Consider the following 115,343-nt stretch of genomic DNA (forward strand, 5'->3'; position numbering starts at 1 on the left):
AAAATCCGTCGAGGGTCATCATCGACGCATTTTGAATCACGACAGTCTTCGGTCGGGCGCTGACATAGTCTGCCATCAGATCATCGAACGTCGGTTTATAGCCACGCTTTTTCTTATCCGCCGCCGGCGTGGCTCCGGGAACAATCGCGTAGTCACGACAGTTTGTATTGGCTTCCTTCTGCATGGCGTCGGCACAGGGTTTCGGCGGCGGCGTCACGACACGAACCGTGTCGCCGGCACTGACACGGGTCTTTAGACCATCGAGCGGCAATTCTCGCTTGGTTCCAGCCTGAAGAACTTTGACCCCGCCATATTGGATTAAAATCGGAATGCGCCATTGCATGACGCGGTTTCGGAGCAGGAACCGCGTCAGACGCGTATCGGACTGAACCAAGAAATCGGGCATAGCGGCCTTGTGTGCGACGGTGCAAAACGGCGTTGCGCGGGTGAGAATCTATCGGCTCATCCGGTCAGATCGAAGGCTACCCGGCCGGGTGCAAGCGCCGCCAATTCCACGAGCAAGGCTGCGCTTAACGCCGAGCAATCCTTGATGGTCAGCGATCCGCCGCCGGCTGCGGCCGCCGTGCATAGCGCGCGCAATTGCACGACCGTCATCGATGGAGCTTCGACAACCAAGCCGCCACCGGCCGAGAGAATCGCCTTCAGTTGTTCGTGCGTGAGGATCATCGAGCGCCCCGGCCGAGGTCACCGTATATCAATGAAGCGTGCGTCTGCCTCCTTCATGCGATCTCCGCGCTCGGCTGGGGCGGCACGATGTTCGGCGGATTGACCGTAACGCCGATGTCCATCGCACCGGTTGGTGTGTACTCAAACCAGGTGGAGATCAGCGAGGCCTCGGCATTTGCCGAGATGTCGGCGTTTTTGTCCGCGCCCCCCGGCACCCCGTCAGCGCCAAAGCAAATCAGGTCGTAGTCCCCGCTGTCGCCTGGGCATTTGTAGTAGTAGTCATGCCCCCAGGTCACATCGGTGGCCGGTACGCTCGTATAAGTCGACAGCAAGGCCTCTTGCGGTGTCGCCGGATCCAAGGCGAGTTGTTGATTGTTGGCCTGCGTGTTGTAGTCGTTGATGCCATTGTACGTGGTGCCATTGATGACAACCGGACCGTCCAAGAAAGCCGTCAGCGCAGCCACTGGAATCGTGTTCCCGGTGAGTCCGGCTGGAAAACTTCCCGTCGCCGCCTTGCAGGCGTTCAGCAACTGAATCATATATTGCATCTCGCGCCAGACGCGGCGTTGTTCAAGAAAGAGCAGAGGGCGCGCGTTCTGCTCGGGGTTCGCCGGTGGAAACCCGGGGTAGTTGGTGTTGGCGAAATTCTGAATCTCCTGCGCGATCGTCACATAGGGGTGCGGCCCCGGCAGGGAACCGAATGAACCGGATTCTATTAAGCTAGTAAAACTTGACTCAAAACCGGATCGAATCGTCAACACGACGCGTGCCGCGCCGGAGCGGAGAAACATGCGGTGTGTCGGATCGGGATGATACAGAAACTTCTTGAAGTCCCACAGTTTGTTGTCATCCCAGAAGTAGGGATAGGTGAAGTACAGGACGTTCTCCCACTCGATCGCGTTATGCAAATACTTGATGAATTCGCCGCGCTCCAGCACGCTTATCCACTCGGCTTCGGTCAGACGGTTGGGATCCAGCACATCGCCGACACCCGGATGGCTGGCATCGCTGCCGAACAGCCCTGACAGGTTGAACGGCACCAGATAAAATTGCGGTCCCAGCAGCCACCGCAATACCCCTTTCATGATTTCCTCGCGCTCCATGCGGCGCAAAGTCAATGCGTCGAAGTCGGCGATCTGCTGTGTCAGCTTCGCCTGCTCGTCACGGTAGTTTTGAAGATTTTTGTTGTACTGCTCTTCCGCAGCCTGACGAATCTGCCCCCAAACTTGGAGCCGCCAGTCGAGCAGCACCTGCACCTTCGGCCGGCAAATGAACGTGATGTTGATCGCATAGTTGTAGACATACTGATACATGAAGTCGATCGACAGATGTCCGGACATGCCGATCAGCCTGTTTAAACCCGCGCTCAAAGTTTCGCTGCCGAGCATCAATAAAAACGAGCGTGTATCACCCTCATTTCTTTGGTAGTTCAATTCGAACTGCACCGTATAGATGTAGTAGTTCTCGTCGATGTCGAAGTCGATCGAATCAAAGTGCACGTTGTCGTAGTCGTTGACCGGTTGTGTCTCTTTGTGCACGTTGACCCATTTGCGCGCTTCGGGCGGCGCGGTCACCGCGGCATTGTATTGGGCGGCGAGCGTGTCGTAGTTCGAAATCAAATGCGGGTCGGTCGCCAGCGAGTTGTAATAGATCGCCGTCAGCGGCAGCGTGAAGCTAAACGGTGTGCCGATCAATGCATCGAGCTTTTTGACGTCTTCAACCAGTCTGACGATGCCGGCTCCGGGGTTCGGAATGACGATGTCGTAGGTCATTCTCAGCCCGTAGCGCAAGAGATCGACCTTCCACTTGCGCGCCAACTGAAAATAATCGATGCGCATCGTGTCGGTTGCGCTTGGGTTCGAAATCACGCGCACCGACTGGTCTTCGCTGCCGACCACCGAGCTTACTTTAAACGTCACTTTGTGATCTTTTTTCGTACGGGCCGAAGCCTTCTTCGTAATCTCCATGCTGTGATTCCGGCTGTCCTTCTTCGACCGGGTATCGTTCGATGTCGCCGAATAGCCGAAGTTGGTGCTCAGCGTGACCGCGCCATAACTGGCCGACAGCGAGGCGCCGACATTGAGCGCGGTCGCATGTTGCGACTGCGAGTCGGTCGACATCGCGATGTCATTCTTCTCGGCCACCCCCTGTTCGCTGTAGCCCTCGAAGAAATCTTGCACGATGTCTTCAAATTCGCGCTCCGTGATCGACCATTCTTTATGACTGATATTGACCGTCTCGCCGGGCGCCAGCGGCACCGAATTCGCCAACTCGCCGCGCTCGACGCCGGCGGGGCACATCTCGACGCGCTCCAGATGAAGATTGCCGACCGGTTCCACCATCATGCGCGACTGGAAGCCGTTGATCGCCCCGCCCACCGAAGTGGGGTTGAGTACCGTCGCAAACACGCTCTGTAACGTGCCAAGCAGCGCAGGAACATTGCCGGCCGCGGCACGCTCATCGAGCGTGACACCGAGATACGGCTGCAGTTGTTGTGCAAGACTCGAAAACAAGCGCGGATGCGCCTTTTCCGCCCATCCGATGGCGGCCGCATTCGATGGCTGATAACTTGCCCCTGCATCGGCCGCCAACGACGACGAGAACGCCTCGGGTAGGGGACGCGATTCGTCGATCGTGATCGAGACGGTTTGCCCGCGCAGTTCCAGCTTGCTCTTTGCGCCGGCAGTCTTGGTCCGTGCCGATGACGGTGCCTTGGCTGCGGCAAGCGGTGTGACGCTTGTGATGATCGGCAGGCCGTTGGCCGATTCGCCCGTTTGCACGGTCGCGCCCTTGGGATCCGCCGTCTTCCGTGCTGTCGGTGAACCGGTATTTCCCTCCGACGGCACAACCAGCGCGGCGCGATAGGCGACGACGATTTCTGCGACAGATTTCGTGATCGACTCCACCATCTGCGCGCGATAAGCCGCCAGTTGTTGCGCGATCGCGATCAAGGTGGCCGGCGCAATCGCGGCGAACAGCGCGGCACTATTCAGTGTGGAAGTGCCGGTCTGATCGGCAATCAACCGAGCGATCGCCTTATACGCCTCGGGTAGTTGAGCCTGATGCTCAGCCGTGAGTGATGATGTGATTGCAGCTGATTGCCTGGGTAATGCCGCCAATTCGGGTGCAACGATCCGCAGCGCCTGCACAAAAGCGGCTTTTTCAACTGCGCGGGTTAAATGAGCAGTCGGCGGTGCGCTGCGCACATCGCCGGTCTGTGCGGGACTGATCTGGCAATATGTTGCTTTATAACTCGTGCGCTGTGCATTTCTGAGCGGGGCCATAAATCCAGTCTCCTCAAAAAACCGTATCGACTTTTGTCGAGTATAGAGATGTCAGAGGCATCATGTCCGTCATGTTTGTAATAGGCCTGCGCAACGAATGGCAAGTCCGAAAATGGCCCTGGTGCATCAAAGGGACAGATGTGCGATGGCGCTCAGAACTTCTTGGTGCAGGGGTAGAGATGTCGGGCACTTCGGTTCTAGATCCTCCCCCGGGATAGGAAGCTGAGATACAATTGCCATTCATTTGAAGCAATGTTCAGGTTGACGTAATACGGGTGTTCGTCATCGTGTGTCAAGCGAACAAGCCGTGCTATATTCCGTCGGACGTCTGCCTTTGCGGCTGGAGTCACGGACTCATTGGCCAGGATCACCAAATACGTCCCGATCATTTCCTCGACGCTGGCCGGTCAGACGCTCCTTGATCGATTGCTTCCTGATTATTCTATTGAGCGACCGGTTGAATGCACATTTCTGTATCAGGGCTGCAACGATACGTATGCCGTCAGGACCGCGAATGGTCCATCCTATGTGCTTCGAGTTTATCGCCATGGATGGCGAACTTTTCCGGACATTTCATATGAAATCGACGCGCTCCTCCACTTAGTCCGCAAAGGGGTATCAGTCTCACGGCCCATTCCGGCCACGGACGGACGGATCATTCGTGAGCTACCGACTCTCGAAGGAAATCGCTATGCCGTGCTGTTTACTTATGCAGCCGGACAAGAGTTGTCGTTCAAGAACCATGAGCCGCGACATTTGGGCCGGGCATTGGGAACGCTGCATCACTCTATGGATGATTTTTACAGTCCACATCGTCGTGCGATGATCGACTGGGACCATCTCATCGACATCCCGCTGAAGCGCCTTGAACCACTATTCACTCATCGGCGCAAAGATTGGATGTATGTACGGAGGCTCTCTGAAAGATTGCGACATGAGATAGACGGCCTTGTTCTCAGGGATCAAGGGTTTTGTCATGGAGATGTTCATGAATGGAACGTCCATATTTCAAACTCGAAAGCCATAACGTTTTTCGATTTCGATCTCTGCGGCATCGGATGGCGTGCCTATGATCTGGCTACACTTCGATGGAGCGCGAGATGGGCGGCACGAGAAACAAAAGTCTGGGGAACTTTTCTAAAAGGATATCGGGAAAGACGCGCACTCCCTCCCGCAGACCTCAGGGCTGTTCCGCTGTTCATCGGCATCCGTCATGTCTGGTTGATGGGGCACCACGCAGGGGAAACACAATATCGAGGACAGGCAATATTCAGAGACCTTCACATTGATCGCCATCTCACTTTCCTGCGGGGCTGCGAGAAGGACTATCTGCGACGCCGGACCGGCGCTCGCCGGTGATGGAGAAACTCTCTTCGTTGGCCGACTAAATAGCTGTGCCGTCATGCTTATCCGGAAAGGTAAATCACGACTGCACGGGGCAAAAAAGTGAGCGCTAGATCGTTTCATCCGCGGACGTGAATATCGGAGAGACTACGCCTGAATGACCCGCGGACTTGGAAGCTGTAACCCCAGATGCGCAGATTCGAAAAACGAGAAATACGACCAGTTAATCTTTATGATGATAGAGTGCTTATATCATAGTGTAATCACTGACAAATATTGACTGCTGTATGCGATGGTTTAAGATCATGACACACTACGAATCCGCTACCAACCGTGACCCAAAATACTACCATCGAAGCCAATTCCTCCATTTAGACCGATCTTCTCGGCGTCACCTACGATCTATTTCACCGAGTGATAGGTAGACGCCGTCGAACTCTCCTCTTGCCTGGCCTCTTGTCCTAGGGTATGAAACGCCGGATGCATTGCAGGATTTTCTCGCCTGAGAGGTTCTCTGCATGAGAATGCTAGGATCATGGTTGCTGGTGTTCTCGGTTTTCTTCTCGGCGGCATCCCTCTCAGCTGAAGACAATGCTGCTCATACTTCAGGTAAACAACCCCGGTCAGCTACTGCAGAAGTCAATCATCCAAAGCATCGCAGAACGCCATTCGTACTTCTCGTTTCCCTCGATGGCTTTCGTGCCGATTATCTCGATCGATATGATCTCCCGAATTTTCGACGCCTCATGAGAGAGGGAGCGCGAGCCCAGGGCCTTATTCCTGTCTTTCCCTCTGTGACGCGTCCCAACCACTATTCCATTGTGACGGGACTCTATCCAGAGCGTCATGGGATCGTGGGGCATTGGTTCTATGATCCAGATCGTGAAGAGGTCTTCGACAATCAAACACAGACCGATGCAACATGGTATCGGGGCGATCCCATCTGGGCCGTTGCGGAGCGCCACGGGATGCTGACCGCCTGCTATTTCTGGGTCGGCTGTGGTGCGAAAGCCATTAAGATTCCCCAAACTGTCCCAACCTCATTTGACTCAACCGCAGCAAATGAGGTGCGCGTAGATCAGGTCTTGTCGTGGTTACAATTGCCAGACGCTCAAAGACCGCATTTCCTGACGTTGTACATAGGTGACGTGGATGATGCAGGTCATGAGTTCGGCCCCGATTCACCCGAACTGCAGATAGCGGTGGAAAAAGTGGATCGTGAGTTGGGCCGCCTCCTCAGTGGATTAGATACACTTGAGCATCGCCATCAGATCTATGTGATTGTCGTCAGTGATCACGGAATGGCGCATGCCGATCCTAAAAACTTTGTTTGGATGGACGACCTTGGGTCTGAAGACGGGGTATTCAAGGATGGGGTATGGATGGGGACGCTGGCTACGGTTGCTAATCTCCATTTGATTCGAGGCAAGAGCGACGCTGTCACAGTTAGGGATCAGATTAATCGAAGGCTTAAACAGGGAAAGGCGTTTCTGAGAGAGGACACTCCAGCATCGTTACACTATCGGAAAGACCCCAGAATCGGCGACGTAGTTGTTCTCATGGACCGGCCGTATCTTATTTTCTGGAAGGGGAGTCAACCTGTCACCCTGCGGGGAGAACACGGATGGAATACGTCTGACCCAGACATGCACGGAATTTTTCTTGCAAGAGGTCCTGGTATTAAACGAGGGAGCCAAATTTCCGCATTCGAGAATGTCGATATCTACCCATTTATTGCGGAACTACTGAACCTTAAGATTTCTCAGGACATCGATGGTCATCCTCATCGATTGAAGCATTTGATCATGGAATGATTAAACTGCCGCTTTGTGCGGAAGCAGCGTCGTAGCAGATTCCTGAGATCAAAAAGGAGAATGAGTTGAGGTGATTTGAAGCGGAGGAAAGGCTTCGCGGATGTTTAAGACGATCCTCATCCTAGCTGCTTTTGTAATCATAAATTATCGAAGCGCAGAACCCCACGGTGACACAAGGAGGAGGTTTTATCGATGACGTCAACTTACCTGAATGCCGGAGTGAACGTAGATACAGCAAACAGCGTGAAGGCGGGATTCGCGGAGCTTTTAGAGAAAAAGGGCGTAACACTCAGCCGGAAGAACGCCTTTGCCGCGATCATCGATCCCGGCTTTTCACGGTTTAAAGATCCTTTACTGGTGCTCAAATCCGAGGAACCGGGGAGCAAGCAACTGCTCGCATTCGAGAACGATCGGATCGAATCCGTCTGTTTCGACATGATCAACTATTTAGTAATGACTGCGTCTGTTGTGGCGCAGAACCAGTGGCGATTCAAGATGTGATTATTTGCGGAATGCTTGAGGCAGATATTGTTACGCGCATCGTGAATGCAATTTCCGACGCGGCGAAGCAGCAAGGCTGCTTTCTTTCGGGAGGGGAAACATCCGAACAGCCGGGCGTGCTTTCAAAAGGGCGGTATGTACAATAATGTCGACGCGACCGTGTACCTTCAGAGATATTGTCCAGCAGCGATCTTTAATTTTCTTCGCGAAGCCGGGTCAGGCTCCGATGCCGATATGCTTCGCACCTTCAATCTCGGTGTCGGCATGGCACTCGTTGTTTCACGTAGCACACTGGGCGTCACGATGAAAAGTCTTGAGCAGAGCCTGTCCCGCATTCGAGATCGGTTCGATCGTTCCCGGAGACGGCCGTGTTCGAATGAACGGCAACATCGGATGGCCGTAGATTCACTTTCACCCGGTCTACAGCACATCGTCCACACGGGAGGTGTATGGCCAGCTACGGTTAGTGCCATACTTTTAGCGATGCCGGCAGGAAACGGCCACGCACGAGATTTCCCCGCAGATTGCGCGCCTGTTCGAGCATGAACCCGTGCACAGTCCGCACATGATGGTGGCAGCGTCAAGCCATGGCAAACCTGAGGACGCGGCCATCATTTTGCCATCTATAAGCCATTCAGGAAAGTATCGTGGACCAGCAGCCTAACGGAGGAGGCATAGTGCTAAAGGTCATACTTGCTCTTTTTCTTGTGTGTTGTTCTTCTACGGTGGAGGCACGAATGGAGCAGTTTAGCAGCGAAACCAGATATACGTTTCCCTCCGGAAGCACTGCGACGTTCTCAGCGGGTTGGTCATTTGATTTCGAACGCAGTGTGCTCAGCAGTCCGGAAAGCGATCTCAATCTGTATTTCTTTGAAGACGCGTTTGATGCAGACGTGGAAGCGTTAGCGTTGCGGTATTGGAAGAAGGTCAATCCAGATTTTGATTGGAAAGTGTATGAAAATGCCTCTTTTCCTGGCAGTGACGGGTGGAGTGTAATCCATCAGATTAGCTACGACGTGCCTGTAAGAGAGAGCCAATCCGTATTCGCAGTGGTTCGGGTTGTTGATGAGAAAGCGTTCATCAGTTTGGCCGAAGGGTCTGCAGCCGCATTTGGACGGCGCGGCGCCCAATTTCAGACGGCGTTATACGGCTGGAAGCCAGCGGGATTGAAGAAGGAAGCGTTGGGAGAACGCACCGCCAAACTATTCGATGACACGTTACAAAATGAGTTCACCGAACTGGTTAACAGGCTCATGACCGACCTTCAAATTCCAGGGGCGTCCATTGCAGTGATTTCTGATGGAAAAATCGTCTACGAGCGAGCGTTCGGCGTCAAACAGCTGGGTAGTCCCGATGAGGTCCAGAACACGACGCCATTTATGATCGGCTCTATAACCAAACCGCTAACCACCTTAATGCTCGGCAAGCTCGTGGAGTTGGGAACGATCACGTGGGACACACCCGTTCAAACTTTGCTTCCGGACTTCACGCTGGCGGATAAGAATTTGACATCCAAAATGCTCATGAAGCACACCGCCTGTGCGTGCACCGGCATGCCACGGCGAGATTTATTTGTCATTGGGCCCGAGGACGTTTCAGCGGAGGACATGATTGTGCAGATGGCTTCCTGGAAACCAACCACCGGATTTGGAGAAACCTTTCAGTACTCCAATGAGCTGGTTGCCGTAGGGGGATATGCCGGCGCATCGGCCTACAGACGATCAAGCTCATTGTTTCGCAGCTATCAGCAGGCCATGAACGATCTCATCTTTATGCCACTAGGGATGCACACGAGCTTTGTCAAACCTTCACCCGAACAGAATTCATCGCTGGCCGCTCCACATGCACAGGATTTCAATGGAACCATGACCGCCATCCCTCAAGCGATCGACAACATGGTCTACAGTGTCGCGCCTGCCGGATCGATCTGGTCCACAGCTGGAGATTTGGCCAAGTACGTCTTGTTGGAGCTGAACGAGGGGAAAGGGGAAAACGGCCAACAGCTTGTGGCCTCAGACCAAATACAAAAGCGGCGTGCCCAGGGTGTGAAGATTAGTGATACCGCCTGGTATGGGTTGGGATTAGGTATCCTGGATGACAGGGGCCTTCAGGCGATCGGGCACAACGGGGGCACGTTTGGGTTCTCATCAGATCTCTGGTTCGTGCCGAAAGACCGGCTGGGAATGGTGGTGTTGACCAATGCGGGAATGTCCCATGCTTTTCACGACATCGTGAGACAGAAACTAATGGAGTTGTTGTATGACGCAGAGAAGAAGTCAGAGGAGCGAATCATCTCCGTACTTCGGCGGGAAGAAGATGGCTTGAAACAAGCACATGAGAGGGTCAAAACACAACCGACCGATATTGAATGGATCAAGGAGTATGTGGGGACCTATCACAATGGTGAACTTGGCGTGCTTGAAGTAAAAATGCTGAATAATGATATTGTCTTCGATGTTGGTCGATGGAGTTCCACGATAGGGTCCGCTGTCGAACACGATGGAGACAAGTTGATCGCGCTCACTGCGGCTCCTTGGTCAGGGTCCTGGGAAATCATGGTAGTCAACAAGCCGAAGAAACTGATCCTCGATTTTGGACAGCATAAGTATGAGTTCGTTGAGGCACAGAAAGACTGATCAAAAGATAGAGATACGGATGAGCTGCCGAAGGATCGCTTCAGCTTCAGCAAACTGGAAGCATACTAGCGTCTCTAGGATGCTCGTTCATTCCTTGGTTGGGTAGAACTTTTGCACCGTTCAGATAAAATACAGGTTTTCGATAAAGCACTCGCTGTGCTTGACCTTCGAGCAGGAGAGAAACAGGCGGTTCTCGACATCGGGTGCGGCACAGGAGAATTACTTGGCCGCCTTGCACAAGTGGTACGGAATGACTCCAAACTCATCGGCCTCGACGCGCTGGAACGATCCATTGCTCAGGCCAAGACAGACCATCCGAACGTGGAGTTTATCTGTTACAAATTCGACGATCGATTGCCATTTCCGGATAAGCTCTTTGATGTGGTTGTGTCCATCGATACCATCGAATGTATTAAGAATAAACAAGCTTTGCTCAGTGAGATCCATCGGGTTCTCAAACCGTGTGGAAAGGTTCTCGCCATGCACTGGGACTGGGATACACAGACGTACAGCGTCAAAAATAAGAACCTCGCACGAAAAGCTGTTTGGGCATTCTCCGACTGGAAACAACCATGGATGGACGACTGCGACGGACAGATGGGCAGAAAACTTTGGGGCCTGTTTGAGGGAAGCAACAAATTCCACGGGCGTCCGGATACATTTTGCCTTCTCGAAACGAAATTTGAGCCCGGCCACTATGGCTTTGACCGCATGCAAGATCTAGCAGCGCTTGTCAGCCCGGCCAACGTTGATCAGGAAGACTATGAGGCGCTTAAGTCTGAATTGTCTGAGAGTCACGCCAACGGGCAATATCTTTATAGCGTGACGTCATTTATCTATCTCGGACAAAAGATTTAGCGGAAGCGTATCGTGGTAATTCGCACGCTTTAAGACCGACGAATGAGCAAGTCCTTTTACCGATCGCATCGTATCTAGCCGAACGGAAGGATGCTCATGTGGGACTTGCCATCTACGGCACGGAGGACGTTCGGTGCATCGCAAAGTCCATCGAAGATTTCTCTCAACAGGAGCCTGAGTCTCCTCCGATCCAGTACGCACGGCCATACCTGACCTCCATATCGGAGTAAGACGGCTGAGGAGTCTCGAAATGGCACCGCGAAGAGCGCCCAATTGAATCCCATCGCCTCAGAATATCGAATAAATGGCTGGAGCCATAACACTTCCTTCAAGGAAAAACGCCAGCGTCGCAAGCATCAGGATGGCAAAGATGAGCGGAGCCAGCCAGTACGACCGTCGCTCCATTACGTACGCCTGCACGTCATGAATCAACTGTGAGTAGTCCCGAGCTCCCGATACAAGACTCATACATTCTCCTTTTGCAAGCCGTAAGAAAGAGACACCGAAACTATGATTGCCATGCCGGTCGATGAATTCATATTTTGTGCTGGCCCTGCCATTTCGCGATCTGCCTGCTGCTTCGCAGGGCCGCATCACGAAACAGGATAAAGGCGAAGATCGCCCCCGGATAAAACCAGAACCCGCCGAAACGCGACGAGATGCCTCCTGCAACCAATGCCACGATGATCGAGAGAAAATCGGTCACCGGTCCCAGGGGCTCGTACACCTGCATGTGCCTCGCATCAGTTCGATAGCCGTCTTTGCGAACCAGTTCCTGTTGCCACGGGCGCTTTTCATACGGCTTCAGTCTGTCGGTCTGTGCCACCGCCGGTGCTGACGTGTCCCTGAGCACATGATCATCACAGGCGTCGATGCAGGCGTAACATTTGATGCATTCGCGGTTGATGACCTTGCCGTTGAAGTGAAAGATTTCCCGACTCACATCGATGCCCTGAGGACAGGCGTTGCTGCAGTCGCGGCAGCCGGTACATTGAGCGACACGAGTGATCTTCGACTGCACAGGCGAGATGTTCATCAGAGGCACCATCATCGTCGCATACGGGCAGAGAATCCGACAGAAGGCGCCATGCCCGTAACGCAGATTCAGCACGACGCTCATCGTAAATTGGATGAAGACGGCCAACCCGAAGGCCAAGAGGAAATCGTGCCAATTGGCTTGAATGGAGAAGTTGAACGGGGCGGTCTTGGCAAACGCCTGTCCTTCGTACCCGGGCAAGTCCGCCACCGGAGGCGGCGACATCACGTCCACCCGTGGAGTGAATCCAACGTTATGAACGAGAATGATGACGGGCAGCAGAAGCACAAATAGCGCACCGACACGGAGCAGCCATCGATGCTGCGTGTTCACGAGCACGTTTCGCTCGCGAACGTTCAGATACTGTTGCACCTTGAGTTTTCTCAAAATCCAATCTGCGAATTCGATCGCACCGCGCATGTGGCAGACCCATCCGCAGAATCCACGGCCGAATATGAAAATCGACAGGAGAATGAGGATCACCATGATTGACGCGGCATTGATCCAGCCCTTGGCGAGAGATGGCACCCCCATCATGGCCGTCTTGCCCCAGATTTCGATCCCGAAGACATGCCAGGAAATGAGGTGAACGGCGATGTAGGCATGCACGGCCGCGAGCGAGATCATTCGCCACTTGTATCGAAATGAAACCGGTTGCGGGCGAGATGAGTGCGAGATGGAGCAGGAAGAATGAGTGTCCGATCTGAGCGAATCAATGCTGATCAACGGGAGGGAGGAGGAAGGTGTGTCGGTGAGATTCCCCATCAAAGTCGGATTCCTGATTAACGTGAGTGAAGGCTAGCATCGGTGTGAAGTGGCGACAATAAGGGTAAACAACTAAGTTATTTAATACCCGCAACAGTAATGTAGCGTAATTTACAGGCGATTTAGCGTTTCGGGCACCTTTTAAGAAAAATGGCCTCACTCGTAGGAGGTACGTGTGATAACGCTCAGACCGCACACAGCGGAACTGCTCACTTTCATCGAAATGACCGAAGATTGGTGCCTGGAAAGCTCGAAGTTTCTCCCGACGGGTGTTAGGCAAGACCTGAATGGATCAATTACGTGATTTAAACCGCGCTGCGCGACCTAAAAGGCCGGGGAGACAATGTTGTGAAAAGCGTTGTGATGACGTCTCCCCCGAAAACGACGGCAACTTAAAACTGGAGTAGACTACCGGCTTCGACGGTCCTCGACGAAAGGAGTGGATCGATGAAGCGGTCGAAGTTCTCCGAAGAGCAGATTGTCTACGCCCTGCGACAGGCCGAGTCGGGCACCCCGATTGGGGATGTCTGTCGGCAACTTGGGATAGCCGAGCAGACCTTCTACGCGTGGAAAAAGAAGTACGCCCACCTGGGAGTGAGCGAACTCCGACGGTTACGCCAGCTCGAGGAAGAAAATAGCCGGCTGAAACGGCTCGTGGCCGATCTCTCGCTGGATAAGCATATGCTGTCGGAGGCCTTGCGAAAAAAAGTCTGAGGCCCGCCCGCCGTCGAGAACTCGCGCACTGGTTGCACGAGACGTGCTCGGTGAGCTGTCTGCGGGCCTGTCGACTGGCGCAGTTTAGTCGCGCGGCCTGGTATCGAACAAGTCGGGCGAAAGATCAATCGGCACTACGGTTGCGTCTCCGTGATCTGGCTCACGCGCGACCCCGCTTTGGCTATCAGCGGATCTGGGTGCTGTTACGGCGTGAAGGGTGGGTGAGCAATCGCAAACGGGTGCGCCGCCTTTATCGCCTCGACGGTTTACAGCTGCGCATGCGGGTGCGGCGCCGCAAGCACATCGCGCTCCACCGGGGGCCGGCTCCGGTGGCGGTGGGTCCACACGAGCGCTGGAGCATGGACTTTGTGCATGATAGTCTCGCCGACGGCCGGCCGTTTCGGATTCTGACCGTCGTCGATAACTGGAGTCGCTCTAGCCCGGTGCTCGAGGTGGGATTTCGCATGACCGGCATGCTAGTGAGTCAGGTTCTGGATCGGGTGCTCGGCACAGCGGCGGGGCCGCGCTCGATTACGGTGGATCATGGGACGGAATTTCAGTCTCGCGCCTTGGAAGATTGGGCCTACCGTCGCGGGGTACAACTGGACTTCATCCGACCGGGCAAGCCCGTGGAGAATGCCTTCATTGAGTCATTGAATGGCCGTCTACGTGATGAGTGTTTGAATGTGCATCAGTTCGTCTCCTGGGCGGAGGCGCAAGCGATTGTCGAAGCCTGGCGGGTGGATTACAATCACCACCGCCCCCACAGCTCACTCGGCCACCTGACACCGATGGAGTTTGTCAGTCAACGTCAGATCATGCAGACCGTCGAGGAAGTCGTCTGTTCTGGGTAAGAGTTGTCTCCACACGGGGCCAACGTCAGTGAAATGAGTGGGGAAATCAGGGCTCGTCCTCGTGAGGGGGCCATTCTTTTGATGGGTTGTTTCCCTCTCTCATCGAAGAATATGCTACATCCATGTCCGATACATACGATAGTCACGGTTACGTGGAAAGTCTCAAGCGGGATAGTGTTTTAGAGGCTTCTCGCGACCTCGAATATCTTTGTCACATTCGAACAAGCGTTGAGCAGGAATTCGACTTAACAGACCCGGAGATAATCGAGTACACAGTTCGCATAGTCCAAGAACTAATAGAAAAAGGCTATTGCAGCCTCGCCACGTGGGGAGAGGAGGGATATGGGAGTAAGAAAATTGAAATACTCAAAAAAAGTGTAGCAGAGCTGGAGGATATTATTAAGCAACATACAGGATATGTATCGACTTGCTTTGATTATTTTCTCGTCACAACGAGAACTGGGGAAGATTGGGTAGATCGATATAACAAGCTAGTGAGTGAGTTATGAAGCGATCCTGATTTCATGGCCAACTCATTGGCGCTTCCACCCCGTCTCCGCGTCGTCTACACGTCTGCCTTGACGCTTCTGAAGTAATCATAAGTCGTTGATTTGCGTTGATTTGATGGTGCGCCCGACAGGACTTGGACCTGTAACCCCAGATCCGTAGATGTACCCGACGATATTGAAACAGAGGAATAGCGAGCAATTGTCTAAGGAACTGTGACACGAAGGGACATAGAAAGGACAAGCGCTCGGCAATTCTGCAACACAGGCGCAATATGTTTCAGTTTCAGTTAGACAGTGAGCCCCTGCGTGGCCCCCGGGGATATCCTTGCGCCAGGGCACCCGGGGGGGTGCGGGTTCTATACCGCGACAAGTTTGGCCCGATTTGTTTTCTGATCCTCTCAGAGAGGCTGGGGGTAGGCGTGTCCAGGTTTCTCTAGACTGATCAAACTAGGATTTTTCTAAAAATAAGAAAAGGGCATTACCTAAGTCGGAGGCAATTCCATTACTGCCCAAGCAATTCCCCTTCGGCTTGCAGCCAGTCATCTAGTGCGCCTTGATGAATACGCTGCTGATAAATGTCATACGCTCTATTGGCAATCTGCTCACGAAAGACCTCTACTCGCCGATTGCTATCTGCATCCGTGTCGTTCCCTGGAGCCATGAAAGGAGCCGATGTTGTGGCCCATAAATAAAATGGACGATATGTGCCGAAGTACCATTGAGCAAACCACTGAGCCATTTCCTCACCATTAGGGAAGTATGCCTTCTGGATTGTTACATGACAGTCCTCGCCGAGCGCTTCCTCACCTGGTGTGCGGAGCGGGGAATCGAGTTGCGGTACATCCAACCCGGGAAACCGGATCAACATGCCTTTATTGAGCGCTTCAATCGGACCTATCGGACCGAAGTGCTCGATGCCTATGTCTTCGAGTCGCTCGAGCAGGTGCGCGAGATCAGTTGCGAATGGTTACAGAGTTACAACGAGGAGCGGCCCCACGATGCGTTAGCGGGCATGCCGCCGGCCACGTACCGAGCCCAACTTGAAGCCCAAAGTTCTCCTTTGGTCGCGTCTCGTTGACCGGGGAGCTTACAATCCGACATGGCCGCGACTGACTGCCGGAGAAAGACCATTCCAATGGACCAGTCCACGACGGCCAGCGTACCGGGTGGACACTCAGGTAGTCGGTCAGCAGGCGAAGGTAGGCACCGTTAAGAGAGTGTCACGACAGAGTGTCATCGGTTGGGCTGGGCGTACTGTAATGATTGGGCTGGCTCAAGCATCCTAGCGAACAAGCCCTCCCTCGACATTTCCACCGCTAACTAGGGAGCCGTTGAGTTTGGTGCTCACACCTGGATTGGCGAATTCCACCCGGTAAAGCTCAGTCGTTCCCGGCGTGGTTTGGTTGGCTTGGTACAGGACGCCTGTGGAGTCGGGAGTGAGCTCCAGAGAGCCAAACGGGTACACGCCACCGCCTGCAACCGTTGATCCATTAAGGGTTGTGCTCAGCCCAGGGGTCGAAAACGGAACCATGTATAACTCGCTGGTGCTCACCTTCTCCCGTGCCACATAGACGGCAGCAAGGCCATTTCGAGTAATCTCGAAGGCCCCGTTGAACGGAAGCAATCCCAAGTTCCCTGCCAGTGGACCGTTCAGTTTGGTATTTGTCCCTGGCGTGGAAAAGGGCGCCAAATATAGTTCGGTGGGAAAGGAAGGGCTGCTGACCGACACGCCAATGCCATTCCCGGCGAACACCGCTGCAGTACTGTCTGGAGTTACCCGATAGTGTAAGGCGTACACGTCAGACCCGTGCAGTTTGTCCACCGTCCCGGGGCTTGCGAACCGAACACGAAAGAGTTGCCGCTGGTCACCACTACTATTCGCGGTGAGGTAGACAACGCTTGAGCTGTCAGGCGTCACGCGGAATGAAAGAATATATGAGATCGCAAATGGCGCCAGCGGCGCATTCAGTTTAAATGCCCCCCCCGGCGTGGAGAAGGACACGAAGTACAACTCTGAGGTGAGAAAGGAGAACTGTGACCCCGGCGATGTGGGTAAAAACCGGCTCACGGTATATACAACGCCCGAGTTGTTGGGGAGTATCGACAGTGAGGAAACATCCGCATCAGTGGGCAGCAGACCGTTCAACTTGGTGCTCAATTCTGGGGTTGCCAAGAAGACACGGTACAACTCTACCGTATTCGCGGTATCTTGAGCAGCGCTATAAACAACTGAAGCATTGTCTGGTGTGATACTAAATCCAAAAAATACATTGCCGCCTGGAGCAAGAGGGCCATTCAATTTAGTGCTGATGCCAGGGGCTGCAAATGAGACTCGATAAAGTTCATGCACTTCGTCCGCAGCTTGGTCGGCCACGTAGATAACGGAGGAGCTATCCGCCGCTATCTGGAATGCATTCACGTCGCCCCCCAACGGGAGCATAGGATTGAGCTTCTTACTCACTCCAGGCTGCGCAAACTCCACTCGATAGAGTTCAATCGCATCAGCGGTATCTTGATTCGCTCGATACACGACCGCTGATCTGTCTGGGGTGATGGCGAAATCGACCACGCTCTGTCCGGTCGGAAGTGGAGGGTTCAATTTAATCAAGGACCCCACAAGGTACAGTTCAAACACTTCATCAGTGTCCTGATCAGCTCGATAGACAATCCGCTCCGTAGGAGAAGCCACGCTAGGGGTGGAGGATGAAGGATTACTGCCACCTCCATCGCTTCTGCCACTGCACCCGCTCAGTGTGATAGCAGCGAGCAGTGAAATGATCGCAGATCTAAGAAGAAGAGGGATGAGCATATTACCTTATGTCAGGGTGAGTTGCGCGGAGGGAATCCTGTTCTACATCACCAATTCGATCAATACCCCATTTGAGGGGCACCCAGCATGGATTTATCTCTTAAAAAATACGTGTAATAGAATCCAAGATGGTTTGAATACTTTTCATAACTACTTCAATTGAGCATGATCTCGTCAGGTGTAACCCGAGCTCAAACATTGGATTGCTGATGGTGTTAATCAGCTGCAGAATAGGCACAGGCCAGCGCCGACGAACAGCAACATAAGAAACGATCAAAAACTAGCAACGCTGGAAGCGTCTATCCCCGGGCGTCAATTTCGGAGAGGCTACGCCTAAATAGCCTGCGGCTCACACGAAGTGTGGTTTGGTGCGCCCGACAGGACTTGAACCTGTAACCCCCAGATCCGTAGTCTGGTGCTCTATCCATTGAGCTACGGGCGCGTGAGAAGAAGTGCGGTTCTTGCGGTAGCGCACGTTATACAGGTCCTTGAGTTGGGCGGTCAAGTCGGCAGTGAGGAATACAGCGCCTAATCTGTGTTTCCCCCGGCCTAGTTGCTTGACGCAAGATTCCCGTCTTCTCTATAGTTGCCCCGCTTGCTTCAAAGTTAAATCAGGAGGCTGGACATGATGCGGAGGACGTGGACGATCTTCTGTCTTGGAGTGCTTGCAGGCTGCGCGGCGGTGGAGGTGGAATCCGGTGCTCGACAGGTGAGGATCGTCACCAGCGAACCCCAAGGCTGTGAATACCTCGGCGAGGTCACGGGCAATCAGGGTAACTTTCTCACGGGTGGCTTCACGAGCAATGCGAATCTCGAGACCGGCGCGCGAAATGACATGAAGAACGAGGCCGCGAAGATGGGAGCCAATACGGTCCAAATGCTCACGAACCGGGCAGGACAGACCGGAACCATGGGGCAGGGAAGCGGCAGCATGGAACAAACGAATGTGACATACACAGGAATTGCTTATAAATGCCCTCCCACCCATTGAGGTAAAGAGCCGCATATAGACCGCACCCTAATCTCGCACTATCTGCTTGGATTTTTGTCCTGACAATCTCAACTACACAACCCTGAAAACATCCGTCGCGCCGTACGGGTGCAAGGTTTCTGCTCCTGATTCGAGTGAGTGAATCAGCTGGGGACAGAGGCGATTGCCTCTACGAAGGCTTGTCCAAATAGGACACCCGGGCGGGTCGACCATTGCTCGGCCTCGGTCAAGAGCCGTGCGAGATTTCCATCCGATGACTGCCCATTGCCGGCATCACGATGTCTGCTCTTGAGACGCTCGCCCATCAGCCGGATGATCAGGCTCGGATCTTCATAGCAATCGTAGCGTGCTGAGAGCCGTATGCCGGCGAAGCCTGCCGCGTCCAGCCACTCTCCAAGCCGGCTGCCGGCAAAGGGGTCTCCATGATTGTCTTGCTGCATCCGCGTGAACTGCTTGATGATCTCGTGGACGGATGCATCAGGCGGAGCGACGAGCGTGCCGTTCCAATCCGGACTTGAAATTGCCGCGATCCCACCAGGACGCAGGACCCGATAGATTTCTCGCAATCCCTTTAAAGGGTCGGCAAGGTGCTCGAACAAGGCGTGCGAAAATACGGCGTCGAAGGTGCGGTTCGCGAAGGGTAGGGCGTAGAGACTTGCCGTGCTCACCCATAGATTGCTCGTCGGCTCGTCCACAATCGACCGTTGCGTCAGGTGCACCTGACGATGATCGCAATCAATGCCGACCACGGTTCCAGGAGAGAGCGTTCGCGCCAGTCCTCTGGTGATCGTTCCCGGTCCACAGCCGCAGTCCAACAACCTCATACCCGAATGGAGATTCGGAAGAACGAAAGCGGCATCCCGTTCGGCATGCCGCCGTCTCATGTATTGCACGGCGAGATCGCTATAGCCCGGCGTATATCGTTCAGTGGCCTGCATGATCCATCACAAACGCTGAGATTCCAATGCGTGAATGAACCTGATCCCTTTCGCGAGCTTGCTCTTATACCATCATCATTGGCTCCTGTAATAGCCCGCGTGCTCTACGCGCGACCCGGGAGGGGAGACCACCGGCATCAAAAGCCGTGCGAAATGCCAGAAAAGATTACCGCGAACCAGGACCTCTCCAGTAGCATGAGAGCCTGCATGGCCATTACCTAGTGGGGGCAAAACATGCGCAATCTTCAAGCCGTGGATCGCGAACACATCGTAGAGTCTGAAGCGCCGGCCCGCTCGTCATCCCTCATTCGTCTGATCGTCCAGTGGACCTTAGGAATACTTGTAGCCTTCGCGCTGGGAACATGGTTAGTCTGGTGGGGCGCGCACCTCCACCGAACGTTTGCCATGGACGATATCCGCTCGGCCTGCCAACGCGTCATGCCGGAAACTTTCGAACGTTGCGTTGATACCGTCATCATTCAGAGAGGAGGAGCCAGACGGTGAAACACACGGTGGTTCGGGTCTGTGGAGTGTTCTGGCTCTGCGTCGTCTCTCCTCTGTTCACGCCGTCGGCGAATGCCGATGAACCAGTCAAACCACGTGCAAAATTCGAATTGAGCCTCGGAACGTGGATCAGCGTCGGAGAAACGACCTGGGCCCACAACGCCTCATCAGTGCCCGGCCTTGGCAATCCGACTTCCAAACTTACCTATAAGGATGTCGGCACGAACGTTGTCGAATTGACCGGCAAACTGTGGGCATCGCGAAAAGTGTTCTTGCGGCTCAATGTCGGAGGCGCCGGCATCGGCGGAGGACGTCTCACCGATGACGACTACGGGACAGGACAGCGCTTGTTTTCACGCACCTACAGCGATATTTCAGGCGACAGCATGTGGTATTTGAACGCCGACGTCGGCATGCGCCTCAAAGAGTTCACGAATCAGCGCGGATATTTGGACTTCTTCGGCGGCTATCAGTTCTGGCATACGAGGTATCAGGCGGTGGGGGTTGCGCAGATTTTTTGCGATCCTTCTGCCATTCCAGGTGTCAGCTGTGCTCCTGCCGGGACGAACGTGCTTCCGGGAGTGACCGCCATCACGAATACGACCAACTGGCATTCGATTCGGGCAGGGCTCTCGACCGAATACCGGATCACCAGGTGGTTCAGCGTCCATGGATCCGTCGCGCTGATTCCGGCAAGCTTTCTCAACAACAAGGACGTGCATCATCTGCGATCGGATCTTCAACAAAACCCAAGCTTCTCCATGGTCGGCTTCGGCGTTGGAGCGGACGCGGACGCAGGCATTCGAGTGACGTTCAACCGGTACGTGTCAGCCACCGCCGGGTACCGCCTGTACTATAACCGCATGCTGAGCGGCCATCTGACGGTGCATCCGGTATCTTCTCCGTCGGATGAATTTCCTCTGACCGAGTTCCAGTCCTTGCGACACGGCCTGACCGCCGGCCTCAACTTCTCATTCTAAGCAGAGCGCTCATCTTCGAGAACGCGGTGAGGACGTCTCGTCTTCGTAGCGGGTGAACAACCGCTTGGCCTCCGGGTGTAAATAGCCCGGATGACCGTGCGGGATACCGATCGTGCGGAAGAGCGGGGTCAGTTTGCCATCCGGGTGCAGGTACCCTGCGCGCAACGGCACCGTACGTTTGGTGTGCTTGATCAGATGGGCGGGTACGGATCGAATGGAGGTGAGCCAGTCCGCGATGTCGTGCGGGTTGCCGATCGAGGCCGACAATAACAGCAGCCGCGCCTGCGATGGACAGAAGATGATCGTCTCTTCCCATACCACTCCGCGTTCGGGATCGGCCAGATACTGCGATTCATCCATGATGACGAGCCCAAGCGTATCGAGCCGCAGGTCGATCTCGCCTCCCGCCGCATCGTACAGGAGATTGCGCAGAATCTCCGTCGTCATGATCAAGAGCGGAGCCTGGCTGTTGTCGCGGCGATCCCCCGTAAGAATCCCCACGCGTTCTTGACCGAAAATACGCGAGAACTCGGTGAATTTCGTATTGGACAGCGCCTTCAACGGCGACGTGTATATGACGGTTCTGTTCTCCTCGATGGCACGCTTGGCCGCTTCCACCGCGACATAGGTCTTTCCGCTGCCGGTGGGCACGCTGACCACGACATCACCGGTCTGCAATTTTTCGAGCGCGTCCAGTTGCCATTCGTCCGGCACGAATGGTTGAGGAGGAGGGACGCCGATGCCGGAGAGCCAGTCGTTCAGCAATACCGACGCTTCGTGCGACTCACCTTCATGGTGCGGATGAGTAGGCGGACGCGGCGCGTGCGCCGGAGCGGCCGGTCTTGGCGCATGACGTTCTCGCGGCGCCGCCGGAGGGCGCTGTTGGCGTTCCCCGATGAGCGCCATGAGATCGGATTCGAAGCCCGCGCGATTAGTCGCCGAATGGTGAAGCAACAGTTCGATCAGGCGGCGTTTTCCGGCACGGAAATGCCGATGCACGCGGCCGCGCGCGAGCCGGTGCAGCAATGCGATCGGTTGTTGCGCGAGCAGCCGTTCGAGTTCTTCCGTCGTCATGCGGCTTTCCTCTTATCGAAGCTCGTCATATATTTCATCGTATCGAGCAGTGCCGACACCTCGGAGCCTGGGCGGTTTCGGCTACCGGTGCATACACGTCTCACGGCAATTCTTCCAGCACGCCGCGCCGGAGGAGCGCCATGGCTTTCGACGCAGTCTCAGCCAGCGTGGGATGCGTATCCTTGAGCGTATGGAGCTGAGAGAGAAATTCCAGCGTGCGTGCAAGCAGACGGTAGATGTCGCCCTCGGCCATCGTCGTCATTTTGCACAGGCCGATCCAGGTGAGCGCCGGATCGGCAATCCAGCGTTCGGTCACCGCCGCGATGTCCGCCCGCAAGAGCGGAGGCTCTTCGTACGGCGCCAGAGACTCCGCCAGTTTTCGCACCTGACTCAACGCAGACGCCAAACCGGAACTGATCCGGGGGAACATGCCGGGCCGGTCGTCGTCGTGGGCAATGCTCGACATGACGGCCGCGAGAAGAGACGGATCGGCTCCTGCGAAAGCTTCCGCGCGCAGGAGTTCCGTGATGAGCAGCGAATGGTCGATGCGGATCAGACGGGCCCACTCTCCGACTTCCGTCAATTGCGCCGTCGCCGTGAGATAGCCGAACTTCTGGAGCGCGTCCATCCGTTCCTGAAAACGATGCCAGAGGCTCGTGCGAAGCGCTTGAATGGACTTGATGTGCCGCTGTTGCTCCTGACGCAGTTTGGAGGCGTGGGCATGGTCTTTCTGGCATGCCGAACGCGACGGACAGGTCGGGCAGGAAAAATCTCCCAGTGTTTGGACAATGGAATCCGGAATCGGCTCGTCGTCCTTCGACACGAGAACGGGGAGGGCGGGCAGGCGGGTCGGCAGGTCCTCGAGTTGCTCCACCATCAGATCCAGACTCTCGGGGGTACACCAGGGATACGACGGCGATTCGACGCAGTCGAGGACGCGATCGTACAGTTCGGTCACCACCGCAGCGGGACATTCGGTGATCGCGCCTCCGTCGCGCAGCATCGTCACCATGGGACTTTTTTGTCCCTTGCTTCGATATTGACGAAGCACGACGCCGCGCGTCTTCGACAAGCCGGCCACACGTCCCGGAGTCATGAAACGGAACCGCGCGGCGACTTCAGGCGGTTCATTGCGTTTAATCGGCGCACGGTGCGGGCGCTGTCTGCGGACCTGGTCGTACATGTGCCATTGGGAGATCCAATCGGTACAGACGCGCGGACCATAGGGCTCAAGTTGACGATGGACCTCGTCGAGTTTTCGTTCGAGGACTTCCGCCCGCTGGTTGAGCTGGAACTGCGCGAAGCTCTTGGCGAGGATCGGTTGCATCTGGTCGAGCGGATGCGCCTTCAGAAGATTCAGCACCATCGGATAGCTGATGACGAACTGGCTGTTGATCGCTTCGGGATGGCCGGTGAATCCTTTCGTGAGAACTCCCAGATCGATGTAGGGAGACGGCGTGACGATCGCGAAGCCCACGAGATCTTTGCCTCGCCTGCCGGCGCGCCCGGCAATCTGCTGGACCTCGCCGATGGTCAGATCCGTAAAGTCCCGCGCCTTTCTGATGCTGGATTGCGTGATGATGACGGTGCGGGCGGGAAAGTCCACACCGGCCGCCAGCGTCGTCGTCGCGAACACGGCGTCCAAACACCCGTGCCGCATGAGTTCTTCCACCGCAATTTTCCACGAGGGCAGGTGACCGGCATGGTGCGCGGCGACGCCGATCCGTTGCACCGTCGGAATCAGCGGATGTTCGGCCACGCTCGGGTACTGCGTGATGACTTTTTCCAGCACCGCGGCGATCGCTTCCTGGCGTGCGGGCGGCAGGACGGCGTTCATGTGGTCGAACGTCTGCATGGCTTCGTCGCAGGCCCGGCGGGAAGTCAGAAATACAATGGCGGGGGTGAGATGCTTGTGTCGAAGGGCCGTGATCAGGTCAACCGGATGTATCGAAGGCGGCATGCAGCTTCATTCCCTTGGAGATGACGACCAACCCGGAGTCCGTGACATGGAACCGCTCGGCATCGGCCTGACGGTCGTAGCCGATTTCGGTCTTCGACGGGAGGGTGACGTCCTTGTCGATAATGGCTCGCCGGATGCGGCAATGTTCCCCGATCACGACGTTTTCCATGATCACCGAATCGCGAACATCCGCATGGTCCAGCACACGCACGTTCGGTGACAGCACGGAGTTCTGCACGCGCCCGCCCGAGATGATGCACCCGCCGCACACAATGGAGTCCAGCGCTACGCCCATTCGCCCGCCCTGGTAGTCTTGCGCGAAGACGAATTTGGCGGGAGGGAACTGTCCCTGGTACGTCCGGATAGGCCACTGCTGATCGTAAAGATTAAATTCCGGATCGACGGCTACCAGATCCAAATTCGCTTCCCAGTACGCATCCAACGTTCCAATGTCACGCCAATACTTGACCGCTTTTCTATTCGCATCCTGGAACTTGAACGCGAAGACGCGCCGGTTTGCGATCATGCGGGGAATGATGTTTTTCCCGAAGTCATGCGCGGTCCCTTCCTGTGCATCGGCCGCCAGCTCTTCCCGCAGGCTTTTCGTGCGGAACAGGTAGATGCCCATGGACGCAAAGGCTTTTGTGGGTTCATTCGGGATGGACGGAGGGGTTTTCGGCTTTTCGTCGAACCGGGTGACGCGGAAACTCTCGTCCACGGCGATCACGCCGAACCGGTGCGCCTCTTCGATCGGGATGTCGATCGCCCCCACCACGACGTCGGCATTGTTGGCGACCAGCCAATGGAGCATCTCCATATAGTCCATCTTATAGATGTGATCGCCGGCAAGAATCAGCACATACTCCGACTGATCGTCGTCGAGGAGAAACAGATTCTGGTAAACGGCATCCGCCGTGCCGCGGTACCACTCTTCGCTGATGCGCTGCTGAGGAGGCATGGACGCGATGTATTCGCCGAGCTCGACGTTGAGCACGTCCCACCCGGTGCGAATATGGCGATCCAATGAATGAGACTTGTATTGGATGAGGACTGCAACCCTTCGCAAGCCGGAATTCAGACAGTTGCTCAACGTGAAGTCGATGATGCGATACTTTCCTCCGAACGGAACGGCGGGTTTGGCCCGATGTTCGGTCAACGGATGGAGCCGTTCGCCTCGTCCGCCGGCAAGGACCATGGTGAAAATATTTTTCATGGCGCAAATTGTATCAGGACCGTCTCTAAATGGGAAGAAAGCGAATTCGTTGACTTAGCATAACGGTCGGTTGATACTACGGCAACACATGATTTTCGATTTCCAAGGAGCCTTATGAAACAAGACGTCGTCATCTCTTCATTGGCCAAGCAGGGCCAAAGCAAAAAACAGAGCCGCCCCGATGCATTACAGAATGCGCTCTGGCGATTGGAGCGGCTGGAGACTCAACTCCAAAAACTATCCGAACTCGTTTTGGACCACGCGGAGGATGTGGACAGGCTCGTCCGGATCGTCGCAGAGGATCGAAACACGATCCGCCGGCAACTTCTGAGAAAACATCACGAGCAGGTCAGGGTCCGAAAACATCTTCGGGCCACCAATGCGGCCACCTCGAGAAACGGCAGTAGTTCATAGACGACTCTTCCCGTAGATGTCCGATACCCTGCGGCGCATCTCGCGCACGAGCTATCCGGAATGGTGGCGATCCAAACCAGGGCAGAGAGATCGGCTCTGTTCGATATGCCATATCGGTTCGTCCGGACATGCAATTTTCACTCAAGCTACTAAGTGACCGTTTATCCAAGCAATATTGGCATCCGATTACATTACACGGTATAATGCATTGGTTTATGACTCTGGCCTATTCAATGGTCCTCATGCATCTCACAGCCACGTTTTCCTAGCAGGAGCATCCGAGTGCGCGTGGAATCTCCACGACTGTGGTTTTTCTTCACGGCTTCAAGCATTCTCTGCCTCCTTACAAGCCTTTCCGTGCTTGCCGATGCGGCACAGCCGCCTCTGCCGTCGGTCGATACGATCCGGGAACCGCCTCCGTCCATACGCTTAAGCCTCGATGAGGCTATTGCCCTGTTCCTCAAGCAGAATTTTGACGTCCTGATCACCAGATACGGGATCGAGAGTAACAAGGGTCAGGAAATCACCGCTGCCTTGTTTCCGAATCCATTGATGACTGTCGGGACGCTGAGTTCGTACACACAGGGGCGGACGCTGTCCAACAGCGGGCAACTCTTCGGGCAGATCCAGCAACTCTTCGAATTAGCCGGCAAACGCGGCTATCGTGTTGAGGCCGCCGGTTACGGCACGAGATCGGCGGAGGCCGCCTTCGAGGACGCGGTCAGGCAGCTTGGCTTTACCGTCAAAGACACCTATTATCGAATCCAATTGGCCCAGAGACGCCTGATCCTGGCAGAGGAGAACCGCGACCGGTTCTCCCGCATCCTTGAGATCAATACGATCCGTTTCAAGAAGGGTTACATTGCGGAAGTGGATCTCATCAGAATCCGGCTGCAAATGGTGGATTTTCATGCACAGGTCATTCAATCGCTTCAGGATGCGGAGTCGGCGCGCGGCGATCTGCGCCAGCTCCTCCGCTTGTCGCCGAAGACCGCGGTCGAACTGACGACGGAGATGGATTTTCGCCGTATCGATCCCGACATCAACAAACTGAGGGTGGCTGCGCTGGATCTTCGACCCGATATCCGCGCCAAACGGTTCACCTATTCGCAGCGCGAGGCTGACTTGAAACTGGCCAAGGCCTATAGAATCCCGGATGTGACCATCGCCGGCGGCTACGCCATTCAAGGATCGAACGGGCCGGACAATCCCGGCCAGGTGGCCCTCAATGCGGGCATCCCCCTCCCGCTGTTCAATAGAAATCAGGGCGGAATCCGGCAGGCCGAGGTTGCCGTACAGTCTGCGGAGGCCGACTTGAATAAAACCGTCAATCAAGTCGAAAATGAAGTCGACGTCGCATACCGAAACCTCATCCAGAGCAGGCGTCTGGTCGAAGCGTACGTCGGCGGGGTGCTCGATGACGCCCGTTCGACGTTGAACATCGTGGAGCGCGCGTACGAGCGGGGAGGAGCCACCATCCTCGATCTTCTCGACGCCGCTCGGACCTCGCGAACCATCCAGCAGAACTACATTGAAGCACTCTACAGCTACCAACATAATCTGTTTCAACTCGAAAGCGCCGTAGGCCAGGAGATCCGATCATGAATCGACCGGGCGTTGTCATCTGTCTCGGATGTGCAATGGCTCTGTCGAGTGCCTGTGGGCGAGCCGACCAGCCGACGCAGTCGAATGCCGCCACGCCGAACCCTATCCATAGCGCGATCGAAGCAAAACCGAGAATAGAAGTCGGCACGGTGGAAATGAAGTCCGGCGAGCACGATCTGACGCTTGCGGGGAAAGTGGCCTATGGAGAAGATCGTTACTCGAGGATTTCCTCTCCGCTGCAGGGGCGGGTCGTCGAAGTGCGGGCTCATCTCGGCGATCGCGTAAAAGCCGGAGACATTGTGTTGGTTGTCGACAGTCCCGACATCGCCCAGGCGTACTCGGAATACGTGAAGGAAGATTCCGATCTGCAATATGCGATCCGCTCGCGTGAACTGGCCAAGGATTTATACGAAAACAAGGCGATGCCGTTGAAGGATTTGAAAATGGCGGAAAACGAACTGGTCAAGGCCAGGGCGGAATTTCGTCGAGCCAAGGAACGGCTGCTGTCACTGCGCGTCCCTCCAGAGGAATTACACAAGCCGCTCGATCAGCAAAAAATCACCTCGCGGTTTGAAATGAAAAGTCCGTTGACCGGGGTCGTCGTGGAACGGGCCGTGACCCCCGGCCAGTCCGTGGGCGGCGATCCGAGCCAGGTGCTCTTCACAGTTGCGGACCTGGACATGCTGCAGGTCGTGGCCGATGTGTACGAGCGCGATCTGGCCATGGTCAAAGAAGGCCAGTATGCCAAGGTTGTCGTGGAGGCCTATCCGGGCGTCGCATTTCCGGCGACGGTGGCTGCGATCGGAGACGTGGTGGATCCTTCCAGCCGAACGATCAAGCTCCGCGCGTGGGTCAATAACCCGGAACACAAATTGAAACCCGAAATGTTCGCGCGCCTGCAGCTGCGGGTGGGCGAATCGACACCGTTGATGACCATTCCGCGGGAAGCCGTGGTCAACGTGGACGGGAAAGACTTCGTCTACGTCGTGGAAAGTCCCAACCATTACCTCAAACGCGAGGTGACGGTGCTGCCGCTGTCGCTGGATTCCGTGCGGGTCGTGGATGGTTTGACATCCGGGCAGCAGATCGTCGTGAAGGGTGCCGTTCTGATCAAGGGCCAGGAAGCCAAAGGATAATGATCGGACCGTACCCGCGCGCTTCTTCCATCGGGAACCCATCCAATCGATGATCGCCCGCCTCGTTGAGATCTCTCTGGTCCAGCGCTTCCTGCTGTGCGCATTAGGGTTGGCGCTGTTGTTCGGCGGGCTCTACGCCTTTCACCTCCTCGACATCGTCGCCTATCCAGACCCTTCGCCCCCGATGGTGGAGCTGATCACGCAGAATCCCGGCTGGTCGGCGGAGGAAATGGAACGCCAGATTACGATTCCCATGGAGGTCGCGCTGACCGGCATGCCGGGACTCGTGGACATCCGCTCGCTGTCCATCTTTGGATTGAGCGACATCAAAGTCTATTTCCAGTTCGGTACGGACATCTTTAGGGACCGGCAGGAAGTCTTGAACCGCTTGAACTCGGTTCAATTGCCGAGCGGCGTTCAGCCCAGCCTGTCGCCCTGGTGGGCGATCGCGGAAATCTTCCGGTATGAACTGACGGCCGAGAACGGCATGTCGCTGACCGACTTGAAGACGATCCAGGACTGGCAGGTGCGCCGTGAGTTCAGGCGGATTCCGGGGGTCATCGACGTCACGGCGTTCGGCGGCACGACCAAGGAATATCACATCGACATCGACCCGGGAAAACTGCTGGCCTACGGCGTCAGCCTTTCACAGGTGATGGAAGCGCTGACGAACAGCAATGCGAACGTCGGCGGGAACTACCTCACGATCGGATCCCAAAACTACAATATTCGCGGGTTGGGTCTCATCGACGACATTCACGACATCGAAAACGTCATGGTGTCGGCCAGGGACGGCACGCCGGTATTCGTGAAATCCCTCGGGACGGTGTCGGTCGGTCACCGCGTGCGGTTGGGCAAGGTCGGCATCGACGACCGTGACGACGCCGTCGAAGGAGTGGTGCTGCTTCAACGCGGATATAAAGCGCTTCCGGTTCTCGATCAAGTGAGGGGGAAGGTGCAGGAACTCAATGCCTGGAAGCTCCCCGCGGGAGTCAAAGTATCCACCTTCTACGACCGGACCGCGCTGATCCATACCACCGTCGAAACAGTGACCGACATTTTGATCAGCGGCATGGTGCTGGTATTCGTGATTCTGTTCGTCTTCCTGGGTCATTTCAGAGCGGCGCTGATCGTGGCCTTGACCATTCCGCTCTCGCTGCTGTTTACGTTCGGCATGATGGTGCTGGTCGGCCAGTCGGCGAATCTGATCTCGCTCGGCTCCATCGATTTCGGGATCATCGTCGATGCGACGCTGATCATGGTTGAAAGCATCTTTTTCCATCTCGCACATGCCAAGTCGCACAATCTCACCGTCAATCAACACATCGTCCGGGCTGCCCGCCAGGTCGGCCGCCCGATCTTTTCGTCCACCGCCATCATCGTTGTCGCCTTCATCCCGTTGTTCACCATGACCGGGGTGCCGGGGAAAATTTTTGCGCCGATGTCGGTCACCTATGGATTTGCACTGGCCGGCGCGCTGATCATGGCCTTTACGTTAGCGCCCGTACTCTGTTCATTTCTGCTGAGAGATCCGCTCAGCGAGGAGGACACCAAGCTGGTTCGTGCCATACGCAGCGTGTATCACCGGATCCTCAAATATTCGCTCGACCACCAGCCGTTGGTGTTGGGGGTGGCGGCGGGTCTGCTGCTCCTCACCTTCGCCGCGCTACAGTCGCTGGGAGGCGAATTCATGCCGGCGCTGGAGGAAGGGAATCTCTGGGTGCGAGCCACCATGCCGGTGGACATCTCGTTCGATCAAGCCGCGCGGTTGACCAGCGACATCCGGCGGATGTTCCGCGAGTCTCCAGAAATCACGACTATCGTGTCCCAATTAGGCCGGCCGGACGACGGAACGGATCCGACGAGTTTCTTCAACGCAGAATTTCTCGCCAACCTCAAACCGCAGAAGGAGTGGCGGCCGGGCATCGACAAGGATGCATTGATCGAGGAAATCGAAGGACGGCTGCATCAGATACCCGGGATCATCTTCAACTTTTCGCAGGTCATCCAGGACAACGTGGAAGAAGCCATGTCGGGGGTGAAAGGGGAAAACTCCATCAAGCTGTTCGGCACCGACCTCAAGACCATGGAAGCCAAGGCCGTCGAGATTGAAAGCGTGATGAGGACCATCAAAGGCGTCAAGGACCTCGGAGTGTTCCGCCTCGTCGGCCAGCCCAATCTCCTCATTCACATCGACCGGGAAGCGAGCGCGCGGTATGGACTCCAAGTGGCGGACGTGAATGCGGTCGTGCAGGCGGCGATCGGCGGGCAGGCGGTGACGCAGGTCTATGAGGGAGAGCGCCTGTTCGATCTCGTGGTGCGTTTTCTTCCGGAATTCCGTCAGGACGTCGAATCCATCGGCAACATTCTGGTCAGCACGCGGGACGGCGCCCGCATTCCGTTGAAGCAGCTCGCGAAAATCACCTCCCATACGGGAGCATTCATCATCTATCGCGAGAACAACGAACGCTACATTCCAATCAAGTTCAGCGTGAGGGACCGCGATCTTCAGAGTACCGTCGAAGAAGCCCAGACCCGGCTCAGCACACAGGTCACGCTTCCGGAGCGCTACCGCATGGAATGGGCGGGACAATACGACCAGCTCAGAGACGAGCAGCGCCGATTGTTGACCATCGTGCCCATCAGCCTGGTGATCATCTTTCTCCTGCTCTATACGACCTTCAATTCGTTCAAGAACGCGCTGCTGGTCCTGTCAACCGTACCGTTCGCGCTGGTGGGCGGTGTCTTGTCTCTGGTGACGACGCAAACCAACTTCAGCATCTCAGCCGCGGTCGGCGTGATCTCGACGCTCGGGGTGGCGATCTTGGGAGGCGTGCTCCTGGTTTCCCGCATCGAAGAGTTCCGCCTGTCCGGACTGAGCCTGCGCGAAGCCGTGTTCCAGGGCGCCGATGTGCAAATGCGCCCCATTCTCATGGCCACGCTCGGTGCGGCTATCGGCTTGCTTCCCGCCGCGCTTGCGACGGGGATCGGATCGCAGGCCCAAAAACCTCTGGCTCGCGTCGTGGTGGGTGGAATGCTGACGGCGGCCTTTTTGATTCTGGTCGTGTTACCTGTATTATATGAGTTAGTGCATCGCCGCTCGGCGGCGGACCAGGATTGACTATTTACTTACCGAAAGGGGATTCCCGTGCGCGTCAAAGGACTCCGAGAGCTCGCCGTATTCGTTTCTCTCGCGTCGCTGTTCAGTGTTGGGCAAACCTTTGCGTCCCAGGTGAACACGATTCCTGTTCAAATGCAGTACGACATGCCTCCCAAGGGGGACGACGGGGCGGCTGTTACCGTTCCGCCCAATACGAATCCGCTCACTCCGGAAGAGATTCAGCGCGCAGAAGCTCTGCTGCCGCTCCTTGAAGGGAAGCAGGAATTTTGGGCGATGGGAGAATTCGTCCATTTGGGAGAACACTCCGTACCCGTGCTCATCAAGGCGCTGTCCATGCCGAGCCCCCGCATTCGTTACAATGCCATCGAAACGATTTCGATGCTGAACGCACCCTCGGCGGTACCCGCGCTCGTGACGACGGCGAAAGAGGTGAATGAGATTCCGCGAGTGCGCGAACATGCCCTGAGGGTGGCCATCCGGCTCGACCCCGCCAAGACGCCGGAGGCAATTCACGTGATGTCGAAGGATCCCAATTCGGCGATCCGCAAGGCCGCGGCATTTCACTCCAGGTACGTACGGGACAAAGCCGTCGTTCCCACCCTTATCGAGATGATTCCCGATGAGGAACGATACGTGGCCATGTCGGCGGTGCAATCGTTGTGGATCCTCACCCGACATGAAACGGAGTTCCATGATTGGGACATCTCGACCAAGGAAGACCGCCAGGCATGGGTGGCCGAGTGGACGGACTGGTGGAACACCCAGAAGGATTCGTTCGAGTTGCCCGAGCCGCGAAAGTCACGGCAGCAGCGCCAGGGCTAGCCTCGTGCCTTGCAGCATGTAAAAAATCTGTGATATATCATGATGATAAATATGCGTACTTCAGTACAGTTTGAAAGGATATTTGGAACGAACCATGGCTGTCCTTCCCATCGCCAAGCTCGGTAATCCGATCCTCCGGCAACAAGCCACCCCGATCGATACCCGCGACATTCGGACCAAGGAATTTCAGCAGCTGATCGACGACATGTTCGAGACGATGCTGGACGAGCCAGGAATCGGCCTGGCGGCTCCGCAGATCTCGCGTTCCATCCAACTGGTCGTGATGGGCTGCGAGGGGGAGGGAGGATTTCCTCAGACGACCCTCATCAATCCGAAGATCGTCTATTACGGCCCCCAGCAGGTTGAGAACTGGGAAGGGTGCCTGAGCGTCGACGGTCTGCGCGGCAAAGTCATCCGACCGTCCGTGATCCGTGTGCAGGCGTTGAATCGGGACGGCCGTCCAGTCGATATCGAAGCCGACGCGTTGTACTCAGTCTGTATTCAGCATGAAATGGATCATCTCATCGGCAAATTGTTTGTCGACCGGATGACGGACATGTCCACTCTGACCCAGCTCCCTGAGTTCGAGAAGTATTGGCGAAAGGAACCGACCCCCGTCATTTAGCCCCGCCTCACCGGAACGCTTTGTGAAAACGCTTCTTCGAGTGCTCCAATACTTGCGTCCGTACCGGCTTATGGTCGTCGGCACGTTTCTGTTTGCCAGCCTGACCACGGCCTTCGAACTGATTCCACCCTGGCTCATCAAAGTTGTCATCGACGACGTGATTCAAGGCGGCAAGATCCGATTGCTCACCTGGGTGTTCGTTGGATTGTGCGCCGCCTATGTCATGCGAAACATTTGCGGATCAATGCGGATCCGCCTGAACAACAGCCTCGAGCAGCAGGTGGTGCACGATCTGCACGTTCAAGTTTTTTCCACACTTCAGCGGCTCTCGATCAGCTTTTTCGAGAATCGCCCGACGGGCGAGATCATGTCGCGGGTCTTGAACGATACCGAGCATATGCAACGCATTTTCGTCGATGGACTGGAAGAGATCATTACGGCCGGCCTGACACTGGTCGGCATCATGATTGCCCTGTTCTGGCTTAATTGGAAACTGGCACTCATTGCTTTGCTGCCGATCCCGATCCTCGTGGTCGGAGCCGCCGCGTTTACCAAACGGATTCACGGACACTATCGGAATATCCGGAAGGGATCTGCGGAACTGAACGCGCTGCTCCAGGACTGCCTGGCCGGTATCAGGGAAACGATGGGCTTCAACCGTCAGCCCTACGAAGAAAACCGGTTTGGAGCGAAAAGCGATCAATGCCGTCGCGATACACTCAAAGCCATGTATCTTTGGTCATTCTATTCTCCGGGCATGATGCTGGTAGGGAGTCTCGGCGGGGCACTCGTGTTGTGGCAGGGTACGCAGGAGGTGCTGGCCCAGAGGCTCTCCGTCGGTGAGCTGGTCATGTTTATCTCCTATCTGGCATTGTTCTATGTCCCGATCAACCAGATCCATTCCGTCAACCACATGCTGCAACACGCATTGGCGGCAAGCGAGCGCGTATTCGAGATCATCGATATCGTGCCGGACGTCCGGGATCGTCCCGGTGCGATCGCGCCGGCCAACCGGCTCAGCGGCGACATCGCCTTCGATCATGTGCAATTTCATTATCGTGCCGATGCCCCGATCCTGACCGACGTGTCGATTCGAGTCCGTTCCGGGGAGCGCGTCGCGCTGGTCGGTCCGAGCGGCGCTGGGAAAAGCACCACGCTCAAGTTGCTCATGCGCTTCTACGATGTGACGGGAGGAGCCGTCATGATCGACGGCCATGATGTACGAGATCTGCCGCTACGTTTCCTGCGGAGCCAGATCGGCCTTGTCCAGCAGGAGCCTTTTCTCTTCAACGGAACCGTACGGGAAAATATTCTGTACGGAGATTTATCCGCCGGGCAATCGGACGTAGAGGCGGCGGCCAAGGCCGCCCGCGCGCACGAGTTCATCCAGGCATTGCCGGAAGGCTACGACACGTGGATCGGAGAGCGTGGCGTCAAGCTGTCGGTCGGACAACGCCAGCGTATTTCGATCGCGAGGGTCCTGCTCAAAGACCCGCCGATCGTCATGTTCGACGAGGCCACCTCGAACATCGATACTGAAACGGAAGTCAAGATTCGGGAAGCACTGGATGAGTTGACCCGCGGCCGCACAACCGTCATTATCGCCCACCGCCTCTCAACGATTCACGACGTGGACCGGATCATCGTCGTCAACCACGGACGGATCGTTGAAGACGGCACCCATGAGAGTCTCATGGCTCGGGGCGGAATCTATGCCGGCCTCTACGAAGCCCAGTTTCAGACATGAGGATGAACGCGACATGGTCTTGATCTATGAGAGTGATCCCTTGGATAATGAGCATGCTCGAGGAAAGTTTTACCATGTCTGCAAGGGCAGGGTGGAACGCACCGCCCTCGACATACCGCCGGCAGACCAACCTCATGAGTGTTCCGCGTGCGGGATTGATCTGGAAGCTGAGGACTTTTTTGTGGCCATGCAAAAAGGATCGGTTTAAGAACGATGAGCGGCGGCAGCGCGGGGCGTAAAACGGTATCGGTAATGCGGGGGCTGATGATGCTCTGTGACAGCTGCCATAGCCAGGTGCTGCTCGAACAGCTCGTGGATCACAAGAATTTCGTCATGGATCACGAGGCGCTGTTCGATACGATCTGCATGGGTTGCACGGACATCAATCGGCCGCTGATCGATGACATGCTGGGGAGCTCAGAGTAGCGGACGGCCCAGGCTGGTTATTTACAAGACTTCCCGTCGAAATACATACAGGCCGATTCACCCGATTTCACCTTCCACGTCTTAATCAGCGGCGCTTGCCCGTCTCCTCTCATCTCCACGACGAAATCCACGAGTCCGGATATCGGTAACTTCTCCAAATGCGGTTTTGCCGCCTCAGGAGCCTCGATGTAAAAGACCGATCCTAGCGTCGATATAAGAATGCGGGACGCATCCTTCTCGACCAGGATGACCGGGCTGTAAAAGCTCTTGTCTTCCGCATGGACGGGAAAAACACTGGACAACATGAAGAAGACAGCCAGCAATGCCGTAATGATATAGGACATGACGATGACTCCTTCCTAGAGATGAACGGCCCATTATCGCACCCTTGATGAAAGGAAGGAAACTGAAAAACCGGCGGAGAGCAACGGGGCCGGATCACCCGGCAATGATGGATGCGAGGGACACGGAGCCTGCCCTGATCCAATACGCACGAATGTCCGGACGAGATTTTTCCATAAGGGATACCAAGAGGTATATCGGCAGTGTGAGGTTCAGTCGAGCCCAGTTGCCCTCCCAATCATTGGCGATCGTGATATCGGTAATGGATGGACGGGCGGGATCGTGGGGATGCGAATGATAGACGACCTGCAACGTCAGGCCGTTTTTCCGCATGTCCTTAACGGCTTGAAACATCTCCTGCGCATCCATAATGAACGCGACCTCCGCCCGTTCGGCAGGAGACAGCTTGGCCAGATGCCGGGTCTTGGCATCGTCGAAGGCTGCTGCATCGCTGGCGCCTTCAAGGCTGACGACGTTCTTGATTCGGTAGATGTGTGTCACGGTTTGGCCGTGACCGGCGAGAAAGCCGCAGCACTCATACGGATCGAGTTCTCTGGCATGAGCCACGAGTTCATCGAGAATGTGCTGTGGAATTGTCAGATCCGCCACGATGCCTTTGAATTCGTTTCGCCCCGTGCACAGGATGGCGCCCGAGCCGGCGTGTACCTCTGCCGGCTGTTCACCATGTCAACCTGGTACATCAAATGGTACAGGCGACCGTGTAGTCGCCTTTCAAGTCCTTGATGGTGGGATGAGGACCGCAGAGTCGGCACGCGGGATCTTTCGGCCGTCCGACTTTCCGGAATTTCATTTCCAGCGCGTCGTAGATGATCAGCCGATCGGCAATCGTTTCCCCAATTCCCAAAATTTCCTTGATCGCTTCCGAGGCCTGGAGAATGCCCATCGTTCCTGCCAGCACGCCAAGGACTCCGGCTTCCTGACAGTTGGGCACGAGACCGGCCGGAGGCGGTTCAGGATACAGGCAGCGATAGCAAGGGTACCCAGCATGGGGTTTGATCGTCGTCAGTTGGCCTTCGAATCTGAACATGCTGGCGGAGATCAACGTTTTCTTGGCGAAGAAACACGCGTCGTTGACCAGAAACCGGGTGGTGAAATTATCGGACCCATCGAGCACGATGTCAAAATCTCCGACCAAGGAAAGAATGTTGTCTGCATCGACCAACTGATGATAGGCCCTCACTGTGACGTCGGGGTTGATGGCGTGTAGCGTTTTCCGGCCCGATTCGACCTTGGGCTGTCCCACCGTGGCGGTTGAGTGAAGAATCTGCCGCTGCAGATTGGAGAGATCCACGACGTCGTTATCGACCAAACCGATCGTCCCGATTCCCGCAGCAGCGAGATACAACGCTGCAGGAGAGCCGAGGCCGCCGGCCCCGATCAACAATACCTTCGCCTGGTTGAGCCTGAGTTGCCCCTTGCCGCCCACATCTTGAAGGATGATGTGCCTGCTGTACCGTTGTATTTGTTCGTCCGTCATTTCCATCGTATTCAATCCAATCAGCTACCGTCCGGGCTGAGCCGGACCTATCTTGTTTCGTTCAGAGAAGGACCGAATACTGCCGCGTTACTCCACAACGTTCAATTCAATCGGATCCACGACGACGCCTCGCTTCCGAAGACCGTCGATGGCACGCTCGATCTCGACCGTATCACCGGTCAGTTCGAGGTCCATCCACCCCGTGGTCTCTCTGACATCCGCGCGCCGGACGTTCGTCACGATCTTGTAGTCCTTGCCGAGCTCGTAAATCACCGGCTCTTTGATCTTATCCTCCGGAAAGCGAATGTGAAAACGCATGTTGGGCATGTTACCCTCCCGCGATGGCGGGCACGATGGACACTTCATCCCCATCGCTGAGCGAAGTGTCTTTGCCCTTCAGGAAGCGAATGTCTTCCTCGTTGACATAGATGTTGACGAAACGCCGGAGTTCGCCGCTCTCATCGCATAAGCGGTCTTTGATCCCCGGATGGGCTTGATTCAATGTATCGATCATCCCCGCGATCGTACCGGCTTGAGCCTCGACTTCCCCCTGTCCCTTCGTCAGAGGACGAAGCGGGGTCGGAATACGTACCTTAATCATGCGTCACCACCACCGTTTTTCCCCATCTTGAATGTTTTCTCGAATGCGACCAGGCTCGGTTGAATGCGAACCGGCCGGCCAACTGCATCAATGACCGCTTCCTGCGTCTTCAGGCCGTTGCCCGTGATGTACGCCACCGTGACATCTGATTTCTTGATCGTGCCTTGCTTGACGAGCTTCTTCAACACGCCGACGGTCACGCCTCCCGCCGTCTCGGCGAAAATCCCCTCCGTCTGCGCGAGCAGCTTGATCGCCTCGACCACTTCTTCATCGGACACCATATCCATCGCCCCCTGGCTCTCAGCAGTCGCCTTCAAAGCATAGTAGCCGTCGGCGGGGTTTCCAATCGCCAACGACTTGGCAATGGTCTTGGGTTTGACCGGCTTGAAAAAGTCGCGCCCGGCTTTGAACGCCGTGGAGATCGGGGAACAGCCTTCGGCTTGGGCGCCATTGATGCGCGTCCGTACCTCGTCAACCAATCCCAATGCCTTCATCTCATGCAAACCCTTCCAGATCTTCGTCAACAGCGAACCGGAGGCCATCGGAATGACGACCTGATCCGGCGTGCGCCAGCCCAACTGCTCGACCGTCTCGAAGGCAAGAGTTTTCGATCCTTCGGCGTAGTAGGGACGAATGTTGATGTTCACGAAAGCCCAGCCATGTTCCCCGGCGATTTCACTGCAGAGCCGGTTGACATCATCGTAATTTCCCTCGATCTCGACCACGTTCGGCTTGTAGATCAGATTGCCGAGAACCTTTGCCGCTTCGAGATCGCCGGGAATGAAGACGTAGCACCGCATGCCGGCCGCAGAGGCATGGGCCGCGACCGAATTGGCCAGGTTGCCGGTCGACGCGCAGGCCACGGTTTCGAACCCCAGCTCGCGCGCACGTGTCAACGCGACGGCGACGACGCGATCTTTGAACGACAGTGTCGGATGGTTGACCGTGTCGTTCTTGATATACAGCTCATCGAGCCCGAGATACGCCCCCAGATTCTTGGCACGGACGAGAGGCGTGAAACCGGCATGCGGGCCCAGAAAGCTCGGTCCTTCGACCGGAAGCAAATCGGCGTACCGCCACATGCTCCGTGGACCATTCTCGATCTTGCTCCGCGACACGGTTTTCTTGATCTCGTCGTAGTTGTATTTGACCTCGAGCGGGCCGAAACACATCTCGCAGACGTGAATCGCTTTCGTCGGATATTCTTTTCCGCACTCACGGCACACGAGCGCTTTCATCTTGGCCATCATGACACCGCCTTCGAAAGTCTGTGGTTACGGTCGTACGGCACAGCCGGCAAACGGATCTCCGTCGTCGAATAGCTCGGTAATGGTCGGATGTTCACCGCACAAGGAACAGTTGGGATTGCGCTTTACGTTGATCTCTCTGAATTGAGTCTTCCTGGCGTCAAAGTCCAGCAGTCGATTAGTCAACAGTTGTCCGATTCCCAACACCAGTTTCAAGGCTTCTGTCGCCTGAATCGTCCCGATGATCCCGGCCAGTACACCGATGACACCGGCTTCCTGGCAGGTGGCAACTAGTCCGGACGGTGGCGGTTTCTTGAACACGCAGCGGTAACAGGCTGATTTTTTCGGAATGATCGTCGTGATGCGGCCATCGAAACGGAGAATCCCGCCATGCACAAGCGGCTTATCTGCGAAATAACAGGCATCGTTGATCAGGAATTTCGCCGTAAAATTGTCTACTCCGTCGATCACGACATCATAGTCCTGGAATATCTTCAGTGCATTGCCGGCCGTCAGCCGTTCTTCATACATCGACACCGCTACATCGGGATTCAGCGCCAGGATCTTTTCCTTTCCAGAAAGAACCTTGGGACGACCGACATCCGGCGTGTGGTGAAGAATTTGTCTCTGGAGGTTGGTCAAGTCCACGACATCGCTGTCGATCAAACCGATTCTTCCGACCCCGGCAGCGGCAAGATACAGCGCGGCCGGAGACCCGAGTCCTCCGGCTCCGACCAGGAGAATTTTTGCCTTGGCGATCTTCCTCTGACCCTTCCCACCAACTTCTGGCAAAAGAATGTGCCGGCTATACCGCGAGATTTGTTCTTCGGTGAATTCCATGGTTCAGATATTGAAATATTTTTCGATGCTGATGTACCGCTCGCCCGTATCGCAGAGAATCGTCACGACATTCTTTCCCGGCCCGAGTTCATCCGCAATTTTTTGGGCGGCGAAGACGTTCGCCCCGGCCGAGATCCCGACCAGCAATCCTTCCCGTTTCGAGAGCTGTTTCGCGGTCTGGTACGCCTCATCATCCGTCACGGTCATGACCCGGTCGAGAATCTTCTGGTTGAGCACCTTGGGAATAAACCCCGCGCCGATGCCCTGAATTTTATGCGGCCCGGGATTTCCGCCCGAAAGAACCGGGGAACCTGCCGGCTCTACGGCGATCACTTTTATGTCTGGATTCTTCTCTTTAAAGACCTCTCCGCAGCCGGTGATCGTCCCGCCGGTTCCCACGGCAGCGACGAATGCATCGATCTTACCATTCAGCGCGTCCAAAATCTCCGGAGCCGTCGTCATGCGATGGGCGGCCGGATTGGCCGGATTCGAAAACTGATCGGGCATGAAGTATGACGGATTCTGTGCCAGCAAACTTTCCGCTTCCCGTATCGATCCTTTCATCCCTTCCCACGCCGGCGTCAATACGAGTTGTGCGCCGTATGACGACAACAGACTCGCCCGTTCCATGCTCATGCTCTCTGGCATGACGAGGATCAATTTATAGCCCCGGACGGCAGCCATCAGCGCAAGTCCGATACCGGTATTGCCACTCGTCGGTTCGACGATCGTCCCTCCCGGTTTCAGTTTACCCTGGCGCTCTGCCTCATTGATCATGTTGAGGCAAATGCGATCTTTGACACTCCCACCGGGGTTGAAAAATTCCACTTTCCCGTAGATAGTGGCACTACCGGGCTTTGAAAGACGATTCAAGCGGATCAGCGGAGTGCGTCCGACAAGTTCGGTAATCTCTTTATGAAGCGCGGCGGTCACCGTCCGCCCCCCATGTAAAACAGAAATTCCAATCGATCGCCTTCTTTGAGCTGAGTCGTGGACAAGTTGTCTCGATCAACCATAGCGTCGTTGATCTCCACAGCGACCATTTGCGGCTCGATCTGTTTGGACTTCAGGATGTCGAGGACAGTTCCCCCTGTAATCTCTTCAGCCTTTCCATTGATCTTGACCTGCATGAAATCTCCTAACTTGGCCCAGTATTTAAAGAATTTGGACAGACTAACAAACCGTATTCAGAAATGTCAAGGTTACGAACGGAGTCCCTGCTATCTTGACTTTGTCGGCATCGCCCATCCAGTATGCGTTCCCGCCGGAGGCTATGATCAATGTGGAAACACAATTTCATGTTTCGCGCGACCGAGGCCGCTCCTCTCAAAGAGTCCGAGAATGAACTATTTCACGAAACGGATCCGGCTATGGACAGCGCGGGATTGCAATTAGAGAAGTTTTTATCTGTCTGGATTCAAGGCGACGGGGAGGACGAGATTCCTTCTGCCTATACCAGCCTTTATGTACGGACCGCCATGCTGGATTTTCACAAGAGAGTCGGATTCCTCCAGCCGCTGCAGGGACGTACCCATCAGATCAAACAACTACTGACCCCCGGCCAGAAGCACTTCCTCCGGGCCTGGCTATCCGAGCGGGCACCTGCCGCCTGGGAATCTACGGACGATCATTTCAAGATGCTGTTCGAAATCGAATGAGATGGTTGGCCGACGTCCGCCAATAATCAGGACTCTTGGACTTATCCTTGCCCTCGCTCTGCCGCTTCAGACTTCCCCTGTCTGGGGAATATCTATCGAAGTCTATTACGCGCCGGAAGACCATCCGCTCGATCGAGTCATCGAACTCTACGGCCGGGCCAGGCAATACATCCATGTGGCAGTGTACGGTCTGACCTATCCGCCGGCAGTGCAAGCCCTGGTGACGGCCAAGAAGCGCGGCATTGATGTGCGGATGATCACTGATCAGGAACGTTCCGAAGAACCGAAACAACGGAGCGCGTTGCGAACCCTCCGCCTGGCCGGAATACCGATCCGCGTCAACCGCCACGACGGGTTGATGCACCTCAAACAGGTCGTCATCGACGATGACGTCACTGCGAACGGATCGATGAACCATACGACCAGCGGGAATCGGTATAATGACGAACGACTCGATGTCGTGACCGACCGGCGAACAGCCGTCAAGGCACGGGAGAAATTTCTTGCGATGTGGAATGACACCGCCAGATATCGGCCGTGGATCGAGGATTGAGGGATGATCGGCGCAATTGAGACCGATGTGGCGGTCGTCGGAGCTGGGGGAGGCGGGGCGGTTCTGGCCCTCGCTTTGGCGCAAAAGGGTATCCGCACGATTGTACTCGATCAGGTCCCCGGACCGCCGCAGGGTCTCCGTGGTGAAATCCTTCAGCCGAATGGTCAGCGCATACTTGACCGATTGGGAGTGCTGCACTCCCTCCCTGCCGATGCGACACGCACCGTCCGTCTGTTCAACTTTTGCCGGGCCGGCGGAAAGCGGCTTTGCACGATCGATTACGGCGACTTGCCGGAGCCTTATAATCGGGCTGTCGTCACCTTGCCCAACGTCGCGCACCATGCCATCGTGAAGGCCATCGAGCAGCAGCCGGCGGCTCGATGGCAATATGCGACATCTTTCACGGGGTTGATCCGGGAGGGGCGGCGCATAATCGGATTGACCGCCAATGGTCCAGAAGGAGCGCACACCATCCGGGCACAGGTGGTCGTGGGCGCGGACGGAGCCTTTTCAAATGTGCGTGAGGCGATGGGAATATCGACAGACATCCACCTTTATCCTCAGGCCTATCTGATCGCTATCGTCGATGCACCGAATCCGCTCAATGAATCGTTTTACTACGTCGGGCACCATCAGATTTTGGGGTTATTTCCTGCCACAGGCTCGAAAGCATACCTCTTTTATATGATTCGGAACGGATCGATGGATGCAATCAAACAGCGCGGAATCGCCCGGCTGCAGAAGGAGTGGACCGCCATCGCCCCCCAGTTCGAACCGCTCTTTGCGAACTTGCAGGACTGGAACCAGACCGCCTATATGCCCACCGGACGTGTGAGGACGCCCACGTGGGTCGCCGACGGAGCCGTTATCATTGGAGATGCGGCCCACGCCATGAATCCGCATGCGTCGCAGGGACGTATGCAGGCCATGGTGGACGCGATGACGCTTGCCGATCTTCTGCCCGCATGTCTCACGGATCATGACTGTACGGCCAACCGCTTGCGCGGATTCGAGACGGCAAGGCGGCCGCACGTGACGATGCTCCAGCACTTGGCCGATCAACAGGTGTTCTATTGGAATACCGGCAATCCCATCGTGGCGTTCTTGCGTGATCGGGTATTCCGCACGCTGGACCGCAATTCCAGGTTGCGGCATCAAGTCTTGTCCACCACGGCAGGATTGCGGACAACGGCTCCGTTCAGTCTGCTCGACCGCGTCATCGCCGCCGGATTTCTGCCTGACGTTCGAGCAGGCCGCGCACCTCAACAACAGTATTCTTGACAGGAATGCACCGGCCATGAGGGAACGCATCATCGACGGCTTACCCGACGACTATCAACGCCTCCTGCAGAATTATGCGAAGGATGTGAAGTCAGCCTATGGCGAGCGCCTCGAGGGGCTGATCATTTATGGAAGCGCCGTGCGGGGAGAATTTCTTCCCGGACGCTCCAATCTGAACATGCTGTTGCTCTTCACCGGGTACGATGCCGCCTTGTTGAAGGCCTATGCTCCGATTCACAAACGCTGGAGCAAAGAGCAGGTCGTGGTCCCGTTGTTCCTGACCGAACAGGAACTGCTCCTCAGCTCGTCGATATTTCCGCTCGAGTTCCTTGAAATTCAGGAACATCATCGCGTGCTTGGCGGACGCGATCCCTTCGTCGGCTTTCACGTGCAAACGGGACGCCTCAAAGATCAGGTCGTGCAGGGCTTGACGGGCCATATCCTCCGTGTGCGCCAGCGCTTCGCCGAGGGCGGAGGCTCAAATGACGCCGTAACGATTCTGCTGCCGCTCTCGATCACGTCCACCATACCGCTTCTTCGCGGTCTCCAACGCATTGCAGGGAGAGCGGTCCTTTCACAGTCGGACGCGGTAATCGCGGATGTGGCGGCCTACCTGAAGATCGATCTGCAAGGGTTTCACGATGCGTTGATGCTCAAACGTGGTCAGATTACGCCCGGTCCCGGAGAAATTCCGAGGTTGTTCGATCGATACTTGCAAGCCGCCGGATCGTTGGCCGAGGCCGTGGCGACCTGGTAGGACAATCCATGCCCCGACTCTTTGTTCTGTTGTCATTACTGCTCCTGACCGCCACGGTGGCGCAGGCGGTGCCTTATGATCGCCCGAAGATCAAGCTCCCAGATCCGCTGGGGTATGTGAGCGACCATGCGAAGATTCTGGAAGACGATTGGAAGGCCCGCATCCGGTCCGTGAACCAGGATCTGGAACGCAAGACCGGAGTGGAAATGATCGTCGTCACGGTGCCCACAATCAAACCGTTCGGCTCCGCAAATGACTATGCCACTGCAATCTACGAAAAGTGGGGCATCGGCTCCACCCAGCAGGAACACGGGATCTTGATCTTGGTCGCCGTCGAAGAGCGGCAGGCCGCGATGACGCTCGGTCGTCAAATGCTCCCGATCGTGACACCGGCGGTCATGAACCAAGTGGGGAGCGAATATCTCTATCCGTCCATTGAACGCGGGCATTTCGGGGAGGGTCTGTACCGAACCGTGGTCGCATTGGCCTCCGTCTCGCAAGACGTTCGCGTTGGATCGCTCTCAAAAAATCACTTCAGGAACGTTGGATTCTGGATCACACTGTTCACGAGTATCGGAGCGATATCGTTTCTCTGGTGGATCAGCCGGCCGGATTTGCGTCATCCGTATGGACGAATCCGAAAGAGTGAATATTGGGGGACCGGACAGGGCGGGTTCGGTGGAAACTGGGGAGGATTCGGAGGAGGAACGAGCGGAGAGGGCTACCGGTAACCGTTCATACTGGAGATCGCGTCACATATTCGTATTGCCATGTCATGCCGCAGCCGGATTCCTTCCCAGCCATCGTCGTGCCGGTAACACACAGACCAAATTCCTGAGATGACGGGCCTCACGCCGGCGCACCACGACGCGACAACCGCGTCGTGGGTCCAGGCAAAGCGTTTCAGATCCTACATCAGGCGTCCGAGTCACCTCTACAGAAGCTTGTGATTGGTGAATGTCAGGTTCTTCACCGTCACCTGTCCGTTTTCAAAACTGATGATCCGTCTGGTCGCCGGCAGATCTGAAGACCCGACACGCACATGGGAGTCCGTGAAACTTTCGACGTTGTTCAGCTTTCCGTCTGTCGGCGAATAGTAGTACACGGTATATTTCGTCGTGAGATTCTTCCGGTCCTGCGTCACGGCACTCTCTTCCACGTTGATGGTAAAGGCAAACGGGTTCATCCCCGGATGAGCCATTTTGCGGTTGATTTGAGTAATACGGTCGTCCTTGAGGCGGTAGAAGGAATGCGACCCATGGATGTGTAATTTGATACCGAGGGGATGGCCGTCATCTTCCATGGTCAATGCATATTTCCCGTCCGACTCCTCGAAGCTTCTCGGTCCTCGGTGCACGGCCATCATGCCCAGTTGCTCCTGCGCCCATTTCTGAACGTCGCCGTCGGAAAGTTGCACCGACACTTCACGGGGTCCCTTGACGATGATCGGCCCGGTGATGGTTTTTCCATTCAGGTTAACCGTGAGATCGGCGGTAAAGCCCTTGAAATCAGGTTGCCATCTGGCCGTGTTGTCAAACGCGCGGCGCAAGGCTTCGCGGGCACGGGGATCATCTGTCGCCGTGGACGTTTCCTTCTGATGAGTTTCCATGATTTAGCCTCCCAATGTGACACATGATAAGTATTGTGCATTATAACGATGGACGGGATCACAGCTCAACGGAGCGGCATCATAGCAGGCTTACAACCGGCATGTTGAAAATTTTTCCAACTCTGCTATAGTTCACCGGTTTTTAACCGGTCGGAAGCAATGAAACATCCGGTCTGATCGGCCACCCTGATGAGGAGTCGGAGATGGAGCGACGCGCAGCGTCACATACGGAAGAAGAAGAAATGAATCAGCGCCGCCGGTTGTTGAATGCGGCCAAAAAGGGCGACCAAAAAGCGGTGGCCAAACTCTTCGAACTGTATCAAGTGCGGGTGTACAACAATGATATGGTCAGCAAGCTGAATCGAGCGGCAAGCACGCACAAGCTCCAGGCTAAATTGGCTCAGAACAAGTTGGCCCAAGGAAAACAGTCCAGAGGTTCGACGGCGAAGCATGCCTCAATCAAACCGAGCCGGACCCCTGTGCAGGCTTCTCACGCAGTCAAGAACAAGAACGGAGGTGATCGAAAGCACGCACCTAAGAAACACAAAAAGTGACGATCCTGCTTATTGAACAGCGACCCGCAGTCCTCCTCCTCCGAGCTTACCCGCGATTTCCTCCGCCTGCTTTACCCCTCCGGTAAAGACCACCGCCTCTCCATCATGGTCGATCTTCCAAGCAAGTTCGAATGCCTTGGACGGATTCATACCTGGAATACAGGCGCAGAATAAGGCGATGACCTGCTGGTAGGTGTGACAGTCGCAATTGTAGACGATGACCCGGGCATCCAGCCCGTCTCCAGCGCCGGTGGAAGGAACTTCTGTTTCGACTGGGACGGCGACGGGTGATGGAGATTCAGCCATTGAACGAAATCTTAACAGAGTTCGGATACGGTGGTTAATATCCTACGCGGGTGAGCAGATGATTGGGAACCCGGATTCCTTCGCGACAGCATGAGCGTTCAAACAGGGCATAGTGGGCCGAGGAGTCGGTAGCCACTTGCAGTCCGTGCATAAGAGCGAGTCGGTATGTATACACCAGTGCGGCTGACGTTTTCACTAATGCGAGACCATAGTCCCACCGACCCTCTCCGATAATATTCGCCGCCTGTCCCGAGCCTGCACGGATTTCCCGCACGGAGAATGGATGTGCTTGGATCCCGCCCTGGATCATCGATGCCGGCGGAGCCTCCAGCGAGAGTCCTCGTTGAAACCTCCTGTCGGCAGACAGTGCGGCATGAAACCATGTCCGCCACACAGGGTCGGAGAGATCGCGATCCACGGCGCTCTCAACCTCCGGCGACAATGCGCCACTGACATCATATCCTTGCACAATCCTTCCAGCTGCAACCAACTCTGGTAGGTGGTCACCCATCCGGTCCTCGAAGGCCGTGAGTCCGGCCAGGGGAGTCAGCTTCAACGCCATGAAATCTCTGAAGTGGACGCTCTGAAACCGTATCAGCAACCGATCAAGCGTGTCCTGATGACACAGATGAAACGGATAAAAGAGGACGTGCGGTCCTTCCGTCGCTTTCATCGACAAAGCTCATGCCTCATGCTAACTTTCCGACGATGACGACTATTTGGACCTCGTGGCTCGATCTCCTGCTCGTTTTCGTCCCCGCAACTATTGTTCTTGAAGTGCTTCATGCAGACCCCCTGCTGATCTTCGCTTCCGCTTCTCTGGCAATTATTCCTCTCGCAGGCATGCTGGGACGGGCAACTGAGCATCTTTCGGCCCATGTCGGGGCGGGCATCGGGGGGCTGCTCAATGCTTCACTCGGGAACGCGGCGGAATTGATTATTGCACTGGCAGCCTTGCGCGAAGGACTCCATGACGTCGTAAAAGCCTCCCTGACAGGCTCGATCCTCGGCAATATTCTGCTGGTTCTCGGCGCATCCATGATCGCAGGGGGCATGAAATTCGAACGCCAGAAGTTCAATCAAACGGCTGCCGGAATGGGAGCCAGTCTGCTCCTGCTTGCCGCGGTTGGATTGATTATTCCAGCGCTCTTCCATGTCACCGCATCGGATCGGGGAGCGGCAGTTGAGCGAGAAGTAAGTCTTGAAATTTCAATCGTGCTATTCATGATTTATATCTTAAACCTCATCTTTTCCTTAAAGACTCATCGACACGTCTTTGCCGGTGATACCCATCTGGATGAGGCAGCATGGAGCCGTAAGCTTGCCATTTCCGTGCTGACGTGTGTCACGATCCTGATCGCGGTCATGAGCGAGATTTTAGTCGGGGTGTTGGAGCCGGCGGCCGAGCGCCTCGGCATGACGCAGGTGTTTGTCGGAGTGATTCTGGTCGCGCTTGTCGGCAATGCGGCGGAGCATTCGACCGCTGTAATGGTGGCCATGAAAAACAAGATGGATCTGGCGTTAGGAATCGCCGTGGGCTCCAGCCTCCAAATTGCCCTGTTGATTGCCCCGATTCTGGTGTTCGCCAGCTACCTTTTCGGGAGCCCGCTGGATCTGATTTTCACGCCATTCGAAGTGGCCGCGATCACGGTTTCGGTGCTCATTGTGGGGTTCGTGTCCATGGACGGTGAGTCGCATTGGATGGAAGGCGTCATGTTGGTCGGAGTCTATACGATGCTTGCGATCGCGTTCTATTTTCTGCCGGCCTGACCATCAGGCTCGGGTTCTTATGCAGGGCGCTTCCGAAACCTGCTCCTCAAAACGTATCCATATCTATTACTTCGGTGGCGTCCCACAAGTTTTTCTTTTCAGCGTCCGCCAGCGCCTTGAACCGATCTTCCTCAGTCTCCTCACCGAACGTGTCGTTCTTCTTCTGATGATTCGGGGCCGTTTCATCCCCGGACCCAGAATCCAATCTATCCGGCTGACCTCGACGGCGCTTTTTTGCAGGGTCCATGTTAACCGGCATGCATCCTCCATTGTGTGAACCCAGTGTCCTCTCAGGGGAGCCCTAAAGTCAACGGAGCGAATCAGGCTGTATGTTCGGGGCGCTCCGGCATCTAATACAACATCTCGGCTATGCCATCGGCTTGGAGCCTTCCAAATCTGGTGAGTCTTGTGCCGAGAGGAGTATCTTCGAGCAGGCGTCGATCGTACAGCTCACGCATCACATGCGCGTAGCCGTAATTAGAGACATGCCTGTAAAGACCTTCCGTTGCCACCCCGCGGAGCAGGCGCAGTCCAAATATCACACGGTCTCGATGCTGCTCTTCAAGAGATAACCGGCACTCCTCTTCAATTGGAAGAACACCGTCGCGAAGAACCTGACCGTATTTGCCAAGATCGGCAACATTGCCGAATCTCACGCCGTCGACCAACGATTGCGCGCTGGGGCCCAAGCCCAAATAGTCGCCACCCGTCCAATAAAGAAGGTTGTGCCGGCAAGCAAAATCAGGCCGAGCATAATTGGAAATTTCATATCGCTCGAAACCATGGTCTTCCAGAATCGATTGGGCGAGTTCTTCCATGGCAATTTGAAGCGGTTCGTCGGCGACCTTGGCGAGGTTCATACGAACCTGGCGGGCCAAAGGAGTTCCTGCCTCGATCGTCAATGCATAGCAAGACAAGTGACTCGCGCCAGTATCTAAGCAGCCCCTGAGACTACTCCGCCAACTTTCGACAGTTTGTCCCGGCAGACCGAACATCAGATCGAGATTCACGTTCATGATGCCGGCTTTGTAGGCATGGATGACGGCTCGAACCGTTTGGGATTCGTCACCGGGTCGGCCGACTGCCCGTAACTCATCGTTCTCCATGGACTCGGCACCGAAACTGACTCTGGTGACGCCCGCGTCAGCAAGACCCAGAAGATAGTCGCGGGTGACCGTTCCAGGATGCGCTTCCACGGTGATCTCGCACATCGGTTCAAGGATGAATCGTTTGCGCACTTCTTCCAGGATCGCGGTCAGTTGCCCACATGAAAGCACTGTCGGCGTGCCTCCGCCCACATACACGGATTGAAGGATCCGGCCCCCGAGGCGCTCTCCATCCGCATGGATCGCCATTTCCTTTTTCAGCGCATTGAGGAAGGCCGCTGCGGCCTGTTCCCGATGAATCTCGAGGTAAAATGCGCAGAAGTCGCACCGTTGGCGACAAAATGGAATGTGAATGTACAGACCGACCGGATGGATCATGTCAGGATGTTGAATGGTTGTGGCTCTCCGTAATCCCGCGCCAGAACGATCTCCACCTCGTCAGCAGGAGACGCTCCGCGATTTCGGATCCTCGATTTCCACGACGGATGCCGGCGGAGGGACTCAAATATCAGCTTCATGAGTTCAGGCTTGATTCGCGCTTCCCATTCCTGAAGCCAAACAAGATTGTCCACGTCACCCTCATAATCATCCGGGAAGGAGGCTTCGAGAGTAAACCTCATGAGAAATGTTTTTTCTTCCTGATACATTATGGTACTCCAGAGGATTGCGAAGCCCAAAGCCCGCTTTTATAATACGCTCACGAAAGGAGTTCACCCATGCCCATATTCGAATATGTGTGTCGCGAATGCAATCACCGGTTTGAGTTGCTTGTCCAGACCTCAACCAACGCCGCGTGTCCGCAATGTCAAACGACCAGTCTCGACAAGCAGTTCTCTGCATTTGGCGTCGGCGCAACCGGAAGCTGGACCCCTGCGGGCGGTTCCGGCGCTTGTGGCAGTTGCGGGGATCCTCGAGGCCCGGGATCCTGTTCAAGGAATTGACCGTGGATGCCGAGGAGCAGGTTATTCAACGAGCCATCTCGATGATCGCCCAGTCCGATCCAATTGTGAAATTGCTCCAGCAGGTCCGTCAAGGCAAGATGAAACCCACCGATGCGGGATTAAAAGCCATCACGGAATCCTGGTTGTCCACATACAAGAAGGTCATTCAGGAGCAACCCCTCACCGGAACGGCCCTGAAGCGGATCGATCCCACACCCCGGCTCGACCTCATTATCCAGGCGGGCATCATATCAGGCGATCATCCGGCCGTGAGCGCGCTGCAGGAAAGTTTCCGGCAGGTTTCCAAACTCCCAAGTTAGCCTTCATCATGCGACGCTTGTGCTGGATTGTCGGCCCGCTCGTGCTGCTGATGGCGCACTCACAAAGCTGGGCCCAGGATCTGGTCACCACAGGACCGCTCCACGGCTCTTCTTCTGAAAAAGTCGGAACTGTTTTCCCGTCTGGAACGCACATGCTCCTCGATGCGTTGTCGATCGAGGAATTTCTCAAGGAACTTGATGAGAGCCCGCCGGATTGGCCAGCCGTGTATGGCCACGGGCATCATGACCCGGGACATGACGACCGCTTGTTCGACTTGAATCGGAAACGAGACGCGAAGCGGGAAGGTCGAGCGGTCCTCTCATGGCACATCGCCTTCGCCTGGCTTGGCGAACTGTCGAACTTCGATGACAGGTTGAGACAATACGCGGTCTCCCTGGGACCGAAGTTCGTTTCGACGGCATGGGGCGTCGTTCGCTTCAAACCCGAGGACGTGCCCGCAAACTTACGCGTCACGCTTTCGACTTCGGATCAGGAACGTTTGCGCGTGAAACAGGAGAATGGATCTCCTTTTGAGATCGAAGTCATTATGTCCGGACGTCTCGTTCCGGATGAATCGATCGTCTACGATTTTTCCCACGAGGAAGAGGGGGGAGGCCTCATCATGCCGGTGGTGCGAATCGAGCAGATTGCGTATTTCTCCATCCAATAAATCCAATCCGATACGTACATCTACGATCGGACCACTCCTTCACGGCTCATACCATATCCGAACGCTCTCCGTGCAAAATTCTACAATGACTTCCGCCGGCGAAATTATGTCGCTGGTGGCGATCAAAAAGTATCTGGTCTTCAAGATCTTATGAACCCAGCCTGTTATTTTATCCGTTTATGAGAAGGCATATGACTTGCTGTTTTGCCGCCGCCGGGACGCATGAGATCAGACTTCATACCATTATCAGGCCTCGTGAGTCGCCTCATTGTACTCAGCGTGACATTTTGTCTCGCTGTTCAATTGACGGGTATGCCCGGGACAGAGACACACCTCGCTTGGGCCGACGACGATGTCGGCCGGCATAGCCTCCTCAAGTCGCTCGACAATTCGGGCAATCCCGTTACTCTTCGAGGCGCCATGGGAAGCGTTGCACATGAACAGCGACAAATCGTCAAACAACGCGAGACAAAATCTCGGCGATTGATGAAGAGGCGTTCGCAGAGTTCCACCGGAAGTACGACTCGGAGTATTCCACCCTCTGACCGCGCTTCTTCGCTGCCTGTCCGTGAACCTGGTGCCCCTTTATTAACAAAGGAGTCTTCAAGCGCCTCACAAGCCTCTGCGCTCGAAGGATCAATCGGCAGTTCTCTGCGATCGATGGCTGGTGTGGCCGTCGTAGCCCCGACAATTCCTCTCTCTTCATCGTTGCCGAGCCTCGCAAACTCTGCGGGAACCACCGCCTCCAATGCGGCAGCGGCCACAGGAACAGGAACTACAAGCGGACATCCTCGCGGGCGATCCTTTCGGAGCCTGATGCAACAAGTTCCTGCGATATCACAGCTGATCACAGGTGCCCCCCTCATTCCTGAAGATCCCATTGCTGCGCTGCCTCCCCCGCTCGCCGCACCGCAGGGTGGCCTTCCCGACCTTCCGGCGAATTGGTTCGCGTATCATGTATTGAATCGTCTGGCCTATGGGGGAACTCCCAACCAACTGAACATGGCAGCCTCGTTGAAAACCGCAGTGGAAGCTCATGCGTGGTCTACCGCATTCATGAAAGAGCAGTTGGAATTGGACCCCACGAAACCCTGGCCCACGAATCTGCACGACACAGGAGCCTTGCCTGCGCCTATAGCGATTCAAGACGTCCTCACCGATGCGCTGATTGCAGCAGACAAAGGGGATTGGATGCAGGAGGTGAGCGACTCCTCAATTCTCACACCGAGCTTCATTCAACTTCAGGATCTCGACCTTCTCAGGAAAATACACAGCCGCCGCCAATTGAAAGAGAAGATGACCTATTTCTGGGACAATCATTTCAACACCAACTATCGCTCGCATGCTAAGGGGCAGTACGAGTTGCAGGAAAATGAAGCCTTCCGCAGACATGCATTCGGCAAGTTCCTGGATCTGCTGCTCGCAAGCGGCAAAAGTCCCGCCATGATGATCTACCTCAATACCGACGTGAACGTGAAGGAAAATCCGAACGAAAACTATGCCCGCGAAGTGCTGGAACTCCACACGCTCGGTGTCACGACGCAAGGTACTCCGAACGGTTACACCCAAGCCGACATCGTCGAAGCCGCGAAAACCTTCACCGGATGGACCAACACCGCCGACCTTCGCGGAGGCTTTCGTTTCGTGTCGAACCGTCATAGCCCAGGAACGAAAACGGTCTTGGGTCAGACCATTTCATTCAGCGGCAGTGGTCCCGGCGAAGGGGAACACGTTTTGACCCTGGCCGCACGCCATCCATCCACCGCCCGCCACCTGGCCCGAAAACTGTGCGAATATTTCGTCAGCGATTTCCCCTCGGCCGCACTGATCAACGAAACTGCTTCGGTATTCACCGACTCTGGAGGCGACATCAAGAAAGTTCTCATCTCAATTCTCACCTCGCAGGACTTTTCGAATGCCGTCAATTATCGAGCGCAGATAAAGACTCCATTGGAGTATCTCGTCGGGCTATACCGGAATCTTGGGGTATGGTCTTCCCGTGACCCATTCAGGGCACGGCTAGTCTCCATCGGTCAGTCCATATATGAATTCGCACCGCCGACGGGATTCAAGGAGACGGCCATCGAATGGCTCAATACGAACGTGCTGTTTCACGAAACCAGTATGGCCTATGAAACAACCATGGCCGGCTTCGGCTCCGTCATCAAATACGGTTCGGCCAGCAGCAATGGATCGATTCGAGCGTGGATGGAAGAACTCGAGCTGACGACTGAACCTCAGATCTTGGGATTTCTCACGAACTTGGCAGTGGACCGCGTCGTCACGTCGACAGAGTACCACCTCTACCTGAGCACCCTGCGGATCGGATTGGGGAGCAACGAGTTCAATATCAAGAGCACGAGCCGCGAAGACGCGTTGGATCGGACAATGGCCACCATATTAACCAACCCACGTTATCTCTATCAGTGAAAGAGACCCAAGGAGAGATCTTGCGATGGCGTTTCACTTAAAAAGAGATTTGCCCGAACCTTTGCCGGTCTCTGTCGATGAACCGGAACCCTCGTGCAGTTGCTGTGGAGAATCGCTGGCTCTGCTCTCACGCAGAACATTCTTGCGCCGTGTCGCAGGATCGGCCGGCGCCGCGATGCTCCTCAATCTATTCCCCGGCGCATTTTTCTTCGGCGACACCGCACGCGCGGCAAGCAATTCGGGCAAGACTTTGGTCGTGGTATTCCTACGCGGCGGCAACGATGGACTCAACACGATTGTGCCCTACAGCGATCCGGAATATTACACCATGCGGCCGCTTGCGACGAATGGAGGCATAGGGATTCTGCCGCCAGGGTCCGGGAACGGTTCAGGATTGGACCTTCCCGGAACGGGTTTTGCCATGCACCCTTCCATCCAGCCTTTATTGAACCTCTACACAAATGGGACATTGGCAATTGTGACTCGGGCGGGATATCTGGGCTCCACCCAGTCGCATTTTACCGATCAGGATACGATCGAACGGGGAGTGTATTCTCTACAGGACGGGTGGTTGAATCGTTATCTTCGCGCTGTAGCCGCAGCCGGTCCGTCCAACCTTCGGGCAGCGAGCTTCGGGAGTCAGGTGGCCGGATCGATGCGAGGGCAGCTCCTAGTCCCTGCCATTTACAACCTTCGCAGTCTCAGTTTTGCCAGGCTCAATGCGGCGAAAGCCTCTCTTCAGACCAATCTACGTGCCATGTACGGTCAAGATCCCGCTCTCACATCGACCAACCCGTTCAGGACGCTCGTTCACCAGTTGGGGCCTGACATGCTGAATCGCATTGGAGAGTTGGAGGCGATAGGAGCGGTGAGCCCGCAAAACGGCGCCATCTATCCGAACACCGGCTTTGGAAGCCAGATGAAGGACCTTGCTCATATTATTCGATCCGGGCTGGGTTTGGAAGTCGCAACCATCGACATTGGAGGTTGGGACACCCATGAAGATCAAGGCGGAGGAGGCACATTTGCTTTGAACCAGGGAGCTCGGCTTGCGGACTTGTCAGGCAGTATCCGTGCCTTCTACGATGACCTTGGCCCGCTGATGAACAAGGTTGTGATCGTGACCTGCACCGAATTCGGGAGAACAGTCCGACAGAATGCCAGTAAAGGAACCGACCATGCCAAGGCCACCGTGTGGTTCCTGCTTGGCGGATCAGTGAAAGGCGGCCTCTACCATGGAGCCGCGGGGTGGCCGGCCGCGCTCACTCCTGCAAATCTCGATCAGGGCCGCTACATCGCAGCTACGGTGGAATTTCGCGATATTTTCTCGGATATTTTGACGAATCATTTCGGCGCCAGTTCATCGGAGCTTACGGCCGTGCTTCCCGGTCACGTTCATACACCGGTGGGACTGTTCGCCTGATCAATAGGAGTCCTTCGCGCACCGGAAACCCGTCCCGCTCGGCCGGCTGTCCATGGTTCCCCAATCGCGATCGGCCGCGCGAAGACTTACGGCTGGTTTGAGCCAAGAGCCGCCTCGCATAGACTTAATCGCCCCTCGATCGGGACCGCCAGGATTTGTCAATGGAGCGGATCGATAGTAGTTGGGATCGTACCAGTCCTGAACCCACTCAGCGACGTTGCCTGCCATGTCGTATATTCCATACGGACTTACGGCAGAGGGAAAACTTCCGACCGGCATGGTCAGGACCTCACCGTTTATGCCTCGGCCTTTGGCGATGGCGGCGCCTTCACCCTTCATCCAAAAAGCATCCCAGTCGGCGCCGCTGTCAAACTGCACTGTGCGACCGGCCCAATAGCTGGCGCTGTTTCCCATTTGGATGTCCCAATCATTTCCCCAGGGATACCGTTGCCCTTCCACACCGCGCGCGGCCTTTTCCCATTCGGCTTCTGTGGGAAGGCGTTTACCAATCCAATGACAATAGGTGTCGGCGTCGGTCCAACTGACATTGAAGACCGGATGACGTTCGACTCCCTCTATTGGAATTCCATCTTTCCAGACCGTCGAAGCCGGTGTGTTGTTTTCGGGCATCCGATGGCCCGTGGCGCGGACGAAGGCCAGATAGTCTTGATTCGTAGTCTCGTATTGATCGATGAAAAATGCTCCGATGTACACACGCCTCTGGGGATGCTCGTCCGGCAACCCGTCCTGGCCCGCAGGAGAACCCATGAAGAATTCTCCGGCCGGAACGAGCGCCATACCTTCGGGGACCACTGCGCCGAGGAGAACGCCAACCCACACGTACAGGCAGAGGAGGGGACAAAGATAGAGCCCCCGGCGCAAGTTAGACATTGGCTGAGTTTTTCTCGATCCCGCAGGCCTTCGCGACGGCATCCCGGTATTGAAGCCACAGATCGAGACATGTGCGCAGACAAGACAGCACGGCGCGTTGTTGCGACTGTGTCTTCGCATAATTCACAACCATATCGTAGGCATCATGCCGGTGCCCGGCCTCAACCATTTGATGTGCACGAATCAGATCCATCGCTGTCGATGCCACTCCATGATACTTGACCAAAGGATGCTGCCGGATGACAGATTCAATCTGTCTCGCCGTCTTGGGCCGGGAAGCTTCCAACAGTTCCTTGCGATCTTTTACGCTTCCTTCTACAAACACCGTCATGGTGGCCGCTCCCACGACCCAATCACGATCCATCACGGACCGGTCGAGCCAGTTTCGATACCGGAGGGCGGCGGGCAGCAATGTAATACTCTCGAAATCAGCGGCGGTAAACCGGAGCCCTTTCATCATGGTCAGAAACAAATCAGGGTGCGAGCGCCCCAAAGACAAACCTCCCGTATCCTCTTCATAGATGTTCTCCGCGAGCATCCGCCTCACGGGAGAGGGAGGGTTCTGGCCATGGACCCGCGCGAGGAGCACTGGAAAATCTCTTACGTAGACTTCATATTCCTGTTGGAAATGTCGCTTCAGTTGATGACGCGCGACGGAACCGTTTGCAAACGACGGCCACGCCCAATGATGCTTCCGATCCATGATCGACAACAGTTGCTCCATGAATCGTGCCCTGTCCCTCTGTGTGTTCATGCCGGTTGCCTTCCTCATCCGCCTCTCGTTACAATCGGCGAAACTCTGCGATGAAACAAATCACCGTACAGAATCCCGATGAAATTTTGAATCTCCTGTCAGAGGTGACTCTCCGTGGGTCAGGCTTTGTATCGGAATGTCTGCTCGACTACGTGTTGGATGAAGGATTTACCGAACCCATCTATCTCAATGCCAGCGGGGAGGATCCCGACGCCTTCTTCAAAGGGCAATCACCTGCCTGGGCCATTTACCAGATACGTGAATGGAAGCGCGTGTTAACGATCTCCGGTGGTCCAGGGAAGCAACGTCGCGTCCAAATTACGGAAACTCCCTGAGCCAGTGTATGAAGGATCTGCTGGAAAATCAACGAATCTGCGCTTCCATTGCCACTGAGATCACTCTGGAGCATACGCAATGAACCATGTTCTCCTCACGAACGCCTACGACGTTTGCGAATTGATCATGCTGCAGAGTCTGTTGGAGGGAAGCGGCATCGAGTACACCGTACGTCATGCCAACGTCGGAAGTTTGTATCCAGGCATCACTGCCCTCACTCCCCAGGTATTTGTCGGTGCAAAGGATGTAGAACGGGCGGAGCGTTTGCTGGGCAGACTACGGCTTGCTGTAAGAGATGTTTCTGAGGAGCTCCCGGACAGTTGTTAGGTCTGCGGTTTTGGGAGGTGAGGATTTGAGGGAGCTTGAGTCGGCAGCCGTTCTCCCGGTCCTTGAAACCATCCGCCGATGAGCGTGCCTTCTTCAAAATATAGATAGCGGTGTTTCACGATCGCCGCATTCTCCCAATCTTCGAAGATCCACTCTTCACGACGAATACCATCCTTGGTGAATGATGTATTGATTGTCTGAGGGCCTCCCCAAGACTGGAGGACCTGTTCTTTCGTCATCCCGACCATGACACGGTGCTCGGAAATGTGTTGTTGAAAGTCCGGATCCTTCAACTTCATTGCAAGCGGCCAGAACACCATGAGGACAAGGAACAGACCGAGGCCGGTATAGACGAGAACGCGGAACGGCTTCTGTCGGATCAACTCGACTGGCTCCTGCTGTTCACCGGAAGCTGTGCTCATGAGAAATCCCTGTGCTCTCCTTGTCCGCTAAGGGGACACGCATGCTAACAACCATCGACCCTTAGCGTCAATATGAACCGGTTCAATATCCATTTTGAATCAATAGGATAGAACGTGTCGCTATACTAGTATCATGGGTTTGCGCGCGAGGCCTTCTATAAGAATTCTGCAGTGGGCTTTCTTGGTCGGTCTCCTCGCCTTTCCCTGTTGGATTTCTCAAACGGACTTATCGGCACGACCGCTCTATTCATACGTCGATGACAAAGGAATGCCTGTCGTCACAGACAACCCTGAAGGCATTCCCGCGCAGTATCGATCCTCGGCCGGCGTGATCGGGGATGATGGTCAGCCGGACCGGCAGGACAAATCCCGCTCTGGCACTCAGGGATTTTTCGGGCGGCTGCTGACCGCAGTTGGCGGCATGTTTGGCGGTAAAACTTCCGACAGTGGCATGTCGGCAGACCAATCAAACATCCTGACCTATGCCGGCCTCCTCGCCGGACTCTGCCTTGTCGGCATGAACCTGAGTCGAAGCCAGGCCTTCCGGTTTCTGTCACTCTGGTGTCTCATCATGATAGGAATTGCGACGCCGGTCCTCCTGTATATTTCCGATGACGGCGCAGGGGACATCATGAAGCGCAAGGCCGCGCAGGTTGAGCGACAGCACCGCGAACGGTTAACGACGATCCCCTGACGATTCTCGCCCTCTACAGAACTTCGTCCCGCTATTCTTCATATTTTGGAAGAGGAATATGCTTACTTGCCGGCTGGCGGGGAGCCACGGCCTGCTGAGAAAATTCCTTCGAAAACGGATTCATGATCGGGTCGTGCGTGTGTCGTTGCCGCCGAGTCACGAGGTCAATGCTCTGGGCACTGAATTCGAGACGATCCACGGTTGCTTTCATGGTCAGCGGATCCGGCAATCCTTGCAAAGAAAACAATTGATAGGCCAGCGTCCATTCCAGAGCTTCCTTTCCGGCCTCCTTGATAATGAACCGTGCCTGCGACGACGGTCGTCCCTTGAATAGTAATATCCAGATATTGGACCGAAATGATGGGGACGACGGATCATCGGAGGGTCGAAACTCAGGCACAAGAGCCGGCACCTGCGCGATAGGAACCGGAGGAGAGAACTCAATGTCGACCAGACGGACAAACAGCGGACGATTTTCGCTTTCATCTTTGGGATCAGCAAGAAAACTGAATGAGTATCGGACGTCCACGCCGTCGCGCTTGAAGGTATAGACATCTTCGCCGCTCTCAGGAGACACCAGCTTCCTAAAATATTTTTCCCAATCAGCAATCGCATAGTAGGTGAAGACGCGCGTGCCGATTTGCGATCCCGCACGGCCTGGGGCAGGCCGAGCTTCTCGTGAAGCTCCGCCTGAGTCAGCCCTAGAAAACCGTCCTCAAAGTAGGGAGCGGCCGCCGAAGCGACGGTGGGCACGCAGAGAACCAACAAGGCTGTGAGCAGCCACTGGCGCGGTAGACATGACAAAGGTAGGACGTGCGGGAGCAAAGGCTCTTCTCCACTGAAACAGCATCGTATCGACGGTCTGCTCGCGAAGTCAAGGCGACCTTTGACGGATTGGTTGCCGCTCGACCGACTTATCAGTATGATGAGTTTCACTTTCAGCGGATGACCATTCGCCAAAGGTATAATCGCTCGTATGAATCTCCACACACTTCTCGAACAACGGATTGCGATTCTCGACGGTGCCATGGGCACCATGATTCAGCAACGGAAGCTGGACGAAGCGGCATTCCGCGGTGATCGATTCAAGGACTGGCCGAAGGACTTGAAAGGTCACAATGACCTGCTGAACCTGACTCAACCGACTGTCATCGAGGATATTCATCGACAGTACTTTGAGGCCGGCGCCGACATCGTGGAGACCAACACCTTCAACTCCCAGTCAATTTCCTTGGCCGATTATCAGATGGAAGCGTTGGCCTACGAGCTTTCGAAAGCCGGAGCCGAATGCGCCAAGCGAGCCAGGGTCTACGTTCAGGCCGCCGACCCCAGCCGATATTGCTTTGTTGCCGGCGCGATCGGACCCACGACCAAAACGTCATCGATCTCCACTGATGTCAACCATCCCGGCGCCCGCAGCGTGACGTACGACGATCTGGTCAAGGCCTATAGCGAGCAGGTCCGTGGATTGCTGGATGGCGGGGTCGATCTGCTGCTCGTGGAAACCATTTTCGACACACTGAACGCAAAAGCCGCCTTTTTTGCCATTCAGCAGGTCTTCGACACGGTCGGACGGCGTGTTCCGATCATGGCGTCCGTCACATTCATACAGGCCGGAAGCAATCGGGGGGTGACGGGACAGACCGTCGAGGCGTTTTGGAACTCGATCTCGCATGTCCCGCTCCTCAGCGTAGGAATGAACTGCGCGCTCGGGCCGGCAGAAATGCGTCCCCTCATTCAGGAGCTGTCGCAGATTGCGCCCGTCTATCTCAGTGCACATCCCAACGCCGGTTTGCCCAATCCGCTGTTGCCGACTGGTTTTCCAGAAACACCGGAGACACTTGCGCCGCAACTCCGGGAATGGGCACAGAACGGCTGGCTCAACATCGTGGGCGGGTGCTGCGGGACGACTCCTGCCCACATCAAATTGATCGCTCAATCGGTGCGAGATATCGACCCGAGAAAGATTCCTCCGGTCGAGCCATACACGCGCTTAAGCGGCCTTGAAGCTGTCACTATCCGCCCGGAGTCCAATTTCGTCAATATCGGTGAACGCACCAATGTAACCGGCTCTCCGGCCTTCGCCAAGTTGATCCTCGCGAATGATTACGAAACCGCGCTGTCCGTCGCCCGTCAGCAAGTGGAAGGGGGCGCGCAAATCATCGACATCAACATGGATGAAGGGATGTTGGATTCAAAGGCCGCCATGGAAACCTTTCTCCGTCTTGTCGCGGCGGAACCCGATATCTCGCGCGTCCCGATCATGGTGGACAGTTCCAAATGGGAGGTACTTGAGACGGGCCTGAGAAACATTCAGGGTAAAGCGGTCGTCAACAGCATCAGCCTGAAAGAAGGGGAGACAAAGTTTATCGAGCAGGCGACGCTCGTCAAGCGGTTCGGCGCCGCGGTGGTCGTCATGGCCTTCGATGAGCGCGGGCAAGCCGACACCTTGGAACGGAAGAAAGAGATTTGCGCAAGATCCTACGAAGTCCTGACGAAGCAGGTCGGTCTTCCTCCGGAAGATATCATCTTTGATCCGAACATTCTGACCGTCGCGACCGGCATCGAGGAACATAACGGGTACGCCGTCAATTTCATCGAAGCGACACGGTGGATCAAGGCCAATCTTCCCAGGGCCAAAGTGAGCGGCGGCATCAGCAATATCTCCTTTTCCTTCCGGGGAAACAATGTCGTGCGCGAAGCCATGCATGCGGCGTTTCTCTATCATGCCGTCGGGGCCGGACTTGACATGGGCATCGTCAATGCGGGGCAGCTTGCGGTCTATGAGGAAGTTCCCAAGGATCTCCTTGAACTCGTCGAGGACGTTCTATTGAACCGCCGGCCGGATGCCACCGAACGGCTGGTCAACTTTGCCGAAACGGTCAAACAAAAGGGCAAAGCGGCGGTCAAAGACGATGAATGGAGGAAGGGTACGGTCGAGGAGCGTCTCTCGCACGCGCTCGTCAAAGGCATCACCGATTACATTGAGGGCGACACCGAAGAAGCACGGCAGAAATACCCCAAGCCGCTGTCGGTCATCGAGGGACCACTGATGGCGGGCATGAACGTGGTGGGAGATTTGTTCGGAGCCGGAAAAATGTTCCTCCCTCAAGTGGTCAAGAGCGCGCGGGTGATGAAGAAGGCGGTCGCCTATCTGATGCCGTTTATGGAAGAGGAAAAGCGCGCATTGGGCAACTATCAGTCACAGGGCAGGGTGCTCCTGGCAACCGTCAAAGGCGATGTCCACGATATCGGCAAGAACATCGTCGGAGTCGTGCTTGCGTGCAACAATTATGAGGTGATCGATCTCGGGGTCATGGTTCCGTGCGAGAAGATTCTGGCTACGGCCAAGGACCGGAAGGCGGACATCGTGGGGTTGAGCGGACTCATCACCCCATCGCTCGACGAAATGGTACACGTCGCAAAAGAAATGACGCGTGAAGGGTTTTCGGTTCCGCTTCTGATCGGAGGAGCCACCACCAGCAAGGCCCACACGGCAGTCAAGATCGCCCCCTCTTATGAACCGTCCGTCGTCCACGTGCTGGACGCGTCTCGAGCGGTGGGAGTCGTAGGAAATCTTCTGAACCCCGATAACAAGCCCACGTTTGTCCACCAAATCCGGGACGATTACAAACGGATCCGTCAAGTGCACATGGACCGCACCGTCAAGACGCTATTGCCGCTTGCAAAAGCCCGGAGTCATGCCTTGGTGACGGACTGGGCCGGCGCAGACATTCCCGTCCCGCAACACCTGGGGAGACAGGTCATTGCCGATCAATCGCTGACAGACCTCGTTCCGTTTATCGATTGGTCGCCGTTCTTTCATACCTGGGAATTAAGAGGCAAGTATCCGGCAATCTTCGATGACGCCGTCGTCGGAACCAAAGCCAAAGAATTATTCGAGGATGCCGAGCGGTTGCTCAACCAAATCGTTAAGGACAGCCTGCTGAAAGCGAATGCCGTGTACGGATTGTTTGCCGCCTCCGCGGTGGGCGACGACATCACACTGTACAGCGACGAGACCAGGACTCATATACTGACGGTCTTTCATACTCTCCGGCAGCAATCGGAGAAACCGCAGGATCAAGCCAATCTCGCCCTCGCAGATTATGTCGCTCCTGAGGTGACGGGGAGAAAGGATCATATAGGAGCCTTTGCCGTCACCGCCGGAATCGGACTGGACGAGCTTTGCCGACAATTCGACCGAGACCATGACGATTATAATTCCATCATGGCGAAGGCGCTTGCCGACCGGCTGGCCGAGGCCTTCGCTGAATATTTACACAAGCGGGTGCGTGAGGAATGGGGCTACGGAAAAGCCGAACGGCTGACGCACGAGGATCTGATCAAGGAAGAATATCGAGGAATCAGGCCGGCTCCGGGCTATCCCGCGTGTCCCGACCATACCGAAAAGCGACAGCTCTTCGATCTGCTCGACGTGGAAGGCCAGACAGGTATCACCCTCACCGAAAGTTTCGCCATGCTTCCCGGAGCGTCGGTCAGCGGCCTGTATTTTGCCCATCCGCAGGCGCGATACTTCGCTGTGGGAAAAATCGGGAAAGATCAAGTCGAGGACTATGCAGGGCGAAAAGGAATGCCGGTCAATGACGTGGAACGCTGGCTCGCTCCTAACCTGAATTACGATCCGGACTCATAGCGCCGGATCCGATTCCAGTCGGACTCTTCTCTCCGGTAGAAATTGACAATGGAACGGAGACTGGCCGGTCAGGAGACCTCCGCCAACACCGTGTGGCGGGCCGATTTGCCGATGGCCGAGTTCAATGACGACTTGACCGAGCGATAGCGTTCCTCCGCCCACCGATTGAATTCCTCAGAATCCGCAAAAACCAGCTCCCAAGCTTTGACGGCATCGAACAGCAGCAGCTGGTGCGGTTGATTGACTCCCGCAAAGTACACCACCAAGACAGCAGACTTGCCGGTCAGGCTGATGTCGGTAAAGACATGCAGGATCGCGCCGTGGGGCAGGTTGACATCGCGAGAGGCCGCCTCGACGATCGGTTGATACATCCGATGAAGGAACTGCGAGGTCACTTCGAAGGCATTGCAGGTCCCAAGAAGTCTGGGATTGGGATTTTCTCCGAACAGATTCTCGGTCAGGTACGTCGCGGCCTCCCACGTCGGCATCACGCCCGATGTCACGAGTGCCTCGCAGAGGTAGGCAATCCAGTTTCTTGTGATTCCGGATTTTTTCGCGGACGCACTCTTTTTGGGCATCTTGCAAATCCTTTCTAACGTTCGATCGGGCACGAAGGCTCGGCCGGGTACTGTTTCGAAGGAGCAATCTGACGCGTTGAAAAAAGTATATCGGGGAGGGAAAAACCGGTCAACGAAATGGAGAAAACGATCTACACATCTCTGACAAATCCCAACGGAGATTTGTCCGCATACTCTTCGTAGACGCGCTTGATGTCGGAAATCGATGCCAAGAATACATCGAGGAGTTCAGGGTCGAAGTGTTCCCCGCGGTGCTTGATCATCAAATCCACCGCATGATCGAAGGAAAAAGCGGGCTTATACACACGCGCCGTGGTCAACGCGTCGAAGGCATCGGCGATGGCGACAATCCTGCCTTCTATGGGAATCTCTTCGCCCTTTAACCCACGAGGGTATCCGCTCCCGTCCCAGCGCTCATGGTGCGTCAAGGCGATCGTCGCCGCAACCTTGAGGAGCTCGGCATCCGATCCCGAAAGAATGCGGTAGCCAATCTCGACATGCTGAGCCATGACATTGAGCTCTTCCTGAGTAAACTTACCCGGTTTCAGCAGCACGTGGTCGGGTGTTCCAATTTTTCCGATATCGTGCATGGGACTGGCGGTACGGATAAGTTCGCACCGTTCACTCGACAAACCATACCGCCTCGCCAACAGTTCGGAATACCTGCTCATCCGGTGAATATGCTGCGCGGTCGAACCGTCCCGATATTCCGCCGCAATCGCCAATCGCTGAATGGTTTCTTCGCGGGAAAGCCGCAATTCCTTTTCACTGCGTTCCAGCCATTCGAGCGCCTGTTGAAGCGCCATGGTCCTGGTTCTCACGATGTCTTCGAGATTGTCCCGATGCAGTTTGTTTTCGATTTCCAGTTTTCTTCGCCGCAGGGCGTTGGTGACATTGATCAGCACCTCGTTCGACTCAAAGGGTTTCACGACGTATCCGAACGCCCCCATATCGATTGCGGCATTGGCCAAGACCGCGCTGTCGAGACCCGTGACCATAATCGCAGCGGTGTGTGGGAACTGCGTCAGGATATTGCGGACCAGGTCCATACCGGACTCGCCCGGCATATTGACGTCGCATAGAACGAGCGCGAACGGCATATCGGCCATCTTTTGTCTGGCTTCTTTCGCATCCAGCGCGAGCACGACTTCATATCCGTGCGACTGCAGCATATACCCCAAAAGACGCCGGATCGGCTCTTCGTCGTCCACGACGAGGACGCGCTTGAGATCCATGAGAGCCTGATGGTTCGTCTTATCGAGGAGCAGCGTCATGAGTACACCGTCGTGTGCCTACAGAACATCACGCGATCGAATGGTCGAATGGCACTGACATCCGTTTCGGCAGACGTCCTTAGAACTGTAAATCGCCATCCATTTTTACGCTACAAATTAGTGAAATCCGTCCGGCGGGTCCTTTGATTTTTGGACCACATTTGATCTCCTCAGCGACACGGACCGCAGCATTCTTTCTCGATGCCAGCCCAGGCTGCCGCCGTGCCATGACATTCCCTAAGGAGAATACCATTTTGTCCGACACGTTTGCTGCCTAGTTCCAACAGTATTGTGCAACCGGGGTCAGGGATACACTCTCGATTGCATGATCGAGCCCGTATCCCGTTCATTGCGGTTTGAGATTCTGTTCTCTATAATGCCGACTCCCCAACGACTGGAGAAAAATATGAGCAATGGCGCAGGGTTGGTCCGACTCGATGGACGGCGGAAAGATCAGCTCAGACCGGTGAAGGTGTCCCGCAGCTTCATCAAGCATGCGGAAGGATCCGTTCTCATCGAGATGGGCGATACGAAGGTTATTTGCACCGCTTCGGTGGAGGAAAAGGTTCCTCCCTTCCTGAAGGGGAAGGGAACCGGATGGGTGACCGCTGAATATTCGATGCTCCCACGGTCTACACACGAGCGATCGCCCCGTGAATCCGTCAAGGGGAAACAAGGCGGCCGCACACTGGAAATTCAGCGGCTGGTTGGCCGCTCACTTCGCGCCGTGACGGATATGACCCAGTTGGGCGAGCGCTCGATCTGGATCGACTGCGACGTCATTCAAGCGGATGGAGGAACCCGCACAGCATCCATTACCGGTGCGTTCATTGCCCTGGCCGACGCTCTGGCGACCCTCAAGACAAGGGGATTGATCAAGAAGCGTCCATTGACCGATTATCTGGCGGCCATCAGCGTCGGGAAAGTCGGGGGGGAGATCCTCGTGGATTTGGCGTATAGCGAAGACTCGACGGCTGAAGTCGACATGAATCTCGTCATGACCGGCAAGGGACAGTTCGTGGAGATCCAGGGAACCGCCGAGCGCACACCGTTTGCCAAACAGGACATGGACGGCTTTCTTTCTCATGGTTGGTCTGCCATTCAGACCTTGACGGCACTACAAAAGGACATCATCGGACCGTTGGATTGACCATGACTCGAGAATTGGTACTGGCTACGCGCAATCGGCATAAGCGCGACGAATTGATGGCGCTGCTGACCGGGCTGGACGTCAGGGTGCGCACGTTGGATGAATTCCCACAGGTCCACGATGTGATCGAGGATGGAGCAACCTGTGAGGAGAATGCCATCAAGAAGGCACGCGAAGTATCGGCGGCAACAGGTGTGACCGCGGTAGCAGACGACACGGGCCTTGAAGTGGACGCCCTCGGAGGGAAGCCCGGAGTGTTTGCGGCTCGATATGCTGGTGAAGACGTGACGTATGAGGACAATTGGCGTAAACTTCTAAACGAGTTGTCGGGCGTGCCGCGGAGCCAACGGACCGCACGGTTTATCACGGTTGCAGCGATCGTTACGCCGGCACATGATATTTATGTCGCGCATGGAACACTCGCAGGGTATATTACCGAAACGCCTCAAGGCACGGAGGGATTCGGCTACGACCCTGTATTCTATGTTCCACAGTTCGGGAAAACGCTGGCAGAATTATCCGGTCTGGAGAAAAACCGCATCAGCCATCGGGCACAAGCCTTTGTGCACGTGCGAGGATGGCTTGAAGAAACCGCTCGCTCACCAGCGGGCATGCAGTCCGATCGCTGACTTCACGTCGGGGCGTAGCGCAGCCCGGTAGCGCGCCTGCTTTGGGAGCAGGATGTCGGAGGTTCAAATCCTCTCGCCCCGACCAACAATTCTTCATCTCCACAGTTCTCATTCGACTTGAATCGTTACTGTCGCCGCGGCCCAATCGGACCGCTGGTTGGCAGGCATTCCTTGCATCAACGGCATTGGAGGGGCCGAGGCAGGATCGAGCGAGGACGGTGTCGAGCCTGCTAGGGATGACGGGGAGGCAGCCTGCACCTCCGGCTGACCATCCATCTTCTGGCCAGGCACGTGAGAGGTAGGATCGTAGACAGTCAAAAATCCACGCGTGGCGGTATTTTCAAGTTCGCGACGAATCGATGCAATCCCTTCATCGATCGCTCGCGCAGTAATCTTCTTTCCATTGTTTTTAGCCTGAGGTGTTTGGAGATCCTTGATCTTCTGGCGGATCATCGTTGCCGTTTCCAAATCCGTACTGCTGAACACCCGCACTGTATCGGTCCCTTTTGGAGGACTATAGTCCCAATAGAACCCCGCTTTGTTATTGGCAGAGAGCGAATCCGGAATCAGGACCCTTTCATTCGCCCGAATCCGTCCATCAGGATGAAACTCAGTTCTCGCGTGTGCGTTTGGAAACAGGACGTTTACGCTTCCCTCAGAATCGACATCCACAATCGTCACATACGCGTCGGCATTCACGGTCACTTGCAGCTGGAGACTGTTCTCCGCAGTTCGCGGCGCACCGTTTGTTCGAATTTTGTATTTGGCCGGCTGCGTGTCGGCGGCGACGACAACGATTCCGCGCGTTCCAGCTTTCGGGACCGGTTGGGGATTCTCACTGGCGACCCGCATATCGACTTTCAACTGTGAGGACGGATTGTCGAGGGTCAACAGCTCCGAAGCGGTGGTGGACCTGGAAACAACCAAGGCGACACCCGCACCCCAGTCGTCTCCGCTCCCCCCGAACGACCCCACGAGGCCGAGCCCATCCGCCGTTAACAATTTGACCGAGTCTCCTTCCACCCCTACCAGATAGCGCGCCGACTGATTTGGACCGACTAGATCCACATTGGGTATGTTCTTCGCGAGCGTGTGTTCGATCTGCCTTCGTTGTCGCTCCGGCATTTCAAGGATCCGTATCGGAACTCTGCCGCCGGGCGGAGAAGGCGGCAGCAATGGAACAGCTCGAGAACGATCAGGAATAGCCTTGGACGGAGAGCGCACCTTTGCATAGGCATGCTGCCCGGCTACCTTGATCACAGATGCCACAGCGAGAGCGCCGCCGGGCGCAAAGCCGGAATCGCCGGGAGGATAGATCGACCAAACGGATCCGGGAGCGGCACCTAGAAGCAGCCCGTTCAACAGTGTCACGGTGCCCTGATCCCCCGGTTGGACCTCAAGCCAGACGAGCCTGGGAACGCTTGTGGAATGTGTTTCCTGGTGTAGGTCGTTCGCCGTTCCGAGCAATGGCTGTTCAAGCAGATTCACGGGAGCTTCCAGTTGCGGCTCAGGCATCGATATGCGGCCAAAGTGCGTCTGGATCCTTTGTAGTTCCGTTTCGACGATGCGGAACACAGCGCGGGGGGACGCCCCGGCAGGAGAGGAGGTGAGGCTTCTGGACAGTGCGTAAGAGAAAAAGCCGTGATACCGGCCGTTCACCGGACCGTCGAGCGCTTCTTGATGGGACGCCGCGCCTGCCATGAGGACATATTGAGCCGCCAATGGACGGACTGCTCCTCTGGTCTGGATCTCCGGGTTCCCCGCTCGTTTGTACAAGGCGGTACGCATGTCTTGAGGCACCGACCTCGTGCGGATGTCGAGAGAGCGAGTGGCAGTTCCTGAATGACAGGAGTCCAGGACGACAAATGCGTGTGGTGTCGTCAATCGGCTCAGAAGCGCTTCCAACTCGTCGTCGGTAATATCAGGAACCGATCCGGTGCGGCCATCTTGCGGCACCAATGTTTCATCCAGCCTATCGTCGGGTTCGTCGCCATTGAGATCTTCAACCTGTGAGCCATGCCCCGAATAATGGATATACACGATGTCGTCGGGTCCTGTGTCGTCCACCAACCGCGAGAGGGCAGCCAGCATACCCTCTCTGGTTGCCTGTTCGTCCGTCAGGGTACGGATGTTCACCTCAGGAAATCCCCATCGCGTCATGAGGACTTGCTTCATCGTTTCGACGTCGTTTAAGGAACCTTGAAGTTTCGGAACGGCCCGATAGTTATTGATTCCAATGAGCAGCGCCCGCTTGTTACCACTTTTGCCCTGGGCCGGCATGGCCAGCAAATCGATGCGACTGCCAGCCACGACACTACTGACGAGCACAAGCACACACATGACGACCTTCCAGGGACGGAGCGTACTCATCTGGCAGCCTTTCTCGTTGTGGGGCCCATACACAAGAGTCGAAGATCAGTCGACGCAATCCACGGTCACGTTCAGCGTATCAAGAGATCAGCCGAGCGAACCACTTCCTGCTTCCTTCGCAGGACCTCCAGCTTTTGGCGTGATGCCGATTGGTCGGTCGCGGGCATTTCGATCGTGTATATTCCCTCCGCCGAGGGACCCCCGACGATCCTGCCGCGCACGCCGTCGAGCACCGAACGGATTTGCTCGTCCGTCGCATGCGGATGGAAGCTGACGGCGACACTGACGGTCGGACTGCCGACCGACCGGGGCAAGACACGATCCTGCACTGTTGGAACACTCATCACCCACGCCAGAATCCCTGCTTGCACAAGTATCACAGCGGCGCTGACGGTCGGCATCCATCGAACATTGAGCATGGACCGAATCCACGCGTCGAGGATTTCCAGGGACGAACGGCGAGTTCCTTTGACAATGCCCGGTGGAGAGTCCGCCGCAAGGCGTTGGAGCACGGATTGCTCCAACGAAGCAGAGGGAAGAGGAGCTGTGGAATAGGCGTCATCGAGCAGGCGTTTCATCTTCCGCAACTCCTCTAACTCTGTACGGCAGTCCACACAATGCTCGAGATGGCGCGAAAGCTCGTTCCGTTCCTGATCGGCAAGCGTATTGTTCGCGTACCAAGGAAGTAACGCGACTTCGGGATGAACTTCGGCCGGAAATGTTTCGGGATCGCTCATGGGGTCGGTTCAGTATGTTCCAGTCGTTCAAGTTGCCGCTTCAGTTGTTGCTTGGCGTAAAAGACACGAGTCTTGACGGTGTTCACGGGGATCGACAACAAGCGGGAAATATCCTCGTAGGGAAGTTCCTCATAAAATGTCAGGCGCAGGACCTCCCGATGTTCAGCGGACAAAGACGCCAGGGCGCGTTGAGTCAACTCGCACATCTCCTGACGTTGAGTGCATTCGAGCGGATTATCGCCGGGAGCCGGGAGTTCCATCGCCCCATCAAGATCCACTTCACGTCCCTGGCGCTTTGTTCGTCTCATTGCATCGAGTGCTTTATGCCGAGCGATGCCGAAAATCCAGGTCGACAACCTGGAGGAACCGCTATACGTGGACGCGCTGCGCCAGACGGCTATCATGGTGTCGCCGACAATTTCCTCCGCCAGCACGGAATCACCGACTAAGCTCCTGACATATTGAAAGACGCGTTTTTCATACGTGCGGTAGAGACGTGCGAATGCCGGCTCGTCACCGGTTGCCACCGCACTCATGAGATCATGCTCATCCAAGGCATCATGGGGGTGGGTCGGATTCATGAACATACGGGTTCACGGTCGTTGCGGGAGTTGAAAGCGCTGTTGCTCTAGCACATTTGGTCATCCCCCTCAATAGGATGGATGGACGGATTGATTGACCGCCCCACAGCGGCAGACTACAATGCGCTGAACCTTTTTCCGGTCCAAGCGACGTACTGGACACGTAAGGAGTCTCTGTGAGACACAGCCCCGGAATGGATGCCTCACACGGAGGCACGCGTGCTCTGAGCTTCGTATTGGTGAGCACCCTCCTGTTCGGCTCCTGTGCGGCAGCACCGTTCCTGCTGCCGATCGCCTTCGAGTTTGCGAGAAATCTCTTCCAAACCGGTCTGCAAAATTACGGGTCCAAGCATCGGGATAATCTTAGCAACTTGGTGAACCGCCTGGCGAATCCTTATATCCAGGGTCTCCCGCCGATGGCCGTCGCTCCAGGTTATCCCGGGCAACCCGTCCCTGGACAAGCGGGAGTTCCTATTCAACCGGCTTATCAAGCCCAGCCGGGGACACTCGCGCAATTCCCGCCAGGTACACAGGTGTTTTCTCCCCAAACTGCTCCCATCGATCCCAATAACCCTTCCACCAACCCGGTCACCGTCTATCCGGGAAATACCGCACCTCAAGGATATGCTCCCCAGGCAAATCCCTACGGGCAGGTCTCGGGATATATGCCTCAACCGGGTTCCAGTCCATATGATCCGAACAATCCTTACGGCACCGCCTCCACAGCCTATCCAGGCACATCAACGTATCCCGGAACCGTGCCCCCAGGCAGTTCGTACGCGCAACAGGGGATGACTCCTTACGGGTCGACCGCTCCATACGGAACAATTCAGCAGATGCCGTACGGCGGACAACCTCCAAATCCTTACGGAACTCCTGGCACGGCTCCCACGATGCCTCCCTATGGGTCAACTTCTTATGCCAATCCCTATCAACAGGTGCCACCGAATCCGTACGGATCGCAAAGTCCTTACGCGGGTTCGGGCTACCCTCCGCAGCAAATGCAGCCTGGGTACGATCCGAACGTGTCTTACGGCGGAGGCGGAGCCCCTGTGCAAAGTTACGGTCAGCCACAGCCAGGGTATGGGCAGCAGCCCCAAATGAACTATAGCCAGCCACAAGGAGCGTATGGTGCCGCGCCTTCCTACGGCGGCCAACCGCCGGTTCAACAACAATACGGAGGAGGCGTTGCTCCCGGCCAGCCCTACATGGCACAGCCCTACGGTAGTCAACAGTACGCACCGCCCATTTACTCCAGATCGGTCGATACCGACCTCGTGGCAGTGGATGTCGCGTTGATCCGTCAAAACCTGACCGCGCACGGAAAGGAAATCGTTTTGATGAATGACGGCGACGTGCTGCGTGACGGCGGCGCCAATGCTCAGGCTGGAGACCGGTTCAAACTGGTGATTCGGACGAATTGCGACTGCTACCTCTATATCATGTCGATTGACGGATCCGGATGGGCGGAAGCCGTGTATCCTCGAAACGGTCTGTCGACGGTCAATCCAGTGAAGAAGGATCTGGAGTATGCCTTCCCGGACGGACCCTACTGGTTCAGCCTCGATCAGGTGAAAGGCATCGAAACATTTTTTGTGGTTGCCTCGCTCAATCGACGCACCGATCTGGAGGAGAGTTTTGCTCAGATTGCGAGTGAAACCCGTCCATCCGGCACGATCGTGGCAAAAGTTGAAGAACCGCCCGTGATTCCTCGCGGTGTCGGATCGGCGACTCCCCGCGGCATCATCACCGTAAAGGACGAGAGCGGAGACAGCGCGAAGCTGACTCCGTTGTCGTACGCTGCAAGCCAGACGGGACAGGATGTGACCGTCACGCGCTGGTTCAAACACGAGTAGGGGACGTATGCGATGAGGTTGCAAAATGCACTCTGTGTGTTGATCACAGGCATCGTGGTGGGTATGTGGTCAGCAACCACCGTTTCGGCCCAGGTCTTTCCACCACGTCCGACGCAGCCTCCAACGCCGCCGGTTCAACAATCCCCGGCGGCCATCGTACCGCAGCAGGGAAACCAGCCGCCGTCGATCACGAAGACCATTCCGTTCATCGCCGTTCTCGGCGACCCGACAAAATCTTTCATTCAGCTCGCCAATATGTCGAGCCCGTTCGATACGAATTTCATGCTGGGACGCGGGCTCACCGGGCGGATTCAATTGGAGAAATATTCCTATCAATCCGGCAACGGACAGAAGTCGTTCGTTCATGTGACCGGCGTGTCCAATCCACCGCTCGTGAGCAGCGAGGGTAATGAGCTGAGACTGCAGTTCTACTTTCCCATCATCCAGTTCAAGACGTACTACAAGGACTACTCGGGCGAGGGAGACAGTGCTCTTGCCGATCTCGTCGCTGAAAAAACGATGGTCGATGTCTTCATTTCACCCACGATCGATCAACGACGGCTTCCCACCTATCACTCGGTACGTGTGGCCGTGACCGGCATGGTCAAGGAACCGGAGAAATGCACCTATTTCTTCGACATGATCTTTCCCGTCAACATTTGTAAGATCGCGGCCGATTATTTCAAACAGATCCAGCCCGCGCTCGAGAACGGGATGCGCGAGATCCTCCTTCAGCCGCAGACGCGAATGCAATTCGAACAGCAGGTTTTTCAGTTCGTCAGGGCCGATCTGTTGTCAAAGGCCGGTATCAATCCGGTCAGTCCTGTTCAGATCGAGATCGTCCAATCCAGCCTCCAGGGGACCGACTACCTGGTGACCTACATGCCGCGTTGATACGCATGGCACTGCCACCTCCTGCGGGCCCCCCCCACAGGCACCCGACTCGGTGATTCACTACATAAAGCAATGTATGCTCTACCACTTGAGCGGGGGCTGCGGCTATCGGGACGAGGAAGTATTCGCAGGTTGGTAGGGGATTCCGTCCAAGACTTCGATCTGGAAAGAGGCCGTCTGACCCTCGAGGTTTGTCACAGAAAGGGTTTTCATTCCCTTCTTCGTAATCGGATTCGTGAATACTTGCACTTGAATGCATGAAGGGACTACGCAGGACGGCAGGGACGAAGGAACGATGTCCTCGACGAGAATATCGGTTGACCGCACACTGAAAACCTTGACGGAGGATAGATTGAGGCCTTTGATTTCAAGAACGGACCTGGCGGAAGCATCAGGCTTGGCATTCTTGGCTGTGTTTGCCGTACCGGGCTTGGGAAGTTGGAACGGTTGAAATACTCTGCTGTCGTAGGCCGGGCGTTTGACGAACGAGAAAGATTGAATGATGGGAGCCGGACCAGGTAGTTGGGATGAGTGACCGGTTTGTCGTCTGGCGAATTTCGCCTGGACGTTCCGTGGTCCATCCATTTTGACTCTGCAGATGTCCGTACCCCCGCAATCGCCACTCCAGCCGGCAAATGAAGAATCCGGAGACGGTTGGGCAGTCAAGACAATCGTCCAACCTTGTGGAATCTCGGTAAGGCATCCCGGAGGGCAGACCATGCCAGGAGGAGCTGTTACCGAACCTGAACCTTCACCCGAAGTAGCCACCTTCAACTGCTGAGTTTGATGTAAATCGCGTGAAGACACGGACTGTGAAGAACCGGCCGACAATTCCTGGAGAGAGGCTTCCTCCAGAGCCAGGGCAGAGAGAATCGTCATGACGAGACCGCAAGGGATTCGCCTGTCCCCCATCCATCCAGATCTCATAGGATCTCCTTCATCACATCATGCGACTGGCTTGATTCTCAGACTTACGAAGACGGAAGACTGATCAGGATCGTGGTGCACAGGCCTCGATCTGTTTTCGGATTTCATTATACAGTTCCTCAACGGCAGCTTCCTTTGTCAAAAGCACGGAGGCACCCATGTTTTTCATGGCCTCCTCGTCACTGTCACCGACCTTGACGGACAATCCGATCACAATGACGTGCGGATATCGATTCTTGATCGCCGAAGTCGCTTCGATGCCGTTCATCCTCGGCATATTGATGTCCATCAACACGATGGCCGGCAGTTCCCGCTCCACGACCATCAGCGCTTCCTCACCGTTGGATGCTTCGCCCACCACTATGATATCGGCATAGGACTCCAGTACGCTTCGGATTCCCTGGCGCATCATAGGATGGTCATCCACAATCACCACTCGAATGGTATTTTGGAGGTTCGAAAAAGCAGAATCCACTCCGGACTTCCCCCCCTGTGCCCGTACTTGCGGTTCTCCTGACACGTTGGCGGGCCCCCTTATCGGCTTCTGGCCAGGATCCTTCAATGACATGACTTCACGCATGATCTTTTCGCGCTCGGATACTTGGTTCGGCTGCTCCGATTTGATTGAAAGCGGCAGCGTCAACGTAGCCTTCGTCCCCCGTCCTGGGACGGATTCCAGGTCAAAATTACCGCCGATCGACAGCATGCGTTCGCGTGTACTGAACAATCCAAACCCATGACCCGCTTCGTTCTTGACTTCCTCGGCCGGATTCAGGCGGCTGGCATCGAAGCCGACTCCACAGTCCGCGACATGAACGAGCAACGCACCGGCGACCTGCTCGATAAGCACGCGAGCCTCCGTCACCTTGGCGTGTTTCACACAGTTGAAGAGAAGTTCACGCACACATTGAAACAGGAGTAATTCATGATCTTCCGGAAGACGCGGATTGTCGACTTTCACATCGACGGTCACCTGGAGGCCGCGTTGCTCCATCTCCTTGGCCAACCAATCCAACGCAGTTCTCAGTCCGAATTCCTGGAGGACCGGAGGGCTCAACTGGGACAGCAACGTGCGCGTGTAGGCAATGGATTTGTCGATCGAATCTTGGAGGTCGGCCACGATCTTGCTCAACACTGCGTTCATCGGTTGATGTTTCGCCTGGCTGAGTTTGATTCGACTCAGGGCAAGCAGCTGCCCGAGATTGTCGTGCAGCTCTCCCGCCAGCCGTTTGCGCTCCTTTTGTTCGGCGAGGTTCAGTTCACTGGCGAGCGCTCTGAGTTGAGCATGCGACTGCAAGAGTTCTTGCGTGCGTTCATCAACGAGGTGCTCCAAATTTCCGGCAAATGCGCGCAGCTTTGCCTCGCTCTCGCACAGAGCCTGTTCGTGGCGTTTGTGTTGAGAGATATCGATCGTAACCGCAACGATGTTTTCGAGCTGTCCTTTCCCATCACGAACCGCCGCTACGTTATTATTGACCCATACTAACGTACCGTCGCTCCGCACATACCGCTTCTCAATGACGAAGTCTGGTCCTCCCTCGATCAGCTTCGTGAACTGTTCGACATTGCCCGGCAAATCATCCGGGTGGGTAATATCCTGCATCCGCATGCCAAGCAATTCTGACGCCGTGTACCCAACGATGTCACAGAAGCGTTTGTTTGAGAAAATGAATTTTCCGGAGAGATCAACCAGCGTGACGCCCGCGGTCGCCTGACTGACGATCGCCCGGAACCGGGCTTCACTGACCTCAAGATCCCTTTGCTGGTGCTTGCGAGAGGTAATATCCTGAGCGGTTCCTACAAAACCCGCTGCGTAGCCTACGTCATCAAACCATGCTTGACCTCGGACGGATATCCATCGTTCGACCCCGTCGTTGATCCCTATCACACGAAATTCCGATGACAGGATGCCGTCGCTTGCCGGGGCGATGGACCGTGCCAGTTGCCCTTCCAGCTGGACGCGGTCTCCAGCATGCACTGAACTCAGGAACATCTCATGATTCACCGGGACATCAGGAGAAATGCCCCACATGCGTTTGAAGCGAACATCGCACTCGAGCCTGCCGGTAGCCGGATCCCATGTGTACGCGGCGAGGGCGGCAATATCGAATGCAGCCTGCAGACGCTGCTCTTGCCGGTAGAGCCGCAAGAGTGCCCTGACCATGGCCAGCATTTCGTCGGGATCGGCTGGCTCAATCAGATAGGCATCGCCGCCTTCTTCGAGACCGGCAACTTTGTCTTCACTGCGGACAGCCAACGCGGATGTGAGCAGCACCATGATCGACGACGTCATTGAATCCGCTTTTAACGAACGACAGATTTCCAATCCGTTGGTATCGGGAAGCTTGACATCGATGAGTGCCAGCTGCGGTTTAACCTCGCGTGCGAGACGAATCGCATCGGCGCCGGTCGATCCTTCAATCACCCGATAGCCGGCAGAACGGAGAAGTCGGCTCTTGAGATACCGGTTCGGCTCGCTGTCATCGATGAGGATGATCGTATGGGCGGCATTCTGGGAGTGCTGCGTGGTCGGTTTCATCTGTTCACCTATCCATCGATCGGTTATGCGACCCGTGAGGCAGGGGACCAATTTCGCACCCAGCGGCCTGAATGGCCCGTTTCCAGCTTTGAGGAGATAGGTCGCTTTTTTCCAAGATGACCCGGGCATGGCTCAACGCTGCCCGGCGTTCCGGGGTCAGGACTTGGGAAGACATCACGATGACAGGAATCATTCGCGTCTCCAAATCATCGTGCAAATGCTTGAGCACCTGGAAGCCGTCCATGCGGGGCATGTTGAGGTCGAGAACAATCACGGACGGTGAAATTTGTTTCGCAAGGAGCAGACCTTCTTCCCCCCCGGGGGCTTCGATGACCGAAAACCCTGTCTCACGAGCCAGTTTGCCGAACAGATATCTGTCGGCTTCATGGTCGTCGATCAACAGGACAACCTGACACTCCGGTTGACCATCACTCTTGGAAGCGCGCGATGCACGCTCCAAGCGTTCCAGCAGCCACGAGGCAGCCATCGGCTTCACACAATAATCGTTCGCACCCAAGGCGATGGCTTTCTGCGGATCATCGATTGCGGAAACGACAAATATAGGGATGCCCTTCGTCGCATCGTCGCCCTTGAGCTCAGCCAGCCATTGCCAGGCTGTGTCGTCCGGCAGCACGATATCCAACACGATGGCAACAATCGAGTGACGACGCAGAAGCTCACGGCCCTGGCGGATACTAGCTGCCGGGATCGGTTGAAATGGAGTACGCCGAAGGTACTTTTCATAGACAAGCCGCGTCTCCGGTTCATCTTCGACGACCAACACCGGCAGACGGGTCTCATCCGGTTGTACCAGAGGCAGGTCAGAAACGTAGTTTACTCCGCCCTTGGCGGCGTACAAGACCGGAATCACAGCGGAGAACGTCGAACCGGACCCCAACCGGCTGGAGACGCTCACTGACCCGCCGAGCAACTCGGACAATTTTCGGCATAGAGGAAGACCTAACCCGGTACCCTTGACGCGCCGCTGGATCGGGTGATCGATCTGAGAAAACTCTTGAAAAATCCGCTCCTGATCCTCCTCCGCGATCCCGATCCCCGTGTCCGCCACACAAAACACGACGGATTTCCCATCGTCGGTGGCCCTGGCGGTGATCCGCACCTCGCCGCGTTCGGTGAACTTGATCGCGTTCGAGATGAAGTTACGGACGATCTGGGACACCTTGCCTTCGTCGGTGCTCAGAACCGGCAACCCAGCGGGCTCGTCGAAGATAAGACTTACGGTATTGGATACGAGGAGGGGACGCAGCATGCCGCGGAGGGCGCTGAAGAGATTTCCGACCTCAAATTCAGACGGTCGAACCTCGATTTTTCCGGCTTCGATCTTCGCGAGATCGAGCAGATCGTTTACCAAATCCAGCAGATCGCCCCCGCTCTTTCGAATATAGCCGACCTGCTTGGCCTGTTCGGTGTTCAAATCACCATCGGCACGGTCGATCAGGAGCTGAGAGAGGGCAATGATCGCATTCAGCGGCGTTCGAAACTCATGACTCATGTTCGAAAGAAACCGCGACTTCATTTCGTCGGCCCGGCGCAGGTGGTCGGCCTTTTCATCCAATTCGGCATACAAGGCCACCACGCCACGATTCGTATCTTCCAATTCTCCGTTCAGTCGTAACAGCTCTTGTTGCCGTTCATGCAACTCTTCCAACGCACGGACCAGTTCCTGATTCTGTTGGCGTACTTCTTCAATCGGGTTTTGAGGATCGACGGATCCGATCTGCCGGGTTAACCGTTCCAAGTCATGTTGGCCAAAGATGCTCTTTCGTTTATAGAGGAGCTTTTTCAACCAAACCGTCGCTTCCTGCTGACCATTCACGCGCATTTCACACTGGTCCATCAATCGGCGCGCCGAGACCATTGCGGTGTCCCATTGAGCGGGAAACACCGACAAGTTCGCGGAGTTCCCCGGTGTTGAATGCTTCGTGCCGCCCTCTCGGGACTTGCCAATACTGACCAACAGCACTTGAGGGATGCTGACTCCTTCCAGAAAAAATTCGACATGGGATGGAGTGCGCCGGTTGACAAACATTCTCGCCACTTCGGAAATGGCAGTGGAGATCCTTGTTTGATCCTGTCCGTCAAACAGTAGGGCTCGAGCAACCTGCCTGGCACGCTGCCGTGCGGTCACCACGTCGTCCTCGTAATTAATCTCGACCGAGCTTATGCGATAGGCCATTGTTTGAATTGGTCTTTATCGGTGACCGGTTGGGTCAGGTCATGACGCCGGATGGGTTCCCCCGCCTTGACCACAACCATCGTGGCATCATCCCGACCTCTCGCATGATCCCTGTACAGGACCGCTGCCACCAGGCTGGCGTCTCGCGAGGACAGCCCTGGATAGGCAAGCAGATCCCATTGATTGCCGATGCCGTCCGAGTGCAGCAGAAATATGCCGTCCGTGGGCCATGGATACGAAAACTCTACGACTTTTTGATATTGATGTCCGACAATCCCGGTCAAGGACACGAGGTGTCGCTGTCGACTTCCGTCCAGAATCATGCCGGCGATATTTCCGATTCCAGCAAATCGGACCACCTTCGCTTTTTCGTCCATTACGGCAACGGCGAGCGCAGCCCCACGAGTCGTTCTCGATGCCTGATGCGCCATTTCGACCAGTTCGACAGGAGTTTTCCTGCCCTGTGCGGTCCGCACGGCTTCAATGATTGGTCGGGCAGCCTCGGCCGCAACGAGGCCGTGCCCAAGACCGTCCACGACGGCACAGAGCCATCCATCTGTAAAATGCCTGACAATCCAGTCATCACCGCACAGCGTTTCTCCCTGTTTCGCCTGATGAACCACCCCAACAGAGACGGCTCCTTGCGCCGGCGGCCGAGCGTTCTTCGACGAGACACGAGCCACAATGGCCGTTCCCTTCCCCGGCTGCGAATAAATGTCGAACGTCCCGGCGGACCTCATCACAGAGCCAAGACCCGTCCCTGAACTCCCTGCCGTCGAAAATCCATCAGTCAGGGATTTCGTCACATCGCGCATGCCCGGCCCTCTGTCGAGCGACAAGACTTCGACGCCGCGCCCCCCTTGCTCTCCCACGTCTCTCAGCAACAGTTCGCCGTTCTGCGCATGTTTCACAAGATTGGTCCCCAGCTCTGTAACAAGCAGCGCAATGTTTCCGATCTCCGATTCGTCCAAGCCGGCTTTCTTCGCAAGCTCGATCGCCATCCTCCGCGCAGCGGACGGCTGACTTTGTTCGGTGATGGGCAGGCGAATCTGCGTCATTTCCATCTCGTGATGGTCACGGTTGTACCCTCTCCGACCGAAGAGCTAATCGTGAATTCATTGACCAGACGTCTCGCCCCGCCAAGCCCCAAACCCAATCCTCCACCAGAGGTGTACCCATCTTTCATGGCAAGATCGATGTCGGCGATGCCAGGACCGCGATCGGTAAACGTCACGCGCACGCCCCGGCGCGCGCCCTCGTGAATGGCCTCCAAACGCATCTCTCCTCCACCGCCATAGATCAGCGTGTTTCTGGCAATCTCGCTGGCGGCCGTTACCAGCTTGGTTTGGTCGACGAGGGAGAGTCCCTGAGCCACGGCACAGTCCCGGACCAATTGGCGTGCTTTGATAATGGCATCGGTTGATCGCAAATCGATCAGTTCATCGCGCAGGACGACCATCGAATCCCTTCTTGCCTGCGTTCTTCAACAGTTCCATTCCTGCATTCACATTTAGCGCCGTTCGGACGCCGGACAACGTCATGCCCAGTTCGACCAAGGTAATGGCGACGGCAGGACGCATTCCCACAACGACCGTCTCCGCATCGAGAATACGCGACATCGCAGCGATGTTGGCAATCATACGGCCGATGAACGAATCGACCATGTCCACCGCCGAGATGTCGAGCAGGACACCGCAGGCTCTCAGTTTCACGATCTGATCCGTGAGTTCCTCCTGCAGAGTCATGGCCAACCGATCATGCATGTCCACCTGGATGCTGACCAGCAGGTGATCTCCCATTTTCAAAATCGGGATTCGTTCCATTCTGGATCCCTCGTCTTGACTCAATTCAATGCAGGTCTGACATCATCAGAGATGCTGGTCATGTCGAAATCATGCCGTCTCGTTAGATTTGACGACCCTTGCGCCCAATTGCTGAAGAGCAACCTGGAAAGCGCCTGCCAATGTCGCTTTAGTCACGATGTCATTCAAGTTGACTCCTAAGTGGACGATGGTCTGAGCGATCTGCGGCCGGATTCCACTGATGATACAGTCGGCACCCATCAGGCGGGCGGCGGAAACGGTTTTCATCAGATGCTGGGCCACCAGAGTATCGACGGTTGGCACACCGGTAATATCGATCACCGCGATTTTTGCCCCCGTCTCGACGATGCGTTGGAGCAGTGTTTCCATAACAACCTGTGTACGCCCACTATCCAATGTTCCGATCAATGGCAGAGCCAAGATATTGTCCCAGAGCTGTACCACCGGCGTTGATAATTCCATCATTTCCTGTTGCTGCCTAAGAATGATGGACTCCCGGCTTTGTTGATACGCCTCAGTTGTGTACAGACCAAGTTTGTCCAGTAAGACAGTCAAGTCCCAGAGCAGGCTCGCTAAAGCCTTGGCATCGTGCTGATGCTGCCTTTGGATGAGATCGAAGAGCGGCTGCTTGAGAGAAAACACAAAGATCGCGGTTTCGGAAGGACTAAATCCTCGCGCAGCCCGCGATTTAGATATCTCCTCCAAAAGATCTTTGACCGGTTTCCAGGACGGGGAGTCGCTGTCTTTGCCCGCCGCGATCGCCGTCAGAAATAGCTCGAGAAACTGTTTCGATTGAGTTGTTAGTTCTTCCTCTCCAAGCAGGTCACGGCGTAAGGTGAGAGCGGACAACTGATATGCCAACCAATCTTTTAGGATCAGCTCTTGCCGGTTGCGCAGTTCCCCGGCCAACTCACTCGTCTGCGGCATGATGCCTCCTTCACGATAATGCTGGTTGTAATAGTTTGTAAAAACAGGCAGTGCAGAAATCTCTGAGTGCGTATCAAGACATGGACCAAGATGGCCGTTCATCCTTATCTCTAACGGGTCGGGGTAGTGTAAAGGGCCGTGCTTTTCGCATCATAACGGCAACCGCCGCCTAGAAATATAACCTGCACACAATTGTTACGCCATACCCAAAAGCCGTAGTTATGCGATACCGAAGGAATGATTTATCGTGCCGCAACTCGTGATATAGATCGTGATCGTAACCAACCCCAAGTTAATTATAGAGGCATTGATCGGTCGGCGGGGCGACAGGGGAGGGAGCTAATAAAGAAGCATCCGAGCACTCTCTACCGTGCATGGGATCATCCCATACCGGCGGCTCTGTATAAGCACGCAATCTCACATAGATCGTTTGATCCAGCAGATCCGAACATTGTCAATTTGATAAAGGAATCAGTCAGTGCGAGACGTGTCGCTTTCTTCTCTCCGCGACACCGACGGCAGGTTCTTCTGGGGCCTTATAGTCGCGAAGGGTCCGCTTGATGATTCCCTCCGAGAGCATAGGATAGGTGCCTCTCAGTGCGTTCGTGCCAACCGCTGTGACTTGTGCATCTTCATTGGAGATCAGCATGGATATTTGTTCTTTCACTTGAACTTTCGTATCGCGGAACACTTCGTCTGCCAAGTCCCATACCCCCGTCTGACCGATCCTTCTTTCTTCCGCTTGCGCGGCGAGGGCTGTCGCTGCGATCACGAAAAGACCTTCACCAATGTTTTCGATGCGGTTTTGCCGTCCTTGGTCATCTCGAAGCGCTTCACGATGCCAGACCATGGCGTAGAATGTCGCCCGAGCGAGTTGCCGGCTTGCACGCTCCACGAAACGCAGTTTATGACGGACCTTGGGACGCCGGAACTCAGGATGCGGCGGCAGTGGTTTTGGGATCCATTGTTTCATGTACCAGGGAACGTAGATTCCGAGCAGACGTCCTACCGCCATGACCCAGCGCAGGCCAGTCATGTGATCCTCGAAATACTTCTGGGCATGCTCGAGATGCATGTTCAGAGCCTCGCGAGCCACGAATGGTCGCAAGATATCCGTTGCGCCTTCTCCGATCCGATACATTTCGGCGTCTCTCACCAGTTGTTCGATGCCGAATGCAGGCTCGCCACGCATCCGCTTGGAATCGGCCGTTTCATATCCCATCCCCCCGAACAGGGTTTGAGCATCTTTCAGAAACCGGATCGCGCTCTCTGAGCAAAACATTTTCGCGATGGCCGCTTCCGTTCTGATATCAAAGGTATGTTGGTCCGCCATGCGCCAGACGGACGAGGCGAGCGCCTCCATCGCGAACAAGCTCGAAGCCATGCGGCCAAGGCGGATGCGCTGGGTCTGGCGCTCGGCGAGAGGCTTCTGGAAGGTGAGGCGGGTATTCGCCCGATCCAGCGTCGGTTGCCATGCCTGCTTCGCCATGCCCAGACAAATGGCCGGGATGCTGATTGCGCGGCCGATGTTGAGAATGGTCAGGGCGTATTTGAGCCCCCAGCCTACCTCGCCGATGAGATCACCGACCGGGACGGGAACATCGGCAAACGTCAGGTAGGCATTCTCGATCCCCCGACACCCCTCAAACTGGCAACGTTGCCTGATCCGAATTCCCGGAGCGTCCATGTCGAGCACGAACGCCGTGTGAACAGACTGGTCCGCTCCCTTGCCTTCCGGAACGGGAATCCACAGCATATGTCCGCCGCGCCGTTCCCGCTTCGCCGGCACCCGCGCAATCAGTGTCACGTAGCGAGCGATGGAGCCGTTTGTACACCAAAGTTTTCCGCCGTTGACGACAAACGTCTCGCCGTCGGCATCCAATACCGCTTCAGTCACAATATTGGCCGCGTCCGACCCGGTCATGGATTCGGTGAGAGCGAACGCGGACAGAGCATGCCATGCCACGATAGGCAAGTACTTCTTCCTTTGCTGATCGCTGCCGAACAGCAGGAGCGGCATGGCAATGCCGATCGATTGCGGCACCGCGACGGTCAGCGATAAAATGTTGCTCCAACTGGCAATCAGCATGAGCGCGCGGCCGTAATTCGTGCATGAGAATCCCAGACCTCCGTACTCCTGGGGAATCTTCATGGCAAAGGCGCCGAGTGCGAACAGTCCCTTGATCACGGAATCCGGAATCTTCGCCGTGCGCTCAATCTCATCGGGATCGACCTGCGTAGTCAGGAAGGTCTGCAGCCGAGGTCGAAACATGTCCCAGGCCGTTTTCTCTTCTGGAGATTCATCTGGAGCGAGGAGTAGTGAAAAATCTGGGCGGCCTGAAAAAAGGCCCGTCATGAAGCTGCGCCCGGCAAGACGTTCGCGAGCCTCTTCAATCTTCTCGAGCCCTTGAAACAGCCCGGCCATGCCATCTCCTCACGATGCCGCCCGCTGCACGCAAGACGTATCCTGCACCTCTTGGAATCGGGCCGTAAAATGCCGCAGCGTCGGCGCCTCATACGTCATCGTCAGACCGTGAATGTTCTCCCGCCGGCGATAGGTCTCGATGATAGATTCCGCCACATAAGTAATTTGCGTGTTCGTATAGACTCGGCGCGGAATCGCCAATCGGACCATCTCAAGTTCCGGATGAACGGTACGGCCCGTGGCCACGTCCTTTTTCCCGAACATCGCAGTGCCGATTTCGACGCCCCGAACTCCGTATTCTCGATACAGAACGACAGCGAGCGATTGAGCGGGGAATTCGTCCTGTGGAATGTGAGGCAGAAATTCCTTCGCATTCAGGTAGATCGCATGTCCCCCGACCGGTTTGAGGATCGGTACGCCGGCCTCATCAAGCAACCCGCCCAGGCACCGGACTTGACCAACTCGAAAAGTGAGATAGTCTTCGTCGAGAACTTCACGCAGTACTTGAGATATGGCTTCTAAGTCACGGCCAGCCAAGCCGCCGTATGTGGGAAATCCTTCGACGAGAATGAGCATGTTCGTAATGTCCTGCGCCCACTGGTTGTCATTGAGACTCAGAAATCCGCCGATATTCACGAGACCGTCCTTTTTTGCCGACATCGTACAGCCATCGCCGTAACTGAACAGCTCTTGAGCGATCTCGACCAATGTCTTGCCTGCGTACCCCGACTCTCTCTCTTTGATGAAAAAACAGTTCTCGGCGAAGCGGCAAGCATCGAAGAAGAGTGGAATATGATAGCGGTTCAGCAGCACCCTGGTCCGACGAATGTTGTCCATCGACACAGGCTGTCCGCCACCGCTGTTATTCGTAATCGTCACCAGCACCAGCGGAACCTGCTCTCGGCCCGCATGATTGATCATCTCTTCCAAGCGCACCAGATCCATATTGCCCTTGAAAGGGGACCCGTCGTGTGGGTCATAGGCTTCCTTCACCACCGCGTCAGGCGCGTGAGCCCGCTGGTGCTCAATGTTCGCACGCGTGGTGTCGAAGTGAATATTGCTGGGCACGCACATGCCGTGCCGATCACTCATCGCGGAGGTGCCGCTGTCGGTCAACAGATCGATGTACACGCTCTCGGCCGGAATCCGGAACAGGTTGTAGCCGGCTTCCCGCAGTAAGCGATCCCGCTCTGCGCGGGGTGTCCGCCGGATCGACTCAACGACCTTAATTTTGAAAGGTTCCGACGGGAACTTCATGTGAATGATCGCTTGAACCGTCCCAGTTCTGTTGCAAAAGCTCTCGGCCCTGAGTATTCGAAGACGTATCGCGTCATGTCGAACAAGGGGGCCGGATCAAGATCGCGCAGCAGTTCCGGTTTCCATGTGATCTCCAATTGATTGATCATCGTAATCGGTGTAGGGGGACCGACCACACCCAATTCCACCTGTCCATAGGATTGTGAAAAGATGAGAATCTCCCGGTCAAATATGGCTGCATTCAGGTCCCGCGCCGCACCTTGGCGTTTGTAATCGTCCTCAAAACGGGAAAACGCCGGCGATCGCTCCAACTCCTCGCGAAAGGCGTAGAAAATGTTGATTCCGGCCCGCTGCTGGTCGTCCATGACTTGGGCGGCGTCCGCGACCATGGTTTCCTGCCGCATTTGCTCACGCGTGAGAACCAACAGCCGGCGAATGCTCACTCCACGTGTGGCTGCCGCTTGGTTGGCGAGAAGGTAATTCGGATACAGGGCTTCCCCCTTCTTCCAGATGTTCCACCGTTCCATGATGGCATCGATCGAACGTTCGGCCGTCTGAACGAGCCGCACGGCCTCGGCGTTTGCCTCAGCGCCTTCATATGTCAGCGTTTGGGTCTCGAGCTGGCGCAATTCGCGTCCGATGGCCTCTACCTTTTTCGGAATGTATTTAGGATGTTTCGGAACGTGGAGCATGACGTCGACGGCCGTCAGCGCCAGGGTCCAATATTGTTTGGCTGACGTCGGCGCCTTGTCTTTCTGGGCGATCAGCAGCAACTCTACGGGGTTCTTGTCGAGCAGCTTTGCGATCTTGATGCAGAGCTCCGGCTTTGGAACTTTCAGCCCCCGGCGAATGAGATTGGCATCGGGCTGTGCAATTCCCAGTTTCTCTGCAAGCGCGTAATCGCTCCCGAGGTCATATCGTTGCTTAATCGCTTCAAGGTAGGCAGCCATCTCCGACATGGACAGTTTCTCCCGTAACGGCCGCCCCAGTCATGCGGCATGGTAGTGGTGCATGTCATGCGATCGATGATGGCTCGGAGGCTCGCGCCGGTCCAAGCCGATCCAGAATCCGTGAAGGTAATCTAGGACGGCAATAATTCCACATCGAAAATCTTGTCTGTCTCCACCGGACATACCATCAGAATTCATGCTCTCGGCAGCCTCCATCGCATGTTCCATAGCCGCCTCATGGCTGGATTCAAGCTCACGGTGAAACGTGAAGTAGGTGATGTCCAGTTGGGGAAAGCGGGAGACTTTCACATGCATGAGACCAGGTATCAAGTGGTCCCACATCGTAATGGCCATATTCTCCAAACCGAACGAAGCTCCCAGCGCTTTGGCATGATTTCCGTCTCGATACAACTGCTCCATCCCCTCAATGTACGCTCGCGTTGAAGGAAGCATGCCTCGTGTCATGGCATTGTGGATGTCGATCCCCATCGATCGTAGAAAATCCCGGTAGAGCAGCTCGTGGCGGTGCCGGCTGTGACCATCACCTAACTCGGAATAGAGAACTTTGGTGAGCTCGTCGGCAATCTGTTCGTCCTCAGTATTGACCAATTGAGCGACCAAAATTTGCGGGAAGAACCGTGCAAAGTTATAGAACTCCACTGCGAACTCACAAAATTCATCTTCGGCGAGATTACCCGCCTGAAAACGGTCGAGGTACGAATTGTTGATGGCCCCGTGCCCGAGCACGAGTTGCCTCATCTCTTGATGGAAGGTCATAGGTCCCTCCACACATCAGGCTGTTGGAGATTGACGCATCACAATCACCGGTGATTCGATGATATATCTTTTATATTGCCATGGCAATATCATAAATATGACAATTTGAATGCATGGGAATTATCCCCAGGATATGTTTTTTACGCTGATTTTTATGGCCTCTTGTCTAGGATGTCATGTGATAGTAATATTCTATCAGTTGATATATTTATTGATGTACAATGAACTACCGTGAACAGAATTCTAGAGGCGCGCAGGGAGGCAATTCGTAGCGAGGAGGCGTCGCCATGAATCATCCAACAGGCATTGATCACATCACCCTCTGCGTGGAGAACCTGGACGCGGCAGAGTTTCTCTTCACCAAAATTCTCGGCTTCGAAACGATTTGGTCTGCTCGGGACGTCGGCACTGAACGCTCATCCATGGATACGGTGGTCGTTCAGTGCGGTGCGGCTCGAATCGCGCTTATGCAAGGTCATGACAAGGCCATGAAGTCTCAGATCAGCGACTTTATTGAACGGCACGGTCAAGGCGTGCAGCACTTTGCGCTCGAGGTGGATGACATTGAAGCGGTATGCCGTGCATGGGAATCCCATGGTGTGAAATTCAGCGGACCCGTTAAGGAAGGACGAGATGGCTTTGGACCACTGAAACAGCGGTTCACCTATCCATTGTTTCCGAGCGGCGGCTTGTTCATTGAGTTGACTCAGCGAGAGCATGGGCAAGAACGCTCGAAGACATTTGTCAGAAGCACGGTGGAATCTTTGTATAAAGATCTTGAAAGGGACCAGGCTTCCGGCGTGGATCAGACGATCATCGATTACGATTCATCATCGACACCCTCGACGACGCACCACTGAGAAAGGCTTCGTGAGCGACGCCTGACACGTGGAGACATCGTCCATGTATCTCAACAGGAAAGGTAAAGTCCCCAATCAGGCGCACGTCGGCATTCCAGATGGACTCTGCGAAGAAGAACATGGACGGGACGGCTTCGCCGGACCTGTTTCTCACCTTTACCGGACCCACTCTCCGACCGGTTGGACTAAGATAGAGGGCTCGTTGAAGCCACAAGCCTTTGCCTGTTTCCGCTTTCCCATCTCGGAACCATTCCTCATGATGCAGAGTCAGGACGTGAGTTTGTATTGTTTGTATCGCTTGGATACGTTTCCGTATTTCGTCCGCAACGCGGACGGCGACGAAGTCTATTTTATTCACCAGGGCACGGGGAGATTCGAAACGGACTATGGGATCCTGACCTATGAACCGGGCGATTACGTCACCCTCCCCAGAGGGACGACTTATCGTATTCATGTCGATGCCGGACCCGCCGCGTTTCTTCTCATTGAAACCACCGATCCTATTACGGTACCGGATCGCGGCCCTCTCGGACAGCACGCGCTCTTTGATAAGGGTGTGCTCGTCGCGCCGGAGCTCGGAACCCTTGACCCATCGGAATCACCCGGGCAGGAATGGCATGTCCATATCAAACGCCAGGGAAGATGGACGAAGGTCACCTATCCCTTTTACCCCATGGACGTGGTCGGCTGGAAAGGCGACTTGTGGGCTGCCAAGTTGAACGTGCGTGATTTCAGACCCGTCACGAGTCCCCGTTACCATCTCCCTCCGAGCGTCCATGTCACGTTTCGAGCCGGGGACTGTCTGATTTCCACGTTTGCCCCCCGACCGCTTGAGACCGATCCCGAAGCGCTGCGTGTTCCCTTCTATCACCGGAATATGGACTACGACGAGGTGCTCTTTTACCACCATGGGGAATTTTTCAGCCGGGCCGGAATTCAGCCCGGCATGCTGACCTTGCATCCGCAAGGCATCCATCATGGCCCTCAACCCCAGGCCATTCAGGCCAGCAATGATAAAACGCACACAACCGAGGTTGCGGTCATGGTGGAGTCCAGGAAACCCTTCACCGTCACGCCGGAAATGGAAGCCGTGGAGATCACCGATTACGCGCTCAGTTGGAGTCGCCGATGAGACTCGTGAGTTTTTTGGTCACCACCACTATCGGCGTCCATACGAGAGTAGGGACGCTCTATGGCGACAGCGTCGTGGATCTCAACATGAGTTATGCCCGCTGGTTGGCAGATCAGGGCGAGGCACAGCCCTATCGCTTGGCAAACGCCCAGGTTCCCGCAACCATGTTGGAATTCCTCGAAGGAGGACATTCCACGATGGCAGCGGCGCGGCGGGCGTTCGAGTATGTCATCGGTCGCGGAGCTTCCGCCGGCGGTCCGAGGGGTGAGACAATTGTCTATGCCGTCGCCGATATCCACTTTGCCGCGCCGCTTCCCAACCCTCCCGCACTGCGTGATTTCATCGCGTTTGAAAAACACATCGGCGCGACGTCAAAGAAGCGAGGCCAGCCGATTCCTCCGGAATGGTACAAATTTCCGGTCTACTACAAGGGAAACCACCGGACGATCATCGGGCCCGACCAACCGCTCCAATGGCCGCTCGAGACGACAAAGCTGGATTATGAATTGGAGCTTGCCTGTATCATCGGGCGCGGGGGGCAAGACATTCCCGAGCGAGAGGCTCACAACTATATTGCCGGCTATACGATCATGAACGACTTCAGCGCCCGGGATATTCAATTCCAGGAAATGGCCTGCCGGCTTGGACCGGCGAAGGGCAAAGACTTCGCCACCGCATTGGGACCGTGCTTGGTGACTCCCGATGAAATTGCGGACCTTCGTGCATTGACGATGATTGCCAGAGTGAATGGAGAAGAATGGTCGCGGGGGCAATTCGGGACCATTCATTGGTCATTCCCGCAAATGATTGCGCATGTCTCCCGCGGCGAAATGATTTACCCGGGAGACGTGTTCGGTTCCGGAACCGTTGGGGGGGGATGCGGCCTCGAGTTGGATCGTTACCTGAAGCCGGGAGACGTGGTGGAACTGGACATTCAACCGATTGGCATTCTCAGAACGCAAATTATCCTAGCGACCGGGCGGAAGACCGCATGACGACTACAACGATTCTATCCGACCTGGTGACACGGCACCGTGATCTCTACGGCACGCCTTCAATCGACCAACGGTTAGAAACGATCATCCGTGCGGGGTCACATACCAGTCTGACGGAATGTGACATCTTGCATATTCTTCGAACCTCCAGGTCGGTGTTCTTCGACACGCACGTCGAGGTCGTGTCGGGCCATCATACAGCCACGTATCTTCGGTTCGAATCCATCAGCCGCTATCCGGAGTTTGTGTCGCTTGTGACTCGTGATATGGCCGACTGGATCGGAAGGACATTCCAGCATGAGCCCTTGACCGGTCTGATCGCCACGAGTTCCGCCGCAAGCCTGCTGGCCACCGGCACCGCCAAGCAGTGCCATCGCATGACGACATGTCGAGTCGCCTTGACTCCCTATAATGGTGAAACGGGAAAAATTGGAACCGATATCGCGATCGGCACGATTCAATCGGGCGAACGGTTCATCGCGCTGAATGACGTCACCACGCGCGGCAATTGCGTAAGCAAGCTCGGCAAAATCGTCACGGACAATGGGGGGGTCCTCGCCGGCATGATGGTCTTCGCCCGACGGGACAGCGGACAGTTTCCTTTGATGAACGAGCTGACCGCCCGACATCCATTCTACTATTCCACTGACCTCGACATGCCACAATGGGAAGCGAGTCACTGTCCTCTATGCCGAATGCGCAAACCACTGCTGTCTTGGAGGGACGTCCCGGAAGTCTGAGCGACCTACGCGCTTGTTGGAGGTTGTCATGGATGTTGCCGTTGACGTCACGGAGATCAAACGAGCCGATTTGTTGCAAATGTATTACTACCTCCGGCTCACCAGGGGATTGGAGGATCGCATCACCGCGCTCTATCGCCAAGGACGCATTGTCGGCGGCTGCTATACCAGTCATGGGATGGAAGCCATTGCGGTGGGCTATGCCTCCGCGCTCGAGCGTGACGACGTCATCGCCCCCTTCCACCGTGACATGGGAGCGTTCTTGATCCGCGGCATCACTCCCGGCGAAGTGCTCGCTCAATACCTTGGGAAGCGGACCGGCCCGACCAAGGGTAAAGATGGCAACGTTCACATGGGGGACATCAAACGGGGAATCATCGGATTTGTCAGTCATCTGGCCGACAATCTGCCGGTCGCGACGGGTGTGGCCCTGGCGTTCAAGATCCGAGGGGAACATCGCGTCGTCTTTGCCGGCACGGGTGACGGAGGGACCAGCCGCGGGGACTTCCACGAAGCGATGAACTTTGCCGCGGTGCGCATGCTCCCTGTCGTGTTGTTCTGTACCAACAACCAATATGCCTATTCCACTCCACTGCGACTGCAAATGGCGATTCCGGATGTCGTCGATCGAGCAAAGGCATATGGGATGCCGGGGGAAATCGTCGACGGCAATGATGTCGCGGCGGTCTATCTGGCGGCAACGCGTGCGGTGGCCAGAGCGCGTGCCGGCCTGGGGCCTGCGTTTCTCGAATTCAAGACGATGCGCATGCACGGCCATTCGGAACACGACCCCGCCAAATATGTTCCGCGCGAACTATTGGAAGAATGGAAGAAGAGAGATCCCATTTTGAAAGCGGAACATCTGCTCACTCAGCTTGGATACGGAGATATCACGCTGTTCCAGGAGATCACAGAGCGCGCCAACAAGGAGGTCGAAGCCGGTGTGGAATTTGCCGAGCAAAGTCCGCTGCCCGAAGGCCCTGAAGTCTTGGAAGGTGTGTTTGCGGACAGCGCTGACGACCACTAAGACCTTTCTGCGATGAGGGAGCATCTATGACGACAACACCGGCCGCGGGCGAGGTGACCTATCTTGAGGCGATTTCGCAAGCCCTGGACGAAGAAATGGCGCGCGACGAGCGGGTGTTCCTGATGGGGGAAGACATCGGCGCGTACGGCGGTGCGTTCAGGATCACTGAAGGGTTGCTCGAGAAATACGGCGAGTGGAGGGTTCTCGATACGCCATTGGCCGAATCGGGCTTTGTGGGCGCGGCGATCGGGGCCGCCATGATGGGAATGCGTCCCGTCGTCGAGATGCAGTTTGCGGATTTTATCTCTTGCGCGTTCGACCAGATCACGGAAGTGGCGGCCAAGAATCATTACCGGTGGGGAGCAGCAGTGCCTCTGGTCATCCGCGCGCCGTTCGGCGGCGGAATCCACGGCGGACCTTTTCATTCGGAATGTCCTGAAGGGTGGTTCTTCCATTCGCCGGGACTCAAACTGGTGGCTCCCTCCACCCCATACGACGCCAAGGGGCTTCTCAAGGCTGCGATTCGCGATCCCAACCCCGTTCTCTACTTCGAGCACAAGTTTCTCTATCGCCGGGCCAAAGGGACATTGCCCGAGGAGGACTATGTCGTTCCGATCGGAAAGGCCGACGTCAAGCTGGTCGGCCGGGATATCTCGGTCATCACTTATGGAGCGATGGTGCATCTCGCGCTGGAAGCGGCTCAAGTCTTGGCGAACGACGGGATTGCCCTTGAGGTGATCGATCTTCGTACACTGATTCCGCTGGACACGGACACCATCTTCGAATCGGTCGGTAAAACCAGCAAAGCCATCATTCTGCATGAAGACAACAAGACCGGCGGTGTTGGCGCTGAGATCGCCGCGTTGCTGGCCGAGCAATGTTTCGACCAGCTGGACGGGCCGATCATGCGGATCGCCGCACCCGACACACCGGTGCCGTTCAGCACCCCATTGGAAGAATTCTTTCTGCCGAAGACCGGCGATATCGTCGCGGCAGCCCGAAAGCTGAAAGAGTATTGACGGGCTTACGAGTGCGCAGTGAGGACTGAGATGGGCGAGTGCTCCGGTTCGACAAGCTTGGATTCTCGGCACTCATCACTCGGATGTGAAGCATGGTGACGGACATCATCATGCCCCAACTTGGAGAAAGTATCGCCGAGGGAACAGTGGTGAAATGGCTTGTCTCTGTCGGCGGAACCATTCAAAAGGATGAATCGCTCCTGGAAGTGGAAACCGAGAAAGTGGACTTGGAAATTCCTTCCCCCGTCGCCGGTCAACTGAGCGAGATCATCGTCCAAGAAGGTCATACGGTTCCGGTTGGAACCTTGCTGGCGCGCATGGAGAGCGCGCCTTCCATGGAGGTGATCAACAGGGTCGGCGGCGTGGTTGTGCGTCCGATGGAAGAATGCTCGGCGGGGCAAGAGCATCATTCTCCGGCTGTGCGCCAACTGGCGAGGGAACAAGAGATTGATCTGTCCCAGGTGAAGGGGACCGGGACGGGGGGACGAATATCCAAAAAAGATGTGCTCGACTTTATCGCCCGTGGGGAGGCGCACCCAAAGCCCGATAAAGAGCCGACGATGGGGGAAGAAATTGTGGCCATCACACAGATGCGCAGAACCATCGCTGACCGAATGGTCAAGAGCAGGCACACCTCAGCACATGTCAGCACTTTTTCTGAAGCGGATTTCTCGAACGCCGCCAAATTTCGAGAAGGCCGTAACCTCACCTATCTGCCGTTTGTCGTTCGCGCCGTGACCAGAGCCATTCGTGATGTTCCAATTGTGAATTCGACCTGGGAAGAACAGGGGATTGTGATCAAAAAGGATCTGCATATCGGAATTGCGACCGCGCTGGAAGATGGGCTGCTGGTCCCGGTGGTGCGCCATGCCGATCGCAAAGGCCTGACACAGTTGGCGAAGGAAATCACGGACCTGGCGGAGCGGGCCAGAACAAAGAAATTGAATCCGGACGAGGTTCGCGGCGGAACATTCACGATTACCAACCATGGCGGATTCGGCAGTTTGTTCAGTACGCCCATCATTCATCAGCCTCAGATTGCGATCTTGGGCGTCGGGGCGATCCAGAAACGGCCCGTGATCATGAACGATGCCATTGCCATCCGGCCGATGGGCTATCTGAGCCTGTCGTTCGACCACCGGGTCATCGATGGGGCAACGGCGGATCAGTTCATGATGAAGGTGAAACATTATCTCGAGGACAGTCATTGGGAGCAGATCCTGTGAATCACAGACTGAAACCCGTCATTGTGAGTGCTGTACGAACGCCGATCGGAAGCTTCAGTGGTGCATTCAGTTCAATCCCCGCGACTCAACTAGGCAGTTGCTCCATCGCCGGAGCGCTGAAATGCGTTCAAATCCCGCCGGAGCGAGTGGACGCCGTGTATATGGGCTGCGTGCTCGGCGCTGGACTAGGTCAGGCTCCTGCGCGACAGGCCTCGATCGGAGCTGGAATCCCTCATGCGGTCGGTGCCGTGACGGTCAACAAGGTCTGCGGGTCAAGCCTTCAGACCGCGATCATGGCGGCTCAAGCCATTATGCTCGGTGAAGCGCAAATCGTCGTGGCCGGCGGGATGGAGAACATGACACGCGCGCCGTATCTCTTGGACAAAGCGCGGCAGGGGTATCGGCTGGGACACGGCGAAGTGATGGATAGTCTCATCAAAGACGGTCTGTGGGATGTCTATAACGATTTCCACATGGGGGACTGCGGGGAATTGTGTGCGTCCAAATACCAGCTCACCCGGCAGGAGGTCGATGACTTTGCCTTGGAGAGCTATCGGCGAACGCGCGATGCCATGGCCGCCGGGACCTTCAGGCAGGAACTTGTGCCGGTCATCGTGCAGCAACGAAAAGGACCGGCCGTGACCGTTTCCGAGGATGAGGAGCCGAACCGGGTCGATCTCAGAAAACTGCGCGATCTCAAGCCGGTCTTTCAAGAAAACGGAGTCCTGACCGTGGGCAATTCTCCTTCCTGCAATGACGGCGCCGCGGCGTTGGTGATCATGTCCGAAGAGGAGGCAGCGCGCCTTGGATTGACTCCGCTGGCGCGGATTGTCGGGTATGCCGGAGCAGCATTGGCACCAGAGTGGTTTACGATCGCACCTGTCGAGGCGATCGGGCGGGTTTTGAGGGCTACGAGGCTGTCAATCGCGGACATCGACCTGTTCGAAATCAATGAAGCGTTTTCCTCCGTGTCGCTCGCGATCAATCGGGAACTGCGGCTTGACGCCAAGAAGGTGAACATCAACGGCGGGGCAGTGGCGCTTGGGCACCCGATTGGGGCCACAGGCGCGCGCATCCTGACGACGCTGCTCCATGCGATGGCAGCACGCGGAGTCAGGCGCGGATTGGCCGGTCTCTGTATCGGCGGCGGAGAAGCGCTGGCGATGATCGTCGAACGGGACTAGTTCGCACCCACGTCGCGTGGTTGCTGGGTGAACAGAGATGAAACTCGGTGACATTCGGACGATTGGCGTAGTCGGAGCCGGTCAAATGGGCCGGGGCATCAGCCACGTGTGCGCCAGAGCCGGCTATCATGTTCTGTTGGTCGACGTCGCCGATCCCCCCTTGACGGAGGCGCTCACCACGATACGCGGCGGGCTTGAGCGTGCCGTCGAACGCGGGAACCTCACTCCGCACCAAGCGGGCGAAGCGCTGGCACTCATTCATCCCGTGACGCGGCTTGATCAATTGAGGGTTGCGCAGTTGATCATCGAAGCGATTCCCGAAGACCTGGCCCTGAAGCAAGACCTCTTCGCCGGCTTGGACCGGATCTGCGAGCCTCGCGCGGTTTTCGCCAGCAATACCTCGTCGATTTCCATCACAAAATTGGGAGCGGCATCCGGGCGGCCGGACCGGGTCGTCGGACTGCACTTCATGAATCCAGCTCCAGTGATGCGGCTCGTGGAAGTAGTCCGTGGTCTGCAAACATCGGAACAGACGATGACGCTTGCGCTGGATTTCACAACGCAGCTGGGAAAAACCGCGGTCGTGGCGAAAGACGCGCCGGGATTCATCGTCAACCGCATCCTGATTCCCATGATCAATGAAGCCATCTTCGTATTGCAGGAAGGAGTGGCGTCGGCCCAAGACATCGACCTCGCGATGACGGCGGGGACCAATCATCCTGTCGGACCCCTTGCCCTCGCGGACCGCATCGGTTTGGACACCGTGTTCGCCATCTGCGAGGTCTTGTATCAGGACTTGGGCGATTCCAAATTTCGCCCCTGTCCGCTGTTGCGCCGATACGTCGAAACGGGCAGGCTGGGGCGAAAAAGCGGTCGTGGCTTTCACCTGTATGAAGCGAGCGGCGACGGATGCGAGGTGGTGGGCAGGAGGCCGTGATTGCTCCCCGCGGTTTCGGCGGAGGAATGGACTGATGCAAGAACGCAAACCGCGCTTCACCTCGCTGTCCGGATTGGATATCAATCGCGTGTACACGGGCGATGACTTAAAGGGACGCTCGCCGGACGATGATCTCGGCATGCCCGGTGAATTCCCTTACACGCGGGGAGTATATCCCACCATGTATCGGGGCCGCCATTGGACCATGAGGCAGTTTGCCGGGTTCGGTTCTGCGGAGGATACGAACCGGCGCTTCAAGTATTTGCTGCAGCACGGTCAGACCGGACTCAGCGTCGCCTTCGACATGCCGACCTTGATGGGCATCGACGCGGACGACCTTCGCGCCCATGGGGAAATCGGTCACTGCGGCGTGGCTATATCGTCGCTGGACGACATGGAGCGTCTGTTCGACGGCATCCCGCTCGACGAGGTCACGACCTCCATGACGATCAATGGACCGGCGGTGGTGATCTTCGCCATGTACCTCGCCGTGGCTGAGAATCGCGGGATTTCGGTCGAACGCCTGGGGGGCACATTGCAACACGATATTCTCAAGGAATACATCGCGCAGAAAGAGTGGCTGTTCCCGCCCGAACCCTCCCTGAATCTGATCGTCGATACCATTGGCTACTGTGCCGAACATATGCCGAAATGGCACCCGGTCAGCATCAGCGGATATCATATCCGTGAAGCCGGGGCGACGGCGGTGCAGGAACTGGCGTTTACTCTGTACAACGGCCTCACGTACGTCGAGGCAGCCGTGAAGGCGGGACTTCCGGTGGACTATTTTGCCCCGCAGCTTTCCTTCTTTTTCAACGTCCACAATGACTTCTTCGAAGAGGCCGCCAAGTTCCGAGCGGCTCGCCGCGTATGGGCTCGCGAGATGACGCGCCGCTTTCATCCCAGCGATCCGCGATCGGTACAGCTCCGGTGCCATGCGCAAACAGCCGGCTGTTCGCTGACCGCACAACAACCGATGAATAACGTCGTGCGTACGACCATCCAGGCGCTCGCGGCCGTGTTAGGCGGCACGCAATCCCTCCATACCAATTCGATGGACGAGACCCTGGCGCTGCCGACCGAGGATGCCGCGAAGCTGGCGCTGCGCACCCAACAAATTATCGCTCAGGAAAGCGGGGTCACCAACAGCGTGGATCCATTGGGCGGCTCCTATTATGTCGAAGCACTTACGAATCGCCTTGAAGAAGCGGCGCTTGAATACTTTCACAAATTGGACGGCATGGGCGGTATGGTCAAGGCGATCGAGAAAGGGTTCCCCCAGCGGGAAATCCTGGACGCCTCACAGCGGTATCAGCGTGACATCGAACGGAAGGACCGCATTATTGTCGGAGTGACTGACTATAGTGAGCCGGAGCAGCGTCCCATCCCGACTCTCAAGGTGGGACAGGAAGTCGAGCAGCAGCAACTGGCGCACCTTTCGGATCTGCGCAAGACGCGCGATGCGTTCAGAATGGCCGGCACGGTGGAAGAGTTGCAGGAAGCCGCAGCGTGCGGCGAAAACGTGATGCCGTATCTCATTGAGGCGGTGAAGGCCAAAGCGACGCTGGGCGAAATTTGTACGGCCATGAAAGAAGTCCTCGGAACGTACAGGGAGCCCGTGGTCTTATGAGAGGGGACGATCGGTCATGCTGGAATCCTTGATGGTGATGTGGCCATGAAGCTCGGTGCGTTCGACATCCACCCCTTGAGCGACGGCCGTTTCCGTCTGGACGGCGGCGCCATGTTTGGTGTCGTTCCAAAAGTCTTGTGGGAAAAGTGCTGCCCCGTCGACGACCTGAACCGGATTCCACTAAGCCTCACGACACTGCTCATCCGGGCGCATGGGAAAAACATCCTGGTCGACACAGGACTCGGGGCGAAGGAGGATGGAAAGTTTCACCGCATGTTCGCCGTGGAACGGGAGCCGACGCTGATGGATTCGTTGAAACGTCACGGCTTGGACGCGCAAGACATTCACCTGGTCATCAACACCCACCTGCATTTCGATCATGCCGGAGGAAATACAAGGAGAGACCGGCAGGGACGCCTTCGACCCGCCTTTCCCAATGCCCGCTATATCGTTCAGCATGATGAGTTTCAGGACGCAGCTTGCGCAAATGAACGTACGAGAGCGAGCTACCGGCAGGACGACTTCGGACCGATCTCCAATCAGTGGGAATTTCTGCACGGGGACACCGAACTGCTTCCGGGATTGACTGCGGTTGTGACCGCCGGCCACACCCGTTGTCATCAAGGCGTGAAGATCGAATCGGAAGGGCGGGTCGCCTTCTTCCTCGGCGACCTCATCCCGACCGTCTCTCATCTGCCGCTGCCCTATATCATGGGCTACGATCTGTTTCCCGTTCAGACGCTCGAAACGAAACGTTGGATCCTGGACCGGGCTTTCGAAGAGCGATGGCTGTTGTTGTTTGAACATGACCCGCTGGTCCAAGCGGGATACGTCCGGAGAGATCAGGAGGGCAAATATTTCCTGCGCGAGGTGACCGCATGGCAGTAGCAAGCGCACCTCTACGTGTCCTGATAGGAAAAGTCGGGCTTGACGGCCATGACCGGGGAGTCAAACTGATTGCTCGGGCCTTGCGGGACGCCGGCATGGAAGTGATTTATACCGGCCTTCATCAAACGCCGGAGCAGGTGGTCGGCACGGCGGTTCAGGAGGATGTGGATGCGATCGGTTTGAGCATTCTTTCCGGAGCGCACAACACATTGTTCCGGCGCGTGCTGGAGCTTCTGAAAGAGCAGGATGCCGGTGACATTGCTCTCTTCGGCGGCGGCATCATTCCCGATGAGGACATTGCCCATCTAAAAGCGGCCGGTGTCAAAGCTCTCTTTAAACCCGGCGCGGCCATGCATGAGATCGTGGAGTTTGTCAGCGGGCTCAAACGGCACGATTGACGAATATGCGTACCCTCACCACCTCCATCGTCGCCGATTCGGAGCAATGTGCATCGAACCGGACTCATTATGAGGCCCTGACGGCCGACCTGGACAAGCATCTGGCGTGTGCGCGGGCCGGAGGGTCGCCGGAATCCATCGCCCTTCACAAACAACGCGGCAAATTGACCGCACGTGAGCGAATTACCGCCTTGCTGGATACGGGTGCCCCATGGCTGGAACTCAGTCCGCTCGCGGCTTCGGGTATGTATAACGCTCCCATCCCGGGGGCCGGTCTTATTACCGGTATCGGCTACGTGGCAGGCAGACCATGTGTCATCGTTGCCAACGACGCGACGGTCAAGGGTGGAACCTATTTTCCCATGACAATCAAGAAACACCTCCGAGCCCAGGAGATAGCCTTTGAGAATCGGTTGCCCACGATTTACCTCGTGGATTCAGGAGGGGTGTTTCTCCCCATGCAGGCCGAAGTCTTCGCCGACAAGGAGCATTTCGGGCGCATTTTTTACAACCAGGCCAGGATGTCGGCACTCGGGATTCCGCAGATTGCCGTCGTGATGGGGATGTGCACCGCTGGCGGCGCGTATGTGCCGGCGATGTGCGATGAAAATGTGATCGTGAAAGGAACCGGCACCATTTATCTCGCGGGACCGCCGCTGGTCAAAGCAGCGACCGGCGAGGATGTGAATGCTGAAGAACTCGGCGGTGCCGATCTCCACACCAGACTGTCGGGCGTGAGCGATCATCTTGCGGAGGACGACAGAGAAGCCCTTGAGATCTGCCGCTCGATCATCGACACGCTGCCCCGCCGGCCTGCATTGCGTAGACAGACAATCGAGGAACCCCGTTACCCGGCTGTTGAACTGTATGGCCTCATTCCAAACAACCCGCGTCATACCTTCGAAGCTCGCGAAGTCATTGCGCGCCTTGTAGACGGCAGCCGGTTTCACGAATTCAAGAGCCGGTATGGAAAAACTCTGACGTGCGGCTTCGCGCGTTGGATGGGCTGCCAGGTCGGCATTCTGGCAAATAACGGCGTCTTCCTGTCCGAAGGTGCCTTGAAGGGCGCGCATTTCGTGCAACTCTGTGCTCAGCGACGCATGCCCCTCATCTTCCTGCAAAACATTACCGGCTTTATGGTCGGCAAGGACGTTGAGGCGCGGGGGATCATCAAGGATGGCGCGAAGATGGTGCAGGCGGTGGCGACGGCCGATGTCCCGAAACTGACCGTCATCATTGGCGCGTCTCATGGGGCCGGCAACTATGCGATGGCCGGAAGAGCCTATGGTCCCCGGTTTCTGTTCGTCTGGCCCAACGCACGAACCTCCGTCATGGGAGCACAGCAGGCGGCCCAGGTGCTGCTGACCGTCAAGCAGCAGCAGCGAGCCAGAGACAACGCCGTGCTGTCGGAGGACGAGCAACGAAAGATCACCGATTCCACCCGGACGCAGTACGAGCAAGAAGGCAGCCCCTATTTCAGCACCGCCCGCTTGTGGGATGACGGGATCATCGATCCCATCGACACACGGAGAACTCTTGGCTTCTGTCTGGACGTCGTGATGGGAGTCCCGATTCGCGGATCACATCCACCGGTTTTCCGCATGTGAGGCGCCGATGGCTGAACAAGCCCCGATCCTGGTCGAGTCCAGCAAAGGTTTGACACGCGTCACCTTGAATCGCCCGGATCGGCGAAACGCGTTCGACTCGAAGATGATTCACGCACTCCTCGAGACGTTCGACGCGTTGGGACGGGACTCCTCGGTGCGGGTCATCATCCTCGAGGGGAGCGGCTCCACGTTTTGCGCGGGGATGGATCTGCAGTGGTTCGGAGCAGATCGATCCATTTCCGTGACCGAGGCGCAGCGGGATGCCGAGCGGTTGCTCGGGCTGTTCCGATGCATCGACGAATGCCCCTGTCCGGTGATCGGGCGAATCCATGGATCGACATACGGCGGAGGGATCGGATTGATTGCCGTGTGCGACATCGCCGTGGCCGATACGGCTGCGACCTTCGTTTTCAGCGAAGTTCGACTCGGTCTTGTTCCAGCGGTGATCGCGCCATTTGTGATCCGGAAAACTGGTGAGTCGTTCGTGCGGCGGTTTTGCCTGACCGGGGAGCCGTGTTCCGCGGCGACCGCCCGAGAATTCGGTCTGATTCATGACGTTGTCGAACCCGCTGCGCTCCATGACCGCATCACCGCCCTGGCAGAGATGATTATGCCGCTCGCACCGGCGGCCGTGCGAGACACAAAAGCCTTGGTGCGCCGGCTGCGTTCCATGAGCGATGAGGAGAAATGGAAAGCTGCGGTGGCAGCCAATGTGTCGGCCCGTTTGTCTAGCGAGGCGCGGGAAGGACTCCTGGCCTTCAGCGAACGGCGAACGCCGGTCTGGAACGACGCGTCGAAGGAAAACGCAACCACGATTACCGGCTGAAGTGACATCATGCCCCACCGTCACGGACATGCGGCGTCCATCCGCATTATCGAAGTCGGTCCAAGGGATGGACTACAGCATGAGACGGCCATCGTCTCGACGGAGGCAAAAGTTTCGTTTGTGAATGCTCTGTCCAGAACCGGAGTGACGGAGATCGAAGCCGGATCGTTTGTCTCACCACGGGCAATCCCGCAACTTGCTGATTCCGACGAAGTATTTCAGAGAATTCAACGCATGCCCGGCGTGGTGTATTCAGCGTTGGTTCCGAATGAGCGGGGATTGGAACGCGCAAGAGCCGCACGGGTAGACAAGATTTCGGTATTTGCGGCCGCTTCAGAAACCTTCAGCCGGCGGAATATCAATTGCTCGATCCGTGAGTCGGTCGAGCGGTTTAAGCCGGTCGTCTCAGGCGCCAAACGAGACGGCATGGCCGTCCGCGGGTATATATCCACCGCGACCCATTGTCCCTTTGAAGGCCCGGTTCGTCCGTCACGTGTCGTGGAAGTGATGCGACAGTTGCTCGATCTCGGTGTCGATGAGATTTCGCTGGGTGAGACGGTCGGGAAGGCTGTACCCCGCCACATACGGTTCCTCTTGGATGCAGTCAGACCTCTTACAGTCCCGGCTGCGTTTTCACTGCATGTCCACGACACCTATGGGATGGCCGTCGCCAACGTGCTCATCGCCTGGGAAGAGTATGGAATCGAGGCGTTCGATACGTCGGCCGGCGGACTAGGCGGCTGTCCTTACGCGCCGGGAGCATCGGGTAACGCGGCGACCGAAGACGTCATCTATGCCTTGAAGGCTTCCGGCGCGTCGGTTGCGGGGGATGAGTGGATGGTCGTAGCGGCGGCCAAACAGATGGAAGGCATATTGAACCATACTCTTCCATCACGATTGTCGCGTGTCTCACACATTCATCCATCTTGCGAGCCGGTGCCATGACGCGAATCGCCCCACCGATGACGCGCGAAATCAACCGACCACTCGTTCTTGCCGGCCAGGTGAAAGCGAGGAATGTCCGCGCCATTTCACGGCTGATCACCCTGCTGGAGATCCAGCATCCTGACGGCACAGCGGCCCTGCGAGTTCTCAACAGCAGCGCAAATGCGGCAACCGTGATTGGAGTAACCGGGTATCCCGGATCTGGGAAAAGCACTCTCATCGATCGCCTTGTCACCGCCTACCGGCGGCTGGGAATGAAAGTCGGGGTTCTGGCGGTGGACATCAGCAGCCACATCACCGGCGGCGCACTGCTGGGCGACCGTATCAGAATGCAGGACCATGTTCCTGATTGGGGCGTGTACATCCGGAGCATGGCTACCCGCGGATATGCCGGAGGACTCGCGAGAGCAACCGGCGATGCCGTGGTTGTTCTCAAGGCGGCGGGGTACGAGGTGATCTTGATTGAAACAATCGGGGTCGGCCAAAACGAAGTTGGCGTAATGACTGTTGCTCAGACGGTTCTTGCGGTCATCGCGCCTGGGCTGGGAGACGAAGTCCAAGCGATGAAAGCCGGTTTGCTCGAGATGGCACACATCGTCGTCGTGAATAAAGGAGACCATCCAGGGGCAGATTCGACCCTGCGAGACCTGCGCGGGTGCTTTAAGGCGGTGCTTCGTACTGTCGCCACAACGGGCGAAGGCGTCACGGACCTTCTTTCCGCCATCGCCGAGCATCAACGGGTCCGATTCCCGCAGTCGGCCGAGACCGATGAGGAAATGAATAGATGAGAGGAGAGATCCTACTGAATCTATCCGCCGGCAACCCTAAAAGGCGCTCAAGAGAAGAACCATTCAAACAAAGGAGTTTCTTGGTTCGAACGGTGAGCGACCGGCCCAAGCATAGTTTGGGTTAGCCGACAGGACCACACAACGTGCCGTATGGAGGACGCCATGCTTCATCAGTTATTGACAATCTCCCACCATGTTGCACGGATCACGTTGCACAATCCTCCGGCCAACGTGATCAACATGTCTCTGCTCAAGGAACTTGACGGCGTACTGAACGAGGTCGAGCAGGATGATTATGTCCGGGCCATGATCATCACCGGGTCAGGGCGCTTTTTTTGCGCCGGAGCAGACATTCACGAATTGACGCGCCTGAACACGGTGCACGCGGGAACTGAGTTTGCCTTGCAGGGGCAAGCGCTCTTGAATCGCTTCGAACGTTGCAACAAGCCCATCGTCGCAGCCATCAATGGCACATGCGTGGGCGGCGGTCTTGAACTGGCGCTCGCCTGTCACATCCGGCTTGCCGCGGAACATGCCACGTTCGCCTTACCGGAAATCAGGCTGGGACTCATTCCCGGATTTGGCGGCACACAACGACTGTCGAGGGTCGTAGGTGCGTCCAAAGCCGCGGAAATGATCCTGACCGGGGAGACCATAGCGGCAGGGGACGCGCTCGCGATCGGATTGGTCAGCCGCGTCGTTTCCTCTCATGAGCTGTATGCGCAGTCGGAAACCACGGTGGCACTGATGACCGCTTGCGGAGCGCCTGCGGTTGAGGCCGCGCTGCATGCCATTAGAGGTGGACTCGACATCCCCCTTTCCGAAGGTCTCGCACGGGAAGCAGAATTGTTCGGAGCCTTGTGCACCACAGCAGAAAAGCAAAAGGCCCTTCGAGCGTTTGTCGAAAAACGGCGGCCCCGGATGGTTGAAACCGAAGTATGAGTCTATCGAGGTAGAACGGTCTTGCAGACTCGGTCACCGAACGCGTGACTCTCCGAGGAGAGGGTTCCATGCTCGCAGCTCGCCTCGCTCGATATTGTCGATCGCTGCGCTACGAACGTTTGAGCGACGCCGTGATTCACGAAGTGAAACGGCGCGTGCTCGACAGTCTGGGTTGCGCGCTCGGGGCCTGGAGCGCTCCGCCTTGCCGCATTGCCCGCCATCTCGCGCAGCGGGTCACGATCACAACGGGTGCGACGCTGTGGGGCACCGCGCACAAAACGCTGCCGGATCTTGCGACCTTCGCCAACGGCGCATTGGTTCGTTATCTGGATTTCAACGATACCTACCTCGCCAAGGAACCGGCTCATCCTTCCGATAACATTCCCGCTGTGCTTGCAATCGGCGAAGCCGTTCACGCGTCAGGCCGGCGCGTGATCGAGGCCATCGCGCTCGCGTACGAAATTCAGTGCCGGTTCTGCGACGCTGCGGCACTCCGGCCCCGTGGGTGGGATCATGTGACCTACGGTTCGTTCTCCTCCGCACTCGCTGCCGCCAAGATTTTGCAATTCTCGAACGCACAGGCGTTTCATGCCGTCAACCTTGCCGGCGTCGCGAATGTGGCCCTGCGGCAGACACGAGTCGGGGATTTGTCGATGTGGAAAGCCTGCGCGTTTTCGAATGCGGCCCGTAACGGCATATTTGCCGCCATGTTGGCCAAGCATGGCATGACGGGACCCTCACCGATTTTTGAAGGGGAGAAGGGCTTCATGAAACTCGTGTCCGGGCTGTTCGACCTGTCGCCCTTTGGAGGTGACGACGGCGAATCTACATCGTCCGGTTCAGACTCGTTCAGGATTCTGGATACCTATATCAAGCGCTACCCGGTGGAATATCACGCGCAAAGTGCAGTGGAAGCCGCATTGGAGCTTCGATCCGACTTGATCCAGGCTGAAGGCGACCAGGCTGTCGAGCACGTATCGGACATCGAGGTTGGAAGCTACGACGTCGCTATCGAAATCATCGGGCGCGATCCGGAGAAGTGGCAGCCGTCGACGAGAGAAACGGCGGATCATAGTTTTCCCTATTGCGTCGCCGTGGCGCTCTTGGACGGCCGTGTTTCGCTGCGGTCCTTCGGCCGTAAACGATTGCAGGACGGCACGCTGAGAGAATTGATGAAACGAGTCCGCGTCGTGCGACTGCCTGAATTGGCGGATTGTTACCCCAAGACCATGCCGACACGTATCACTGTCAGGACGAGAGCTGGAAAAACCTATACGAGACAGAAAGATATTCCCTTGGGCCATCCGGCAAATCCCATGTCCGATAGGGAACTGGAAGCAAAGTTTCGGCGATTGGTGTCCGGGCGACTGGGGCGGGCCCGCATTGACAGGCTCATCCAACTCGTTTGGACGCTGGAGCGGCTCAAGGACATCGGGATGCTGATGCCGCTTTTGCGGATCAACGCTCGATCCTAGATTTTTGTACTCTGAAAAGGCGCCAACCATGGAGCAAAAAGGGCAGACGAAAGCTTCCAGATTGCGTGAATTGCTGGCCACTCGCACAGTCGGCATCCCGGGAGCGTTCAATGCCTTGATCGCGATGCAAATCGAAAAAGCGGGCTATGAAACGGTCTACGTTTCGGGGGCGGCATTGTCCGCCTGCCGAGGAATCCCAGACACCGGCCTCCTCACACTGTCCGATGTTGCGGCCGAGGCAGGTCGCATCGCGCAAGCGGTGTCCATCCCGGCGATCGTCGATGCGGATACGGGATATGGCGGTCCTATGGCAGTTCGAGAAGCGGTAACAAGCTTTGAGAGGGCCGGTCTTGCCGGCATGCAGATTGAAGATCAGGAGATGGCCAAGAAATGCGGCCATCTGTCGGGAAAACGGCTGATACCGGTTGCCGAGATGGCCTCCAAGATCGAGGAGGCTGCGCGGGCCAAAATCGACCGCGATTTCATGATCATCGCCCGTACGGATGCTCGGGGTGTAGAAGGACTCGAGGCCACCATCACTCGAGCCGCAACTTACGCTGAAGCCGGAGCCGACGCCTTATTCCCCGAAGCCCTGGAATCGGCCGACGAATTTCAGACGTTCGCAAAGGAGGTGAAGAAAGCGGGGATAGCCTTGCCGCTGATCGCGAATATGACCGAATTCGGGAAAACACCGCTTCTGAGCTGCGGCGAATTTGAAACCATGGGCTATCGCGGCGTGCTCTTCCCCGTTACGACATTGCGAACCGCCCTGCGGGCCATCGGTGAACTGCTTGCGGAATTGAAGCTGTTCGGCACTCAACGGGACTGGCTTCATCACATGATGACACGACAAGAGCTGTACGATCTGCTTCGCTACACGGAATCCCTCGAACGACGGGAAGGGAGGATGGATGGGAATGGCAATGAGCAGGCAGGCGATTGAAGCGCAGACGAGTCGATCCTACAGTCCGGGCCTAGAAGGAGTGATCGCCGGGGAATCGGCGCTCTGTCTTGTGGACGAGGGAGAAGCAGGCCTTCTCTATTGCGGCTATGCGGTCGACGACTTGGCTGAACAGGGCAATTTCGAGGAAGTCGCCCATCTTCTTCTGTTCGGCAACCTTCCGGCTCGCAAGGAGATGAAAGACTTCTCAGCTCAATTGGCAAGCCACGCCGTGCTGCCTCTTCCTGTCAACGCGTTTCTCGAAATGCTGCCCTCCGATTCTCATCCGATGGACGTATTGAGGACGGGGGTGTCGCTGCTGGGGATGGTCGATCCTGAAACGCATGACAACTCGCGTGCGGCGAATGTCAGGAAATCCATTCGTTTGCTGGCGCAAGTCCCGTTGCTGACCATGGCCGCGTATCGTGTTGTGCATGCAAAACCTCTCCTGTCTCCACGTGCCGATTTGAGTTTTGCTGAAAACCTGCTCTATTTGCTGACCGACCGGAACGGTGACGACCAGGCGCGGGCCATGGCTCGCGTCCTTGACGTATCGCTCACGCTGTACGCGGAGCATGAATTCAACGCGTCGACCTTTGCCGCCCGGGTCACAGCCTCAACGATGACGGATCTGCACTCAGCAGTGACTTCGGCCATCGGCACGTTAAAGGGGTCGCTTCATGGTGGAGCGAACGAGGCCGTGGCGAAGATGTTTTTCGAAATCGGCATCCCCGGCAGAGCCGAAACATGGATCCGCGATGCGCTGGCAAGGAAGCGCCGGATCATGGGCTTCGGCCACCGCGTGCTCAAGAAAGGCGATTCGCGGTCCGCCATTATTCAACGCCATGCCGAATCGTTGAGCCGAATCTGCGGCGACCATCGTTGGTACGAGATTGCGGTCATCGTCGAGGGTATCATGCGAGAGGAGAAAGGCTTACACCCCAACCTCGACTTTTACACGGCGGTGGCCTATCTGCTGATGGGCATTTCCCGCGAGCTCTACACTCCGGTATTTGTGTGTTCCCGTATCACCGGATGGTGCGCCCATGTCATCGAACAGCAGGACCATAACCGATTGATGCGGCCGCGCGCGCAATACACAGGACCGCGGAGGAGGGAGTATGTCGCCCTTGATCGCCGTGCCTGACCCTATCGCGCAAGCGCGTCATGTTCCAGGGCTCTCACCAGCACTGCCCTGGAGCTCGTTTAGCGAGTTCTTCATCTCCCGCGTGCATGACCGTCTGTTGGTCAATCGGCCGTTCCTAACGTATTGCGACGACGACCGGACCGTACGTTACACATACACCTATGGGGAATTCGGCACGGTTGTTGACGGAGCGGCTGCCTTCCTTCGCCACCAAGTCGGTCTTCGCCGGGGGGACCGTCTTGCGACGATTCTCTTCAACCACGACATCACCGTCGTGCTGTATTTTGCCGCATGGGTTGCTGGAGTGGCGGTCGTCCCCATCAACATCGAAGAGCCTCCGGACAAAAAGCGATACATTTTGGAGCATTCGGAGGCAGCTGCGGTGTGCTGTTGGCACAGTTGCGTTGAAGAAGTACGAGCACATCAGCGTGACGTTACAACCTTGCGGCGGGTGGTCGCGGTAAATAACGACGGCTTCATTCGCAACGACGACGAGCTTGCGCACGGGTTGCCATGCGGCTCGACCTCGGGTCACTTGGCTCACGCCGGGTCACTGGGCGACGAAGCGCTGGTTGTCTATACATCCGGCACGACAGGGGCGCCCAAAGGGGTGGTCCTGACAGTCGATAATTTGTTGACCGACGCCGATGCGATCGCTGACTGCCACGGGTTCGGCGCCGACGATCGTCTGATGTGCGTGCTTCCGATTCATCATGTCAACGGAACGGTGGTGACTGTACTGACCCCGTTCTACTGTCAAGGCAGCACGGTCCTGAACCGCAGGTTCAAAAGCAAGGCTTTCTGGCGCAAGCTCCATGAAGAACGCGTGACGTATGTCAGCGTCGTCCCCACGTTGCTGGAATTTTTATTGGATGAAGACGAGGATCTGTCGTCATACCACTTGGACCATTTTGGCGGGTTCATCTGCGGCGCAGGCCCTTTGCTTAGAGACACGGCGGCCCGGTTCGAAGATCGATTCCGTTTTCCCATCCGTCACGGCTACGGCTTATCCGAAACCACCTGCTATTCTTGTTTTTTGCCGAATGATCTTTCACCCGATGAGCACAGCCATTGGATCAGAGATTTCGAATTTCCCTCCATCGGTGTCCCATTGAAGCACAACGCGATGGCGATCCTGGACCGCGACGGCCGTCTCCTTCCAGAATTGACGCGAGGAGAAATTTGCATCCGCGGTGGAACCGTATGCGCCGGCTATTTCAAGAGAGCCGACGTCAACGAAGAGGCGTTCAAATGGGGTTGGTTTCGTTCCGGCGACGAAGGCTTTTATGTTCGAGACAACAGAGGCAGACCATTCTTCTTCATTTCCGGCCGTCTGAAGGAACTCATCATTCGAGGCGGTGTCAATATCTCTCCTCTCGAAATCGACGACGCATTGAAGAGTCACCCGCTCGTGCTGTTCGCGATGGCTGTTCCGTTCGACCACCGATACTATGGGGAAGAAGTTGCCGCCTATGTCGTACCGCGGGATCATGGGCTCCCCCCCACGGAGGTGGATGTGCTCGCACACTGCCGCCGATTATTACCATTTTCCAAGTCGCCCAAAGTCATCGTGTTTGGCAAGGATGTTCCCTACACTTCGACCGGTAAAGCCAAACGACTGGAGTTGAAAACCTGTCTAGCTTCCCGTTTGGCTGTTTATAGGAATCACCAATTCACGGAGTAGCGTACTCGAGGAGAGTATTCATCTGCCCCATATTGCCGGCTTGCATACCCCTTCTATATTTATCTACGTGGTTAAATACGGTTGACTTTTGTCCAATGACTTTCGTATACCATCCGCGTCTGGAGCACGTGGGTACATATGAACTTGCTAGCCGCAAGGCAAGTAACAGCATATTGTTTGATTGCTTGCATCCTCGCTATGGGGATATTAGCCTCCATTCACTCTCCGTCTCACCTGGCACAACATTCTAAGCATCAGCACCAAACACATTCCAATTCATTTTGCGCGTGGCTGTGTATTGCTGGCCAGGCCTCTGAATCTTTCGGGCCGGAGACTCTTAGGGATTTGGCACCAGCTCGTATACTTGACACCTTCGCGAACAGTCAGACCCTCGCTTCGAACCTAGCCTTTTCGTCTCCGCGTGCTCCCCCTGCGATAGTTCTCTAGTTAGCATCACAACCAATTTCAACCGGGACACTTCCTAGTTCGTCTCTAGGCTCCACGTATTAATTGTTCAGGAGCTGCTTTGCGACTGGTGAGTCGCATAAACCCATGCATCTCATTGCACTCATAATCCTTGGTGTATCGTTATATGCACTCGACGCAAGTAGCATGGGAAGCCGCGTGCCTCTCGTAGGCTCTTTGGTTGAAGAATTTCAACTGCCAGATCTAATGGGACAGCATCATCGCATTAGTGATTATCGTGGGAAAATTGTGCTGATGAACTTTTGGGCCACTTGGTGCAAGCCCTGCATTACGGAAATGCCGGCACTCCAAGCGTCTTACGACAAACTAAAAGATACGGGGTTCGTTGTCCTCGCTATCAATGAACTGGAGGATGAGAACCAAGTCCGGGACCACGTCCGACAATACGGCCACACATTTACCGTCTTGTTAGACCGGCAAAATCGAATTGCCAATCAGTTCGGAGTGTACGGACTGCCGGTAAGCGTCTTTATCGATGCGGACGGGCGAGTACGAGAATACATCAAAGGCGGATTGTTAACCGAAGGGAGAGTCAGTGAAATCGTTTCCCGTCTTCAGGAGGGACAATCCGCATCCCATGCTGCGCCCAGGTAAAGCCATGACAGTGAACTCTAAGCGCGGGCGGTTCTCATGCCTATTGGGACTGTATTTGCTCGTACTCAATTCGGTGATGGCTGCTCCGAGTGTGGCTCATTCAATCGAGCACGCCCATCACTCCAATACCCACAGCATGGCTCTCTGCGCGTGGATCTGCGGAACGGGACAGGGTGTTGAATCCGTCTATCTTGATCTTGATGCACCTAACGGCTATTGGCGAATTAATGAAGTTTTTCCAATCGAGAAATACGACCTTCCCACGGTCTTAGAGACGTTCCTCCGAGGACCACCAGAATCTCCTCTCTAGTCAACTTCTGAATAGCTTAATCGTTCCGGCACCGGCGATGCAGATAGCTGCGTGGTCCGTTGTGCATGCAGAGGATCGTCCTATGACGTCTTGTTTGCAAAAGTGCGCTCTGCTTTTGGTCAACCTGCACCTCATGGTCATCATGTCCGGACCTCTGACTGTTGAGGCTTCTTGCGGGTCGGTGAGTTGTTTTGTGGTGATCGGCTCGCAGCAACAGATCTCCCCGAAGGGACTTCTGACCGTCAATCTCTTTTTTAACTACACGCCATCTGAGGCCCCGCCGGGGCAAGGAGGAGGGATTCCGTTCGCCAATCAAGAATTGAAGACTCTGACCTTGGCCAATATCGATGTGCAACAGATCAGAACACTCGTGCGCACCGCCACATTGGACCTGAACTATGGCTTGACCGAGCGCCTGGGACTTGAAGTGGCGCTGCCCTACAAGATGGTGAATGCAGATGCCAATCTGGGACAAGTGAGTTCGGTGCCATATTCGGATAAGGGCCTCGGCGATACGCTCGTCAAACTCAAGTACAACGTGCTTCCAACTTTAAGGAGCATGTTGGTCTTCGATTTCGGCGTGAGCATTCCGACAGGCGACTACCAGCAGCGGGCAACAACCGGAAATTACGCTGAGTCCACACTTCAATTGGGTAAAGGGGCGGTTGGGTTAATACCTTCCTTTTATCAGACGTACGAAATTATCCCCCATCGTCTGAATCAATACCTCCAGGGAAGCTACCGACATACTTTTCGCAACCCCGACGGTTATCAGTTCGGTGATGAATGGTCCTTAAATGGCGGCTTCAATGTCATTCCCTTTCAGGCGACCTCCTGGCTGGTTCTGATTCAACAGATGAACTACCGCTATACCGTACATGACAGTATGGAGGCGTCGCTTTTTGTATTTGCGCCGGCTCCCATTAACCGTCCCATCCTTCTCGATTCCCGGATAACCAACCGGCCTGTTCCAACAACGGGGTCTACGTTCCTCGCGTATTCACCAGGCATCATGTTGAACCTTTGGGATTTTGCTCAAGCGTACTTCATTGCACAGATTCCGGTTGCTCGGGATTTTAATGGGAACCTCGAGCAAGGACAAAGTTATGTGTTTGGATTCACCAAATCGTTCCAGGTGTTCAGTGGCTCATGAAACATCTTTGCAACACGTCGCCATCGTCTCCACGGTGTTGATCCTATGAAACATTCCGCCCTGTGTTTCGCATTATTGTTATTCCTGCAATGGAGTGCGCTCATTGGGTGGGTGCCAGCTGCACATTGTGGAGAACAAACAGGGAAGCCGGCGCATTCACACAGCCATTGTTTCGCTCAGTGTCAGAGCATCGACGACCATGATACAGGCATCCACATTGAACCGTTGTTTGTCGTCGTTGTCGAACTTGAGTACTTCTTTTCGCCTGAACGAATAGGTCTGCATGGATTCAAGCCGGATCGTCCGCCGAGAGGCCCCCCAAGATCATCGCACAGAGTTGACCATCATTGAGCGCATCACACACAAAGCTAATTTTTGTCTTCCTGACGGATGGAACTGAGAGAAAGGGATTGGGCTATGAGATCCAACAATCGTGTGCATATGTCGTACAGACAAGTCAGCCTTCTGAGCATTCTGTTAATCGGTCTAGCGAGTTGCAGCTCCAGTGATGATGGCGGCAGTACCCCGCCATCGTCATCATCGAATTCGAACAGCAGTGCGGCACTTCAAGGGCCGCTGGTGTTCGTGAACAACACCGGCGATAAGACGTTAACGAGTGTGTCGCTCAAAGGGGATTCTGGCAATGCCGTCGTCGGCACCCTTGATGCCGCGAAGTTTGAGAATGTCGCATTGGGTGATATGCAATTCTCCGAAGGCGAATGGTTATTCATGAATCTGGGGGCGGCTAATAAGGTGGCGGTCATCGATCCCCTGACAGGCGCCACGCCGATTCATGAAGCGAATATTCCGACCGGGACGCGCCCCGTTCATATCTATCGCGATACGACCGATGGTGAAGTGATCTGGTCGATGAATGACGGCGATAATGCGCCGGCCACGACGACTCCCGGTGATGATCTCATCAACTGTGCCACGCAGACCGGCAGTTCCGTCACCATTCTGCATAACTCGCATCTTGGTCCGGGCGCGAATGTGCCGACTGTTGAGAAGACTATCTGTCTCTTAGCCGATGGCCACCATGTGACGGCATTTTCATCGGGAGCCGGGGTGCTCAAAAGGGCCTTTGTTAGCAGTGAAACGAGTGGCGAAATCGCTGTAATCGATAACGAACCTGCTTCACCGGCAAAATGGACAGTGATCAAACGCATCGATCTTTGCAATCCAACGAAGGAGACGAATGCGGCAACCTGCAATGATGAATCCGCTACTGCGGCGACCGCACCCTTTACATCGAATAATGCCCATCCCCACGGCATTCGATGGTCACAGCTTACGAAGAAAGTCTATAGCATTCAGGAAGGGTACAATCAAATAGCCGAAGTCGACCCGACAAGTTTTACTGTCACCAATACCTTTGATTTGAACGGCACTCCGTATACGTCATTCGGCATCAATGCCGACGGGCGATTTTTGCTGCTCCGTGGTCAAACCTCCGCACCGCAATCCACCAAACTGGGAGTCCTGGACCTAAGTCAGAGTCCGCCGGTCCGGACGGATTTCACAATTCCAGAACTCGCGGGAACTGCACCGGGTTCATTTAAGTTCTCCGTCGACGGAAAGAGGTTATACATCCTGGCAGGTAACACGGCAACCGCCACGAAAAAGGACCGCCTGTTTGCCTTCGACGCTTCTATGCTTACTGCCGCAACGCCATCATTGACGTTGCTCAAAGAGGTACCCTTAGCGGCAACCGGTGGACACAATATGGACGTCCTTGTACAAGGCGCCGGAGAAGCCAAATACGTGGTTGTTTCAAACAGCACTGATAACTCCATCTCTATCATCAGTGCAGCGGACAATCTGGAAAAACAAAAGGTAGCGGTAGGCCCTGCACCTGGAGCAGTGATGATCTACTATCCAGGAGCTGCCGCGTCGGGCAATCAGTCTATCGCATCTATAGTGAGCGGATCAGGAACAGTATCGCCTCAATTAGCTGAACGGTTGGACGATCACGGTATGCCAAATTGAGATAACCAGGGCGGGGAACCCTCATAAGGGTTTCCCGCCTTGAGACTATCCACACGAACTAGAAATGATCCGTCAGCGTGATCACGATGATTCGCATCGCAGACGTTGAGGAAGATAGTCATGAAGTTGGATATGAACAAGACACTTCTACATGTTGGAGAAGCAGCAGAATGTCTCGCGGTAGCCGGTGGACGATCTATCGTTGGTTAGAAGAAGGGAAAATTGCGTGGTACTAAAATCGGTAAGAGCAGCCTATGGGACGTAGGTATTCCGTTCGAACGTCCTGAAATCCAGCGGCTTTGAACCATTGCCTGTATTCCTTTTTGCGCGGAAAGAGCATCCACATGCACGCGATCCAACGAATGACAGGATCCGCTGGCTCCACGGACCAATCATCAACGCAATACCGTTGGCTTTGATGACGCGGTAGGCTTCTCGAATGCCTTGCTCTGGGTCCGGCCAATATTCAAACGCTTCCGGCAGAGACATACCGATCGAACCGGTCGGTCTCACAAGGGATTTGCTCCGCATCACCGATGCGAGAAGATACAGGCCTTCAGTTCCGGCTTGGCTTTGCTTTTTTCTGCTGATGAGGGCTTTAGTCGATACATATGACCTACCTTGCGTTCACCGACTTCACGATCCTCAGCATCGCAAATCCGGTTCCTGAACCGACATCAATCATATGTAGCTCCGGATTGTCCAGTTGTGCCAACGTCAGAGCTTGACTTCTCATCCGCTCCGTCCAGAACAGTGGATTAACGTAGGCGTCGTAGACAATAGACAGGATCGGTAGAACCAATACGCTGCTTTTTTATGTTGGATCAAGGGCATTCCATCACCTACAACTCCGGATACTGTTTAGCAACTCCTTCAAAATGCCGAACGACTGCCTGGATTGTGTTAAACAATGTCGGCATAGACAGCTGAGACCAGTCGTGTCCTGTAGCATCTCGTTGCCGCCTCTTCCTTCACGAGACAGCTCGAAGCACCAACACGTGCTTTTGCCCTTGGCAAGGGCGCACTCATTCCACTGACGACAGAGCGGGCAGCGGGATGGATCGAGGTCTGAATCAGCCAAAGCGTTCCTCACCGAACTGCCGGCGAGCCACTCGCGCGGCCCCGACCATATTAATCAGCGCTGTCTGAACTTCCGGCCAACCTCGTGTCTTGAG

The 115,343-nt window shown here is 55.9% G+C and carries 111 protein-coding genes, 2 tRNA genes and 1 pseudogene (2 of these 114 running past the window's edge); 64 read left to right on the plus strand and 50 right to left on the minus strand.

Going from position 1 to position 115,343, the window contains the following annotated elements; all coding sequences use genetic code 11:
- The 3 genes in view from W02_RS01850 to W02_RS21240 are tightly spaced (at most 56 nt apart) and all read right to left on the minus strand, a layout consistent with a single transcriptional unit that may run on beyond the window.
- Positions 1–406 carry the 5' end (the start) of a hypothetical protein gene (locus tag W02_RS01850; RefSeq protein WP_173044250.1) on the minus strand. Its footprint begins 1,121 nt before the window's first position, so only the first 406 of its 1,527 coding nucleotides appear in the window; it begins with the start codon at positions 404–406; its stop codon lies off the left edge, out of view.
- Between the two features lie 56 nt (positions 407–462).
- On the minus strand, positions 463–687 hold the full coding sequence (locus W02_RS01855; protein ID WP_173044252.1) for a hypothetical protein: 225 nt from the start codon (positions 685–687) through the stop codon (positions 463–465).
- Positions 688–740: 53 nt separating this feature from the next.
- Positions 741–3,971: a type II secretion system protein GspG gene (locus W02_RS21240; RefSeq protein ID WP_197742108.1), complete on the minus strand. Its 3,231-nt coding sequence runs from the start codon at positions 3,969–3,971 to the stop codon at positions 741–743.
- A gap of 357 nt (positions 3,972–4,328) precedes the next feature.
- On the opposite strand from W02_RS21240, the gene W02_RS01865 reads away from it, so the two are divergent.
- The 6 genes from W02_RS01865 (at position 4,329) to W02_RS01890 (ending at position 11,124) form a co-directional block, all read left to right on the plus strand.
- Positions 4,329–5,330 (plus strand): phosphotransferase enzyme family protein, encoded by a 1,002-nt coding sequence (locus tag W02_RS01865; protein ID WP_173044254.1) that lies wholly within the window; start codon positions 4,329–4,331, stop codon positions 5,328–5,330.
- A 509-nt stretch (positions 5,331–5,839) separates the two neighbouring features.
- A complete protein-coding gene (locus W02_RS01870; protein ID WP_232068752.1) occupies positions 5,840–7,129 on the plus strand; it encodes an ectonucleotide pyrophosphatase/phosphodiesterase in 1,290 nt (429 codons plus the stop codon).
- Positions 7,130–7,321: 192 nt separating this feature from the next.
- Positions 7,322–7,630, plus strand: coding sequence for a hypothetical protein (locus W02_RS01875; protein ID WP_173044258.1), 309 nt, complete (start codon positions 7,322–7,324; stop codon positions 7,628–7,630).
- A gap of 11 nt (positions 7,631–7,641) precedes the next feature.
- On the plus strand, positions 7,642–7,776 hold the full coding sequence (locus W02_RS21935; RefSeq protein WP_370467997.1) for a hypothetical protein: 135 nt from the start codon (positions 7,642–7,644) through the stop codon (positions 7,774–7,776).
- A gap of 591 nt (positions 7,777–8,367) precedes the next feature.
- Entirely contained in the window at positions 8,368–10,266 is a 1,899-nt protein-coding gene (locus W02_RS01885; RefSeq protein ID WP_173044261.1) for a serine hydrolase, read from the plus strand.
- 111 nt (positions 10,267–10,377) lie between these two features.
- A complete protein-coding gene (locus W02_RS01890; RefSeq protein WP_173044263.1) occupies positions 10,378–11,124 on the plus strand; it encodes a methyltransferase domain-containing protein in 747 nt (248 codons plus the stop codon).
- 288 nt (positions 11,125–11,412) lie between these two features.
- Here W02_RS01890 and W02_RS01895 read toward each other — a convergent pair whose 3' ends face one another.
- Together W02_RS01895 and W02_RS01900 are read right to left on the minus strand one after the other, a co-directional pair.
- Positions 11,413–11,592: a DUF5989 family protein gene (locus W02_RS01895; protein ID WP_173043552.1), complete on the minus strand. Its 180-nt coding sequence runs from the start codon at positions 11,590–11,592 to the stop codon at positions 11,413–11,415.
- 67 nt (positions 11,593–11,659) lie between these two features.
- Positions 11,660–12,787 carry a 4Fe-4S binding protein gene (locus W02_RS01900; protein ID WP_173044265.1) on the minus strand — a complete coding sequence of 376 codons (1,128 nt, stop codon included), beginning with the start codon at positions 12,785–12,787 and terminating at the stop codon, positions 11,660–11,662.
- Positions 12,788–13,372: 585 nt separating this feature from the next.
- Here W02_RS01900 and W02_RS01905 point away from each other — a divergent pair.
- Positions 13,373–14,493 (plus strand): IS3 family transposase gene (locus tag W02_RS01905; RefSeq protein ID WP_370467949.1). Its coding sequence is split into 2 segments (ribosomal slippage): positions 13,373–13,619 and positions 13,619–14,493, totalling 1,122 coding nucleotides; the frame shifts between segments, so codons are not numbered across the junction.
- Positions 14,494–15,504: 1,011 nt separating this feature from the next.
- On the opposite strand, the gene W02_RS01910 is transcribed toward W02_RS01905, so the two are convergent.
- Positions 15,505–15,741 (minus strand): DUF2934 domain-containing protein, encoded by a 237-nt coding sequence (locus tag W02_RS01910; RefSeq protein WP_173044269.1) that lies wholly within the window; start codon positions 15,739–15,741, stop codon positions 15,505–15,507.
- A 48-nt stretch (positions 15,742–15,789) separates the two neighbouring features.
- Between W02_RS01910 and W02_RS01915 the strand changes: the two are divergent.
- Positions 15,790–16,080 (plus strand): annotated as a pseudogene (locus W02_RS01915) (transposase); the annotation flags it as partial.
- A 204-nt stretch (positions 16,081–16,284) separates the two neighbouring features.
- Here W02_RS01915 and W02_RS01920 read toward each other — a convergent pair.
- A complete protein-coding gene (locus W02_RS01920; protein ID WP_173044273.1) occupies positions 16,285–17,691 on the minus strand; it encodes a hypothetical protein in 1,407 nt (468 codons plus the stop codon).
- Between the two features lie 486 nt (positions 17,692–18,177).
- Positions 18,178–18,253 (minus strand) — tRNA-Arg (locus W02_RS01925).
- A 186-nt stretch (positions 18,254–18,439) separates the two neighbouring features.
- Between W02_RS01925 and W02_RS01930 the strand changes: the two genes are divergently transcribed.
- Positions 18,440–18,802 (plus strand): DUF4156 domain-containing protein, encoded by a 363-nt coding sequence (locus tag W02_RS01930; RefSeq protein ID WP_173051324.1) that lies wholly within the window; start codon positions 18,440–18,442, stop codon positions 18,800–18,802.
- 143 nt (positions 18,803–18,945) lie between these two features.
- On the opposite strand, the gene W02_RS01935 is transcribed toward W02_RS01930, so the two are convergent.
- Positions 18,946–19,740: a methyltransferase domain-containing protein gene (locus W02_RS01935; RefSeq protein ID WP_173044275.1), complete on the minus strand. Its 795-nt coding sequence runs from the start codon at positions 19,738–19,740 to the stop codon at positions 18,946–18,948.
- Positions 19,741–19,974: 234 nt separating this feature from the next.
- On the opposite strand from W02_RS01935, the gene W02_RS01940 reads away from it, so the two are divergent.
- Entirely contained in the window at positions 19,975–20,244 is a 270-nt protein-coding gene (locus W02_RS01940; protein ID WP_173044278.1) for a hypothetical protein, read from the plus strand.
- The gene (locus W02_RS01945) at positions 20,241–21,224 is read left to right on the plus strand and encodes a hypothetical protein (protein WP_173044280.1); all 984 of its coding nucleotides are present in this window, start codon (positions 20,241–20,243) and stop codon (positions 21,222–21,224) included. The genes W02_RS01940 and W02_RS01945 overlap by 4 nt, the downstream gene beginning before the upstream one ends.
- A gap of 9 nt (positions 21,225–21,233) precedes the next feature.
- Here the strand turns inward: W02_RS01945 and W02_RS01950 are convergent, their stop codons facing one another.
- From W02_RS01950 to glgC, 3 genes are all read right to left on the minus strand, one after another.
- A complete protein-coding gene (locus W02_RS01950; RefSeq protein ID WP_173044282.1) occupies positions 21,234–22,298 on the minus strand; it encodes a DEAD/DEAH box helicase in 1,065 nt (354 codons plus the stop codon).
- Between the two features lie 100 nt (positions 22,299–22,398).
- A complete protein-coding gene (locus tag W02_RS01955) occupies positions 22,399–24,258 on the minus strand; it encodes a helicase-related protein (protein WP_173044284.1) in 1,860 nt (619 codons plus the stop codon).
- A complete protein-coding gene (glgC, locus tag W02_RS01960; protein ID WP_173044286.1) occupies positions 24,233–25,471 on the minus strand; it encodes a glucose-1-phosphate adenylyltransferase in 1,239 nt (412 codons plus the stop codon). Before glgC ends, W02_RS01955 begins: the two co-directional genes overlap by 26 nt.
- 114 nt (positions 25,472–25,585) lie before the next feature.
- Here glgC and W02_RS01965 point away from each other — a divergent pair, with 114 nt between their 5' ends.
- From W02_RS01965 to W02_RS02000, 8 genes are all read left to right on the plus strand, one after another.
- The gene (locus tag W02_RS01965; protein ID WP_173044289.1) at positions 25,586–25,885 is read left to right on the plus strand and encodes a hypothetical protein; all 300 of its coding nucleotides are present in this window, start codon (positions 25,586–25,588) and stop codon (positions 25,883–25,885) included.
- Between the two features lie 282 nt (positions 25,886–26,167).
- Positions 26,168–27,490, plus strand: a complete 1,323-nt coding sequence (locus W02_RS01970) for a TolC family protein (protein WP_173044291.1) — start codon at positions 26,168–26,170, stop codon at positions 27,488–27,490.
- On the plus strand, positions 27,487–28,626 hold the full coding sequence (locus W02_RS01975; RefSeq protein ID WP_173044293.1) for an efflux RND transporter periplasmic adaptor subunit: 1,140 nt from the start codon (positions 27,487–27,489) through the stop codon (positions 28,624–28,626). The genes W02_RS01970 and W02_RS01975 overlap by 4 nt, the downstream gene beginning before the upstream one ends.
- Positions 28,627–28,675: 49 nt before the next feature.
- A complete protein-coding gene (locus tag W02_RS01980) occupies positions 28,676–31,747 on the plus strand; it encodes an efflux RND transporter permease subunit (protein ID WP_173044295.1) in 3,072 nt (1,023 codons plus the stop codon).
- A 27-nt stretch (positions 31,748–31,774) separates the two neighbouring features.
- Positions 31,775–32,569, plus strand: a complete 795-nt coding sequence (locus tag W02_RS01985; RefSeq protein ID WP_232068622.1) for a HEAT repeat domain-containing protein — start codon at positions 31,775–31,777, stop codon at positions 32,567–32,569.
- Between the two features lie 94 nt (positions 32,570–32,663).
- Positions 32,664–33,194, plus strand: coding sequence for a peptide deformylase (gene def / locus W02_RS01990; protein ID WP_173044297.1), 531 nt, complete (start codon positions 32,664–32,666; stop codon positions 33,192–33,194).
- A 22-nt stretch (positions 33,195–33,216) separates the two neighbouring features.
- The gene (locus W02_RS01995) at positions 33,217–34,941 is read left to right on the plus strand and encodes an ABC transporter ATP-binding protein (protein WP_173044299.1); all 1,725 of its coding nucleotides are present in this window, start codon (positions 33,217–33,219) and stop codon (positions 34,939–34,941) included.
- Positions 34,942–35,154: 213 nt separating this feature from the next.
- On the plus strand, positions 35,155–35,367 hold the full coding sequence (locus W02_RS02000) for a hypothetical protein (RefSeq protein WP_173044301.1): 213 nt from the start codon (positions 35,155–35,157) through the stop codon (positions 35,365–35,367).
- Between the two features lie 17 nt (positions 35,368–35,384).
- Here the strand turns inward: W02_RS02000 and W02_RS02005 are convergent, their stop codons facing one another.
- The 9 genes from W02_RS02005 to thiS form a co-directional block, all read right to left on the minus strand.
- Complete coding sequence (locus W02_RS02005; RefSeq protein WP_173044304.1) at positions 35,385–35,711, minus strand: hypothetical protein; 327 nt, start codon at positions 35,709–35,711, stop codon at positions 35,385–35,387.
- Between the two features lie 94 nt (positions 35,712–35,805).
- On the minus strand, positions 35,806–36,318 hold the full coding sequence (locus W02_RS02010; protein WP_173044306.1) for a Mov34/MPN/PAD-1 family protein: 513 nt from the start codon (positions 36,316–36,318) through the stop codon (positions 35,806–35,808).
- A 91-nt stretch (positions 36,319–36,409) separates the two neighbouring features.
- Positions 36,410–37,213 (minus strand): molybdopterin-synthase adenylyltransferase MoeB, encoded by an 804-nt coding sequence (gene moeB, locus W02_RS02015; RefSeq protein WP_173044308.1) that lies wholly within the window; start codon positions 37,211–37,213, stop codon positions 36,410–36,412.
- An 81-nt stretch (positions 37,214–37,294) separates the two neighbouring features.
- Positions 37,295–37,534 carry an NIL domain-containing protein gene (locus W02_RS02020; RefSeq protein ID WP_173044310.1) on the minus strand — a complete coding sequence of 80 codons (240 nt, stop codon included), beginning with the start codon at positions 37,532–37,534 and terminating at the stop codon, positions 37,295–37,297.
- Between the two features lies 1 nt (position 37,535).
- A complete protein-coding gene (locus tag W02_RS02025) occupies positions 37,536–37,808 on the minus strand; it encodes a MoaD/ThiS family protein (protein ID WP_173044312.1) in 273 nt (90 codons plus the stop codon).
- Positions 37,805–39,055, minus strand: coding sequence for a threonine synthase (thrC, locus tag W02_RS02030; RefSeq protein WP_173051326.1), 1,251 nt, complete (start codon positions 39,053–39,055; stop codon positions 37,805–37,807). The genes W02_RS02025 and thrC overlap by 4 nt, the downstream gene beginning before the upstream one ends.
- A gap of 27 nt (positions 39,056–39,082) precedes the next feature.
- Entirely contained in the window at positions 39,083–39,895 is an 813-nt protein-coding gene (locus W02_RS02035) for a molybdopterin-synthase adenylyltransferase MoeB (RefSeq protein WP_173044314.1), read from the minus strand.
- Between the two features lie 3 nt (positions 39,896–39,898).
- On the minus strand, positions 39,899–40,828 hold the full coding sequence (gene cysK, locus W02_RS02040) for a cysteine synthase A (RefSeq protein WP_173044316.1): 930 nt from the start codon (positions 40,826–40,828) through the stop codon (positions 39,899–39,901).
- Positions 40,825–41,025, minus strand: coding sequence for a sulfur carrier protein ThiS (gene thiS / locus W02_RS02045; RefSeq protein WP_173044318.1), 201 nt, complete (start codon positions 41,023–41,025; stop codon positions 40,825–40,827). Before thiS ends, cysK begins: the two co-directional genes overlap by 4 nt.
- Before the next feature lie 150 nt (positions 41,026–41,175).
- Between thiS and W02_RS02050 the strand changes: the two genes are divergently transcribed.
- From W02_RS02050 to W02_RS02070, 5 genes are read left to right on the plus strand one after another with little or no spacing between them, the layout of a single operon-like run.
- Positions 41,176–41,553: a hypothetical protein gene (locus W02_RS02050; protein ID WP_173044320.1), complete on the plus strand. Its 378-nt coding sequence runs from the start codon at positions 41,176–41,178 to the stop codon at positions 41,551–41,553.
- A gap of 1 nt (position 41,554) precedes the next feature.
- Positions 41,555–42,106 carry a phospholipase D-like domain-containing protein gene (locus W02_RS02055; RefSeq protein ID WP_173044322.1) on the plus strand — a complete coding sequence of 184 codons (552 nt, stop codon included), beginning with the start codon at positions 41,555–41,557 and terminating at the stop codon, positions 42,104–42,106.
- 3 nt (positions 42,107–42,109) lie between these two features.
- Positions 42,110–43,387 (plus strand): NAD(P)/FAD-dependent oxidoreductase, encoded by a 1,278-nt coding sequence (locus W02_RS02060; RefSeq protein ID WP_173044324.1) that lies wholly within the window; start codon positions 42,110–42,112, stop codon positions 43,385–43,387.
- A 16-nt stretch (positions 43,388–43,403) separates the two neighbouring features.
- On the plus strand, positions 43,404–44,144 hold the full coding sequence (locus W02_RS02065) for a hypothetical protein (RefSeq protein ID WP_173044326.1): 741 nt from the start codon (positions 43,404–43,406) through the stop codon (positions 44,142–44,144).
- An 8-nt stretch (positions 44,145–44,152) separates the two neighbouring features.
- Positions 44,153–44,875 (plus strand): YgcG family protein, encoded by a 723-nt coding sequence (locus W02_RS02070; RefSeq protein ID WP_173044328.1) that lies wholly within the window; start codon positions 44,153–44,155, stop codon positions 44,873–44,875.
- A gap of 203 nt (positions 44,876–45,078) precedes the next feature.
- Here W02_RS02070 and W02_RS02075 read toward each other — a convergent pair whose 3' ends face one another.
- Positions 45,079–45,753: a DUF3386 family protein gene (locus W02_RS02075; RefSeq protein WP_173044330.1), complete on the minus strand. Its 675-nt coding sequence runs from the start codon at positions 45,751–45,753 to the stop codon at positions 45,079–45,081.
- A gap of 203 nt (positions 45,754–45,956) precedes the next feature.
- Here W02_RS02075 and W02_RS02080 point away from each other — a divergent pair, with 203 nt between their 5' ends.
- Positions 45,957–46,307, plus strand: a complete 351-nt coding sequence (locus W02_RS02080; protein ID WP_173044332.1) for a hypothetical protein — start codon at positions 45,957–45,959, stop codon at positions 46,305–46,307.
- Between the two features lie 9 nt (positions 46,308–46,316).
- Here W02_RS02080 and W02_RS02085 read toward each other — a convergent pair whose 3' ends face one another.
- Positions 46,317–46,613 (minus strand): ATP-dependent Clp protease adaptor ClpS, encoded by a 297-nt coding sequence (locus W02_RS02085; RefSeq protein ID WP_173044334.1) that lies wholly within the window; start codon positions 46,611–46,613, stop codon positions 46,317–46,319.
- Positions 46,614–46,647: 34 nt separating this feature from the next.
- Complete coding sequence (locus W02_RS02090; protein WP_173044336.1) at positions 46,648–47,286, minus strand: hypothetical protein; 639 nt, start codon at positions 47,284–47,286, stop codon at positions 46,648–46,650.
- Between the two features lie 11 nt (positions 47,287–47,297).
- Between W02_RS02090 and cax the strand changes: the two genes are divergently transcribed.
- On the plus strand, positions 47,298–48,383 hold the full coding sequence (gene cax / locus W02_RS02095; RefSeq protein ID WP_197742110.1) for a calcium/proton exchanger: 1,086 nt from the start codon (positions 47,298–47,300) through the stop codon (positions 48,381–48,383).
- 46 nt (positions 48,384–48,429) lie between these two features.
- Here the strand turns inward: cax and W02_RS02100 are convergent, their stop codons facing one another.
- From W02_RS02100 to W02_RS02110, 3 genes are all read right to left on the minus strand, one after another.
- Positions 48,430–48,642, minus strand: a complete 213-nt coding sequence (locus W02_RS02100) for a hypothetical protein (protein ID WP_173044338.1) — start codon at positions 48,640–48,642, stop codon at positions 48,430–48,432.
- A 91-nt stretch (positions 48,643–48,733) separates the two neighbouring features.
- Positions 48,734–49,867: a radical SAM family heme chaperone HemW gene (gene hemW / locus W02_RS02105; protein ID WP_173044340.1), complete on the minus strand. Its 1,134-nt coding sequence runs from the start codon at positions 49,865–49,867 to the stop codon at positions 48,734–48,736.
- Positions 49,864–50,136, minus strand: coding sequence for a hypothetical protein (locus W02_RS02110; RefSeq protein ID WP_173044342.1), 273 nt, complete (start codon positions 50,134–50,136; stop codon positions 49,864–49,866). The genes hemW and W02_RS02110 overlap by 4 nt, the downstream gene beginning before the upstream one ends.
- 69 nt (positions 50,137–50,205) lie before the next feature.
- On the opposite strand from W02_RS02110, the gene W02_RS21940 reads away from it, so the two are divergent.
- The 5 genes from W02_RS21940 (at position 50,206) to W02_RS02135 (ending at position 55,274) form a co-directional block, all read left to right on the plus strand.
- Complete coding sequence (locus W02_RS21940) at positions 50,206–50,430, plus strand: zinc ribbon domain-containing protein (protein WP_173044344.1); 225 nt, start codon at positions 50,206–50,208, stop codon at positions 50,428–50,430.
- Positions 50,431–50,432: 2 nt separating this feature from the next.
- Positions 50,433–50,750: a hypothetical protein gene (locus W02_RS02120; protein ID WP_173044346.1), complete on the plus strand. Its 318-nt coding sequence runs from the start codon at positions 50,433–50,435 to the stop codon at positions 50,748–50,750.
- 8 nt (positions 50,751–50,758) lie between these two features.
- Positions 50,759–51,421 carry a hypothetical protein gene (locus tag W02_RS02125; RefSeq protein WP_173044348.1) on the plus strand — a complete coding sequence of 221 codons (663 nt, stop codon included), beginning with the start codon at positions 50,759–50,761 and terminating at the stop codon, positions 51,419–51,421.
- Positions 51,422–52,237: 816 nt separating this feature from the next.
- Positions 52,238–53,851: a DUF1800 domain-containing protein gene (locus W02_RS02130; RefSeq protein ID WP_173044350.1), complete on the plus strand. Its 1,614-nt coding sequence runs from the start codon at positions 52,238–52,240 to the stop codon at positions 53,849–53,851.
- A gap of 25 nt (positions 53,852–53,876) precedes the next feature.
- The gene (locus W02_RS02135) at positions 53,877–55,274 is read left to right on the plus strand and encodes a DUF1501 domain-containing protein (protein WP_173044351.1); all 1,398 of its coding nucleotides are present in this window, start codon (positions 53,877–53,879) and stop codon (positions 55,272–55,274) included.
- Here W02_RS02135 and W02_RS02140 read toward each other — a convergent pair whose 3' ends face one another.
- Together W02_RS02140 and W02_RS02145 are read right to left on the minus strand one after the other, a co-directional pair.
- Positions 55,275–56,165: an SUMF1/EgtB/PvdO family nonheme iron enzyme gene (locus W02_RS02140; RefSeq protein ID WP_173044353.1), complete on the minus strand. Its 891-nt coding sequence runs from the start codon at positions 56,163–56,165 to the stop codon at positions 55,275–55,277. It abuts the gene before it with no gap.
- Positions 56,158–56,919, minus strand: a complete 762-nt coding sequence (locus W02_RS02145) for an iron-containing redox enzyme family protein (protein WP_197742111.1) — start codon at positions 56,917–56,919, stop codon at positions 56,158–56,160. The genes W02_RS02140 and W02_RS02145 overlap by 8 nt, the downstream gene beginning before the upstream one ends.
- Before the next feature lie 50 nt (positions 56,920–56,969).
- On the opposite strand from W02_RS02145, the gene W02_RS02150 reads away from it, so the two are divergent.
- Together W02_RS02150 and W02_RS02155 are read left to right on the plus strand one after the other, a co-directional pair.
- Positions 56,970–57,254 carry a hypothetical protein gene (locus W02_RS02150; RefSeq protein ID WP_173044355.1) on the plus strand — a complete coding sequence of 95 codons (285 nt, stop codon included), beginning with the start codon at positions 56,970–56,972 and terminating at the stop codon, positions 57,252–57,254.
- A gap of 79 nt (positions 57,255–57,333) precedes the next feature.
- Positions 57,334–57,582, plus strand: a complete 249-nt coding sequence (locus W02_RS02155; RefSeq protein WP_173044357.1) for a putative signal transducing protein — start codon at positions 57,334–57,336, stop codon at positions 57,580–57,582.
- On the opposite strand, the gene W02_RS02160 is transcribed toward W02_RS02155, so the two are convergent.
- Positions 57,579–58,004, minus strand: a complete 426-nt coding sequence (locus W02_RS02160) for a hypothetical protein (protein ID WP_173044359.1) — start codon at positions 58,002–58,004, stop codon at positions 57,579–57,581. The genes W02_RS02155 and W02_RS02160 overlap by 4 nt on opposite strands.
- Positions 58,005–58,272: 268 nt before the next feature.
- On the opposite strand from W02_RS02160, the gene W02_RS02165 reads away from it, so the two are divergent.
- Positions 58,273–58,698, plus strand: coding sequence for a hypothetical protein (locus W02_RS02165; RefSeq protein WP_173044361.1), 426 nt, complete (start codon positions 58,273–58,275; stop codon positions 58,696–58,698).
- Positions 58,699–58,729: 31 nt separating this feature from the next.
- Here W02_RS02165 and W02_RS02170 read toward each other — a convergent pair whose 3' ends face one another.
- Positions 58,730–59,275: a hypothetical protein gene (locus W02_RS02170; RefSeq protein ID WP_173044363.1), complete on the minus strand. Its 546-nt coding sequence runs from the start codon at positions 59,273–59,275 to the stop codon at positions 58,730–58,732.
- Between the two features lie 399 nt (positions 59,276–59,674).
- Here W02_RS02170 and metH point away from each other — a divergent pair, with 399 nt between their 5' ends.
- Complete coding sequence (gene metH / locus W02_RS02175) at positions 59,675–63,355, plus strand: methionine synthase (protein WP_173044365.1); 3,681 nt, start codon at positions 59,675–59,677, stop codon at positions 63,353–63,355.
- 68 nt (positions 63,356–63,423) lie between these two features.
- On the opposite strand, the gene W02_RS02180 is transcribed toward metH, so the two are convergent.
- Together W02_RS02180 and W02_RS02185 are read right to left on the minus strand one after the other, a co-directional pair.
- Entirely contained in the window at positions 63,424–63,933 is a 510-nt protein-coding gene (locus W02_RS02180; RefSeq protein WP_173044367.1) for a hypothetical protein, read from the minus strand.
- A 131-nt stretch (positions 63,934–64,064) separates the two neighbouring features.
- The gene (locus W02_RS02185; protein WP_173044369.1) at positions 64,065–65,207 is read right to left on the minus strand and encodes an HD domain-containing phosphohydrolase; all 1,143 of its coding nucleotides are present in this window, start codon (positions 65,205–65,207) and stop codon (positions 64,065–64,067) included.
- A gap of 406 nt (positions 65,208–65,613) precedes the next feature.
- On the opposite strand from W02_RS02185, the gene rph reads away from it, so the two are divergent.
- From rph to W02_RS02200, 3 genes are all read left to right on the plus strand, one after another.
- On the plus strand, positions 65,614–66,357 hold the full coding sequence (rph, locus tag W02_RS02190) for a ribonuclease PH (protein WP_173044371.1): 744 nt from the start codon (positions 65,614–65,616) through the stop codon (positions 66,355–66,357).
- Between the two features lie 2 nt (positions 66,358–66,359).
- Entirely contained in the window at positions 66,360–66,986 is a 627-nt protein-coding gene (locus W02_RS02195) for an XTP/dITP diphosphatase (RefSeq protein ID WP_173044373.1), read from the plus strand.
- 8 nt (positions 66,987–66,994) lie between these two features.
- Positions 66,995–67,071, plus strand: a tRNA-Pro gene (locus tag W02_RS02200).
- A gap of 23 nt (positions 67,072–67,094) precedes the next feature.
- On the opposite strand, the gene W02_RS02205 is transcribed toward W02_RS02200, so the two are convergent.
- The 3 genes from W02_RS02205 to W02_RS02215 form a co-directional block, all read right to left on the minus strand.
- Positions 67,095–69,356, minus strand: a complete 2,262-nt coding sequence (locus W02_RS02205; RefSeq protein ID WP_173044375.1) for a caspase family protein — start codon at positions 69,354–69,356, stop codon at positions 67,095–67,097.
- A gap of 71 nt (positions 69,357–69,427) precedes the next feature.
- Positions 69,428–70,093 (minus strand): zf-HC2 domain-containing protein, encoded by a 666-nt coding sequence (locus W02_RS02210; protein WP_173044377.1) that lies wholly within the window; start codon positions 70,091–70,093, stop codon positions 69,428–69,430.
- The gene (locus tag W02_RS02215) at positions 70,090–70,629 is read right to left on the minus strand and encodes an RNA polymerase sigma factor (RefSeq protein ID WP_173044379.1); all 540 of its coding nucleotides are present in this window, start codon (positions 70,627–70,629) and stop codon (positions 70,090–70,092) included. The genes W02_RS02210 and W02_RS02215 overlap by 4 nt, the downstream gene beginning before the upstream one ends.
- A 221-nt stretch (positions 70,630–70,850) precedes the next feature.
- Here W02_RS02215 and W02_RS02220 point away from each other — a divergent pair, with 221 nt between their 5' ends.
- Together W02_RS02220 and W02_RS02225 are read left to right on the plus strand one after the other, a co-directional pair.
- A complete protein-coding gene (locus W02_RS02220) occupies positions 70,851–72,530 on the plus strand; it encodes a DUF4384 domain-containing protein (RefSeq protein WP_173044381.1) in 1,680 nt (559 codons plus the stop codon).
- A gap of 12 nt (positions 72,531–72,542) precedes the next feature.
- Entirely contained in the window at positions 72,543–73,424 is an 882-nt protein-coding gene (locus W02_RS02225; RefSeq protein WP_173044383.1) for a hypothetical protein, read from the plus strand.
- A 105-nt stretch (positions 73,425–73,529) separates the two neighbouring features.
- On the opposite strand, the gene W02_RS02230 is transcribed toward W02_RS02225, so the two are convergent.
- The 11 genes from W02_RS02230 to W02_RS02280 all read right to left on the minus strand — a co-directional run bounded on the left by W02_RS02230 (position 73,530) and on the right by W02_RS02280 (position 87,246).
- On the minus strand, positions 73,530–74,351 hold the full coding sequence (locus tag W02_RS02230) for a hypothetical protein (protein ID WP_173044385.1): 822 nt from the start codon (positions 74,349–74,351) through the stop codon (positions 73,530–73,532).
- A gap of 64 nt (positions 74,352–74,415) precedes the next feature.
- Positions 74,416–76,890: a response regulator gene (locus W02_RS02235; protein ID WP_173044387.1), complete on the minus strand. Its 2,475-nt coding sequence runs from the start codon at positions 76,888–76,890 to the stop codon at positions 74,416–74,418.
- Between the two features lie 4 nt (positions 76,891–76,894).
- Positions 76,895–79,087: a response regulator gene (locus tag W02_RS02240; RefSeq protein ID WP_173044389.1), complete on the minus strand. Its 2,193-nt coding sequence runs from the start codon at positions 79,085–79,087 to the stop codon at positions 76,895–76,897.
- Positions 79,072–80,145 (minus strand): ATP-binding SpoIIE family protein phosphatase, encoded by a 1,074-nt coding sequence (locus W02_RS02245; RefSeq protein ID WP_173044391.1) that lies wholly within the window; start codon positions 80,143–80,145, stop codon positions 79,072–79,074. The genes W02_RS02240 and W02_RS02245 overlap by 16 nt, the downstream gene beginning before the upstream one ends.
- Positions 80,142–80,546 carry an anti-sigma regulatory factor gene (locus tag W02_RS02250; RefSeq protein ID WP_173044394.1) on the minus strand — a complete coding sequence of 135 codons (405 nt, stop codon included), beginning with the start codon at positions 80,544–80,546 and terminating at the stop codon, positions 80,142–80,144. The genes W02_RS02245 and W02_RS02250 overlap by 4 nt, the downstream gene beginning before the upstream one ends.
- Positions 80,527–80,910, minus strand: coding sequence for an STAS domain-containing protein (locus W02_RS02255; protein ID WP_173044396.1), 384 nt, complete (start codon positions 80,908–80,910; stop codon positions 80,527–80,529). The genes W02_RS02250 and W02_RS02255 overlap by 20 nt, the downstream gene beginning before the upstream one ends.
- A gap of 69 nt (positions 80,911–80,979) precedes the next feature.
- Complete coding sequence (locus tag W02_RS02260) at positions 80,980–81,837, minus strand: STAS domain-containing protein (protein ID WP_173051329.1); 858 nt, start codon at positions 81,835–81,837, stop codon at positions 80,980–80,982.
- Between the two features lie 475 nt (positions 81,838–82,312).
- Positions 82,313–84,262, minus strand: coding sequence for an acyl-CoA dehydrogenase family protein (locus W02_RS02265; RefSeq protein WP_173044398.1), 1,950 nt, complete (start codon positions 84,260–84,262; stop codon positions 82,313–82,315).
- 9 nt (positions 84,263–84,271) lie between these two features.
- Entirely contained in the window at positions 84,272–85,519 is a 1,248-nt protein-coding gene (locus W02_RS02270; RefSeq protein WP_173044400.1) for a tryptophanase, read from the minus strand.
- The gene (locus W02_RS02275; protein ID WP_173044402.1) at positions 85,516–86,478 is read right to left on the minus strand and encodes a hypothetical protein; all 963 of its coding nucleotides are present in this window, start codon (positions 86,476–86,478) and stop codon (positions 85,516–85,518) included. Before W02_RS02275 ends, W02_RS02270 begins: the two co-directional genes overlap by 4 nt.
- 30 nt (positions 86,479–86,508) lie before the next feature.
- The gene (locus tag W02_RS02280) at positions 86,509–87,246 is read right to left on the minus strand and encodes a TenA family transcriptional regulator (RefSeq protein ID WP_173044404.1); all 738 of its coding nucleotides are present in this window, start codon (positions 87,244–87,246) and stop codon (positions 86,509–86,511) included.
- Positions 87,247–87,533: 287 nt separating this feature from the next.
- Here W02_RS02280 and W02_RS02285 point away from each other — a divergent pair, with 287 nt between their 5' ends.
- The 23 genes from W02_RS02285 to W02_RS02395 all read left to right on the plus strand — a co-directional run bounded on the left by W02_RS02285 (position 87,534) and on the right by W02_RS02395 (position 112,179).
- A complete protein-coding gene (locus tag W02_RS02285) occupies positions 87,534–88,106 on the plus strand; it encodes a VOC family protein (RefSeq protein ID WP_173044406.1) in 573 nt (190 codons plus the stop codon).
- Between the two features lie 43 nt (positions 88,107–88,149).
- Positions 88,150–89,238, plus strand: coding sequence for a homogentisate 1,2-dioxygenase (locus W02_RS02290; RefSeq protein ID WP_173044408.1), 1,089 nt, complete (start codon positions 88,150–88,152; stop codon positions 89,236–89,238).
- A complete protein-coding gene (locus W02_RS02295) occupies positions 89,235–90,233 on the plus strand; it encodes a fumarylacetoacetate hydrolase family protein (RefSeq protein WP_173044410.1) in 999 nt (332 codons plus the stop codon). Before W02_RS02290 ends, W02_RS02295 begins: the two co-directional genes overlap by 4 nt.
- Positions 90,230–90,973, plus strand: coding sequence for a hypothetical protein (locus W02_RS02300; RefSeq protein ID WP_173044412.1), 744 nt, complete (start codon positions 90,230–90,232; stop codon positions 90,971–90,973). The genes W02_RS02295 and W02_RS02300 overlap by 4 nt, the downstream gene beginning before the upstream one ends.
- A 28-nt stretch (positions 90,974–91,001) precedes the next feature.
- A complete protein-coding gene (locus tag W02_RS02305; RefSeq protein ID WP_173044414.1) occupies positions 91,002–92,000 on the plus strand; it encodes a thiamine pyrophosphate-dependent dehydrogenase E1 component subunit alpha in 999 nt (332 codons plus the stop codon).
- Positions 92,001–92,026: 26 nt separating this feature from the next.
- A complete protein-coding gene (locus W02_RS02310; RefSeq protein ID WP_173044417.1) occupies positions 92,027–93,019 on the plus strand; it encodes an alpha-ketoacid dehydrogenase subunit beta in 993 nt (330 codons plus the stop codon).
- 92 nt (positions 93,020–93,111) lie between these two features.
- Positions 93,112–94,245 carry a dihydrolipoamide acetyltransferase family protein gene (locus W02_RS02315; RefSeq protein WP_173044419.1) on the plus strand — a complete coding sequence of 378 codons (1,134 nt, stop codon included), beginning with the start codon at positions 93,112–93,114 and terminating at the stop codon, positions 94,243–94,245.
- On the plus strand, positions 94,242–95,429 hold the full coding sequence (locus tag W02_RS02320) for a thiolase family protein (RefSeq protein ID WP_173044421.1): 1,188 nt from the start codon (positions 94,242–94,244) through the stop codon (positions 95,427–95,429). Before W02_RS02315 ends, W02_RS02320 begins: the two co-directional genes overlap by 4 nt.
- A gap of 37 nt (positions 95,430–95,466) precedes the next feature.
- Positions 95,467–96,366 (plus strand): 3-hydroxyacyl-CoA dehydrogenase family protein, encoded by a 900-nt coding sequence (locus W02_RS02325; RefSeq protein ID WP_173044423.1) that lies wholly within the window; start codon positions 95,467–95,469, stop codon positions 96,364–96,366.
- Between the two features lie 34 nt (positions 96,367–96,400).
- The gene (locus tag W02_RS02330) at positions 96,401–97,996 is read left to right on the plus strand and encodes a methylmalonyl-CoA mutase (protein WP_197742113.1); all 1,596 of its coding nucleotides are present in this window, start codon (positions 96,401–96,403) and stop codon (positions 97,994–97,996) included.
- A gap of 45 nt (positions 97,997–98,041) precedes the next feature.
- Positions 98,042–98,884, plus strand: coding sequence for an MBL fold metallo-hydrolase (locus W02_RS02335; RefSeq protein ID WP_173044427.1), 843 nt, complete (start codon positions 98,042–98,044; stop codon positions 98,882–98,884).
- Positions 98,875–99,282 (plus strand): cobalamin B12-binding domain-containing protein, encoded by a 408-nt coding sequence (locus tag W02_RS02340; RefSeq protein ID WP_173044429.1) that lies wholly within the window; start codon positions 98,875–98,877, stop codon positions 99,280–99,282. Before W02_RS02335 ends, W02_RS02340 begins: the two co-directional genes overlap by 10 nt.
- Positions 99,283–99,287: 5 nt before the next feature.
- Positions 99,288–100,889 (plus strand): carboxyl transferase domain-containing protein, encoded by a 1,602-nt coding sequence (locus W02_RS02345; RefSeq protein ID WP_173044431.1) that lies wholly within the window; start codon positions 99,288–99,290, stop codon positions 100,887–100,889.
- Between the two features lie 7 nt (positions 100,890–100,896).
- The gene (locus tag W02_RS02350; protein ID WP_173044433.1) at positions 100,897–101,715 is read left to right on the plus strand and encodes an enoyl-CoA hydratase-related protein; all 819 of its coding nucleotides are present in this window, start codon (positions 100,897–100,899) and stop codon (positions 101,713–101,715) included.
- 9 nt (positions 101,716–101,724) lie between these two features.
- Positions 101,725–102,660: a hydroxymethylglutaryl-CoA lyase gene (locus tag W02_RS02355; protein ID WP_173044435.1), complete on the plus strand. Its 936-nt coding sequence runs from the start codon at positions 101,725–101,727 to the stop codon at positions 102,658–102,660.
- Positions 102,657–103,448: a methylmalonyl Co-A mutase-associated GTPase MeaB gene (meaB, locus tag W02_RS02360; protein WP_173044437.1), complete on the plus strand. Its 792-nt coding sequence runs from the start codon at positions 102,657–102,659 to the stop codon at positions 103,446–103,448. Before W02_RS02355 ends, meaB begins: the two co-directional genes overlap by 4 nt.
- A gap of 162 nt (positions 103,449–103,610) precedes the next feature.
- On the plus strand, positions 103,611–104,390 hold the full coding sequence (locus W02_RS02365) for an enoyl-CoA hydratase-related protein (protein WP_173044439.1): 780 nt from the start codon (positions 103,611–103,613) through the stop codon (positions 104,388–104,390).
- Between the two features lie 68 nt (positions 104,391–104,458).
- Entirely contained in the window at positions 104,459–105,865 is a 1,407-nt protein-coding gene (locus W02_RS02370; RefSeq protein ID WP_173044441.1) for an MmgE/PrpD family protein, read from the plus strand.
- 28 nt (positions 105,866–105,893) lie between these two features.
- Positions 105,894–106,808, plus strand: a complete 915-nt coding sequence (prpB, locus tag W02_RS02375) for a methylisocitrate lyase (protein WP_173044443.1) — start codon at positions 105,894–105,896, stop codon at positions 106,806–106,808.
- On the plus strand, positions 106,783–107,952 hold the full coding sequence (locus W02_RS02380) for a citrate/2-methylcitrate synthase (RefSeq protein ID WP_232068624.1): 1,170 nt from the start codon (positions 106,783–106,785) through the stop codon (positions 107,950–107,952). Before prpB ends, W02_RS02380 begins: the two co-directional genes overlap by 26 nt.
- Entirely contained in the window at positions 107,927–109,636 is a 1,710-nt protein-coding gene (locus W02_RS02385; RefSeq protein ID WP_173044445.1) for a class I adenylate-forming enzyme family protein, read from the plus strand. Before W02_RS02380 ends, W02_RS02385 begins: the two co-directional genes overlap by 26 nt.
- A gap of 624 nt (positions 109,637–110,260) precedes the next feature.
- The gene (locus W02_RS02390; RefSeq protein ID WP_173044447.1) at positions 110,261–110,716 is read left to right on the plus strand and encodes a TlpA disulfide reductase family protein; all 456 of its coding nucleotides are present in this window, start codon (positions 110,261–110,263) and stop codon (positions 110,714–110,716) included.
- 392 nt (positions 110,717–111,108) lie between these two features.
- Positions 111,109–112,179, plus strand: a complete 1,071-nt coding sequence (locus W02_RS02395) for a transporter (RefSeq protein ID WP_173044449.1) — start codon at positions 111,109–111,111, stop codon at positions 112,177–112,179.
- 156 nt (positions 112,180–112,335) lie between these two features.
- Here the strand turns inward: W02_RS02395 and W02_RS21715 are convergent, their stop codons facing one another.
- Complete coding sequence (locus W02_RS21715) at positions 112,336–112,464, minus strand: hypothetical protein (protein ID WP_255458554.1); 129 nt, start codon at positions 112,462–112,464, stop codon at positions 112,336–112,338.
- Positions 112,465–112,596: 132 nt separating this feature from the next.
- Between W02_RS21715 and W02_RS02400 the strand changes: the two genes are divergently transcribed.
- A complete protein-coding gene (locus tag W02_RS02400; RefSeq protein ID WP_173044452.1) occupies positions 112,597–114,168 on the plus strand; it encodes a hypothetical protein in 1,572 nt (523 codons plus the stop codon).
- Between the two features lie 838 nt (positions 114,169–115,006).
- Here the strand turns inward: W02_RS02400 and W02_RS21945 are convergent.
- Positions 115,007–115,261: a cysteine-rich CWC family protein gene (locus W02_RS21945; RefSeq protein ID WP_370467953.1), complete on the minus strand. Its 255-nt coding sequence runs from the start codon at positions 115,259–115,261 to the stop codon at positions 115,007–115,009.
- Positions 115,242–115,343, minus strand: partial view of a 5-methyltetrahydropteroyltriglutamate--homocysteine S-methyltransferase gene (gene metE / locus W02_RS02410; protein WP_197742116.1) — the 3' end only. The gene runs 2,211 nt beyond the window's last position; the window shows 102 of its 2,313 coding nt (coding positions 2,212–2,313); the start codon falls outside the window, past its right edge; the stop codon is at positions 115,242–115,244. The genes W02_RS21945 and metE overlap by 20 nt, the downstream gene beginning before the upstream one ends.

Origin of the sequence: Nitrospira sp. KM1, assembly GCF_011405515.1 — a bacterium.
GTDB lineage: Bacteria > Nitrospirota > Nitrospiria > Nitrospirales > Nitrospiraceae > Nitrospira_C.

Excerpts from the sequence above, each read along its gene's own strand:
- W02_RS02075 (WP_173044330.1), bottom strand. The coding sequence starts at position 45,753 with ATGGAAACTCATCAGAAGGAAACGTCCACGGCGACAGATGATCCCCGT.
- W02_RS02060 (WP_173044324.1), top strand. The coding sequence starts at position 42,110 with ATGATCGGCGCAATTGAGACCGATGTGGCGGTCGTCGGAGCTGGGGGA.
- W02_RS02400 (WP_173044452.1), top strand. The coding sequence starts at position 112,597 with ATGAGATCCAACAATCGTGTGCATATGTCGTACAGACAAGTCAGCCTT.
- W02_RS02250 (WP_173044394.1), bottom strand. The coding sequence starts at position 80,546 with ATGGTCGTCCTGCGCGATGAACTGATCGATTTGCGATCAACCGATGCC.
- W02_RS02365 (WP_173044439.1), top strand. The coding sequence starts at position 103,611 with ATGCTTCATCAGTTATTGACAATCTCCCACCATGTTGCACGGATCACG.
- W02_RS02335 (WP_173044427.1), top strand. The coding sequence starts at position 98,042 with ATGAAGCTCGGTGCGTTCGACATCCACCCCTTGAGCGACGGCCGTTTC.
- hemW (WP_173044340.1), bottom strand. The coding sequence starts at position 49,867 with ATGATCCATCCGGTCGGTCTGTACATTCACATTCCATTTTGTCGCCAA.
- thiS (WP_173044318.1), bottom strand. The coding sequence starts at position 41,025 with ATGCAGGTCAAGATCAATGGAAAGGCTGAAGAGATTACAGGGGGAACT.
- W02_RS02020 (WP_173044310.1), bottom strand. The coding sequence starts at position 37,534 with ATGCCCAACATGCGTTTTCACATTCGCTTTCCGGAGGATAAGATCAAA.
- W02_RS02225 (WP_173044383.1), top strand. The coding sequence starts at position 72,543 with ATGAGGTTGCAAAATGCACTCTGTGTGTTGATCACAGGCATCGTGGTG.
- moeB (WP_173044308.1), bottom strand. The coding sequence starts at position 37,213 with ATGGAAATGACGGACGAACAAATACAACGGTACAGCAGGCACATCATC.
- W02_RS01870 (WP_232068752.1), top strand. The coding sequence starts at position 5,840 with ATGCTAGGATCATGGTTGCTGGTGTTCTCGGTTTTCTTCTCGGCGGCA.
- W02_RS01900 (WP_173044265.1), bottom strand. The coding sequence starts at position 12,787 with ATGATCTCGCTCGCGGCCGTGCATGCCTACATCGCCGTTCACCTCATT.
- W02_RS02195 (WP_173044373.1), top strand. The coding sequence starts at position 66,360 with ATGACTCGAGAATTGGTACTGGCTACGCGCAATCGGCATAAGCGCGAC.
- W02_RS02165 (WP_173044361.1), top strand. The coding sequence starts at position 58,273 with ATGCCTGTCGTCACAGACAACCCTGAAGGCATTCCCGCGCAGTATCGA.
- cax (WP_197742110.1), top strand. The coding sequence starts at position 47,298 with ATGCCTCATGCTAACTTTCCGACGATGACGACTATTTGGACCTCGTGG.
- W02_RS02350 (WP_173044433.1), top strand. The coding sequence starts at position 100,897 with ATGGCTGAACAAGCCCCGATCCTGGTCGAGTCCAGCAAAGGTTTGACA.
- W02_RS02315 (WP_173044419.1), top strand. The coding sequence starts at position 93,112 with ATGGTGACGGACATCATCATGCCCCAACTTGGAGAAAGTATCGCCGAG.
- W02_RS02085 (WP_173044334.1), bottom strand. The coding sequence starts at position 46,613 with ATGGCTGAATCTCCATCACCCGTCGCCGTCCCAGTCGAAACAGAAGTT.
- def (WP_173044297.1), top strand. The coding sequence starts at position 32,664 with ATGGCTGTCCTTCCCATCGCCAAGCTCGGTAATCCGATCCTCCGGCAA.
- W02_RS02280 (WP_173044404.1), bottom strand. The coding sequence starts at position 87,246 with ATGACCTTCCATCAAGAGATGAGGCAACTCGTGCTCGGGCACGGGGCC.
- W02_RS02025 (WP_173044312.1), bottom strand. The coding sequence starts at position 37,808 with ATGATTAAGGTACGTATTCCGACCCCGCTTCGTCCTCTGACGAAGGGA.
- W02_RS02235 (WP_173044387.1), bottom strand. The coding sequence starts at position 76,890 with ATGAAACCGACCACGCAGCACTCCCAGAATGCCGCCCATACGATCATC.
- W02_RS02300 (WP_173044412.1), top strand. The coding sequence starts at position 90,230 with ATGACGACTACAACGATTCTATCCGACCTGGTGACACGGCACCGTGAT.
- glgC (WP_173044286.1), bottom strand. The coding sequence starts at position 25,471 with ATGAAAAATATTTTCACCATGGTCCTTGCCGGCGGACGAGGCGAACGG.
- rph (WP_173044371.1), top strand. The coding sequence starts at position 65,614 with ATGAGCAATGGCGCAGGGTTGGTCCGACTCGATGGACGGCGGAAAGAT.
- W02_RS01935 (WP_173044275.1), bottom strand. The coding sequence starts at position 19,740 with ATGCAGGCCACTGAACGATATACGCCGGGCTATAGCGATCTCGCCGTG.
- W02_RS21935 (WP_370467997.1), top strand. The coding sequence starts at position 7,642 with ATGCTTGAGGCAGATATTGTTACGCGCATCGTGAATGCAATTTCCGAC.
- W02_RS02240 (WP_173044389.1), bottom strand. The coding sequence starts at position 79,087 with ATGGCCTATCGCATAAGCTCGGTCGAGATTAATTACGAGGACGACGTG.
- W02_RS02080 (WP_173044332.1), top strand. The coding sequence starts at position 45,957 with ATGGAGCGACGCGCAGCGTCACATACGGAAGAAGAAGAAATGAATCAG.
- W02_RS02135 (WP_173044351.1), top strand. The coding sequence starts at position 53,877 with ATGGCGTTTCACTTAAAAAGAGATTTGCCCGAACCTTTGCCGGTCTCT.
- W02_RS02285 (WP_173044406.1), top strand. The coding sequence starts at position 87,534 with ATGAATCATCCAACAGGCATTGATCACATCACCCTCTGCGTGGAGAAC.
- W02_RS02005 (WP_173044304.1), bottom strand. The coding sequence starts at position 35,711 with ATGTCCTATATCATTACGGCATTGCTGGCTGTCTTCTTCATGTTGTCC.
- W02_RS02245 (WP_173044391.1), bottom strand. The coding sequence starts at position 80,145 with ATGACGCAGATTCGCCTGCCCATCACCGAACAAAGTCAGCCGTCCGCT.
- W02_RS02340 (WP_173044429.1), top strand. The coding sequence starts at position 98,875 with ATGGCAGTAGCAAGCGCACCTCTACGTGTCCTGATAGGAAAAGTCGGG.
- W02_RS02330 (WP_197742113.1), top strand. The coding sequence starts at position 96,401 with ATGCAAGAACGCAAACCGCGCTTCACCTCGCTGTCCGGATTGGATATC.
- W02_RS02230 (WP_173044385.1), bottom strand. The coding sequence starts at position 74,351 with ATGAGATCTGGATGGATGGGGGACAGGCGAATCCCTTGCGGTCTCGTC.
- W02_RS02265 (WP_173044398.1), bottom strand. The coding sequence starts at position 84,262 with ATGGCCGGGCTGTTTCAAGGGCTCGAGAAGATTGAAGAGGCTCGCGAA.
- W02_RS21240 (WP_197742108.1), bottom strand. The coding sequence starts at position 3,971 with ATGGCCCCGCTCAGAAATGCACAGCGCACGAGTTATAAAGCAACATAT.
- W02_RS02215 (WP_173044379.1), bottom strand. The coding sequence starts at position 70,629 with ATGAGTGCGGTGGCAACCGGTGACGAGCCGGCATTCGCACGTCTCTAC.
- W02_RS02055 (WP_173044322.1), top strand. The coding sequence starts at position 41,555 with ATGGTTGGCCGACGTCCGCCAATAATCAGGACTCTTGGACTTATCCTT.
- W02_RS01855 (WP_173044252.1), bottom strand. The coding sequence starts at position 687 with ATGATCCTCACGCACGAACAACTGAAGGCGATTCTCTCGGCCGGTGGC.
- W02_RS02355 (WP_173044435.1), top strand. The coding sequence starts at position 101,725 with ATGCCCCACCGTCACGGACATGCGGCGTCCATCCGCATTATCGAAGTC.
- W02_RS01930 (WP_173051324.1), top strand. The coding sequence starts at position 18,440 with ATGCGGAGGACGTGGACGATCTTCTGTCTTGGAGTGCTTGCAGGCTGC.
- W02_RS02140 (WP_173044353.1), bottom strand. The coding sequence starts at position 56,165 with ATGTCTAACTTGCGCCGGGGGCTCTATCTTTGTCCCCTCCTCTGCCTG.
- W02_RS02395 (WP_173044449.1), top strand. The coding sequence starts at position 111,109 with ATGACGTCTTGTTTGCAAAAGTGCGCTCTGCTTTTGGTCAACCTGCAC.
- W02_RS02255 (WP_173044396.1), bottom strand. The coding sequence starts at position 80,910 with ATGGAACGAATCCCGATTTTGAAAATGGGAGATCACCTGCTGGTCAGC.
- W02_RS01910 (WP_173044269.1), bottom strand. The coding sequence starts at position 15,741 with ATGGCTCAGTGGTTTGCTCAATGGTACTTCGGCACATATCGTCCATTT.
- W02_RS02090 (WP_173044336.1), bottom strand. The coding sequence starts at position 47,286 with ATGAAAGCGACGGAAGGACCGCACGTCCTCTTTTATCCGTTTCATCTG.
- W02_RS02370 (WP_173044441.1), top strand. The coding sequence starts at position 104,459 with ATGCTCGCAGCTCGCCTCGCTCGATATTGTCGATCGCTGCGCTACGAA.
- W02_RS02260 (WP_173051329.1), bottom strand. The coding sequence starts at position 81,837 with ATGCCGCAGACGAGTGAGTTGGCCGGGGAACTGCGCAACCGGCAAGAG.
- W02_RS02205 (WP_173044375.1), bottom strand. The coding sequence starts at position 69,356 with ATGAGTACGCTCCGTCCCTGGAAGGTCGTCATGTGTGTGCTTGTGCTC.
- W02_RS02050 (WP_173044320.1), top strand. The coding sequence starts at position 41,176 with ATGTGGAAACACAATTTCATGTTTCGCGCGACCGAGGCCGCTCCTCTC.
- W02_RS01895 (WP_173043552.1), bottom strand. The coding sequence starts at position 11,592 with ATGAGTCTTGTATCGGGAGCTCGGGACTACTCACAGTTGATTCATGAC.
- W02_RS02305 (WP_173044414.1), top strand. The coding sequence starts at position 91,002 with ATGGATGTTGCCGTTGACGTCACGGAGATCAAACGAGCCGATTTGTTG.
- W02_RS02110 (WP_173044342.1), bottom strand. The coding sequence starts at position 50,136 with ATGTATCAGGAAGAAAAAACATTTCTCATGAGGTTTACTCTCGAAGCC.
- W02_RS01980 (WP_173044295.1), top strand. The coding sequence starts at position 28,676 with ATGATCGCCCGCCTCGTTGAGATCTCTCTGGTCCAGCGCTTCCTGCTG.
- W02_RS02150 (WP_173044355.1), top strand. The coding sequence starts at position 56,970 with ATGAAACAAATCACCGTACAGAATCCCGATGAAATTTTGAATCTCCTG.
- W02_RS02210 (WP_173044377.1), bottom strand. The coding sequence starts at position 70,093 with ATGAGCGATCCCGAAACATTTCCGGCCGAAGTTCATCCCGAAGTCGCG.
- W02_RS02275 (WP_173044402.1), bottom strand. The coding sequence starts at position 86,478 with ATGTCGGAGATGGCTGCCTACCTTGAAGCGATTAAGCAACGATATGAC.
- prpB (WP_173044443.1), top strand. The coding sequence starts at position 105,894 with ATGGAGCAAAAAGGGCAGACGAAAGCTTCCAGATTGCGTGAATTGCTG.
- W02_RS02185 (WP_173044369.1), bottom strand. The coding sequence starts at position 65,207 with ATGACGCTGCTCCTCGATAAGACGAACCATCAGGCTCTCATGGATCTC.
- W02_RS01950 (WP_173044282.1), bottom strand. The coding sequence starts at position 22,298 with ATGACGACGGAAGAACTCGAACGGCTGCTCGCGCAACAACCGATCGCA.
- W02_RS02035 (WP_173044314.1), bottom strand. The coding sequence starts at position 39,895 with ATGGAATTCACCGAAGAACAAATCTCGCGGTATAGCCGGCACATTCTT.
- W02_RS02325 (WP_173044423.1), top strand. The coding sequence starts at position 95,467 with ATGAAACTCGGTGACATTCGGACGATTGGCGTAGTCGGAGCCGGTCAA.
- W02_RS01885 (WP_173044261.1), top strand. The coding sequence starts at position 8,368 with ATGGAGCAGTTTAGCAGCGAAACCAGATATACGTTTCCCTCCGGAAGC.
- W02_RS02270 (WP_173044400.1), bottom strand. The coding sequence starts at position 85,519 with ATGAAGTTCCCGTCGGAACCTTTCAAAATTAAGGTCGTTGAGTCGATC.
- meaB (WP_173044437.1), top strand. The coding sequence starts at position 102,657 with ATGACGCGAATCGCCCCACCGATGACGCGCGAAATCAACCGACCACTC.
- W02_RS02180 (WP_173044367.1), bottom strand. The coding sequence starts at position 63,933 with ATGCCCAAAAAGAGTGCGTCCGCGAAAAAATCCGGAATCACAAGAAAC.
- W02_RS02380 (WP_232068624.1), top strand. The coding sequence starts at position 106,783 with ATGGCAATGAGCAGGCAGGCGATTGAAGCGCAGACGAGTCGATCCTAC.
- W02_RS02290 (WP_173044408.1), top strand. The coding sequence starts at position 88,150 with ATGTATCTCAACAGGAAAGGTAAAGTCCCCAATCAGGCGCACGTCGGC.
- W02_RS02145 (WP_197742111.1), bottom strand. The coding sequence starts at position 56,919 with ATGAACACACAGAGGGACAGGGCACGATTCATGGAGCAACTGTTGTCG.
- W02_RS01975 (WP_173044293.1), top strand. The coding sequence starts at position 27,487 with ATGAATCGACCGGGCGTTGTCATCTGTCTCGGATGTGCAATGGCTCTG.
- W02_RS02345 (WP_173044431.1), top strand. The coding sequence starts at position 99,288 with ATGCGTACCCTCACCACCTCCATCGTCGCCGATTCGGAGCAATGTGCA.
- metH (WP_173044365.1), top strand. The coding sequence starts at position 59,675 with ATGAATCTCCACACACTTCTCGAACAACGGATTGCGATTCTCGACGGT.
- W02_RS02160 (WP_173044359.1), bottom strand. The coding sequence starts at position 58,004 with ATGAGCACAGCTTCCGGTGAACAGCAGGAGCCAGTCGAGTTGATCCGA.
- W02_RS02155 (WP_173044357.1), top strand. The coding sequence starts at position 57,334 with ATGAACCATGTTCTCCTCACGAACGCCTACGACGTTTGCGAATTGATC.
- thrC (WP_173051326.1), bottom strand. The coding sequence starts at position 39,055 with ATGGCCAAGATGAAAGCGCTCGTGTGCCGTGAGTGCGGAAAAGAATAT.
- W02_RS02310 (WP_173044417.1), top strand. The coding sequence starts at position 92,027 with ATGACGACAACACCGGCCGCGGGCGAGGTGACCTATCTTGAGGCGATT.
- W02_RS02000 (WP_173044301.1), top strand. The coding sequence starts at position 35,155 with ATGAGCGGCGGCAGCGCGGGGCGTAAAACGGTATCGGTAATGCGGGGG.
- W02_RS02125 (WP_173044348.1), top strand. The coding sequence starts at position 50,759 with ATGCGACGCTTGTGCTGGATTGTCGGCCCGCTCGTGCTGCTGATGGCG.
- W02_RS02065 (WP_173044326.1), top strand. The coding sequence starts at position 43,404 with ATGAGGGAACGCATCATCGACGGCTTACCCGACGACTATCAACGCCTC.
- W02_RS02070 (WP_173044328.1), top strand. The coding sequence starts at position 44,153 with ATGCCCCGACTCTTTGTTCTGTTGTCATTACTGCTCCTGACCGCCACG.
- W02_RS01940 (WP_173044278.1), top strand. The coding sequence starts at position 19,975 with ATGCGCAATCTTCAAGCCGTGGATCGCGAACACATCGTAGAGTCTGAA.
- W02_RS01875 (WP_173044258.1), top strand. The coding sequence starts at position 7,322 with ATGACGTCAACTTACCTGAATGCCGGAGTGAACGTAGATACAGCAAAC.
- W02_RS02100 (WP_173044338.1), bottom strand. The coding sequence starts at position 48,642 with ATGCCGGTTAACATGGACCCTGCAAAAAAGCGCCGTCGAGGTCAGCCG.
- W02_RS21715 (WP_255458554.1), bottom strand. The coding sequence starts at position 112,464 with ATGCAGACCTATTCGTTCAGGCGAAAAGAAGTACTCAAGTTCGACAAC.
- W02_RS01955 (WP_173044284.1), bottom strand. The coding sequence starts at position 24,258 with ATGCCGCCTTCGATACATCCGGTTGACCTGATCACGGCCCTTCGACAC.
- W02_RS02130 (WP_173044350.1), top strand. The coding sequence starts at position 52,238 with ATGCAACAAGTTCCTGCGATATCACAGCTGATCACAGGTGCCCCCCTC.
- W02_RS02385 (WP_173044445.1), top strand. The coding sequence starts at position 107,927 with ATGTCGCCCTTGATCGCCGTGCCTGACCCTATCGCGCAAGCGCGTCAT.
- W02_RS01965 (WP_173044289.1), top strand. The coding sequence starts at position 25,586 with ATGAAACAAGACGTCGTCATCTCTTCATTGGCCAAGCAGGGCCAAAGC.
- W02_RS02295 (WP_173044410.1), top strand. The coding sequence starts at position 89,235 with ATGAGACTCGTGAGTTTTTTGGTCACCACCACTATCGGCGTCCATACG.
- W02_RS21940 (WP_173044344.1), top strand. The coding sequence starts at position 50,206 with ATGCCCATATTCGAATATGTGTGTCGCGAATGCAATCACCGGTTTGAG.